Genomic DNA, 114,312 nt, shown 5'->3' with positions numbered 1-114,312 from the left:
CGCTACGCCATGGTGATGCGCTCGCGCCTGGCCCAGCACCTGCTGGCCACCGGCTCCGAAGACAACCTGCGCGGCGAGGTCTACACCACCGCCTTGCTCTCGCAACTCGACCGCCTGCTGCACCAGCCGCTGGGCGAACTGCTCAACCGCCTGCCCCTGTCGGGCCGGGTGTTCGACGCCGTGCTGCGCCACGACGGCCCCTACCACCCGCTGCTCGACGTGGCGCGCGCCCTGGGCGAACCCGCCCAGCTGCACCGCCTGCCGGCGGTGTGCCAGCGCCACGACATCAGCCTGGAGCACGCCAACCGCGCGCTCATCCGCATGCTGGCCACCAGCCGCGATCACGCCAGCCCGAGGTCCGAGCGACTGACCTAGCGGGCTCGGGCGGCGCGCTACGATGGAGACCATCATGACCTCCGCGCCCCCCGCCTCCACCCCCACCACACCAGCGCGCTCGTGCTGTTCTCCGGTGGACAAGACTCCACCACCTGCCTGGCGCACGCGCTCTCGCGCTACCCGCGCGTGGAAACCATCGGTTTCGACTACGGCCAGCGCCACAGCGTGGAAATGACCGCGCGCCTCAACGTGCTGCGCGAGCTGCGGCAACGCTTCCCCGCGTGGTCGCAGCGGCTCGGTGAAGACCATGTGCTCGACCTTGGCGTGCTCGGCAAGGTCAGCGAAACCTCGCTCACGCGCGACATGGCCTTTCGCATGGAAGAAAACGGCCTGCCCAACACCTTCGTGCCCGGGCGCAACCTGCTGTTCCTCACGCTGGCCGCCGCCCTGGCCTACCGGCGCGGCATCCAGGTCATCGTCACCGGCGTGTGCGAAACCGACTTCTCGGGTTACCCCGATTGCCGCGACGACACCATGAAGGCGCTGCAGGTCGCGCTGTCGCTCGGCATGGACCACCGCTTCCTGATCGACACCCCGCTGATGTGGATCGACAAGGCCGCCACCTGGCGCCTGGCACACGAGCTGGGCGAAAACGCGCTGCTGGTGGGCGGCGGCAACGCCCTGGTGGACCTGATCGTCGAGCACACCCACACCTGCTACCTCGGCGACCGCGAACACCGCCAGCCCTGGGGCTATGGGTGCGGCAGGTGCCCGGCGTGTGAGTTGCGGGCGAAAGGGTGGGCGGCCTACGCCGCGCCGGTGGCTTGATCAGGCGCCGTCGGCGCGGCTGATGTCCAGCCGGTAACGCGCCCCGCCCGCCGCCGCCTGCTCGTTGGCCCGCAGCGCCCAGCGCTGCCGGTGGTGCGCGGCCAGGGTGGAGCGGTGGGCGATGGAGACGATGGCGCCGTGCGCCTGCTTCACCCGTTCCACCAGGCGCTGGTAGATCGTGGCTTCGGCTTCTTCGTCGAGCGCGCTGGTGGCTTCGTCGGCCAGCACCCAGGCCGGCTTCTTGAGCATCACGCGCGCGATCGCCAGGCGCTGGCGTTCACCGCCCGAGAGTTTCTGGCTCCAGGCGTCCTCGCGGTCGAGCTGGTCGGTCAGCGCCGGCAGCAGGGCTTCGTTCAGGGCGGCGCGCAGGGCTTCGTCGGTGTAGTTCTCCGCCGGGTCGGGGTAGGCCAGGGCGTCGCGCAGGCGGCCGTCGGGGAAGTAGGGCCGCTGCGGGATGAACATGGTGTCCTTGGGCAGGCCCACGCGGCCCAGCGCGTGCGGCCAGATGCCGGCGAGGGCGCGGAACAGGCTGGACTTGCCGCTGCCCGAGGGGCCGTGCAGCAGCACGGTGTCACCGGGCTTCACGTCCAGGTCCACGCCGGCCAGCAGCGTGCTGCCGCCGGGCAGGGCCACGGTGAGGTCTTGCGCGCGGATGCCGTCGGCCGACTCGTTGAGCGACAGGTCGTCGCGCGTCTGCGACTGGTGCGACAGGCTGGCCTCGAAGCCCACCAGGCGGTCGGTGGTGGCTTTCCAGACCGCCAGGGCCATGTAGTTGTCGACCAGCCAGGACAGCGAGTCCTGCACGCGGCCGAAGGCCGAGTTGATCTGCATCAGCTGGCCGAGCTGGATGGCGCCGCTGAAATAGCGCGGCGCGGCGACGATCATGGGGAAGATGATGGCGGCCTGCCCGAAGAAGCTGCTGAACCAGGTGAGCTGCTTCTGGTTGCGGATGAGGGCGAAGTAGTTGCCCATCACGTCGCGGAAGCGCACATCCAGGTGGCGGCGCTCCACCTGCTCGCCGCCGTCGAGTGCGATGGATTCGCTGTACTCGCGCACGCGCACCATGTGGTGGCGGAAGTTGGCTTCCAGCATCTGCTGCTGGAAGTTCAGCCGCACCTGCGGCCGGCCGATCCAGTGCGCGATGGCGCTGCCCACCGCACAGTACAGCACGGCGGCCCACACCATGTAGCCGACGATTTCCAGTTCGCCGCCGCCCAGGAAGCCGGGCAGCGGGACGTTGATGGAGCCGCTGAGCGTCCAGAGGATGCCGACGAAGCTCACCAGGGTGATGAGGGCGTTGAACATGCCCATGGACAGCGTGACGGTGTAGCTGGTGAAGAGGTTGAGGTCTTCCTGGATGCGCTGGTCCGGGTTGTCGGGGTTGCCGTGCTCGTCTGCGGTGAAGCGCGCCAGCTCCATGCGGTAGAAGGCCTTGTTGGCCAGCCAGCGGCCCATGTAGTGGTCGGTGAGCCAGACGCGCCAGCGCAGCTGCAGGATCTGCGTGAGGTAGAACTTGTAGACCGCGAGCACGATGTAGATCAGCGCCAGCCAGCCGAAGCGCCCGATCTGCTGCCAGAACACGGGCTGGTCCTTGGCCTGCAGGGCGTCGTAGAAGACGCGGTACCACTCGTTGATCTGCACCAGCATGTAGACCGTGCCGAGGTTGAGCAGCACCACGGCCAGCAGCAGGCCGCGCGCGCGCCATTTTTCCTCGGACTTGAAGTACGGCATGGCAAAGGCGCCAATGCCTTTGAGCGTGGGCCACAGCGAGGGCGGTCGGCGGGCGGCGGGGGCGGCGGATGTCGTCATGGGTGGGCCCTGGGCTGGTCGGGCGCGGACGGCGCCCGGTGATGGCGCATCGTAGCGGGTCGGCCGGCCCGCTCGCTGAGGCGGGGCTTAGGCGCCGTTGCTGACCCCGCTGGCCACATGCCCGGCAGGCACGTGCAGCGCGGCCGACTCGATGTGGCCGGTCTGGTCGTCGAAGAAGAAATCGGGCTCGAACTCGCGCAGGAACTCGCCCTTGGGCAGGCCGCCGAGGAACATGGCTTCATCGACCTCGATGTTCCAGTTCATCAGGGTGCGGATCGCGCGCTCGTGCGCCGGGGCGCTGCGCGCGGTGACCAGCGCGGTGCGCACGCGCATCATCGGCGTGCCCTCGCTCTGCAGGCGGTGCAGGGCTTCGAGCAGCGGCTTGAAGGGGCCGCCGGCCAGCGGCAGCGCGGCCTTGCTGGCCTCGTGTTCCTGGAAGGCCGAGAGCCCTTGCGCCTGGTAGACGCGCTCGGCCTCGTCGGAGAACAGCACGGCGTCGCCGTCGAAGGCGATGCGCACCTCGTTCGGGTGCTCGCTGCTGGCGTGCACCGACTGGGGGTAGACCTGCGCGGCGGGCACGCCGGCCTCGAGCGCGGCGCGCACGTCGGCCAGGTGGGTGGAGAGGAACAGGTTGGCGCGCAGCGGGCGCAGGTAGCGCCAGGGCGGCTGGCCGCGCGTGAAGCTGCCGCGCTGGATCGGCAGGCCGTAGTGTTTGGCGGAGCGGAACACGCGCATGCCCGAGACCGGGTCGTTGCGCGAGAGGATCACCACCTCCACCCGCTGCGCCTGCGCGTCGTTGAAGGCGAGCAGCTTGTGCACCAGCGAGAAGGCCACGCCGGGCGCGGCCGGCTGGTCCAGCCGGTCGAGCTGCAGCTTCATGTAGGCGCGGTCGTCGCCGGTTTCGAAGAGGCGGTTTTCTTCCTCGAAGTCGAACAGGGCGCGGGAAGAGATGGCAACGACGAGCTTGCCTTCGAGGGAAACGCCCATGGTCAGGTGACGAGTTGGTTGAGCTGGATGATCGGCATCAGCACCGCGAGCACGATCAGCATCACGACCAGGCCCATGCCCACGATCAGCAGGGGCTCCAGGATGGTGGCCATGTGCATGGCGCGGCGCTGCACCTCGTCGCCGAGCTGCTTGGCCGCGCGGTCGAGCATGGCGGGCAGCTGGCCGGTCTGTTCGCCCAGCCGGGCGAACATGGACACCAGCGGCGGAAAGCGCTTCTTGCTGCCCAGGGCCGAGGCCAGGGGCGCGCCTTCGCGCACCAGCACCACGGTGTCGAGCGCGTCGGCGCGCATGGCCTGGTTGGAGAGGGTTTCGGCGGCGGTCTGCAGGGCGCGCAGGATGGGCACGCCGGCCGCCGCGAGCATGGCCAGCGTGGCCGAGAAGCGGGCCGCGTTGTAGCCGCGCGCCAGGCGGCCCACCAGCGGCAGACGCAGCCAGGCGGCGTCCATGCGCAGGCGGATGGCTTCGTTGCGGCGCGCGAACACGACACCACCGATGCCCAGCGCCAGCAGGGCCAGCATGAACCAGCCGTAGGAGCGCACGAAGTCGCTCAGGCCGAGCATGACCACGGTGAGGAAGGGCAGCGCGCGCTTGCTGCCGGCGAACACGTTGGCCACCTGCGGCACCACGTAGGAGACGAGGAACACCACGATCACGATCGCCACCAGCGTGACGATGGCCGGGTAGAGCGAGGCCGCGACGATCTTGTTCTTGAGGGCTTCGCGCGCCTCCAGGTCGTCGGCCAGGCGTTCGAGCACGGTGCCGAGCAGGCCGCTCTGTTCGCCCGCGGCGATCACGCCGGTGTAGATGGGGGAGAACTCGCGCGGGTGCTGAGAGAGCGCGCGGGCGAAGGTGGAGCCGCCGTTGACCTCGGAACGCAGCGAGGCCATGAGGTTGCGCTGTTTTTCGTCTTCGGACTCTTCGGTCAGGGCCGAGAGCGCGCGTTCCAGCGGCAGGCCGGCGGCCACCAGGCCGGCGAGCTGGCGCGTCCAGACCGCGAGGGCGGTGGCGCTGAAGGCGCGGCCGCCCCAGAGCGTGATGTTGAGGCCCTTCGCGGCCGAAGTGCCCTGCGAGCCCGCGGCGGGTTCGACCAGCAGCGGCACCAGGGCGCGCGCGCGCAACATGCTGCGCGCGGCGCGCGCGGTGTCGGCGTCGATCAGGCCTTTCTGCGTGGCGCCCTGGGCGTCCAGGGCTTCGAAGGTGTAGGCGGGCATCAGCAGGAGCTCCCCCCTGCGCCGCTGGCGCGGCTTCCCCCTCGCTGACGCGCCTTCGGCGCTGGGAGGGGGGACGCACCCTTGGGCCGGCAGAGCCGGACCCTCCGGCGCCCTGCACGAGACACGTCTTGCCAGGGAGATCGCGTGGGCGATTCATATTCAATCTCGGGTGACCGACATCACTTCTTCCGGCGAGGTGATGCCCGCATCGATCAGGCGCTGGCCGTCGGCGCGCATGGAGCGCAGGCCGGCGTCTTCGGCCGCCACATACACCTTGCTCTCGGCGGCGCGGTTGTGGATCAGCGCGCGGATCGTGTCGTCGGCCACCATCAGTTCGTAGATGCCGGTGCGGCCCTTGTAGCCGGTGTGGTTGCACTGCTCGCAACCCACCGGGTGCCAATGGCCCTTGTCGTCGGCGCGGCGGCAGTGCGGGCAGAGCTTGCGCACCAGGCGCTGCGCGAGCACGCCCAGCAGCGAGGAACTCAGCAGGAAGGGCTCCACGCCCATGTCGGTCAGGCGGGTGACGGCGCTGGGCGCGTCGTTGGTGTGCAGCGTGGCGAGCACAAGGTGGCCGGTGAGCGAGGCCTGGATGGCGATCTGCGCGGTCTCGAAGTCGCGGATCTCACCGATCATGATCACGTCCGGGTCCTGGCGCAGGATGGCGCGCAAGGCCTTGGCGAAGGTCAGTTCGATGCGGGCATTGACCTGCGTCTGTCCCACGCCGGGCAGTTCGTATTCGATCGGGTCTTCCACCGTCATGATGTTCTGGGCGTTGGCGTCCAGGCGCTGCAGCGCGGCGTACAGCGTGGTGGTCTTGCCCGAGCCGGTCGGGCCGGTGACGAGGATGATGCCGTGCGGCTGGCCGATGAGCTTGCGGAAGGCGTTGAGCACATCGCCCTGCATGCCCACGGCTTCCAGGCTGAGCTTGCTCTCGCTCTTGTCCAGCAGGCGCAGCACGGCGCGTTCGCCGTGGGCACTGGGCAGGGTGGAGACGCGCACGTCCACCGCGCGGGTGCCGATGCGCAGCGAGATGCGGCCGTCCTGCGGCAGGCGCTTCTCGGAGATGTCGAGCTCGGCCATGATCTTCAGGCGCGAGATCAGCGCGGCGTGCAGCGCGCGGTTGGGCTGCACCACTTCGCGCAGCGAGCCGTCGACGCGGAAGCGCACGCTGGAATGCCGTTCGTAGGGTTCGATGTGGATGTCGCTCGCGCCGTCGCGCGCGGCCTGCGTGAGCAAGGCGTTGAGCATGCGGATGATGGGCGCGTCGTCGGCGGTCTCCAGCAAGTCCTCGATCGCCGGCAGCTCCTGCATCATGCGGCTGAGGTCGGCGTCGCTCTGCACCTCGCTGACCACGGCGGCGGCGCTGGACTCACCCTGGGCGTAGGCCGCGCTGATGCGCTGCTTGAGCGTCTCGCCGCTTTCCCAGCGGATGTCGTTGACCGGGTGCACGCGCAGGATTTCCGTCAGCGCCGAGAGGCGCCGCGTCTGCGCGCCGGAATCGGTGGCGGGCGTGCTGCTGCCCAGCAGGGTCAGCGTGGCACCGTCGTCCTCGATGAGCCAGTGGTGCTCACGGGCGAAGGCGTAGGGCAGCGGGTACTTCACGGCCGCCGCCTCACTGCCGGGGCGCCGTGTTCTGCGGCGCCGGGTTCACCGGGGGCGTCGTTTGCGGGTCGGCCAGCGAGCGCACCGGCGCCGTGCCGTCTGGCGAGGGCGCGCGTGGCGGCAGTTGCGGTGGCATGACCGGCGCCTCGTTCACGCCCAGCACGCCGCTCTGCCGGGGTTGGGCGTCCTTCTGCACCGAGCGCATGAGTTCGTAGCGGTCGAGTGCCAGGCTGCTGGTTTCGCGCCCGTCGCGCATCACCACGGGGCGCAGGAACACCATCAGGTTGGTCTTCTTGCGCGAGCGGGTTTCGCTGCGGAACAGGTTGCCGAAGATGGGCACGTCACCCAGGCCGGGCACCTTCTCCTGATTGCCGGCGTACTCGTCCTGCAGCAGGCCGCCCAGCACCACGACCGCGCCGTCCTCGACCAGCACGGTCGATTCGATGGTGCGCTTGTTGGTGATCAGGCCGGTGGTGGAGTTGACCGAAGAGGGCACGACGTTGCTGACCTCCTGGTAGATGGTCATCTTGATGGTGCCGTTCTCGCTGATCTGCGGCTTCACGCGCAGCGTCAGGCCCACGTCCTTGCGCTCGATGGTCTGGAACGGGTTGACCGAGCCTTCGTTGCTGCCGGTGTTGGTGAACTGGCCGGTGACGAAGGGCACGTTCTGGCCGATCACGATCTTGGCTTCTTCGTTGTCCAGCGTGAGCAGGTTGGGGGTGGAGAGCACGTTGCCTTCGCCGTTTTCCTGCAGGAAGCGCGCGAGGAAGCCCAGCACGTACACGCCGTTGGTGCGGCGCGCCAGGCCCAGGTTCATGCCGGGGGATGGCGTGGCATTGCCCTGGGCCAGTTCCAGGATGTTGCGGCCACCGGTGCCGAAGTTGGTGCCCAGCAGACCGATCACGCGGTCGCCCGAGCTGCCGAGCGCGCCCTGCCACTGGATGCCGAACTCGGCCGCCTTCTCGGCGTTCACTTCGGCGATCAGGCTTTCCACGTAGACCTGGGCGCGGCGCGAGTCGAGCTGGTCGATCACGGCGCGCAACTGGCGGTACTGCGGCTCGGGCGCGGTGATGATGAGCGAGTTGGTGGCCGGGTCGGCCTGGATCTGGCCGCCGGTCGACGGCGAGCCGCTGGGCGTGACGGCGGCGGTGGCCGCGTTGTTGTTGTTGTTCGCGCCTGCGGTGCCGGTGGGCGTGAGGGCCGCGCGGTTGAGCGGGGACGTCGCACCACCGCCCAGGGAACCGCCGCTCAGCCCACCGGAGGACTCACCCGCCAGCGCGGCGCGCAGGGTGGTGGCCAGCGAGGTGGCGTCGGCGTTCTTCAGGTAGACGACGTGGATGTTGCCGCTGAGCTTGTCGGAAGAGGGCTGGTCCAGCCGGGCCACCAGCGAGCGCACCAGGGCCAGGCGGGCGGGGTTGGCCGCGCGCAGCACCAGGCTGTTGCTGCGCGGTTCGGCCACCAGCGTGGTCTTGTAGGACTGGTCGGCCTGCGCGCCGCCGCCGGCGGTGGCGGGGTCGATCAGCCGGGTGACGAGCGCGGCCATGTCGGCCGCCACGGCGTGCTGCAGCGGGATGATCTCCACGTCGGTCGCGCCGGCGACGTCGAGCGAGGCGATGATGCGGCCGATGCGCTGCAGGTTGTCCGCGTAGTCGGTGATGACCAGCGAGTTGTTGCCGGGGTTGACGTTGATGGTGTTGTTCGGGCCGATCAGCGGGCGCAGCACCGGCACGAGGTTGTTGGCCGATTCGTGGTTGAGCCGGAAGATCTGCGTGACCACGGTGTTGGAGGCGGGCAGGGCCGACACCGAACCGGCGCTCACCACGTTGCCCTGCAGCTTGGCGTCGGCCTCGGGCACGATCTTGTAGAGGCCGCCGGTGTCCACCAGCGAGAAGCCCTGCAGCCGCAGCACGGCGGCGAACTGGTTGAGCGCCGCGGTGGGGGTGACGGGCCGCTCGGTGACGAGGTTGACGGTGCCCTTCACGCGCGGATCGACCACCACGTTGCGGCCCGTGATGGTGGCCATGGTGCGCGCCACCGCTTCGATTTCGGCGGCGACGAAGTTGAGGGTGACGGGCTCGTTCGCCGCGGCCGGCGCGCGCGCCGTCTGCGAGATGCCGTTGCCCGACAGCAGGCACAGGACCAGTGCCAGCGCCGTGAGCGCACCGCCGTGGGCTGCACGGCCCGGGGCGACACGGAGTGGGTTCGGTTTCATGGTCGGATCGTATCTTGAAGTGTGGAGAAGGGGCGCGCTCAGTTGTCAGCCAATGTTGAGCAGCGAGCGTGGGCCTTGGCGGCGGCCCATGATGTTGAGCAGGTTGCCCAGTGCGGCTTCGGCTTCGGGCGCGGCCTCGGCCACGCCTTCGAAGCGCAGGCGGCCACCGACCCAGCGGCCCGCGCCCTGCAGCTTGAGCGCGCCGCTGAGGGTTTCCAGGTTCAGCGTGGTGGTGTTGCCGTCGGCGTCGGCGCGCAGGGTCATGCGGTAGCTGCCCAGGGGGCGCAGGGGGGACAGGCGCGAGGCCAGGTCGAGCGCGTCGATGGCGGCCTCGCCCTGCATGCTGGCGCGGCCCTCGTCCCAGCGCAGGGTGAGACCGGCGGTCTGCAGGGCCAGTTGGCCTTCCACGCGCAAGGTGTTCCAGGGCGTGCCCAGGCCGCTGAGCAGTTCGGCCGGCCACAGGCTGGTGGAGCTGGCCACGCGCAGTTCGCCGCCGCCCAGGCGGGGAATGAAGGTCATCGCCAGGGGCTCGGGGGTGCAGCAGGGGGCCATCAGGCGCAGCGCCATCGCGGGCGATCCCGAGGCCAGGCGCGGCGCGAGCTGCCATTGCAGGCCCTGGGGCAGCGCGGTCTGGGTGCGGCTGCCTTCGCCGCCGGTCAGCACCAGATCGGCCTGGCCGTTCCAGACCGTGCCGCGGGCATTGACCAGTTGCAGCTGGCCCTGGGTGGCCGACGTCACGCCGCTGGCGAGCCAGCGCGCGGGCGCGAACACGACGACGGCGAACAGCAGGCCGAGCAGGCCACCGATCCAGGCCAGGCGGATGGGCCAGTTGCCGTTCATGGTGTGCCACCCAGGCCGGGGCCGGTCAGGACCACGGTGCCGCTCCAGCCGGGGCTGCCGGGCTCGCGGTGGATCTGGCTGTCCACCGGCAGCAGACGGGCGTTGATGCGCACCTGGGCCAGCCACTGGGCCAGGGCCTCGGGCGGGGTGTTGCGCAGGGTCAGCGTGGCGCGCTCACCCAGCACCGAAAGCTGGCCGGTGCCGGACAGGCCGTTGGTGGCGGTCTCGACGGCGCGCAACACCTCGTCGCGGCCGGGGGGTTGGGCAGTGTTCTGGCTGCGCAGGGCGTCGGCGGTGGCGGCCATGCGCTGCATCTGCCCGAGCTGGGCATCCAGCCGGGCGTGGCGCGTGGGGGCCTGGCGCAGCGTGTCCAGGGCGGGCGCGATGGCCACCCACCACACCAGGCCCAGGCCGATCACCCAGGCGGCGATGGTCACGGCGTTGCGCTCGCGGGACGAGAGGCGGGCCAGCGCCACCGAGAGGGCCAGGGTGAGCCTGGCGATGGGGGAGGGGGAAGAAGAGGCGGTGGCCATGGTCAGGGTTCCGGCGGGCGCAGGGCCAGCTCATTGCCATCGAAACGCACCCGCCAGCCACTGTTCTGCAGCGACTGTTGCAGGGCGCGCAATTGGTCCTGGGTGGCGCGCCAGCCCGAGAAGCGCCCTTCGCCCGTGCTGTAGGCGATGGTGGAGGGCAGCAGGGCTTCGCCGGCCGAGGCCTGGTCGATCGCCGCGAGCAGGGTTTCCAGGTCGCCTTCCGAGAGGGCGCCGGTGGCCTGCTGCAGACGGGCGACCTCGCGCTGCATCTGCACAGGTGCGTCGAGCACCAGCGTCACTTGCGGGAAGCTTTTCTGCAGGGTCTGCACCACGGCCTTCTGTTTGGCTTCCAGGCCGCTGCGCTCGTGCCAGGCGGCGGCGTTCAGGCCCACCAATTGCACGCCCACCAGCGCCGCCAGGCCCCAGCGCGCGGGTCGCCAGGCCGGGGCGTTGCGCCATTGCCGGAAGCTGCGCTTGAGCCGTTGGCCGCGCCGCGCGCCCGCCGAGAGGCTGAGGTCGAACTGCGCGAGGTTCCAGTCGGACTGGGCGCAGCGCAGCAACCACGCGGGCAGGGCGACGAGCTCAAAACGCTGCTGCAGCACCTGCTCGGCCTGTCCGGCCACGGTGGGGTCGGCCAGCCAGACGTCGTATTCACCGGGCTCGCCTGGCGCGTCGCTCGCGGGTGGCATGAGCGCGGTGACCACCATGTCGCCGGCGGTGCCATGGCCCAGGGGCGTTTCTCGCAGCGGTGTGCAGCTCACGCCGAGCAGGCCGGCGCTGCCCAGCCAGATCTCGCCGTTCTCGTTGTAGGCCCAGTGGACGTTGGAGGGCACGTCCAGCGCGAAACTGCGCGAGGAACCCGGCGTGGCGCCGGGGGTTTCGGAGGGCACCAGCGGCCACAGGGCCGGTGCGATGCGCCCGGCCGGGCGGGCCGCTCCCTCCAGGATCTGCAGCCAGCCGCGCAGCCAGACCTTGTGGCAGGCGGCGACCCACACCGTCTGGCCCGAACGGCCTCCGGGCTCCAGGGCGAAGTGCAGGTCGGCCGTGTCGGCCAGCAGGCGGTCTTCCAGCAGGCCTTCGAGCGCGGCCCGCAGGCGCGCGGTGGCGACCTTGGGCAGGGCGACCCTGTGCCAGGAGACGGCGCGCGGCGGCAGCACGAGCACCACGTCGTCGTCCCGCGGCAGCAACGCGGCCGCGCACTGACCGTGGTCGGTGATCTGCTGGCCATTGCTGGACGTGGCCCAGTCGAAAAGGGCCGTGGGTCCCGCCGGGGGCGCAGCGGAAAAGTCCGAAGGAGTGACGATCAGCACGGTGATGCGGTCATGCGAAGGTGTTACAGGGCGGCGAGCCCCTCATTCTAGAGACCCTGGGCGACTCTCTGGGGCCTGATGTGGACCGGGAAAACACGCCGTTTCAGCGCCGGGCGAAGCGTTCGCGCCAGTTCACACGCACATCAAGGTTGTTGCGCACGACGAGAGAGCGCTCTTCGATGATGGTGTCGTCGAGCCGCAGTCGCCCGCGCACCTCGAAGTGGCTGCTGCGCACACCGTGGTACAGATCAGACAGTTGGCCCGTCATGGCGGGCACCACGGCACTGGCGTCCGCCAGGCTCTTGAACGGTTCGCGCTCGCGGGCGCTGGTGATCTGCCGGGCCTGGGCCATGTCCAGGCCCGGCACACTGGCGCAGATGGCCTGTGCGCTGGCGGTGTTGAGGTTGAGCGTGGAGCGGGTGGGCAGCACGGTGACGTGGGGTTCGAGCACGGCCAGGCTGTTGCGGCTGATGCCGAGCCAGGCCAGTTGCGCGTACTTCCGGGGCAGCAGGGCGGTGCGCGAGGGCAGGGGGTCGCTCAGCGCCAGGCTCATGGAGGTGCGCAGCTCGTTGGCGGCGGCGTTGAGTTCCGAGACCGGCAGCCCGAGTTGTTCGTAGAGCTTGGCGAAGCTGCGCATGTCGGCTTCGGAGAGTTCCACCTTGGCCTGGGCGCCCGCGCCCACGGTGCGCACCACGTTCAGGAAGTTCATGCGCGACTGCATGTCGATCACTTCGCCCGAGAGAAAGGCCTCCAGCATGCCGTCGGTGTTGTTGTTCTTGTCGGCGGCGAGAAAGCTGGAGAGGCGTGCTTCCTCCAGCGGCATGGCCCAGGGCTCGCCCAGGTGGTCGGCGTTGCCGCTGCTCTGGTTGTCGCGCGCGTCCTCGCGCAGGATCAGGCGCGCCCAGTCGAGCGCACCGGTCAACACCCAGCCGGCCTGCACGCGGCGCCGCTCGGCCTGCTCGACCTCGGCCGAGCGCCACTGCTGCCACAACGCGGCCGAGGCCAGGGTGGCCACCAGCGTGACGACGAGCATGGCGAGCAGCAGCGCTGCGCCTTGCTGGTGTCGTCGCAGGGTCTTCATCAGCGCCCCGCTTCCAGAGTGGGGCGGACCCAGTCGCGCACCAGGCTGCCGCTGAGGCCTTCGCCGGTGCCGAGCACGAGTTCCAGGCGCACGCCGTTGGGCAGGCTGCCGGTGCGCGCGCCCTCGGGGCCGCCCACGGGCTCTTCATTGCCCGTGGACGACTGCGGGTTGCCCCAGGTTTCACCCCGGTGGTAGAAAAGCTGCCAGTTGTCGATGCCGAGCAGGGCGATGGCGCTGTCGGAACTGGCGTTGCCCGCCTGGGAGGGCAGGGCGCCGCGGCCCCATTCGCCGGCCCGTTGCCAGGCGCGCGCCAGTTCGTCGCGCCGCAACAGCGGACCGGACTGCCAGCGCACCCATTGGCCGCTGGCCTTGATGCTCGATGAAATCTGCGGCAGGCCGGCCAGCGCCACGCCGGTCAGCCGCGCCCAGGCCACGACGCGGATGCCGCGGCTGTCCAGGCCGGTTTCGCCGCTGTCGCGCCGCGTCATGCGCAGCACCTGGCCGTTGAAGTCGAGCGCGTTGACTTCGCCGGTGTCGATCAGGGCGTCCAGGTCGGCGGCCCACTGGCCCATGGCCGCCTGCATGCGCAGCAAATCGTCGGCGCGTTGCTGGGTGATGTTCTGGGTGCGCGTCATACCGTCCAGCGAGCGCCAGCTCAGCAGCGCGAGCATGGACATCACGACGATGGCCACCAGCAGTTCGACGAGGGTGAACCCGCGCGCGTGTTTCATCATGCTCAATACCGGCCCATCACGGTGGAGAGGCTGAGCAGGCGCACGTTCACCCCATCCACGGCGGCTTCGACGACCGTGTCCACGCGCCGGAAGTTCGGGTTGGGCGTGGGCAGCACCGACAAGCGCACGCGCATCTCGCGCCCGGCCTGCGTGCACACGGTGTCGGTGTCGCCGGTGCCGGGCAACTGGCGTTGCAGGCGCAAGCGGGTGAGTTCGTTCTCGGCGCACAGCTGGGCCAGCCATTGGTCGCTCTGCCGGCCCGAGGCCCGGGTGAGGGCGCCGGTGGCCTGCAGCCCGGCGGCCAGGGTGATGGCAACCACTGCGAGGGCGACGAGTACCTCGATCAGTGTGAAGCCGCGCGGGCGCGTCATGGTGTGGCGGCCAGCACGGTGAAGGGCGAAAGGCCGTCGGTGCCCAGGGTGATGCGCCGGTCCCCCTGGACCAGCATCACCCGCTGTGCGGCGATCAGCGGTTCGGGCCCGAGCACCAGGGTTTGCGCACCCGGCGGTTGCAGCACCTGGGCCTGGGTGTCCTGGTTGAGCCAGGGGCGCGGCCCGGTGAGCGAGCCGGTGCCCGCCTGGGTGGGCAGGCCGAGGAATTCGAAGCCTTGCGGCAGGCTGCGCCAGACCACTGGCAGCCCGCTGGTGCGCGACTGGGCGCGCGCGGACTCCAGCATGGCCGTGAGCCGAAGACCCTCGCGCTCCAGGCGGGTGGCGCCGTCGTCGCGCAAGGCCACGCTCACACCGGCGGTGGCGAAGGCCACGATCACCAGCACCACCATGAGTTCGAGCAGGGTGAAGCCGTGTGCCTTGCTGGGCATGATCAGGGAAACCGTGTTGCCGGGAGGCCGATGGTGGCCGCCGCGCAGGGCCGCCCCAAGCAAGGCCAGTCCCCTTGGGGGGCAGCGACCCGCGCGGCGGCGGAGCGTGGGGGCTTGTTTTTCACTGCCAGCTGCCGATGTCGGCGTCCTTGCCCTCGCCACCCGCCTGGCCGTCGGCACCGAGCGACAGCACGTCCACCTCGCCCCTCAGGCCCGGGTTGATGTACTGGTAGGGGCGGCCCCAGGGGTCGCCGGGCAGCTTGTCGAGATAGGGGCGCCAGTTCGGCGGCACGGGCCCGGCGGTCGGTTTGGCCACCAGGGCGTTCAGGCCTTGTTCGTTCGTCGGGTAGCGCTGGTTGTCCAGCCGGTACAGCTTGAGCGCCTGCATCAGGTTGTTGACGTCGGTCTTGGCGGCGGTCACGCGCGCATCGTCGGCCCGGTCCAGCACGTTGGGCACGATCAGCGCAGCGAGCACACCGATGATGACCAGCACCACCATGAGCTCGATGAGCGTGAAGCCGCGTTGCAGGGTGCGGGCCAGGCGGGCCGCGAAGGCCGGCGTGCGCAGGGTGGGGGTGGTCAGGTGTGGCAAATCAATCTCCCGCGAACAAGGGCCTGTGGAACGGCCCGATGGCCAGGCCGGAAACCGGTGGTCGTCGATCATAATGCGCCCATATGAACAAGGCACCCGCGTTCGGCCATTCCGGCTTCCTCATGGAAAGCCCAGCCGCCCTGCAGACCGCAGGACGGCGAGGGCCGACCATCGCCGCAGGTCTCCTGTGGCTGGCGGCCGGCCTGAGCGCGGGTTACTGGGTGTTGCTGGCCTGGGGCCGGTCGCCGGTGACGCCGGTGTCGGCCATGGCACCGGCGCAGGTGGCGGCCGATACGGCTTCCGTGGCCCGCTCGCTGGGTGCCTTGCCCGCTGCCGCGTCCACGGGTGCGGTGGCCAGCGCAGCGCCGCCCCGGTACAACTTGCTGGGGGTGGTCGCGGTCGGTACCCGGGATGGTGCCGCGCTGATCGCGGTGGATGGCCAACCACCCCGGCCTTACCGCCTAGGGGCCTCGCTGGAGGGTGGGCTGGTGCTGCAATCCGTCTCGCGCCGCGCGGTGCACCTGGGGCCTTCGCTGGAAGCCCCGGCCTCGGTGGAGCTGACCCTGCCCGAGACCGCCACCACGCCCTGAATCCGGGCTCAGCGTTCGAGCAGGCCCTGGGCGGCGAGCAGCAGGGGCCACGCCAGCAGAGCGCCGGTGCCCTGGCCCATGCGCATGCCCATGTCCAGCAGAGGCTGGGCCTGCAGATGGATCAGCATCAGGCGGTGCCCGCTTTCCGCCGAGCGGTGGCCGAACACCAGGTAGTCGGCCACGGCTGGCACCAGGCCCCGCGCCACCAGGGCGGCCGCGCTCGCCACGTACCCATCCACCAGCACCACCCGCCGCTCGGCGGCCGCCTGCAACATGGCGCCGGCCATCATGGCGATCTCGAACCCACCGAGCGCGGCCAGCGCGTCCAGCGGACCCAGCGCCTTGCGGTGCCGGCTGGCGACGGCCGAGAGTTTTTCGATGCGCTGGGGATGCGGGTCGTCGTGGGGGCCCGCGCCGTGGAAGTCGTCGCGTCCGCAGGCGTCGGACAGCGGCACGCCACACAGCCGGGAGAGCAGCAGGGAGGCGGCGACATTGTTGGCCACGCCCACGTCGCCCAGGGCAATCACGTTGCCGGGGAGGTGGCGCACCACGTCCATGCCCGCGTGCAAAGCCGACACGGCCTGCGCCTGTGACATGGCCGGGCCGATCATCAGGTTGCGGGTGCCATAGCCGATCTTGCGCAGCAGCAGCGGAGCCTTGCGCCGGGCATCGTCGGGCAGGGTGATGTGGGAGGCCACGCCGGCGTCGACCACCGTGAGGTCGAAGCCGTGCATCTGGGCCAGGGCATTGACCGGTGCGGCGCCGAGCAGCAGTTGCAGCACGTGCTCGCAGGTCATGGACTGCGGCATTTCCGACATGCCCTCGTCGGCAATGCCGTGGTCGGCCGCGAACACGACCAGTTGAGGAGAGTCGAAAACCAGCAGGTCAAAGGGCAGGGGGCTGCCGTGCTGGATGCGCGCCAGCTGCAGCACCAGGGCTTCCATGCGGCCGAGCGAGTGCTCCGGCATGCCTTCGGGCGCCAGGCGCAGCATCACCGAGTGATCCAGCAGCGTGTCCGTCGTGGCCGCGATGTGGGGCAGCTTCAGGTTCGCGGGCAACTCGGGTGCCCGTCGGGTGATCGGTTCGAAGACGGGGTCGAGGGCCATGGCGGGTGGTCAGCTTTTGAGGAACAGACGGTACACCGGATTGCTGGTTTCCTCCACGTACGGATAACCCAACGTGTCGAGAAACTTGTCGAACGCCTTGTGGTCCTTTGCAGGCACCTGAAGCCCGACCAGGATGCGGCCGTAGTCGGCGCCCTGGTTGCGGTAGTGGAACAGGCTGATGTTCCAGCCCGGGCGCATCAGACTCAGGAATTTGAGCAGCGCACCTGGCCGCTCCGGGAACACGAAGCGCAGCAGGCGCTCGTCGTGCGCCAGGGGCGAATGCCCACCCACCATGTGCCGGATGTGCTCCTTGGCCAGTTCGTCGTGCGTGAGGTCCAGGGTCTCGAAACCGTGCCTGATCAGGTTGGCCGCGATCTTGCCGGACTCGCCCTTGCCATGGGTGGTCAGGCCCACGAACACATGGGCCGCGCTGCCGTCGTGGATGCGGTAGTTGAACTCGGTCACGTTGCGCGGTCCGCCGGGCAGCTTTTCGATCGCCTCGCAGAAGCGGCGGAAGCTGCCACGCTCCTCGGGGATGGTGACGGCAAACAGCGCCTCACGCTCCTCGCCCACTTCGGCGCGCTCGGCCACGAAGCGCAGCCGGTCGAAGTTCATGTTGGCGCCGCACAGGATGGCGGCATAGGTTTCGCCGCGGGTCTTGTGCTGGGCCACGTATTGCTTGATGGCCGCCACCGCCAGCGCCCCCGAGGGCTCGACGATGCTGCGCGTGTCCACGAACACGTCCTTGATCGCGGCGCACACCGCGTCCGTGTCCACGGTGATGTACCCGTCGACCAGATCGCGCGCGATGCGGAAGGTTTCTTCGCCGACCAGCTTGACGGCCGTGCCGTCGGCGAACAGGCCCACGTCGGCCAGGGTGACGCGCTCACCTCCCTCGACCGAGCGCAACATCGCGTCCGAGTCGGTCGTCTGCACACCGATCACCTTGATTTCGGGGCGCACGGCCTTGATGTAGTTGGCCACGCCCGAAATGAGACCGCCGCCGCCGATCGCCACGAACACGGCATCCAGGTGGTCCGAGCCCAGGCTCTGGAGCTGGCGCAGGATCTCCATGGCGATCGTGCCCTGACCCGCGATCACGTCCGGGTCGTCGAAAGGGTGCACGAAAGTGAGTCCCTGCTTCTTCTGCAGGGTAAGGGAGTGGGTATAGGCGTCGGAGTAGCTGTCGCCATGCAGGACCACTTCACCGCCAAAACCACGGACTGCGTCGATCTTGACCTGGGGCGTGGTGGTCGGCATCACGATCACCGCGCGCGTGCCGAGTTTGCGCGCGCCCAGCGCCACCCCTTGGGCATGGTTGCCCGCCGAGGCACAGATGACGCCCTTCTTCAACTGCTCTGGCGAGAGGTGCGCCATCTTGTTGTAGGCGCCCCGCAACTTGAAGCTGAACACGGGCTGCTGGTCTTCCCGCTTGAGCAGCACGGTGTTGTGCAGCCGCCGGCTCAGGTTGGTTGCCGGCTCCAGCGCGGATTCCACCGCGACGTCATACACCCGGGCATTCAGGATTTTTTTCAGGTAGTCCGCCGGCCCCATGGTGGTGGTCGACGAGGCTTTTGGGGTGTTGTTGTGTTGTTTGGGGCGGGCTGGCGGCATGGTGTTCCTCGCCGCACATCATATCGGGGGCGAAAAAAAGCCCGGGCTGGCAGAACCAGACCGGGCTTGAATCCACCCGTGGAGGGTAGAGGAGACAACCGTAAATACAATGACGCCAGTATAACGCTCGCATGCTGCATTGCAACATCACGAATCAGATTTCTATGATTTTTAGAGCGCTCACCCCAATACCTTTGGTTATTTAACGACAGGACACTTCATGGAATGCACCGTCACCTGGACCGGCGCCGCCGGTACCCGCTCCAACATGGGCTTCGTGGCCGAGACCGGCAGTGGCCACGTGATCGCCATGGATGGCGCCCCGGATGAAACGAAGCCGGACAACGGGGGTTCCAACCTGGCGGCCCGCCCGATGGAAACGGTGCTGGCCGGCACGGGCGGATGCACCGCCTACGACGTGGTCCTGATCCTCAAAAGAGGGCGCCACGATGTGCGCGGTTGCAGCGTGAAGCTGGTGACCGAACGCGCGCCTGTCGATCCCAAGGTGTTCACCAAGATCCACATGCATTTCACGGTGACCGGGAAAGGCATTCCGGCCGTGGCGGTGGAGCGCGCCATTGCCATGAGCCACGACAAGTACTGCTCGGCCAGCATCATGCTGGGCAAGACCGCAGAGATCACGACCAGCTTTGATTTGCTGGAGGCTTGATCGTCGGCGCTTGTGCGCTGCTCAGATGCGGTGCGCCACGGTGGTCATGACCTTGGCCGCCATGCGCATCAGTCCTTTGACCGGAGCGGGCAGTTCCACCGCGCCAGCCTGCTGAGCCTCACGAGCGTGTCGGGCTTCGTCGTCCTTCATTTGCGCGACGATGGCTCTGGAGGCTTGGTCCTTCGCGGGCAGGCGGTCCATGTGGCTCGCCAGATGGGCTTCCACCTGGCGCTCGGTTTCGACCACGAAACCCAGACTCACACCCGGTCCCACGCGTCCGGCGATCAAGCCCAGGCCAAAGGCCCCCGCATACCAGAGCGGGTTGAGCAGCGAGGGCCGGGCGCCCAGCTCGTCCAGGCGTGCCTGGGTCCACGCGAGGTGGTCCGTCTCTTCACGCCCTGCGGCTTCCAGTTGCAGGGCGAGTGCCTCATTGGGCACGGCGCCGGTAGCCCGGGGCCAGCGCGCCGCCAAGGCCTGCGCTGTGTACAGCGCCTGGGCACAAACCTCGCCGACATGGTTCACCCGCATCAGGGCGCCAGAGAGCTGGCGCTCTTCCGGGCCGAGTTCCGCGTCCGATGCCCGTTCGGGCAAGGTCGGGCATTCGCGCGTGCCCCTCGGTGAAACGAACAGGGTCCTCAGGGCCGAGTCGGCCGCATTCAGCAGGGCATCGGTGGTGTTGGGCATGGTGTGGACAGAAGGGATCGCCAGGACACATGCTGCCATGGATTGCTCCTCGATGATTTTGGCGATCGGCTGCCTGCGCTGGTTTCCTGGGCTGAACGCCGCGAGCCACGGATCATGATTTGTGGGCCTCACCATATGCGGGTATCTACTAACAACGTGGCACAGGTGCAACGGATGCACCGCCATGAGGCGAGAAAAGCCCTCGCCACCATGGCGCCATCGGAAACTTTCTGATGCAATTAGCGCAGCTTCCTGGATGGAGGTTGGCTCGGTGGCAAAGACCCCCGGCCCTTATTAACCCTTGGAGAACCCTTCAATGAAAAAGACCCTGATCGCTCTGGCCGCCGTGGCAGCCACCGGCGCCGCTTTCGCACAGTCGACCGTGACCCTGTCGGGCACCGTTGACGTTGGCCTCGAGAAGCGTTTCTCTGGCGACGCCCTGCGCATGACCGCCAACCGCAACGGCACCAGCAACTGGACCCTGGCCGGCACCGAAGACCTCGGCGGCGGCCTGAAGGCTGTGTTCCAAGTGTCGACCTCGTTCAACAGCGACACCGGCACCGTGTCTTCCGTTGATGGCCTGGGCAACAACGGCATGTTCGTTGGCCTGACCGGCGGCTTCGGTACCCTGCGCGCTGGCCGTCCGGTCAACACGCTGTACGCCAACGTCCTGCTGGCCAACGGCACCAAGGGTGTTTCCGTGCATGACGCCAACTCGGTTCTCGGTGGCAATGCTGCCGGCGGTATCGGCGCAACTGGCAAGACGTCCAATGCTTCGAGCTCGGTGTACGTGCCCAATGCTGTGCAGTACCACTCGCCCCGTTTCGGTGGCGTCCAGGTGCAGCTGGAATACGCTCCTTCCGAATCCACTCTTGCTGGCAACAAGGCCGGCAGGGGCGTGGGTGTCCGCTATGACGGCGGTCCTCTGAGCGCGACGTTTGTTAACTACAGGGGTGCTGTTGCTAGTACCGCCGCTGCCAACGGTCTCACGGCTGTGAATCAGTTCGCTGTGTCCTATGACTTCAGCGTCGTCAAGGTGCTGTTCACCATCCGTGACCAAGGTGGTGTGTCTTCCGATGCCGACAACTCCTGGGCGCTGGGTCTGACCGCTCCTGTCGGTCCTGGCCTGATCTACGCCTCGTTCAACAGCAACGAGCAAGTGGGTGACGATGGCCGCACCATCATCGCTGGCTACAAGTACTTCCTGAGCAAGCGCACCCAGGCCTACGTGAACGTTGCACGCCGCAACGCCGCTTGGGTCCCGGCGACGGTGACGGCCGCTGGCGGCAATGGCGCCAAGTCCAGCACCGGCTTCGGCTTCGGTCTGCAACACAACTTCTGATCGTCTCGCTGGCTTCAAGCCAGCTTGTCAGATGTTTGAAAGCCACCTGTCTTCGGACAGGTGGCTTTTTTTCGTTTGGTTGGTTGACGGCCACCGAGGGCCGCCGTCCCTGTGCTGTTGCACTGAGGCAACAAAACGGACGGAATTTGAACCGTTTTTCAGGGCTTACCCTAGGGGCGAGGAGCTTTCCTCCTAACATGCACCAGTCAGTTTTCTAACTTTGTGGTGGTTCTCACCGCAATATTTTTAAGGAAGTAACCATGAAAAAATCATTGATCGCCCTGGCAGTTCTCGGCTCCGTGGCTGGTGTGGCCCAAGCCCAATCCAGCGTGACCATGTACGGTCTGGTGGACGTTTGGGCTGGCCGCGTCAAGACGGAAGTGCCTGGCGTGGGCTCCGTGTCTTCCACGCGTCTGGACTCCGCTGGTCTGGCCACCAGCCGCTGGGGCGTGCAGGGTTCGGAAGACCTGGGCGGCGGCTTGAAGGCCATCTTCAAGCTGGAGCAAGGCTTTGATGCTTCCAACGGCACGGCCGTTGCTGGCACCGCTTTCAACCGCCAATCGTGGGTGGGTCTGGAAGGCGGCTTCGGTACCGTCCAGTTCGGTAACGTGTGGTCGGCTTTTGACGATGTGTTCTACATCGGCAACTCCATCTTCGACGCAGTGTCCTTCTCGCCCGCATACGCTGTCATGAGCGTTGCTGCCTATAACGACAAGCCGCGCAACGCCCTGCGTTACACCTCGCCCAACTTCGGCGGCTTCAGCGCTGCTGTGTCGCACGGCCTGGACGAGAACGCTGCTGTCAAGCGCGACCAGACCGACTTCAACCTGCAGTACGCTGCTGGTCCTCTGACGGCTGCTTTCGCCTACCAGCTGCAAAACGACGCTGCTGGCGTTGGCCAAGACGCCAAGTTCACCTACTTCACCGCCGCCTACGACCTGGGCGTGGCCGTGCTGAAGGGCGGCGTTGGCCAGACCCGCAATGTGTTCGCCACGAAGACCAACGACTGGCAAATCGGCGCCGACTTCCCCCTGTCGTCCGCTCTGAGCCTGTCGACCGGCTACGCCTCGTCCAAGGACAAGGATGGCACGGACACCAAGCGCACCGGCTACTCCGTGGGCGCCCTGTACGCGCTGTCCAAGCGCACCTCGACCTACGCCGCCTTCACCAAGGCCAAGGAAGAAGTCGCTGGCACGACCGCCGTCAAGGGCACCGTGTTCGGTGTTGGCCTGCAGCACAAGTTCTGATCTCCGTTCTTCGGAACACCGATCAGCCAAAAGCCACCCGGCATGCCGGGTGGCTTTTTTTATGGGCATGCCGCGAGACTACTTTGTCGGGGCCGCAGACTTCTTGTCTGCTGACGCAGCCGCTGCGGGTTTGAAACTGTCCCCATTGACGGTCAGTCCCTCCGACGACAGCTTGGCGGCGCGTTTGTCACCAATGCCGGGTACCCTCTGAATCAGGTCGCCCCAGTTCTTGAAGGGGGAGGCCTTGCGCGCTTCCAGGATCTTGGCCGAGGTGCTTGGTCCGATGCCTTTGATGCTGTCGAGGTCGGCCACGGTGGCGGTGTTGATGTCCACTGCGGCGAAACTGGCGGCGGCGAGAAGGGCCAGCAGACTGGTCAGGATTTTCTTGAACATGGATTCCTCTCCATTGAAACGTTTTGACACGCCATGGCTGGGCTTGCAAGATGCGCTTCCCCATTCATGACCCGAAGCCACCATGGCTTCGGGTCATGAATTTATTTCTAAAGTTTGATTTTTTGAAGATAAATCTTCATTTTTATAAATCCAATTCATTCTTTATGCGTGTTTGCAACATGAAGGCGTCCTTTCGAGCGCCAAAAAGGAGTCTGGTGCGCGTGATGGCGTCCCTTGTCTGTGTGGGATCGGTCACCTTGGTGTTGGGAGGGTGCGCAGGATCACCGGCGATGTCAGACGAGCTGGCGGAAGATGGGCCACCTTCCCGGCCCCAAAAGGTGCCCAGCGGAGCCAGCCCAGAGGTGCTGAAAGCCGCGAACCAGCTTTTTTTCACACCGGTGGCGGATGTGCCCTGGGAGCCGTTCTTCTTTCCCGGCAAGCGGTACAAGGCGTTCGAGCCGGTCCAAGTGGGGGGGCGCCCGGCACTGCAGGTGCGTGCGAAGAGCTCCGTCAGCATCCTGCGGCAGCGGTTCGTGCCTTCGCTGGAATCCGTGGGGCGTCTGTCTTTTTCGTGGCGGGTCGATGGTTTGCCCACGGATGCCGATCTGGCCGTGTCCAGTCAGGCGGACTCGGCGGTGCGGGTGGTCCTCGCCTTCGATGGTGATCGCGCGCGCTGGACGCCCAGAAACCATCGCCTTTCGGAGATGAGTCGCTTGCTGACGGGCGAAGAGATGCCCTATGCCTCCTTGATCTACGTCTGGAGCGCCAAGCACGAACCGGGCACCGTTGTGGTGAACCCTCGCACAGACCGCATCCGAAAGCTGGTGGTGGACAGTGACGTGGCCAACTTGGGGCAGTGGCGCGATCACGTGCGCGACGTGCGCGCCGACTTCCGTCTGGCGTTTGGCGAGGAGCCGGGACCTTTGCGCCTGGTGGCGCTGATGACGGACACCGACAACACGGACAGCCAACTCACGGCGTGGTATGGCGCGCTGAGGCTGGAACGCGCCTCAGATTGACGCCAGGGCGTCTGTCCGTTCGGGTTACTCCGGTGCATTGGCCGGGAACGTTTGTTGCATAGTGGCGGGATGTCCACTTTATTTAGGTGTCAACAAATGAAGCTCCCACTTGCAGTCCTGTTCGCCGCGATGGCCATTGGAGCCGGCGGTGCTCACGCCAAAACTTTCAAATGGACGAGCGCCAGTGACATTCCCACGTGGGACATCCATTCCCAGAACAACGCCCTGGCCAACGGCATCCACGCGTCGGTGTATGAGTCGCTGGTTTACTACAACAGCAAGACCTTCAAGCCCGAGCCCGTTCTGGCGACGGCCTGGAAGCAGGTGACGCCCACGCAGTTGCGCATGAACCTGCGCACGGGGGTCAAGTTCCACGATGGCTCGACGTTCTCGGCGGACGACGCGGTGTTCTCGATCGAACGGGCAATGACCAAGACATCGAATTTCGGCATCTATGCGCAAGGCATCGACCGGGTCGTGAAGGTGGACGCCAACACCATCGACATCTTCACGAAGGACCCCAACCCGGTGTTGCTGAACCAGCTCACCGAGTTGCGCATGATGAGCAAGGCCTGGGCGGAGAAGAACAACTCGACCATGCCCAAGGACATCAAGACGCAGGACGAGAACTTCGCCCATCGCAACGCCAATGGCACGGGCCCCTTCGTGCTGAAGGAGTGGCAGCCGGACCAGAAGTTGGTCGTCACGCGCAACCCGAATTGGTGGGGCAAGTCGGAAGGCAACGTGACCGAAGTTGTCTACACGCCCGTCAAAGCGGTGGCCACGCGCATGGCGGCGCTGCTTTCAGGTGAGGTGGATCTGGTGCTCGACCCCAGCCCGCAGGATCTGGCGCGCGTGCGTGGCGACCAGAACCTCAAGGTGATCGATGGCGTGGAAAACCGGACCATCTTCTTCGGCATGGACCAGTTTCGCGATGAACTGCCGGGCAGCAACATCAAGGGCAAGAACCCCTTGAAGGACCAGCGGGTCCGCAAGGCGTTGTACCAGGCCATCGACATGAACACGATCGCGCGTGTGAGCCTGCGTGGTCTGGGGCAGCCCACTGGCGCCTTGGTGGCTCCGCAGGTCAATGGTTGGACGGAGGCGGTTCACAAGCGGCATCCTTTCGACGTGGCGGCAGCCCAGAAGCTGCTGGCCGATGCGGGCTACAAGGATGGCTTTGAAGTCGACTTCGCCTGCCCCAACAACCGCTACATCAACGACGAGCAGATCTGCCAGGCCGTGACGTCCATGTGGGCGCGCATCGGTGTGAAGGCCAAGCTGCGCACCTTGCCGCTGGTGACCTACTTCCCGATGATCCAGCGCTACGAAGCCAGCATCTACATGCTGGGTTGGGGTGTGCCCACCTTTGACGCGCTCTACAGTCTGCAGTCCCTGGTGCGTTCGGTCGGGGCGGGTGGCGATGGCAACTACAACGTGGGCCGCTACAGCAACCCGCAGATGGACGCGCTGGTGGAGCGCACCAAAAAGGAAACGGATCTCAAGCTGCGCACGGAACTGCTGACCAAGGCCTTGGCGCTGCAGAACGAGGACGTGGCCCACATTCCCCTGCACAACCAGATCATTCCCTGGGCCATGAAGAAGAATGTCGACGTGGTGCACCGGGCGGACAACCGCCTGGACTGGCGTCTCATCAAGGTAAACTGATTTCACAGCGTCAGTCGAGGGTCGCGCACCGCAGGGGGCGACCCTCTCTTTATTTTTCAAACGATGTTCGCATTCATTCTTCGGCGACTGGCGCAAGCCGTGATCGTCATGGTCAGCGTGGCGTTCATCGCGTTCATGTTGTTTCAGTATGTGGGGGATCCCGTGGTGTTCCTGCTCGGGCAGGATGCCACCCCGGACCAGGTGCGCGAACTGCGCACCGAACTCGGTCTGGACCGCCCCTTCTTCGTGCAGTTCTGGCATTTCCTCGCCAACGCGGTGCAAGGTGAATTCGGTCTGTCGCTGCGGCAGGGGGCCAAGGTCTCGCGCCTGATCGCCGAGCGTTTCCCCGCCACGCTGGAGCTGTCCATGGTGGCGGCGGTGCTCGCGCTGGTGGTGGGCATCCCGATGGGGGTGTACGCGGCGTTGCGGCGCGGTACGTTCATGAGCCAGGTGTTCATGACCGTGTCGCTGCTCGGTGTGTCTCTGCCCACGTTTCTGATCGGCATCTTGCTGATCCTGCTGTTCGCCGTCACATTGGGCTGGTTCCCCAGCTTCGGTCGGGGTGACGTGACACAGCTGGGTTGGTGGAGCACCGGCCTGTTGACTCCGAAGGGCTGGCACCACATCACCCTGCCGGCCATCACGCTGGCGATCTTCCAGCTCACGTTGATCATGCGGCTGGTGCGCGCGGAAATGCTGGAGGTGCTGCGCACCGACTACATCAAGTTCGCGCGCGCCCGAGGCCTGACCAACCGCGCGGTGCATTTTGGACACGCGCTGAAGAACACGCTGGTGCCGGTGATGACCATCACCGGTCTGCAACTGGGGGGCTTGATCGCCTTCGCCATCATCACGGAGACGGTGTTCCAGTGGCCGGGCATGGGGCTGCTGTTCATCCAGGCCGTGACCTTCGCCGACATCCCGGTGATGGCCGCCTACCTGTGCCTCATCGCGCTGATCTTCGTGGTCATCAACCTGATCGTCGATCTGCTGTACTTCGCGGTCGACCCCCGCCTTCGCGTGGAGAAGGCGGGAGGCCATTGATGTCCACCCCGTCCCGCATCAAGGCCCATGGCCGCGCGTTTTCCCACATCGCGGCCTTCCACCCCGAGCTCACGGCCTTGCGCCGTGATCTGCACGCCCATCCGGAAATCGGTTTCGAAGAGCACTACACTGCGCAGCGCGTGGTCGAGTCGCTCAAGGTGTGCGGCGTGGACGAGATCCACACCGGCATCGGCAAGACGGGGGTGGTGGCCGTGATCCGCGGCCGCCGCCACACCAGTGGCCGCATGGTCGGCCTGCGCGCCGACATGGACGCGCTGCCCATGACCGAGCACAACGACTTCGCCTGGAAGTCCATGCGCCCCGGCATGATGCACGGTTGCGGCCACGACGGCCACACCGCCATGCTGGTGGGTGCGGCGCGCTACCTGGCCGAAACGCGCCAGTTCGACGGCACGGCGGTGCTGATCTTCCAGCCCGGCGAAGAAGGTTTTGCGGGCGCCAAGGCCATGATCGAGGACGGCCTGTTCGACCGCTTCCCGGTGCAGTCCGTTTTCGGCATGCACAACTGGCCGCAGATGCGCCCTGGCATGGTGGGCGTGAACCCCGGCCCCATGATGGCCTCGGCCGATCGCATCACCATCGAAGTCACGGGCAAGGGCGGCCACGGCGCGCACCCCTACCAGACGGTGGACCCGGTGCTGGTGTCGGCCCACATCATCACGGCGGTGCAGAGCATCGTCTCGCGCAACGTGCGCGCCATCGACAGCGCGGTCATCAGCCTGTGCGCGATGCAGGCTGGCGACATGGGCGCGTTCAGCGTGATGCCGGGCAAGGCCACGCTGGTGGGCACGGTGCGCACCTTCAACCCCGAAGTGCAGGCCATGGTCGAGAAACGCCTGCAGGAGGTCTGCTCCGGCGTGGCGCTGGGCCTGGGTGCCACGGCGCACGTGAACTACGAGCGCATCTACCCGGCCACCATCAACACGCGGGACGAAGCCCGTTTCGCGGCCGATGTGGCGCAGAAGCTGGTCGGCCACGATCACGTGGACCGCAACATGGACCCGAGCATGGGGGCCGAGGACTTCTCGTTCATGCTGCAGGTCAAGCCCGGGGCCTACCTGCGCCTGGGGCAAGGTGCCGAAAACGGCCTTGGCAGCTGTTTCCTGCACAACAGCCGCTACGACTTCAACGACGAGGTTCTGCCGCTCGGAGCGGCCCTGCACGCCAGCCTGGTGGAGCACGCCATGCCATTGGCCGAAGAGGCTCACGCGTCGAGCAAAACCCCTTCCACAACCACAAACGCATCAAGGAGCGAAGCATGATTTTCCGGAAAACGCTGGCGGCCGCACTGGTCACAACCGCCATGCTCACCCTGGGGGCCGCCTCGGCGCAGACCATCCGCATCGGTAACCAGGGCGATGCCCTGTCCATGGACCCGCATTCGCTCAACGAGTCCTTGCAGCTCAGCGTAACGAACAACGTCTACGAACCCTTGGTGGCGCGCGACCAGAACCTGAAGCTGGTGCCCGGGCTGGCGACGAGCTGGAAACAGACCTCGCCCAGCATCTGGCGTTTCGAACTGCGCAAGGGCGTGAAATTCCACGACGGCGCACCCTTCACGGCCGATGACGTGTTGTTCACCTTCGCGCGCGCTTCGGGCGAAGGCTCGGACATGAAGAGCTACACCAACGACGTGAAGGAAGTCCGCAAGGTCAACGACTTCACGGTCGACATCGAGACCAAGGGACCGTTCCCTATCCTGCCCGACGTGCTGTCGCTGCTGTTCATGATGAACAAGAAGTGGGCCGAGGACAACCAGGCCACGCGACCCGTGGACCGACGAAAGGGTGTTGAGAATGCGGCCTCGTTCCGCGCCAATGGCACCGGCCCGTTCCGCCTGCGCGAGCGCCAGCCGAACGTCAAGACCAGCTTCGTGCGCAATGGCAGCTACTGGGGCAAGATCGAAGGCAACGTGGTCAACGTGGAGTACACGCCGATCGGCAACGACTCCACCCGCGTGGCGGCGTTGCTCTCGGGCCAGGTGGACGTGATCGAGCCGGTCCCGCTGCAGGACGTGGCGCGCATCAACGCCAGCGGCAAGAGCAAGGTGATGCAGGGTCCCGAACTGCGCACCATCTTCCTGGGCATGGACCAGAAGCGCGACGAGCTGCTGTACTCCAGCGTCAAGGGCAAGAACCCCTTCAAGGACAAGCGCGTGCGCCAGGCCTTCTACCAGGCCATCGACATCAACGGCATCCAGCGCACCGTGATGCGCGGCGCCTCCAAGCCCATGGCGCTGATGGTGGGTCCCGGCATCAATGGCTTCGACAACGCCATGAACAACCGCCTGCCGTACGACCCCGACGCCGCCAAGAAGTTGCTGGCCGATGCCGGCTACCCCAACGGCTTTGAAGTGGCCTTGAACTGCCCCAACGATCGCTACGTGAACGACGGCGCGATCTGCCAGGCGGTCGCCGCCAACCTCGCGCGCATCGGGGTGAAGATCAACCTGCAGGCCGAAACCAAGGGCACCTACTTCCCCAAGATCCTGCGCCGCGACACCAGCTTCTTCATGCTGGGCTGGACCCCGGGCACCTACGACGCGCACAACGCCCTGAATGCCCTGATGCGCTGCGTGGACGACAAGGGCAGCGGCCAGTTCAACCTGGGCGCCTACTGCAACCCCAAGGTCGACGAGCTGACGGTGCAGATCCAGTCGGAGACCGACAAGGCCAAGCGCGATGCCCTGATCAAGGAGGCCTTCAAGCTGCACTCGGACGACATCGGCCACCTGCCGCTGCACCAACAGGCCTTGGCCTGGGGCGTGGCCAACAACGTGGAGCTGGTCCAGCTGGCCGACAACTTCATGCCGTTCCGTTTCATGTCGGTGAAACCGGCGAAATAAGCCGGCCCTCGCCACCACGAGGCCCCGGCCTTGTGGTGGCGTCGCACCCAACCAGGTTCCCCACGTGATCAGCCTCATCAAAAGAGGGCTCGACAGCGATGTCGGCCACAGCTTCCGCACCTCGCCGACCGCCATCGTCGCGGCGGTGATCGCTTTCATCTGCGTGTTCTGCGCGGTCTTCGCGCCGTGGGTGGCTCCGCACAACCCTTTTGACCTTGCGACGCTCGAACTCACGAATGCCCGGCTGCCGCCAGCCTGGCACCCCGATGGATCCAGCAACTTCCTGCTCGGGACGGACGACCAGGGCCGCGACATCCTCTCGGCATTGATGTACGGCGCGCGCATCTCGCTCGCGGTGGGTCTGGCCTCGGTGCTGCTCTCCGTGGTGATCGGCGTCACTTTCGGCCTGCTGGCCGGCTTCCTCGGCGGTTGGGTGGACGGCTTCCTCATGCGCCTGTGCGACGTGATGCTGTCCTTCCCGCCCATCCTCATCGCCTTGCTGATCGCCGGCGTGGGCCGGGCCCTGTTCCCCAATGCGCACGAGACGCTGGCCTTTGGCGTGCTGATCATCTCGATCACGCTCACCGGCTGGGTGCAGTACGCGCGCACGGTGCGGGGTTCCACGCTGGTGGAGCGCAACAAGGAGTACGTGCAGGCCGCGCGCGTGACCGGCGTGGCCCCGCTGCACATCATGCGCAGCCATGTGCTGCCCAACGTCATGGGCCCGGTGCTGGTGCTGGCCACCATCCAGGTGGCCACGGCCATCATCACCGAGGCCACGTTGTCTTTCCTGGGCGTGGGCGCTCCGCCCACCTCACCGTCGCTGGGCACGCTGATCCGCGTGGGCAACGACTACCTGTTCTCCGGCGAATGGTGGATCACCATTTTTCCGGGCGCCATGCTGGTGCTGATCGCACTCAGCGTGAACCTGCTGGGCGACTGGCTGCGCGACGCACTCAACCCCCGCCTGCGCTGAGACCAAGATGAGCCTTCTCCAAGTCAAGAACCTGGTCGTCGAATTCCCCGGCCGCCGCGGCACGCTGCGCGCGCTGGACGACGTTTCCTTCGACATCGCCCCGGGCGAGATCCTCGGCGTGGTGGGTGAGTCCGGCGCGGGCAAGTCGCTCACGGGCGCCTCCATCATCGGCCTGCTGGAGCCACCGGGCCGTGTCGCCTCGGGCGAGATCCTGCTGCATGGCCGTCGCATCGACAACCTGCCGCACGACCAGATGCGCAAGGTGCGGGGCCGCCAGATCGGCGCGATCTTCCAGGACCCGTTGACCTCGCTCAACCCCCTGTATTCCGTGGGCCGCCAGCTCATCGAGACCATCACCACGCACCTGCCGGTGAGCCAGGCCGAGGCGCGCAGGCGCGCGATCGACCTGCTCAAGGACACCGGCATCCCGGCCGCCGAGCAGCGCATCGACCACTTCCCGCACCAGTTCTCCGGTGGCATGCGCCAGCGCGTCGTGATCGCTCTGGCACTCGCGGCCGAGCCGCAACTCATCGTGGCCGACGAACCCACCACCGCGCTCGATGTCTCGATCCAGGCTCAGATCATCACGCTGCTCAAGACCATCTGCAAACAGCGTGGGGCGGCGGTGATGCTGATCACGCACGACATGGGCGTGATCGCCGAGACCTGCGACCGCGTGGCCGTGATGTACGCCGGACGCGTCGCCGAGATCGGCCCGGTGCACGAGGTCATCAACCACCCGGCGCATCCTTACACCGCCGGCCTGATGGCCTGCATTCCCGACATGAGCCAGGACCGCGAGCGCCTGCACCAGATCGACGGCGCGATGCCGCGGCTCAACGCCATTCCCTCCGGCTGTGCCTACAACCCGCGGTGCGAGAAGGTGTTCGACCGCTGCCACGTCGACCGGCCTGATCTGCTGCCGGCCGGAGCCACCCGGGCGGCCTGCTGGCTGCACGCGCAAGCAGGAGCCCTGGCATGAGCGCCGACATGATCGAAAAAGCGGTGCTGGCCGCGCAAAACCGCGGTGCTTCAAGCAGTGCCGAGGTACCTGCCGCCGCCCCCGAGGCGCCGCTGGTGCGTGCGACCGACCTGGCCAAGACCTTCGACGTGTCCGCGCCCTGGCTCAACCGCGTGATCGAGCGCCAGCCGCGCCAGCTGTTGCGCGCCGTGGACGGCGTGTCCTTCGACATTCCACGGGGCCAGACGCTGGCCCTGGTGGGCGAGTCGGGCTGCGGCAAGAGCACAGTGGCGCGCCTGCTCGTGGGCTTGTACGAGCCGACCCGGGGTGGCTTCGAGTTCGACGGCCAGGACGCACACGCTGCGTTCAAGACGCCGGAAGGCCGCAAGCTGCGCCGCCGGATCCAGATGATCTTCCAGGACCCGTACGCGAGCCTGAACCCACGCTGGCGCGTGGAGGACATCATTGCCGAGCCGCTGCGCGAGCACGAGATCGAGACCGAGCCGGTGGCTTTGCGCGCACGGGTGGATGAGTTGTTGAAGTCGGTGGGCCTGTCGCCGCTGGATCGCGTGAAGTACCCGCACCAGTTCTCGGGCGGGCAGCGCCAGCGCATTTCCATCGCGCGGGCCCTGGCCACGCAGCCGGAGTTTCTGGTGTGCGATGAGCCCACCTCGGCGCTGGACGTGAGCGTGCAGGCGCAGGTGCTCAACATCATGAAGGACCTGCAGCGCGAGCGCGGGCTGACCTACCTCTTCATCAGCCACAACCTGGCGGTGGTGCGCCACGTGAGCGATCATGTGGGGGTGATGTACCTGGGGCGGCTGGTGGAGCTGGCGCCCAAGCACACGCTGTTCGACCGGCCGCGCCATCCCTACACGCGCATGCTGCTCGATGCGATCCCGAAGATGCACGACACCGGCAAGGCGCGCACACCGGTCTCGGGTGAGGTGCCCAACCCGCTGAACCCGCCCAGTGGGTGTGCTTTCAATCCGCGTTGTCCGCATGCCAACGACCGCTGCCGCAGCGAGCGCCCGAATCTGCTGGGCCTTGGGGGCATTCGCATCGCCTGCCATGCGGTGGAAGAGGGGCGGATCTAGTTTCACGCCACCGGATGGGCGTTGGCGCGGACGGTGGGTGCTCCCCTCCGCGAATGTCCTCCGGCCCGGCTTCGCCGGGCCTCCTCCTTTACTTCGCTGCGGGAAGCACCCACCGTCCTGGGGCGTTTCTGGCGCGCACGGTCACGTGTACCTCTTGCTTCGGAGGTTGTTCTTCATTTCCTTGAGCAGGGGCTGGAGCTTGGTGCCGCCGATGCGCAGCGCCAGGCAGGTGGCCACGATGTCGATCACCATCAGGTGCATCAGGCGCGAGGTCATCGGGCTGTAGCGGTCGTAGCCTTCCGGGTGGTCGGCCGAGAGGTGGATGTGGCCACTCTGCGCCAGCGGCGAGCCGCTGGTGGTGATCACGATCACGGTGGCGCCGTGCTTGCGCGCGATGTCGGCCGCGTCCATCAGGTCGCGCGTGCGGCCGGAGTTGGAGATGATCACCACGCAGTCGCCCGGCCCGAGCAGGGACGCACTCATCACTTGCATGTGGCCGTCGCTGTAGGCGATGGCATTGATGCCCAGGCGGAAGAACTTGTGTTGCGCGTCCTGCGCGACGATGCCCGAGTTGCCCGCGCCATAGAACTCGATGCGGCCGCGGTTCTTGTAGGTGGCCACCAGGGCGTCCACCGCCTTTTCGATCGCGTGGCTGGAGGCGTCGTTGCGGTACTTCAGGAAGGCCGCCACCGTGTTGTCGATCACCTTGACCAGCACGTCGCTGGTCTTGTCGTCCACGTCCACGCTGCGGTGGATGAACGGCACACCTTCGCTCACCGTGCCGGCGAGCTTGAGCTTGAAGTCCGACAGGCCGTCGTAACCCATGCTGCGGCAGAACCGCACCACCGTGGGTTTGCTCACGTGAGCGCGCTCGGCGAGTTCGGTCACGGGCAGGCTGGCGAAGGTGCGCGGGTCCAGCAGCACGAGCTTGGCCACACGTTGCTCGGCAGGCGCCAGCGAGGGCAGGGAGGCTTTGATCCGGTCGAGCATGTTGGGGTTGGTTACATTGAGGGGCGATGCAGTGAAATTTTATTACATCGCCTGGCCGATAATCCGCTCATGAACCAACTTGACGCTCTCAAGCAACTCACCACGGTCGTGGCCGACACGGGCGACTTCAATCAGATTGCAGCCTACGCCCCGCAGGACGCCACGACGAATCCGTCGCTCATCCTGAAGGCGGTCCAGAAGCCCGAGTACGCCCATCTGCTCAAGGACGCTGTCGCGAAGCACGGCGCCCAGGGGTTGGATGAGGTGATGAACCGCTTGCTGGTGGCCTTTGGTGGCGAGATCCTGCGCCTGATCCCGGGCCGGGTCTCGACCGAGGTGGATGCCCGGCTGAGCTTCGACACCGAGGCCACCGTGACCCGCGCGCGCCGCATCATCGAGCTCTACCAGGGTGACGGCGTGCATGTGGACCGTGTGCTGATCAAGATCGCTTCCACCTGGGAAGGCATTCAGGCCGCCGCGCGGTTGGAGCGCGAAGGCATCCACACCAATCTGACGCTGCTGTTCTCGTTCGCCCAGGCAGTGGCCTGTGGCCAGGCCAAGGTGCAGCTGATCTCGCCCTTCGTGGGCCGCATCTACGACTGGTACAAGAAGAGCGCGGGCGCCGGCTGGGACGAGGCCGCAATGGCCGGTGCCAACGACCCGGGCGTGCGTTCGGTGCGCAGCATCTACGAGTTCTACAAGAAGCACGGCTTCGCCACCGAGGTGATGGGCGCGAGCTTCCGCAACGTGGGTCAGATCACGGCGCTGGCGGGTTGCGACCTGCTCACCATCAGCCCCGAGCTGCTGGCCCAGCTGGCCGCCAGCGATGCGCCCTTGAGCCGGGCACTGGACGCCAGCGCCGCCCAGTCGTTGGACATCCCCTTCGTGACCCACGACGAAGCCAGCTTCCGCTTCGCCCTGAACGAGGATGCGATGGCGACCGAGAAACTGGCCGAAGGCATCCGGGCGTTCGTGGCGGACACGATCAAGCTCGAAGCCTTGATGAAGTAGCTCGAGCCGAGCACAAAAACAAAAAGCCCCGCGAGAAATCGCGGGGCTTTTTGTTTTGGGATCCCTGTCAGAACACCAGGAGGCATTCCGACGCAGCATGAGGGTGCAGGGCAAGGCGCAGACGCGCTGACAGTGGCATCGCCACGGCAAGCGGCTGCAACGCCGCCATGCGCCCTCAGGCAAGGAGCAATTACATGCCCATGCCGCCCATGTCGCCCATGCCACCCATGCCGCCACCCGGCATCGCAGGTGCGTCGTCCTTCGGGGACTCGGCGACCATGGCTTCGGTCGTCAGCATCAGGCTGGACACCGATGCGGCGTTCTGCAGCGCGGTGCGGGTGACCTTCGTCGGGTCCAGAATGCCCATCTCGATCATGTCGCCGTAGGTGTCGTTGGCGGCGTTGAAGCCGTAGTTGCCCTTGCCGGCCAGGATGGCGTTGACCACCACCGACGGTTCGCCACCGGCGTTGGCCACGATTTCGCGCAGGGGCGCTTCGATGGCCTTGAGCACCAGCTTGATGCCGGCGTCCTGGTCAGCGTTGTCACCCTTGATGGTGCCAGCGGCTTGGCGGGCGCGCAGCAGGGCCACGCCACCACCGGCCACGATGCCTTCTTCCACGGCAGCGCGGGTGGCGTGCAGGGCGTCTTCCACGCGGGCCTTCTTTTCCTTCATCTCGACTTCGGTGGCGGCACCGACCTTGATGACGGCCACGCCGCCGGCCAGCTTGGCCACGCGCTCTTGCAGCTTCTCGCGGTCGTAGTCGCTGGTGGCTTCTTCGATCTGCACGCGCACTTGCTTGACGCGGGCTTCGATGTCAGCGGCAGCGCCGGCGCCATCGATGATGGTGGTGTTTTCCTTGCCGATTTCCACGCGCTTGGCTTGGCCCAGGTCGGCCAGGGTCACCTTCTCGAGCGTCAGGCCCACTTCTTCAGCGATCACCTTGCCGCCGGTCAGGATGGCGATGTCTTCCAGCATGGCCTTGCGGCGGTCGCCGAAGCCAGGGGCCTTCACAGCCACGACCTTCAGGATGCCGCGGATGGTGTTGACCACCAGCGTCGCCAGGGCTTCGCCTTCGACGTCTTCGGCAATGATCAGCAGCGGACGGCCAGCCTTGGCGACTTGCTCCAGCGTGGGCAGCAGGTCACGGATGTTGGAAACCTTCTTGTCGTACAGCAGCACGAAGGGGTTGTCCAACAGCGCCGATTGCTTCTCGGGGTTGTTGATGAAGTAGGGCGACAGGTAGCCGCGGTCGAACTGCATGCCTTCGACGACGTCGAGTTCGTTCTGCAGCGACTTGCCGTCTTCCACGGTGATCACGCCTTCCTTGCCGACCTTGTCCATGGCATTGGCGATGATCTCGCCGATGCTGGAGTCGCTGTTGGCGGAGATGGAACCGACCTGGGCGATTTCCTTGCTGGTGGTGGTGGCCTTGGAGGCCTTCTTCAGCTCAGCGATCAGGGCTTCCACGGCCTTGTCGATGCCGCGCTTGAGGTCCATCGGGTTCATGCCGGCGGCCACGTACTTCATGCCTTCGCGCACGATGGCCTGGGCCAGCACGGTGGCGGTGGTGGTGCCGTCACCGGCGTTGTCGGACGTCTTGGAAGCAACTTCCTTGACCATCTGCGCGCCCATGTTCTGGAGCTTGTCCTTGAGTTCGATTTCCTTGGCCACGGACACACCGTCCTTGGTCACGGTGGGGGCGCCGAAGGAGCGCTCGAGCACCACGTTGCGGCCCTTGGGGCCCAGGGTGACCTTGACCGCGTTGGCCAGGATGTTCACGCCTTCAACCATGCGTGCGCGGGCTTCGCCGCCGAAAATGACGTCTTTTGCTGCCATGTTGTTTCTCCGGAAAAATTGAGGTGTTCAGTTACTTGGACTCGACGACCGCGAACAGGTCGTCTTCCTTCATGACCAGCAGCTCGTCGCCAGCGACCTTGACGGTCTGGCCGCTGTACTTGCCGAACAGAACGCGGTCACCGACCTTGACGTTCATGGCGGACAGTTCGCCTTTGTCGTTTTTCTTGCCGGGACCGACCGCCAGGACTTCGCCCTGATCGGGCTTTTCGGCGGCGGCGTCGGGGATGACGATGCCGGAGGCGGTCTTGGTTTCGCTGTCAATGCGCTTGACGATCACGCGATCGGCGAGAGGACGAAGGTTCATTGCATCTCCTGGGTATGGAACAGATGGGTTTGTTCAGAACGGCGGTGCCAGCCCGGACGGGCCAGCGGATACCGCTGATCGACATGGCGTCGGGTGTTAGCACTCAACGCCAGCGAGTGCTAATCATAAGGGCGCCGGAACCCCATTTCAAGATCGAAGGGGTTTATTTCTGGTGCGATGGGTGCGGAACGTCATCGATCTTTCTACTTTGGGTCGTTTATCTTTCTACTTTGACGTTGCTCCCACATTGTGAGAAATTGTGGGTTTGAGCGGTGCTCCAGATCGACTAAGGTTTCAGCTGAAACCGGCCGAGTAGCCGGCTGGGAGCGATTGTTGCCGGTCAACCTAGTGACGCAAACAACCGCAGTCGGCCAGAAGCTGGCGTTGACGCGCGGCAGATTTACGGCATGCCGACACCGATGCCTCAGGCTAGTTCGCCGGTATGTATCTGTTGCGGGCGTTGCGCAGGACTTGCTGCGAAGCCCTCCCTGCCGATCGCAGCTGTAAGCCTCAACAGTCTCACGTGCATCGTTGAGATGATCAGACCATCCTGCCCGTCGGTGTCGGGATCCCGGTTTGCCCGAAGGTCACCGCATTGACCAGTCATAAACATTTCGTTACTATTGTCTGAGGGGTAGGACAAAGACGAAATGGCACTGAACCAATTCCAACTGCAGGGGCAACCCCTGCTCAATTCGCAAGCATATAGCGCACGGCAGCACGCTGCATTTCTCGACCTCAGTCACCTCTATAAGGAGTTCACCGAAGGACTACAGGTCCTCCTGACTGAGGAAGGCGTGGATCTTTACTGCGGCACGCACTGCAACGAGTACTTGCAGTTCTACCGACGTATCGACGCGAACTCGCTCAACCAGCTGTTCTTGTTCAAGCCCGACTCAAGTCAGGGCTCAGCCGCTCGCGGCGTTCGTTTCGTCTAGGGGTGACATGGCTCTGTATCAATGCCTCCTGCTGGGTGCACCGACTGACGCGCAAGCCGTGGCCTTCACGAAGACCTTCGATGACTGTCTGGGACTTTTCGGACTGCAGCCAGGCCGTGACTACATCATTGATCGCGGCCTCACGGCGGACTTCAGCGATGTTACGGCGACCGTGGCTGTCTTTTTCGGCGCCGACGGTGCCGACTATCCGGAGGCCAACCGGCTGACGCGGCTGGGCGTGCCGGTGGTGCCCATGGTCAGCGCGGCCTCGCGCGTAAACGCCGAGCTACCGGCTGCGCTTCGGGGCATCAACGCGCTGATCCACGACCCTGTCGATATCGCCTTGCGCCGTGTCGTAACGGCGGCGCTGCAGTGCCTGGGCCTGCTGCCAGCGCAGCGCCGCGTCTTCGTCAGCTACCGCCGCGACGAGTCGGCTGACGTCGCCTTGCAGCTCTATGAGGCACTGTCAGCGCGTCATTTCGACGTGTTCCTGGACACACACTCGGTTTCGGTAGCTGCTGACTTCCAGGCGGCGCTGTGGCATCGACTATGCGACTCGGATGTGCTGGTCATGCTCGACACGCCGGGCTACTTCTCCAGTCGGTGGACCACGGCCGAATGGGGGCGAGCGATTGCCAAGCACATCTCAATGCTGCAGCTGGTGTGGCCTCGCCACACGCCCGTGCGTGAATCGCATTTGGCGACTTCTAAGAAACTGACCGATGCAGACTTCAGTGGTTTACGCCTCACGGCAGCCATGGTCAGCGACGTGGCGCTCGAGCTGGAGCGCGTGCGAAGCGTCAGCGTTGCGCTGCGGCACTCCAACATGGTCGGGACTCTGCGCACTGCGGTCGAGGACCTGGGCGGCAGCGTCGAAGGCGTTGGACAGAAGCGTTCGGTCATTTTGAAGCTGCCGTCTGGCAACCCTCTTGTCGTCTACCCCGTAGTGGGCGTGCCGACGTCTCTGGACGTCCACGACTGCATCGACCTGAGCGACTCACGTGCTGCGGCGGTGGTGTACGACCACCTTGGCATCAGCGATGAATGGCGACGTCATTTGGACTGGCTCGCTTCGCGTGTCGATGCCGTCAAGTGGCTGCGAAGCCGCGAGGCGGACTGGCAGTTGGCCGACATTGAGTTGTAACCGTGGGCGCGATCTTTCTTTCCGCCAGCGTGCCGACGCGTGCGCCCTACGCTGCGGATTGCCGCCCCCAGGAGATCCAGGCTGCCATCAATGCGCTGGCGCAGGTGGTGCTGGGTCGCAAGAAGCTCGTGTGGGGAGGGCATCCCGCCATCACGCCTCTGCTGTGGTCGGCCGCCCAGGCGGTGGGCGTCGAATACACCGTGGCGGTGGAGCTCTTCCAATCTCGCCTGTTCCAGGAAGTGCTTCCCGCGGAGAACAAGCACTTCGCTAACGTGACCTTGGTCGATGCAGACGGGACGGACGTTGAGAAGAGCCTTCTCGCAATGCGCCAGGCTATGCTGACGTCGACGGAGTTTGAGGCGGCGGTGTTCATTGGTGGGATGCACGGCATCCTCGACGAGTACGAGTTGTTCACCAGGCATTGGCCCAACGCCAAATGCATCCCCGTTGTACAGACCGGTGGCGCGACAGTGGTGCTCGCCGCCGATCTGCAATACGAGCCCCCGATGATCTGGCGCCGCTGGATTTCGTGGCGCTTCTATATCGCGGGCTAGGCATCCGACCCAGCCAAAAGCGAGAAACCCAAGTAGCCCAAGGAGGAGACCATGGCGCGAGTTCCAGTGTTCTATAGCTTTCACTTCGACAACGATGTCATGCGGGTTCAGCAGATTCGCCAGATGGGCATGATCGACGGCGACGAGCCAGTCTCGAAGAACGAGTGGGAGACGGTCAAGCGTAGCGGCTCGGGAGCCATTGAAGGCTGGATTGACAACAACATGAAGTACAAGCGCTGCGTGGTTGTGCTGATCGGAACTGATACCTACGCGCGGCCTTGGGTGCAGCACGAGATCAAGAAGGCTTGGGCGGAGAACCGCGGCCTGCTCGGAATCCACATCCACAACCTGCGTTGCCCGAACCGCGGCACCTGCGCTAAGGGCTCCAACCCTTTCGATCAATACACTTTCCGCGACGGCAGCACCTTCGTACAGCCACCAGTCTACGATCCGCCGGCACACGACGCCTACAACTACATCAAGAACAACCTAGCGGCCTGGGTCGAAGACGCCATCGCTCGACGCCGATAGACCAGTGACAGCGAGCGCGATGCCCGAGACACCCAACAAACATAAGCACCTCGAGTTCATCCAGGCTTCCATCAACCGGATGTCGGGCAACCTGTTCCTACTCAAGGGCTGGAGTATTACGTTGATCGCGGCGCTCTTCGCGCTGGCCGCCAAGGACACTAACAAGGCTTACATCCTGATTGCCTACTTCCCGCTCTTCATCTTCTGGACGCTGGACGGCTACTTCCTGAGCATGGAGCGGTGCTTCCGGTCGCTGTACGAGCACGTTCGACAGCTCAAGGAAGAGGACATCGACTTCTCCATGGACACCGGCCCGTGGCAGAAGGATGAGCGTAACTCCTGGATGTCCGCGATGAGCTCGCGCACACTGATCGTCTACTACGCCGGCCTGGCCGTTGTAATGATCGTGCTGTCCTTCTTCATACGCTAGTCCTTTCCACCAAGCTCAGCCGCACGCCTTCTAACTTCAGGGAGAAAAAAAATGGCGCGACGCTGCTTCTTCAGCTTCGACTACCAGGATGTCGCCGACTTCCGAGCGAACGTCGTGCGCAATCACAACGCCTTCAAGGACGACAACGGCGGCTTCTTCGATGCATCGATCTGGGAGGAGGCCAGGACGAAGGGCGACGCAGCGCTCAAGAAGCTCATCGACAGTGCCCTAGAGAACACCACAGCGACGGCGGTGCTCATCGGTTCTGGCACCCATTCAAGGCGTTGGGTCCAGTACGAGATCATGAAGAGCATTGAGCGCGGCAACCGCCTCATTGGAATCCATATCAACGGTATCCGCGATCGCGCTGGTAATTCACCGCCGCTGGGGCATGACCCCTTCGACCACCTTGCGCTGCAGATTAGCGCCGACGGCGTCATCGGCACCCCCATTGTCTGGAACGGCACCGACTGGGTTGCGTATGACGACATTGGTGCGCTCACGTTTACGCCGCGTCCGGAGAGCGAAAGAGGAAAAGCTTTCAAGCTCTTGCATTGGTGGAAGACCTATGACTGGGTGACGGACGACGGCTACAACAACTTCGAAAGCTGGATCGCCTAAATGTCTCTCTTCATTGAAGCGAACCTGCGCCAGCGCGCACGGGCCGGTATCCCGTTCAACAAGTCGGCGACCCACGTCCTTTCAGAACGTGTGCAGGCGAATGTCCGGGTCAGCCAGTTCGACATCTTCCTGTCGCACAGCTTCAACGATCAAGAGTTGATCTTAGGGATCATGATGTCGCTTGAGGACATGGGCTACAAGGTCTACGTTGACTGGGTTCACGACGGCCAGTTGAGTCGAGACAGGGTTACCTCGGAAACAGCTACGGTGCTACGGTTACGAATGAAAATGAGCAAGAGCCTGTTTTACGCCACGACCATCAACAGCAGCGCGTCAAAATGGATGCCATGGGAGCTCGGCTACATGGACGGGCACAACGGCAAAGCGGCGATTCTTCCAGTCGCCCAGCAGAGCACCACGTCGTACTCCGGCCAGGAATACCTGGGTGTCTATCCGTATGTCCAGAAGGACTTGGTCCGAAATACCTCGTCCGAACGACTCTGGATCCACCGAAATCCCAGTACCTATGTCCTCTTCGACGACTGGCTGAAGGGAATCGAGCCATTTCAGCGCTGACCGGGAGTCGCAGAGTTTCGGCGGTTCAACGGGCGCTTTGCGCTGCCGAGATACAACGCGTTGGTCTGCAGTTCGAAATAGTATTTGACAACACCGTCAAATCTGACGATGCTTCAGCCCGATGCGATATCCGGGCGGCAAAGGCAAGACATACCAGCACATCATCAACCTGATGCCAGTGCACCGTGTCTACATTGAGACGCATCTTGGCGGGGGTGCGGTGATGCGCCACAAGCTAGCCGCTGCGCACAACTTTGGCATCGACGCCGACGCCAGAGTCATTGAGGCGTGGTCGGCCGAGTCGCTTCCTGATGTGGAGGTTGCTTGCACTCGCGCGGAAGAGTTCCTGGCGAGCTATCCGTTCCAGGGTGACGAGTTGGTCTATGCTGACCCGCCGTACCACCCAACGACCCGGCGCCAAAAACGTGTCTATCGACTGGACTATTCCGAAGAGGACCACGAGCGTCTGGCGGCTCTTCTTCGGGAGCTTCCTTGTATGGTCATCTTGTCGGGGTATGCCAACCCTGTCTACGAACGGGTACTAGGTGACTGGCGGACCCGGAAATTCCAGGCGAAGACCCACACTGACGTCCGAACAGAGACCCTGTGGTTCAACTTCGAGCCACCCAGGGCGCTGCACGACAGCCGTTACGTCGGGGCCGACTTCCGCGAGCGCCAGACCATCCGACGGCGCATGGACCGGTTGCAAGAACGTATCGCGCGCATGGACGCGATCGAACGAACTGCCTTCATGCATTGGTTGCACGAGGCATACCCCATCACCGGGAGGAGTCCCTCGCCATGATCCAGACCGCTGCAATTCTGACCCGCACGGGCTCTATCCAGGTGGAGCTGCCGAGCGCAGACGCTGAGGTGACAGATGGGGTGCGATGGGGCTCTGTCGTTGCGTTTCCAACACCGGCCTACTGGGCGTACCAAGTCGTGGCGCGCCGCCTCGTTGGCACGCCAGCTGGATATCGGTTGGGTCGCACGCTGGCCGAAGAGGTGGCCGCGTGCCTATTAGGTGGTTACGGAATTCCTGCAACCGTAGGACTGGCCGCTTACGAGCGCATGCGGGAGCGCGGCGCTCTCTCCGGCGCTCTTGTGACAGAGAAAGAACTCGAGGCGCTGCTGAGGGAGCCACTAGAGGTTGGGGGCAGATCTATCCACTATCGGTTTGCTGCTCAAAAGGCACGTTACCTTGCAGCCGCTCTGCCACTTGCGCATGCCGCGCCCAAGTTCGAGGTGGGCAAGCAGCTACGCGACTGGCTTTTGGCTATCCCAGGGATTGGTCATAAGACCGCGTCTTGGATAGCTCGGAACTGGCTGGACGCGGACGACGTTGCCATCCTTGATATTCATATCATGCGCGTAGGTCAAGTCATCGGGCTGTTCCCGAAGAAGCTGACCGTCGAGCGGCACTATTCCGAACTGGAAGAGCGCTTTCTGCGACTCAGCACCTCGCTGGATGTGCGCGCGTCGGAGCTTGACGCTGTCATCTGGTGGGAGATGGCGTCCTCGCCCTTGACAGTGCGGCACCTGATTGAGCACCTTCGCGGCGGTACCGAGGACGAGGAGCGGGCGAGAACCCGGAAGCCAGTTCAGACTGAACTGGCGCTCTTGCGGTAGAGGTGCTACTGCGCGCAGCGCGTTGGGGCGCGACTGCATTCAGATGCGACCCGAATACTCGGGGCCCATTTCCTCGTATGTCTGCATGTACTTATTGCATCCGCGGCAGCTTCCGCACGCGATGTTGGCCTTGTGGCAGCTGTGCGACCAAGCGAGCAGACCCGGCGGAACACCGGCCAAGCGGATAAGTTCAGCGGTAGACAACTCGATTGCAGGGGCGACGACTCGAAGGTGTCCTTCCTGATAAGCCATGAGCCCGTCCATCTTTTGGACGAATTCGGGCGTTCCATCGAGATGGCTCTCGCCATCCGAACATACGGTGCCGATGTAGAGCCTATGCATGCCTCGCGAGATGGCTCGCATGCTCGCCAAAGTGATCAAAAGCTGATTGCGATACGGCCACCAGTCTGAGGTCTGCGCTGCAGCGTCAGGAGGCGTGCCAGCCATATCGCCAGAACCGAGCGAGCTACAGTCGACCGCGACGATCTCGTGGCGAATGCCCAGTTCCTTGCACACTTGGGCTGAGGCGAGCTTTTCGGCTTCGGCAGCCTTCTGCCCGTAGTCGAGGGTGATGGCGAGCTCCGGCCGCTTCCACCAGGCGATGGCGAGCGAGTCCATGCCACCTGACAAGAGCAGGGCGTCTTTCAAAGCTTCACCGCTTCCCAAAGCGTCGAGTACAGCGCGGTGGTGTAGTCGGTACAAATCGTGCAGTCCGACCCCTCCATCATCTTCAGATGCTCAGAGTGTTGTCGCTCGCTGTAGACGACGACTGGCTTGCCCAACGCTCGTGCGTAGCCGATCTCGTAGACCGTGCCCGCATCCAGGCCGTCGGTGATAGCAAACACGATGTCAGACTCCACGATGGCGGCCAGGTCCTTGGCGACCACATCGTCTGCTGAGCCAAGGCCGACATCGTGATACGGGGAGAACACCTTTAGCCCCAGATCCTGCAGATTGGCCTGAGCCTGTTCAACCATCCAGATCTGCATGAGGTCGAAGAATGGCCCTGCCAGGTAGACTTGGGGCTGCCTTCCTGCCAGGTATTCGACCGAGAGCGCCACTGGCGAAAACGAACACGCCGAGAGATTCTCCTTGGTCGCAAAGCCTCGGGTCTCGCAGTAGTAGGCGGTCGCACGGGACGCAACGTCTGCTGCCTCTGCAGGACTCAGGCCGTCATGCATCCAGGCGTTTGCGAAATGCGCGACGAAGCAGTCGCCGGAGCCGATCTTCCAGACTCGATTAGTACGGTACGCTGGAACTTGAGCCGTCCCGGCGGCCGTCCAGACAAACGCGCCGCGGGGCCCCATCTTGATGACCACTACCTCGGCGTTTTCTTGGCGTGCCAAGATTGAGGCGATGCTCTCGGGGGACGCTCCAGGCATGCTGGTTAGTTGGGTCGCTTCCCAAGAGTTCAGGACAAGGGCGAGATGGGCGGCTTTTGAGCCGTTGGCTCTGAAGGGCGTAGCTCCTCGGGAGTTCTGAGGATCGTAGACCGCCCAGTTGGCGTTGACTACAGCATCCCCCTCAAGCATCCCGAAGCGCAGGACCTTCTGCTGAGTGACGCGGATGGGGGCGTGAGGCACCTCGGGAACGCCGACGACCTCTGGCACAGCCATGTCGTGGAGATACTTGAAGGAGACCTCGCCCTTGACTGGCGTCGACGCGATTTCGAAGCAATCCAACCACGCGGCTTTCTCGCTGATGACCCCGAGCGTCGCCTCTACGGTGTACGAGTGAAGGACGACAGGACTTCCGGTGGTCGCGATCGCCAACGCAGCGCGCCCAGCGGATCCGAAGACGTCGTACCACCTAGGATGAACGCAGTACTCGCGGTAGACACCGCCGACGACATGGATGGTCATCAGGCGTGCTCGACTCGTACCCGGATCTGCCCTCCGTTTACGCTTAGAACAATGGCCTTGAAATCGTGTCCCTGCTCGATACAGTTGCGAAGCTGCGTCGCCTCAGGGCCGGTGAGACCGCCGGCAGGCTGGCCTTGGTTAAGAACTTGGACAACAACTTGCCCCCTCATCGACACCACTGCGATGAGCAGCACGTCGCCGGGATTCAAGGTTGCTACTACAGGAGCCTGCGGACTACTGATCTGAGATTCGAATCTCAGGGTATCGCACGGCGAACTGTAGCCTGGACCGCCGCCGCTGGAACCACCCCCACCACTTCCAGACATACCTCTCCCCCTTAGTTGTTCGTATGATCGAGCAGGCTAACCAGATTTTCAGCCGCGCGCAAGGCTGGAGTTGCGTGCTCACCTGAAAGAATTAGCTAACCTCATGAGTTGTGGCGTCGAGTGTGCTATCTGTTTCGCTGTGCCGCGCCGTTCGGCACGTTATCAAATCTGCATGAATAATGGGACACCTCCTGAAAGCAAGCCGAATGACCCGCATCGTTACCTCCGACGAGTTCGTCACGCTCATTCTCGCCACGCTAACGCTGCGGAACACGAGCACTCATCTGCGTGACGCTGAGCTTGATCAGAGCTTTCAAGACGCGTACGAGGATCTCGCGCTGCAAGAGACGGCGCTTGAGGTGAGTTCGAACTTCACCTTCTTCACCGATCCTTTGCACGGAAACTCAACCAAGCTTCGTCGGGCCATAGTCTGGGCTCGCGACCGCGGTTTCTTGGAGCCCAAACAAGGTAGAGGCGGCATCAAGTATTTGGTCAAGATGTCACCAGATCTGGCAAATCGATTTTTGGCTAGTTCATCGATTGCCCCTGCCTTCCTAGATCGGGTCGTGGCTGAACGCTTCCCAGTACGCTCGAGCGACCAAGCCGTCGCCTGACATGACCGAAACTTTGGCGCTCGATGCCCTCAAGGAGCTCATCGAAGAATTGGCGAAACAGCAGCTTGAGGCCTACACGGCGACCCTACGTGACTTTCAGGTGTTGAGGGGGAAGGACGTAAACGATGCGTTGTGGGGAACCGTCTCGTTTACTCGGATGGAGGTGGCGCTTCTCGACTCGCCGCTCTTCCAGCGCCTCCGCTACATTCGTCAGCGTGGTGCGGCCCACTGGGTCTATCCCGGAGCAGTTCACACGCGCTTCGAGCATCTACTCGGAGCGATGGATTTGGTCCAGTCGATGGCAGCAGCTTTCAATCAAGCTGCCAAGTCTTCATTCGCGGAATTGACGCCCCTTCCATATTCAGTGGAGGAGACGCCCATTCCGATTCAGGAGTCGACCGTGCAGGTGCTTCGCTTAGCGATGATGCTGCGCGAGGCTGCTCAGGTGGCGTTTTCGCAAGTTTCGGAAGGCGCGCTTTCGGAATTGCCCGCCTTCGCCACTCTCCCGAAGGAATTTTCTGAAGCGATACGCCATAAGACAGGCATCGCCGGTGAGGATGTGTCACTCGCACAGATGGTCGGATATTTCCTGGCTGGTTCGCCGGCCGTTCGTACGCTGCTGGAACTGCTTCTTGACCGCGAAGCCTCGGCGCTAGCCAAGTTCAAAGAGCGGGCTGCGGACAACGTTGACGAATGGGTGCGACGTGTCTCGTTTGCCATCATTGGCCGCAGGATTGACGATCGGCTCCCTCTCGTTCATGAGCTCGTCACCGGCCCGTTCGATGCCGAACGCCTTGATGCGCTCATTCGTGATGCACGCTTTGCTGGCTTGCCCACGTTGCTGGACGAACAGAGATTGCTGCAGAAGTTGGCGGTAAAAAGGATGCCGCTTGAAGAGATGCCCGACGCGATTCTTACCGCCATTTTCGACGGCGGCGCGAAGGACCAAACCTGGCTCTTCGGCGTAAAAGCATCGGCAGCTGCGGTGTTGGACGAACTGCAGCTAGCGCGCATGCTTGCAACGTCCAAGGTTTATCAGCATCCGAAGGTACTCGCTGTTGAGCAGATGCTGAGATCGGCGATCGGTTCATTGGTCGCCGCAGCTGGCGCAACTGCTGTTCTCCGCCTGCTTTTCTCATTGTCGGACGATGCGTTTGTTGGAATGAGCGCAAACGGCTTAGCCCAAGAACTAGGGGTGGAAGCCGAAGCCGATGAGGGGCGACGGATGCAGCAAGTGGTCGCGGCGGCAGACCTGCTGGCGGCGCTCCGTGAGCGGCGTCTCTGGGTACGAGCATTCCAGTTTCCTGAATGGAGCTCCGCGCTCGACATGGGCCGCGACACGACCCTAGAGTTGGAGTTGATGCGTAGTGAGCTGAGACATGTTGAGCGGGGTCCCGTCTTGATGGCCCAGGTGCGTGACGAGGCTCATCGAATTTTGGATCTTCTCGGCGCGCACGGACTGGGGCGTTTTTCGCTCGACTCTCTCGTGTCTGCGCGTTCGCTTGAGTCGACGTCGAGTGAAACCGAAGTCGGGCGTGCGTACATCATCCGGTCGTCGCAGAAGTCCTATCAGTTCTCAGAGTTGCTATCTGCGCGAGGGAGCTGGCTCGATCACTACAACGCGGGGCAGCCGCGTGATCACATCTTCTGTCCGCCTGAGATCGCGGACGCTGTTTTTGTAGCTTTCGAGCGAGTAGTCCGGACGCTTTATGGCGTCAAGCTGCCCGAGAGTTCCATCGAGGCGAGCAAGCGAAAGTCGAAGAATGTGGACGACCTCAAGCGGAAGCTTTGGTCTCACGGCTATTGGAACGGAACCCCGTACGACATCAGGCCTGTACCCTCGCGTCTGAATCGCGCAGACGTTGGTGTACAACTGAAGTCCTTTTATGACCTACGTACCAAGTATTTGATGCCGGCAGGGGAAGAAAATGTGCGACGCGCGAGGGCTGTAGCGGTCGATACGTATGAATGGCTGCGACAGTTCGACGATGACAACCACGTGACCTGCGCGATGCGATTGCTAGCGAGCATCGAGATGATTGATCGTGATGACCTCTACCAAGCGCTCGTGAGGTTCTTACAGGAGCACGCCGAATTCAAGAATGCTTGGGTTGCCCCCTTTGGCTCCGCCAAGGATAGTGGCAGCGTTCAGGCGTATTTTGCTGAGGATGTGCATTCACGGGGGCTCATATCAAACTTGGGAAGCTTAGAAGACTATGCCGCCAACGGCGGTGGGCGTCCGATCATCTTCGTGGACGATATTGTTGGGTCAGGTGGCCAGGCGTGCGACATCCTCGCCAGGTGGTTTGATCGAGACGACCTTGGTCGTGACCTTGGCGAGAAGCGCGAGAAGCTTCCAGACGAGCAGGCTGCAGCGCTGCTCTCTGTCCCGGTCGCCTTCCTTTTTGTTGCTGGATGGCGGGTGGGTCTTGATGCGATACGAGAGATTTGTCCCAAGCTGCATCTGAACGCCAAAGTGTTCGCATTGTTTGAGGATGACGAACTTCGGTTTGCTAGTGATGCCTTGCAGAATGAGCACGCCATAACACCTGCGGCTGCCACCGCGTTCCTTGAACGCTGTTCCGATATAGGTCGACAGTTGGTTATGTCAGAACCGCGTGACGAACCGCTTGAGGCGGAAAAGGTCGAGCAACGGACGCTCGGATATGGCAATCGAGGGATGTTGTTGGTGACCCCGTTCAACACACCCACGCAGACACTCACCGCGCTTTGGATGGATGGGCAGGTGGACGGGCAGCCTTGGAAACCACTCTTTCCTCGCCGCAAGAAGACTTGACGTCCTATCGCTCGGCGCTAACACGTCGGCTGTGAGCAGCTCGAGTCGGCGCTAGGCACGTGCCCCAACAAAGGCTGCGCCAACACCTACCAGCGGCGCACCTGGGACCAGTCGGCTCGCCCAAGGCTCGCCGGTCACGCCCAAGGGTGAAAAATTCATTGATAGCGCTTCCGCCGCCAAGGCGAACATCCCGAGCAAGACGCCGGCATCGCGCCACACCAGGCTGGAGGCTCCTTCGTACTTCGACTCCGTCATACCCGGCTCGGCAACGAAGAGCAGCAAGGTGGCACTCGGTGCGTCAATGACCTCATGCATGGTCGCGCGCAGTGCCACCACGTCCAGCGAGGCGTCAAGCTGGCGCAAGCCGTGCTTGCTTGAGTCATACCGATAGAGCGAAGCGTTTCCGGGGCGATGCAGAACAACATGCACCGGGTGGATTGCCCCAGCCGACGGGACCGGTCGGTATGTCTGAGGGAACGATAGCGGGCCGCCAAGTGTGGCCCTGACCCTGCAAGTGAGCTGCATGAGCGAGGCTAGCTGCTCGTCTGCCAGAGGTGCAAAGAAATACCGCGTGCGCCTTGCCTCAACGACCGTCGCAAAGGGCAGCGTGTGCGGTGCAGGAGCATCAGGCAGCGGTAGCAGAGGCGACTCGGCCCAAACAACAGGCGTGTACTGCCGAGGGCTAGGCCTCGGGCGAGGATTCTTGAGGTCCTGCCATTCCATCATTCAGATCCTCTAGAACTTTGAAGTATTTGTTGCACCCGCGACAGTTGCCGCAAGGAACGTCGGACTTGTGACAACTATGCGCCCACGCCAGTTCGGTGTCGGGAACTCTGGAGAGACGTATGAGTTCAAGCGTGCTCAGCTCGATAGCCGGGGCAGAGACGGTCATGCCGCCTTCCTGCAGCGCGAGCAACGCACTCAACGCCCCGACGAACTCCGGCGTTCCGTCTCGATGGAAGCCGTCCGATAGGACTGAGCCGATAAGCAACTGCTGCACGCCAAGGCTTATAGCTTTCATCGCGGCAAAGGTCGCGAGCATTTGGTTGCGGTATGGCCACCAGTCGCTGGCTGGTGCATGCTCATTCTCGCTGAGTCCTGCCATGTCCCCGGAGCCGAGTGATCTGCAGTCGACCTTGACGACATGGTGTTCTATGTCAAGCCGCCGGGCAACCGCAGTCGCGGCGGCTATCTCTGCGCGGGCTGGAAGCTGGCCGTAGTCGATGGTGATGGCTACCTCGGGTCGCTTCCACCATGCGATCGCTATCGAGTCCATGCCGCCCGACAGGAGCAATGCCGTTCTCATAGTGCCATCGCCGTCCACAAAGCGCGGTAGATCGAGCTCACATAGTCTTTGCAGAGCACGCAGCTTGAGCCCTCGAGCATCTTGAGATCCTCGCTTGACTCATTCTCGCAATAGACTACCACCGGCTTTCCTTGAGCGCGCGCGTAGCCGACCTCGTAGATGGTGCCGGAGTCCATGCCGTCGGCGACCGCATAGACCAAGTCTGAATTGTGGATTCCCTCCAAGTCAAGCTGGACAACGTCGTCGGCGCTGCCATACCCGACGTCATGGAACGGTGAAAACACCTCGAGTCCAAACATTCGCAGATTTTCGCGGACCTGTTCGACGAGCCAGAGCTGTCCGAGCGTGAAGATCGGGCTGGCCAGATAGATGCGAGGTTGCCTGCCTGCCATCCAGCGCGCGGACGCTCGGATAGGCATTGCCGGAAAGACATCGAGCGTGGATTGCTCGGGAAATCCGCGACCATCGCAATACACCGCCGTTGCCAACGAGGCGCGATACGCACTGTCGGTGGCGCTATGGCCATGCGCCGCCCAGTTCAGCGCGAAATGGGCTGCAAAAACGTCCCCTGAGCCGATCTTCCAGACGGTCTCCGTCTCGAAGGCAGGTACTTCCGTCCAGTCGTCCCCATCGAGTACAAGCGCACCGAGCGGGCCGCGCTTGACGATGACGCCGGTAGCCTTGTGCAGGGCACGCGTTGCCTCCGCCAGCTTGAGGGCGGTGGCACCTTCAGCGAGCCCGGTGATCGCGAGCGCTTCACGCTCGTTGAGCACGATAAACAACTCGTCGGCGGATGAGCCGTTGGCGCCGAATGGCTCTGGCGTCAGTCGCCCTTGCGGGTCATATACGACGCGCTTTCCGTGAACTACAGCGTCACCCTCAAGCATGCCGAAACGCAAGACGGTCTCCGCTCGCACGACGACGGAGGCGTAGGTCGATTGCGGCACTTCAACCTCGGGGCGTTGAAGCGCGTGCGTGTAGCGGAACGAGCAGGTGGCGGGCACGGCCACTGCGACAAGGCGAGTACCCTCCAGCGCGCAGCGTGCCTCGAGAACCTGCGCTGTGCGCGCGTCCGCGTAGCAGTGGAGAGTGACCTTGCTGGGGCCTGCCATTGCAGCTATGGCCGAGGCAGCGCGCCCGGCCGATCCGAATACCTCGTGCCACGCGGGGCGCAGGCACCATTCTTCGTAGGCACCGCCCACCACGTCAATTCGTGGTGTTTGTGTCATTGCCGAACAGCGGTCACTCGCACGCGAACGAGCGCGTCGCGTTTGCCTGTGACGCGGGCCTGGTACTGCGTGCCGCTCTCAATGCACTCTCGGAGTCGGCTGATTGCTGGGGAGGCAAGACCACCCGCGAGTTGACCGAGAAACACCAGTTCGACTACTCTTTCACCAGCCTCGGTCGAGCCCAGTCTGACGTCGAGCATGTCTCCGGTACTGAGACCCTGGATGACTAGTAGCTTTGGTGACGCGAGCAGGGTGTCGATGACTAGAGACTCGCAGCTGCCGCCAGGGGATATCGGTCCGCCCGTACCGTCAAATCCAGACATCTGTTCTCCAGGTTCTCCAATGCGTGCCTTGGGCAGATGCTTCCGTGCCCGGCTATCTGTGATTATGGGCCTTGGGCCATTCGGGCTACCCAGCGTCGACTGGCATCACCTCGGCGCCATCTTGAATAGCGAGTTGACTATCAAGATTTGAGATAAGATACCGCGTTAGCTCAGTACGTGTCGAGTGCGAAGAGGTGCATATGACGTTGTCATCACACGGAGGGAGGCGACTAGGCGCCGGCCGTCCGAAGATCGCCGACGAGCAGCTGACCGTCCGCGTCACCAGTGCTGCGTCTGAGTCTGTAAAGGCACTCGGGCAGGCTCACGGGGTCGCCGCTGGAGTTCGTTACGCGATCGACCTAGCCGCATCGGTAACAGTGCCAGGCCAAACCGTTAGCGAGGTGTGCGTCTCTTTCCAGCCGCTGGCCGACTCTAAGGCGACAACAGTTGAAGAGGCCCTCGAGGAGATTTTTCAATGGCTCCACTCGTGCGGGCATGTGCTGTCCGTCTACAAATGCGGTCGCGAAGCGTTGACTGTCAGGGCGCGGATGCCACTTGGGAATAGTTTCTCTCTCTGGTTGTCGGTGCCGGCGCGGAGGCTCAAGGCCCCCACGCCGAAGGAATACCAAGCGGATCTGCGGAAGATTAAAGAGTTCTTGGTCGCGCGAGGTTTTCAGTTCTGCTGGGCTGAGTGAACCCGGTGCGAAGCGGGACGACAGTGACGGCGTCAGCGCCTCACCCATACACGCTCCGTCAAAAGTCGAGACGCCGCGAGTCATTCGTCGGCCGAGGCTGGCGATGATGACGCTGTCACAAAAGCGTTAGTTGCGACAGTTGAGGGTTGACCCCGCTCCATCGGGTTTTTTGCTTTTGGCGTAGCACGTCGCAGAGGATGGACTGGGCTAGGTTCCGATCGGCTGGAGGCTCTTGACCTGACATGCAGTCGGCAAGCAGCTGAATGACGACGCTGGGGCGCCGCACGCGGAGATTGATGTCCTCGGTTTGACCAATCCTCCGCGCAAATTGATCGGCCTTCGACAAGATCGCCCGGGCCTTCCTCAGTGGTGTTCGGGCGCGTGGTTCGTTCGAAAGGCTCGATTCCTCATACCCTGCCGCCGTTGCCAGAGCGTAAATGACGCGCATGCCACCGTTCAAGCTCAGTGGCCAGACAAGTCGCATGAGCGGGGTCGAGTCTTCGGGTGCGTCATCGCAATTGGAGGATTTTTGATGGACCGCATCGGCGGCATTGCGATCCCCAGCGATTTTTCGATCCAGCCAGGAGGAGAACTGCACTTCCAGCGGCGTAGCAAGTATTGGAGTCTCACGGGGTTCCAGATCCATATGACAGCTGCATCGGTGAGTCGCTGGTCTGTTCCAGGAGATGGTGCGCGTGCAGCAGTCGCATCTATCGGCCAGCAGGACCTGATGCTTTGCGCAGGCAACAGCCAAGGCGAAGTCCCAAGCAGAGTGGCAGTGGCGGTTGGCCTGAAAGCACAGCAAGCAGACCCGCGGATAGCTGCGGTTCAAAAAATAGCTACGACCCAGTACTTGGCCTGCATAGGTGCACGCCGCACCTCCACGCCCAATCGTGGTCCAGCCCAGCGCATGTTCAAGACGCTCCGTGCTCGCGCCAAACCACTGGCGCAAGAGCGGTGCATCCGCAGCATCCAGAGTCGAAAAGCGGCTTTTCCCCAGCCAGGATTTGAGTTGCGGCAAGCCATTGAGGTGGTTCTCCCCTGCCATCCGAAGGGCGTAGCCTTGCCCGGATTCGGCCGGCCGAACGTCGTCATGGAAGGGAAACTCAAGTTCTGCAGGGACGAACAGTGAATTGACGCCGCTGTCGCTCGGCTTCTGCTTTTCTCGCGGGCGCTTCATATGCCGTCCTCACGGATGCGGGCGTTGGACGGGTCCAAGCCCAATATGCGAAGCCGGTGTAGCTCCTCCCGCACGATGAGAAGCGCTTGTGCCAGACGCGAACGATCTTGCGGTCTCAAGCCGTCACTCCATCTCCCTCGGCTACCCGCGCGCGCCGCAGCCGGGTCATCGGTCGTGAAATTGTTGCCGGTCAAGTGGAGTGGGAACTGTGCAGGCGTGGGCTTTCGATGAACGCAAAGATCAAACCAGACAGGCGGTTCGTAGCGTGACCCTGGACCCAAGTTCGCTGCTTCTTCCAGCGATTTGGCATAGCTTTCAAAGGCCAGTTCAAGTTGGTTCTCGTCCTTCAGGTAGGCCTGACGGAGCTGAGCGATGACGTGGTTCAGCGCGCTGTCGAGCGTGTCGTTTTCGAGAGCGTGGTCTGCGGAATCCCCTCCCGTCAGAGACATGCCACATGTCGCGCAAGTAGCGAGGTCAAGCACGCCTGGTGAGCGCCCTGATCCGACGAGCAATGCACGCTGCACAGTCAGCGGGCTTGAGCACCATCCACATACCTCGTCGAGTCGAGTTCCGTGAATGGAGCAATGTGTGATTCCCTGTAGGCGCCACTCCCACCGCAGGTAGGGCGTGATATCGCCGGCCATGCAATCGGAGCACCAACAGTAGCTGGGCCTCCTTCCGCTTTGGCGGAAGTGGCCCGCGTTGGGCAGACGCGAACGAAGCACACCCAGTCCATACCGCGCTTCTCCACAGGTGTCACCGGCAACGTCAGAAAGCGTCAGTAGTCGACCCCATTCGCTGTCTGATACGCATCCGTCCCAGTCTGCGCCGCTGGGACGGATGCTCGTGATCAGGCTCAAGCGCTCCAAAGAGTATTGATGTGCGCCGCTGAGGCGTTGTACCCACGATGCTGGGCTTTCACCCTGAAAGGATGCTGGCGCTGCGAGCAGGCATGGTTTGGTGGGGGATGGGAAGGCATCCATAGTCAAACCATGCCGCTGTACTACACGCTGCGAAACGGATTTCGCCGGTCTGGACCGCTTCCGCTTGCGTCTTCGAATGCCTTTGAGAGGTCGTCAACGGACACGACAGGAATCTCGCGATCTGCCGCATACATGCAGGCGTACACAAGCAATCGCTTCAGAGACCGGAGATTTCCACGCGTTGCTTGATGGAGAGACTTGGCCAGTGGGCCCCTCAAGATCCCGAGATCGACCTCGGAAACGTTCTCAGAGAATGAGACAAGGAGTTGTCGCCAGGCATCGTCCAAGCCAAACGGCGCCAGCACGTGCGTCGCGGACGCACGGCTGGTGAACTGTGGATTGATCGAATTCAAGCGTTCGAGTGCCCTGGTCCCCGCGCCGATGATGGGGAGGTTGTATCGGTCCATCCTGACCTTGATCCAGTCGGTCACGGCGCGTGCCGTGATGTCGCGATTTCCCTCGCAGACATGCTGCAGTTCGTCCAGAAGAAGGGCGTGCGGCCGTTTTCGCTCCAGGCCTTTGTCAATCATCTGGTTCATGTTGTCCAAGTTGGGGCGACTGGGCAGCATGGGATACCCGAGGGCCAGCATCATGGCCGCTGCCATCTTGTGGGTATCGACGGCACTGTCCAGGCTAACCTCCAAATAGGAGGTCTCCTTGGCAAGCCCTGCGGCCCGCAGCATGTGCGACTTGATGGTCTGCAGCAGCAGCGTTTTCCCCATGCCCGGCTCAGCCTGGATCAGAATCCCGCTCGGCATCCTGAGTTTCTGCATGGTGTAAATCAGATCGATGCAACTCTCAAGTGCTTGACGGAACGCGGGGTATTCAATCACCAGCGATAAGACCGCTTGGCCGGTGCGCAATGCCGAAGGAGATCGGCGACCTTTGAAGTCATCGAGGTTCATGCGTACTCCTCGTCGACAGAATAGGCCTTAAAGGGCATCACCTGCGGGAGGTTGTTCAGGATGGCTGGACTGGCCTCGGGAACCGCTTGAGGCGCATTGCCCATTGAGCTTTGATCTCTGACCACGCTGGCCGACGTCAATCCCTGCGCACGAATCAGGTCCGCGTCTTTGCGCGTTTTGATGCCGCGCTTGATGGCCAGATTCCATCGATCATTGAGATCTCGCTGGGCAATCAAAAGCACCTCCTCAGCGTTGACCCGCGTAAGTCGTGCACCGGCCTCCTTGCGGATCAGTTCGTGCTGCAAAAGCGACAGACCGTTGCCGTATTCGAAGTGGGGCCGCTGCAGTTGGACTTGGATCCATTGCTGCGCCTTGGGAAGATGGACGTGCATCCATCCCAAGTTGTCTGGGTCGAAGCGAATTTCTGTCCGGAAGGTTTCCCCGTGGCCGCGGCGATAGTCTTGGAGCTCTGGTGAGTTGTATCGCATGTAGTGGAAGAAGATGCCGTCGCCGCCGATGACACGCTCGGTGGAAATGCCCGCTGCCAGCTCCAAGTGGGATAGGTCCGTGGGAAGTAGGGAGGGCGGGCTTGACGCACGGCCTTCCTCCCACAGGTCCACAGGGCGTACCAGCGTCTTGGGGTGGATCTGAAACGGATGAACCTTGGCGGCCCAGATCAGCAGGCAGGAACACAGGTCGTCGAAGAGAATCGCTGCAGTCTTCGCCGGATCCGAACGCTGCGCGTTCTTCATGGGTGCGAAGACCTTGCCCTGAAGGGGAAGAATCCTGTTGAATTCCATCATCACGCGTTCAATGGATGCTTTCAGCCACGGCTGCCTGACCGGGTTGTAGATCAGGTCGCATCTCAGATTCCATGCGATGCGACGAAAGCTTCGAGAGTGGAACTCCAGCCCGTTGTCGACGACGAAGCATTCTGGAACGCCCATGGCGCTCCAGAATTGATCAATCTCGGGAATGCCCGAGATCAGATCACCCTTGGGCAAGATGGAGCACTTGATCGCCTTTGTCACCGTTCCGCAGGAAGGCCCGTAAAAGCTTATGTACAAGCCGAGGACGTAGCCGGAGAATCGGTCCATCACCACAGTGATCCACGGGCGGCCTAAAGGCACACCTGACAGTGGGTCCAGCACCCAGATGTCCAAGAGCGTGTGATCGATCTCGACTCGCTCCAGAATCCGCGTGCTTTGATCCCCTTTCAAGCTGAAGCGCCACTTGTTGCGTGCGTATGCGATGCCAAAGCGTTTCATGTCCCGGACGTACTCAGGAATCTCTTGAATGCGCCGTGCGACGGTCTTTTCTGATGGAGCGGTCAGCTTCGAACCGTCGCGCCGATTGACGTGCTCAATCTCCTGGCGAACTTGATCGTGCGTTGCCTTGATCGACTTCCCCCGCAACTGAAGGAAGTGTTTGGAGATGATCGCTTCCATGATTAACTCGGCTGCTCGCGTGAGGCGTTTGGCCCTCTTGGCTAGTGGGCGCAAGTCGCATAGCACGTACGGGTTCGCGCCACCATGCCGGTACCGTTTCAGCCAGTTCATCAGTGTCCACGCCGTGGGGGTACGCAAGTTGCTGACAAGCGTGAGTACTTCGGCGTCGACGCCGATGTTGGGGTCGACGCCATTCCTGTCGACCCTGGCGATCACCGCGTTCAGCTGCCTGATGCTTCCTGGTGAAGCGCGGTCGCGAATGGCCGCCTTGATGTACACCATGCGAAACGCGATCAACGCATCCTGCAGGGGCGTCATCACACTGGGCAATTTCAGCGCGACAGTTTCATCAAGTGCCAGTTGAGAGGTCTGCTGGACCGGGTGAACCAGTTTGACGTCACCGGCAAGAATCTCGTTGTACAGCTTGGAGACCTGGAATGTCCTGACCTCGAAAGTGTCGAGAAACTTGAACTGGACTTTGCCCTCCTCCAAGGCACGTTCAAACTCGAACGTGCGCAAGCCCCTACTCAAGACCAAGCCACGTGCAAAAGAAAGCATGGCAGTCCTCCTTGGTTGAGTTGCGAGAAACGGTTTCGGCGGGTGAAAGGCTGATCCCGGATGGCACCTTGAGCTGGTGGCGTGCGACCAGATTCCAGATGGTTTCCTCTGAGACTCCATGCTCGAGGAGGTCTGTCACGCTGGCGCTTCCCTGGAAGTGGTCTTCCAGGATCTGGCGGCACTGGAGGGCTTGAGCCTCGTCAAGGAAGAGCCTGCCGTACCGCATCAGCAGCAGCGCTCTGGAGCTCAGCCCATGCGCGTCGATTTGCTCGTCTGAGACGACAAGAAATTGGAAGCCCATGATTGCGAGGGCATGTCTCGCTGCATGGTGGAGAGTCTGGTTCTCTTTGATGAAAACCTCCGGCTTCACTTCCACCACGACCTTGTCGCCGTTGCCGAAGGTGACCAAAAAGTCCGGGGTGTACATTTTGGTTTTCTCCGGGTCCAGCCAGACCTCGAAGGGCTGGTGGGCGACGTCGACAACGACTGGGCAGCTGAGCGCCACCATGATGAACCGCTTCTCCAAGTGCGATTCGTGCTCGACCTCGTGGTCCAGCAACCAACTGGCATTGACAATGCCGACCTCGCGGTGGGGTGCGCGAGTTACAACTTTCCGTGTCATGTTTCTCTCCGGTGGGATGAGCGCATTCACGATTCATCGTGGATTCGCTAGGCGTGACTTGACGTCGCCACCGACCGGAGAGATACTTTGCCTAAGGGACCAAACCTAGGTATCGGTAACTCCGAAGCCGGCAGCGCCAGTCACTCGAAAGGGTGGTTGGCGTTTTGTTTTTGGGCTAGGTGTTTTCCTCCATGGAATATGAAGAATTGATGGCGCTCGGCGTTTTGAGCCCGAGTTCTATCGCGATCCTGTGAGACTCGCCCCTGGAGGCTTTCGACCGTCCGCTGAGCACGGCGTAGACCAAGTCCTGCCGAAACTGATGCGCCCGCGCCCAATCAGCAATGCTCCTTCCGCTGAGAAAGAACTCAGCGCGTGCTTTCTGAAGCATGAATGGATTGATCTGCACAATCAAATGCTATCAATTTTGTTCAAAAGTGAAAAGAAATTTGTATCCGATCTCGTGAGGAGATCATTCAACATGCATGCGTGGTGTTGATAAGTCTTTGATTTTTAATAAATTTATCAGTGATTTACCGCTTGTCTGATACTTTGATTTTGAGAACGATGCGATAAACTAACTTTGCGCGATGATATTTCTGCAAATTAAAATGCGTCAAAAAAACTGACGCATAGCTTTGTCAAGGCAATTGAAAATGGTTAAGAAGTTTGACCGACGACCTGAAGATCTCGGGGGGATGGGAGAGAGCTATTTCCGCTTGATGGCAAAGGATGCCGGGTTAGTGGCGAACGCGTCGACGGACGACAAAGCCGGTTGGGATTTTGAAGTAGAAGTCCCAAGCCCGATTGTTGTGGACTACACATCCCAATCCAAGCCGGTTTTTCGAGTTCAAGTCAAGGCCACGATGAGCGCTGCCTTGAATATTTCGATGACTTTCAGTAGCGCGTTGAGCTTGATCCAGTTCGCTGGCCCTGCGTTTATTCTGCTATACCGATTCGGAAATGGCCCCATCCCAGCGGACGCATATCTGTTCCACATCGATCAAGCAAGGGCGATGGATATCCTTAAATCATTGAGGGAGAGAGAAGTCGCCGAACAGGGTTTCAAGGTGAACAAGGCCAAGACGACTATCAGATTTGAGGACACTCTGCGATTGGCGTCTGCCGACGGCGCAACACTGCGAAGACATTTGGAAATGCCACTGGGTGGCTCTTTCCTGGATTATTTAGAGCGGAAGACCAAATGGCTGCGCGGGATCGAAACGGACAGTGTGCTTAGGAGATTCGACGTTCAACTTGAAGATGATGAGGCGATTCAAGCGATGGCCAATTGCTTCTTGGGATTTGAGGGCGAGTTTGGCGTGAACTTGATCGAATACTCCGCCCCTATGGGGATTCCTGATCGAGAGTTGATCCATTCCAATGAATTCCTTCCTACCACCATAAAGCCTAATGAGAAGGGGCTTACTCGGGGTGTAATTCGTGTTCGCACCTCGGAGTACGGAAAAAGCTACGAATTCAAGACGACATTGTTTTCTGTACCGAAGCACCTCCCAAAGAAGTACGCGGCCATGCGCATGAAGACGGCATTGTTCGATCTTATATTTCGACTGGAATCAGGAGGCATTCAATTTCTGGGTTTCAACCTGATGGATGACAAGTTACGCGCCTCAGTAGTCGAATTGCGGAATTTCATCGCATATTTAGCCGAAATACGCGAAAGCGATCGTACGATTTTTGATGTTGTGCCTGACGGTGAGAGGGAACCATTGCGGTTGGAACTCCGGACCATGGCGCCTTCTGTTTTTGAGGGTTTTGATCAGATTTATACCGCTATGGAGGCGGTGTACCTGAAATTGGCATCGCTCGGACTCACCAATGAATTGATTCGTCCTGCGGACATTTTTGAGAAACCTGCTCAGTTTTCATTCCTTGCACATGTCGGCCAAGACTACGAATCGCCGTTGTCGCTGGAATTTCAAGCAAACGAGGAGAGCAAAGTGGACGCCAACGTCACGATCTTCTGTTCGCCGATCGATTTGAGTGGAATGACTGTTCTTTGCTTTGGCGCATTCTTCGGGTCTATCGAGATCCTGCCTGGCCAAAAACTCCTAGGAAAATTTTCTAGGTCTGAGTACCTTGGCGAGATCATCGTCCGTTCTGATCAGGATGTTGATGCTGCTCGAAAAAGCCAAAGCGAAAAGTATGAAGAAGCCCTTTGGAAACGCGGTTTCACGGCCCTTTGAGCCGCTCTTTTTTCATTAAAAAATGATCCGACGGTAGTAGAGCTCCTGATCCAGGATTTTTCTATATTTTGTGAGAAGGATTCGTCAGTAAAGGCGGATCAAACTTGGATGAAAAATCCCAAGTAGGTGGATCACTTTTCAATGAAAAACTGGTCCCGTGTTGTCTTCCATTGAAAACTGACCCAGTTAGAGCTGCAATTTCCATTTAAAGCTGACCCACGTAAGAACCCTATCCTGCTGCTTTTGACAGCAGGAGATTTCAGGAGTGATAGACGTGGCGACACTGAGTGTCATAAGACGCTGGGCATTGCGCGAGCAGATGTCCATTCGCGAGATCTCCAGGCGCACAGGCCTGGCTCGCAACACCGTTAAGAAGTACCTGCGGGCGGGCGATGAAGAACCCCGCTACGCCAGGCGTGCGAGCTCCAGCAAGCTCGATCCCTACGCCGACAAACTCTCAACCTGGCTATCGATCGAGGCAACAAAGTCGCGCAAACAGCGGCGCACTTTGCTGCAGCTCCACACAGACCTGGTGGCTTTGGGCTATGAAGGCTCCTACGGGCGCGTGGCGGCCTTCCACCGCAAGTGGCTGGCGGAACGGCAGGAAGCGCAGCGCACGGCCGGCCGCGGAACCTTTGTACCGCTGGTCTTTGGACCGGGCGAAGCGTTCCAGTTTGACTGGAGTGAAGACTGGGCTGTCATCGACGGGGAGCGAACCAAGCTCCAGGTGGCGCACGTCAAGCTCAGCCATAGCCGGGCTTTCAGCGTCCGTGCCTACCTGCTGCAGACGCACGAGATGCTGTTCGACGCGCACAACCACGCGTTCGTGATGTTCGGAGGCGTGCCCAAGCGCGGCATCTACGACAACATGAAGACGGCTGTGGACAAAGTCCGAAGCGGCAAAGACCGCGACGTCAATGCCCGTTTCAATGCGATGGTGAGCCACTACCTCTTCGAGGCCGAGTTCTGCAACCCGGCATCCGGCTGGGAGAAGGGCCAGGTTGAGAAGAATGTCCGGGACGCACGACACCGTCTCTGGCAGCCAGTCCCGGCCTTCCCTTCCTTGGCTGAGCTCAACGTGTGGTTGGAGTCCCGATGCAAGGCACTCTGGAACGAGATTGCGCACGGCCAGTTGCCGGGAACTGTGGCGGACGTCTGGGCTCAGGAGAAACCCTACCTGATGCCACCACCACCTGCGTTCGACGGCTTCGTGGAGCACACCAAACGTGTTTCCCCGACTTGCCTGGTCACGTTCGAGCGCACCCGCTACAGCGTTCCGGCATCCTTTGCCAACCGGCCGGTCAGCCTCAGGGTGTATGCCGACCAGCTGGTGGTTGTCGCGGAGGGCCAGATCATTTGCGAGCACAAGAGGATCATCGACCGGCGTCACGACAGCACAGGGCAAACCATCTACGACTGGCGGCACTACCTCGCTGTGCTGCAGAGAAAGCCGGGGGCGCTTCGGAACGGCGCACCCTTTGCAGAGCTGCCGACGTCATTTAAACGACTCCAGGCGTTGCTGCTCAAGAAGCCAGGAGGTGACCGGGAGATGGTGGAGATCCTGGCCCTGGTCCTGCACCACGACGAACAAGCTGTCCTGGCAGCGGTCGAGACGGCTCTGGAAGTGGGTGTGGCCACGAAAACCCACATATTGAACGTTCTGCACCGCCTCGTGGACGGGAAGACTGCCGTCGCTGAAGTCAAGGCGCCCCAGGCGTTGAAGCTCTCGACGGAACCTCAGGCGAACGTCCAGCGGTACGACTCTTTGCGCAAGGCCCGGTTCAACGAGGAGGTTCGCCATGGGACATGATCCCGCAACGACTTCCATCGTGGCTCTGCTCAAAAGCCTCAAGATGCATGGCATGGCTCATGCGGTTGCAGAGCTCGGTGACCAAGGGGCTCCCGCCTTCGAAGCAGCTCAACCTATTCTGGCGAAACTGCTCAAGGCAGAAACCGCTGAGCGGGAAGTCCGTTCGATGGCGTATCAGATGAAGCTCGCCCGGTTCCCTGCCTACCGAGATCTTGCCGGGTTTGACTTCGCGCAGAGCGAAGTGAACGAGGCCATGGTGCGGCAGCTCCACAGAGGTGACTTCCTTGACAAGGCCTACAACGCCGTCTTTGTTGGTGGACCTGGAACCGGAAAGACCCACCTGGCAACGGCCATCGGCGTCCAGGCCATCGAGAACCAACACCGCCGCGTTCGCTTCCTCTCGACCATTGAATTGGTCAATGCGTTGGAGGTCGAGAAGTCGAATGGAAGCACTGGGCAACTGGCAAATCGACTGATGCATGTCGACCTGGTCATCCTGGACGAGCTGGGTTACCTGCCCTTCAGCGAGTCAGGAGGTGCCTTACTGTTCCACCTGCTGTCCAAGCTCTACGAAAGAACCAGCGTCGTGATCACCACGAACTTGAGCTTCGGGGAATGGTCCAGCGTCTTTGGTGATGCGAAGATGACGACTGCGCTCCTGGATCGGTTGACTCACCGATGCCATATCCTGGAGACCGGAAACGACAGCTATCGGTTCAAAAACAGTTCTGCAAGTCCCAAGTCTGAAAAGGAGAAAACGAAGCACTTATCCACACCGTGAGCTACTTTGCTCACAAAGCGGGTGGGTCAGTATTCGATGGAAATCTCGGGTCAAAGATCGGTGGAATTCAACAGGGTAAAGCGGCACGACGGTCAAGCCTCCGCCGGAACTTCGGCGAAGGCTGCGGCGACATCCTTGACCTTGGCAACGCGGCCTGCGGCCAGGGCCTGCAGCGGCGTATCACCACCTAGGGAACCCTTGCGCGTTAGGAAGAATTGCAGCTTGGCGCCACCTGGCAGATCGCCGAGTACCTTGGTCACCGCTTCCAGGTGCCTGCGGTCATAGGTCGGGTCGCAGTAGAACGCCGGGAAGTAACGCTCCGCCTTGTATGTGAGATAAAAGACACGGTGGCTTTCGGCGGCCTTCCACACAGCTTGGCGGCTGGCCCATCCCATCAAGTCCTTGAATTCAGTGGGCGGCACCAGCTGCCCCTTATTGACCATGGTTTCGGTGGTGTCCAGAACCCACGCAGCACTTGCGCCATCCTTCTTTGCAGCAGGTTTACCCGCAGCGGATGCTTGGGTCCGGGCAGATGCCGAGGGAGCCTCGCCTGCCGCCGCCTGCAAGACTTTGACGGTTTTTTCCAACTCGACCAGCAGTACTCTCAGTTCCGGGCGGTACTTCGGCGTCACGCTCTTGCCGCCGCTCATAGGCAACTTGAAGATGCGCACGGCAATCCTGTTGACCTCGCGGACGTTGTCGACAAACGCCGAAATATCGACCTGTTTCTTTGCGAGAGTCCGGGCTCTGGTGGTGGACATGGGTAGCTCCTTTTCCGGCTTCCAATGTATCGATGTTTGTCAGCCGTGTCATCCATGTCAACCACGTCGCCAGCCACTAGCTTGGTAGCCTAGGGGGAAAGATGATGGTTTCCCTGCCATCGAATATGCCCGCTTCGGAGGACGGATGACCTAAAATCCACTCCAAGGCACCCGCCGTACTTGCACGCGAGTAGAAACAGGTATTTCTTCATCGTCATATATCTCCCTTCAGGGCCTCGCCGTCGGGGACTTAAACGTGTGCGTCTGACCCGATTCGGCAAGGTTGACCGAAGGAAGACTCATGACTTTGAAAGAGCTTGCGCACGCCGCGCAGCAAACCCTCCAAGACCACACGGGCCGCGCCATAAAGCGCAGCCACGTGCACGAACTGCTTGCCGCTGCATTCGGCTACAGATCCTGGGCGGCACTTCTTTCCGAATCGTTGTTGGCCGACAGTGGCATCGGAATACTGCCATCGGGCACGCAGGCCAAAGTGGTAGGGCGAGCACTTCAGCTTCAGTATGACCAGCGTTTGGCTGAAGCAATAGCTCGTGACATCCTGCAGTTCACGGAGGAGCATCAGCTTTCGTACATCTCTTGGTCCGACGTCAGTGACGTGTTGATGCCCAAGATCCGCGCTAGCCACCATGACGACTCCGACGAGGAGGACGACGGTGAGCGCACCGATGAATCTGCGCCTGCGGCGAACTTGACAAGCTACACAGCGGATCAACTCAAGCGCTCACCGATGCTGTTGCACAGTTTGGAGCTGGCCGCAGAATCCTCCAAACCTCAGGCTGATTTCCTGTTGGCCGCTCTGTACCGATGCAAGTGTCCGAACCCGTACCTTTACGAAGAGTCTCGACGAGGCCGCGTGCTCAACGCCGTGGAACGAGGTTGGGTCGAAGAATATTTGAGGTTGGAGCCGGAATACCGCAAGTACGAGGCACACCTCAAAGCGGCCGCGCTAGGAGGTGTGCGAGCTGCGGCACTTGAATACGGCACAGTCTTCCAAAACAGCGAGTTTCATGAGCTCGCCGAACGGCTTACCGGCGCGGTCGATGCGCTTCAAATGTCACGCGTCGCCGCGACACCGAAAGCGCGCGCTCAGTGGCTTCATACAGCCGCCGAACAAGGCTCAAGATCAGCTTTGGAGGAGCTAGCCAATCGAGGTGACGCATGGGCGGAGGAGCAGGTGGCCCAATGGGAGAGTGACTACTGGCTGCGTTCTGCCGCAGAGCGTGCGCTCAGTGCCGGGGACGCGCAACGCGCGTGGACCTGGCAATACCTGGCGCTCGAGCGTGGGCTCGATCTCACCCTTTCAACGCTGGCGGCACGCCACGACGGAGGGCAACTGGATGGTAAGCGCGCGGCCATCCCACCCTTGAAGGGATCGGTCTAAGCGGCAACGATGGTGTCCACCAAGCGAAATAGGTGGACACCATGAATGAAGCCAAGAAGAAGACTCGCCGGCGGTACGACGCCGAGCTCAAGCAGCAGATCCTTGCCGAGTGCGCCAAGCCAGGCGCTTCGGTGGCCAGCATTGCCCTGTCGCACGGCATCAACGCCAATGTCGTGCACAAGTGGCGCCGCGAAGCGGGTGGCGCGCTGCCTGCACTCCAGGCTCCCGCATTCGTTCCAGTGCCGCTGCCGCCAGCGGCATGTTCACCAAGGCCTGCACTTGCACCAGACATCCGCGTCGAGCTGCGCCGTGGCGCCACCAGCGTCTCGGTGACCTGGCCCTTGGATGCGGCCGATCAGTGCGCCGTGTGGATGCGAGAGCTGATCAAGTGATCCGGGTTGATGCGCTGTGGCTTGCCACCGAGCCGCTGGACATGCGAGCAGGCACCGAGACGGCGCTGGCCCGCGTGGTGTCGGTCTTCGGCGCAGCGCGCCCGCACCACGCCTACCTGTTCGCCAATCGGCGCGCCAACCGCATGAAGGTGCTGGTGCACGACGGCATCGGTGTGTGGCTGGCAGCGCGTCGCCTGAACAGCGGCAAGTTCGTCTGGCCGCGTGATGCGGCCAGCACCGCCTCGCTTAGCCGCGCCCAGTTCGATGCGCTGGTGCTGGGCCTGCCCTGGCAGCGCCTGGCTGACGGCGGTGTCATCACCGTGGTCTGACTCTGAAGCGCTGACCGGCGCTTGCCAATTGGGGCATGCGCCAATGGTGCGCACATTCCAGTGCTGGCACAGTGGATGCCCATGGTGGTCGAGCCTCAATCCCTGCAGAGCCTGAGCGCAGAAGAGCTGCGTGAGCTGACCACGCGCCTCATGACGCAGCTGCGCCACCAGAGCGCGTTGCTGGACAAACTCACGCACGAGAACGCGCTCTTGAAGCGCATGAAATTCGCCGCCCAGTCCGAACGCTTCAACCCCGAGCAGAAGAGCCTGCTCGAAGACGAGATCGAGGCCGATCTGGCGGCCGTGGCCACGGAGATCGATGCGCTGCAGGAAGCGCAGGCACCCGCCAAGGTTGAAGAGAAGAAGGTTCCCAAGCGCGCGCCGCTGCCAGCCAACCTGCCGCGGCGCGAGATCCGCCACGAGCCCGACTCGACCACCTGTGCCTGCGGTTGCCAGATGAAGCGCGTGGGCGAGGACGTGGCCGAGAAGCTGGACTATGTGCCTGGCGTCTTCAGCGTCGAGCGCCACATCCGTGGCAAGTGGGCTTGTGCGAAGTGCGAGACGCTCACCCAAGTCCCCGTCGATCCGCACATCATCGACAAGGGCATCCCCACCACCGGGCTGCTGGCGCAGGTGCTGGTGGCCAAGTACGCGGATCACCTTCCGCTGTACCGCCAGGAAGCGATCTTTGGTCGAGCTGGTCTCGCGATCCCGCGTTCCACGCTCGCTCAGTGGGTGGGCGCCTGTGGCGTGCAGTTGCAGCCACTGGTGGATGCCATGAGAAACGAGCTGCTGCAGCACCGCGTGCTGCATGCCGATGAGACGCCGGTGTCCATGCTCAAGCCGGGCAACGGAAAGACGCACCGGGCCTACCTCTGGGCCTATGCCACGGGTGCCTTCGAGAACACCAAGGTGGTCGTCTACGACTTCTGCGAATCACGCTCGGGCGAACACGCCCGGCGCTTCCTGGGTGACTGGAGAGGCAGCCTCACCTGTGACGACTTCAGCGGCTACAAGGCCTTGATCGCCAGTGGGGTGACCGAGGTCGGCTGCCTGGCGCACGCGCGGCGCAAGTTCTTCGATCTGCACGCGGCCAATCAAAGCCAGATCGCCGAGTTCGCGCTGCAGCAGTTCGCGCGGGTCTACGAGATCGAGCGCGAGGTCAAGGCGCTCAGTGCCGAGCAGCGCCAAGCCATCCGGCAACTACAAACGAAGCCGCTGCTCGATGCCTTGCACCAGTGGATGCTGCTGCAACGTCAGAAGGTGCCTGAGGGAACAGCTAGCGCCAAGGCGCTGGACTACAGTTTGCGGCGCTGGGAGGCACTGACCCGGTTCGCGGATGACGGGCAACTGCCCGTGGACAACAACTGGATCGAGAACCAGATCCGGCCCATTGCCATTGGCCGTAACAACTGGCTCTTCGCTGGCAGCCTGCGCGCTGGCCAGCGGGCGGCAGCCGTCATGAGCCTGATCCAGTCAGCGCGAATGAATGGCCACGACCCGTATGCCTACCTGCGCGATGTGATGGCACGCCTGCCTATGCAGCGCGCCAGCCAGATCGGCGAGCTGCTGCCACATCGCTGGCAGCCAGCCTGACAAAGCAATCTCAAAAACACGACCGCGCCATGCGGTCAAGATGGGATGGCCGCGCGCTTACACTGGATGGGCAGTTCTACGACAGCGACTTCGGTGGCGCGATGTATGTCGCCGGCGATGAGGGTCTTGTGCTTCCGAACCTAGGCGGTGCGGACCTTGAAAGCGCGAAAGCCAGCGCCAGGGAGATTCTCGCCCGTTGGAAATAACGAGAGTCGCAGTATCGGGTGCCAATGCCTGAAGCGGTGTCTTGCAGCGCGAGGTTCGTTGCGACGCAATTCGGTCCGACGGACCCGATACATTTCGCTGTACAGGACTAAGGTCGTACTGCCAGACCCCGCTGAACTCGATTGTTAGATTTCTGATGGGACAGAGCCAAGCAAGAATTCTTTTCTGAGCCATAACCATGAACAACAAGCCTCCTCGACTGGCAACACTCCGCTTCCAACGTGCCTACCGTCTCACAAGTGACGCGCTGCATACCCTCTGCTGTGAGTCCGGAGGTTTGAAGGATCGGCTTCAGAAAATAGACCTAGAGTTCTTCTCCCTTAGCAAGAACGAGTTGCCCGACATTGAGGCACTTCGGTCAAGTTTCGGTGAGCTTCACCGGTTGGTGACATGCAAAGAGCCGCGCTATCCGCATGAGGGAAGAATTGCGGCAACGCTGGATCAGTTGCATCACACCAAGTTGAAAGCCATTTCTGAACTGATCTGGAATATTCACATGGCGTTTTTGTCGTTCATGCAAAACGATGACACTGAAGTGCCCCAGAACTTGTAGTCATGGTCCTGACTCCCTATGGATTTCACCCGAGTTCACTTCGATCGCGTCAATGAAGCCGCGTCGGGCGCCGGTTCTCATCGGCCCACTCGCTCAGGAACCGCAGGATCAACCGCCGCAGCTCGCGCGCGTTCAGCCGCGCGCCCTCGTACATTGAGCGGGGCGCCAGAGGTAGGACGCCCAGAGGCATGCGCCACTCCCTGGCGATGTCGTCCGTGATCCCCTGCACCAGGGCCACCATGTCCTCGGGTCGCGGCTCCGGCATGTAGAGCACGGTGAACCGCGACAGCAGAGGTGCCGGCAGTGATTTCAGGCTGTTGGCCGTTGCCCAGAATGACAGACGACTGAAGTCGCAGGTGGTCTGCAGAAAGGTGTCGTACCACCGCGATGCCGTCTCCGGCTCCAGCATGCCCAGCAACACCGAGGTCGCTGGGGCGCTGGTCAGATTGCTGGTTCCCACCTTGTCGATTTCATCCAGGAGAACCATTCCACTGGCGGTTCGGTGCTGCAGCATGTGACGCAGCAAGGGCGTTGGCTCGCCGCCGGCCCAGCCTCGCGTGGTGCCGGTCAACAACCTGCTGTCAGTGTGCCCACCCAGGGCCATAGGCAGGTAGGGCAGATTCAGCGTCTCAGCCAGACGCCGCACAAAGCGGGTCTTGCCCGCGCCAGAGTGTCCAACGATCACGACGGGCGAGAGGCACAGCTCGCGCACGCCGAAGAGGGAGCGTGCACGCATCATGCTGCCGAGTTCATCGACGACGTTGGTTGCCCAGGGAAACTCCTGCGACAGTGCCATCAGCACCGCCTCGACCTCGCTTGGCGCGAGCATCGCCGCAATCGGCTGTGGCACCAGCAGCGGGTAGAACATGCGCAAGGTCTGCGCATCTTCGCGGCTGGCGGAAGGTGGGATGGGGCCATGGACCACCTGCAGCAACCCTGCATCGGCTGACGCGGGGGCCACCATCTGGGGATCGTTCGAGGCGCTGGGCGGCGAGTCGGGTGCAGACGCATCGACGAATGCACGACCGCTGACGTGTAGGGCCACCAGGCGTTGAAGGCTTCCGTCCCAGAAACACTCATGGTCTTCCGCCTCGGGCAGCGCCTCAAGCCGCTTGGCCACCACCGTCCAAAGGCCTTGCCCAACCCCCAGGAAATACTCCTTGCGGCTTTCGGCCTGGCGCAAGGCTTGGTACTGCGATTCCAGCACCGACAGCAACGCGATGGCACGCAGGGTTGCCAGGCAATCCCTGGCAGGCCATGTCTGAAGAAAAGCGTCTCGATGCGCGTTCAAGGCGGAGTCGACGCAACTGATCAATGAGGAGGCGGCCTTGGCGGGCAATTGCAGGGGTCGATCGGACTCTTCCACCTTGGCATCGGCGCGGATGAGCCTGATGAATGAGACCCCCTCTGAAAGCGGAAGGCGGGCCTGCCAAACGCCCCATGGAAGCGTCAGACCCGCATGGGCAATCTCGGCCATCGCCCTTGCTTCATGGAGCGTTGCGCTGTCGACGGTTCGAGACACCGTTGTCAGCCACTCAAGCCGGAAGGCCTCGGCACTCTCGTTGTCCAGGAGTAGATCGCCAAGCGTCTCCAGAACCTCAACAGCGAGGTCGGCTCGCTCCTGCGTGAAGTCGGGTGCGTCCAGCGCGCGCCTGACCAGTCGATGGAATGCGTGAAAGGTCTTGGGTGTGTCGTCTACCCGCGCGGCAATGCGCAGCAGGGGATGCGCGAACTCATTCACGCAGAGGGCCTTTGAGGGAAAGCCGCCCTTAGAGCGGCCCTTGTTTGCAGCAACCATGATCATCTCCATAGATGGTGTAACGGTTGCGGTGCAAGTCCGGCAAGGTGCTGGACGGTCGGAGAGCAACCTCCGATAGAACACCGAGTGTGGCGTTCTGAGATGAAGGTTACTACGCGTTTTTCGGCTTCGCAAGTGCCTTTGAATGGTCGCAAAAACAGACAAATTGCACTGCGTTTTTACGACTGAATAATTGGATGTTCAGTGGCGTGATTTCAGCAAAATTGGAAGTTAAGTGGCTCGCGAGTTGAATGTCCAACTGCAGTGGGCTGCTCAGTTTCTATTGATATCAACTAGTTGCGAAGGGTGCCAGTGCAAAGTTCAGTGGCGTTCTGCAATGGGTCTGGCCACCGGATCGCCGGGCGCTGGTCAGACACAAACACTTACGATGCCGGCATGGACTGCATCTTCTCCTTCCACGGGCCGGCCCGGCGTCTCCTTCTTCGCTTTCTGACGGCGCTGGTCACCCTCCTGGGTCTTTGGTCTCACCCGGGTTCTGCCCAGGCGGCTCCTCCTGCGTCCGACGTCACCCTGCAAGCGCACTTCTGGGTCGATGCCTCGGGTCAGGCCTCCCTCGATGACGCCATGCGCCGACCGGTGGGGGACTTCCAGCCCATGGGCCACTACCGGTCCTTTGACCTGGCGGCTGCCGCCTTGTGGTTGCGGCTGGACTTGCCGCCCCTGGACGCCAGCCGGCGTTGGTACCTCGCCCTGAGTGCGGCGGCCTTCACCAACCGGGCGACGCTCCATGCCACCGGACCCGAGGGAGCGTGGACGGTGCAGCAAGCGGGCGATCATTTGCCGGTGTCGCAATGGAGCCATCCCGACCAGACACCGGTGTTTGCCTTGCCGGCCGGGTCAACGGGCCCGGTCTGGCTGCGCCTGGAAAACCGGCCGGCACCGCTGAGCCCGCGCCTGCTGCTGCTGGAGGAAGACACACTGCAGGAAACGCGCTACTGGACTTTTCTGATGATCGGGGGCTACCTCGGTTTCGGCCTGCTGGTGTTGTTCTGGGGCTGGGTGCACGCGCGCCTGTATGGCGACCGCGCCTTCATCGCCTACTGCTGTTATGTCGCGAGCATGTTGGGCTTTCAGGCGGCCTTCACCGGTGTGGGCGGGGTGTTTTTCTGGCGCGACTGGGCGTGGTGGAACGACGCTGCGCCGGCGGTGTTCATGCTGTGGCTCACCGCGGCGGGCATCTGGTTCGTGCGCGAGGCCTGTGCGGTGTCGCGCCACCACCGGCAGGTGGACCTTTTCGTGAAGGCCTGGTCGTGGTTCGGGCTGCTGTTTCCCGTGGTCTACCTGCTGCTGCAGAACCGCTTTGCCTTCGTCGTGCTCAACCTGTACGGCCTGTTGTCGGTGGTGTTGAGCTTCGCGCTGTGCATCTGGGCCTGGCGCCTGGGTGAAAAGTACGGGGGCTGGCTGGCGCTGGGGTTCCTGCCGGTGCATCTGAGCTACCCGTTTCCCGCGCTGCGCGCGGCCGGCGTGTTGCCGGACAGCTGGGTCACGCAATACGCCGTGCTCATCGGCTCGGCCATCGAGATCCCGCTCCTGCTCTACATCCTGCATCGGCGTGCCAAGGAGTTCAACGAGAACCATGCCCGCCTGCGTGCGATCGAGAGCACGGACCCCTTGACCGGGTTGACCATCGAGCCCGTGCTTCATCTGCGTTTGCGCGACGCCATGCGCCGCTCCAGGCGCTATGGGCACCAGAGTGGCCTCTTGATGGTGGAGCTGCTCAACCATGCGGACATCGTCTCCCGCCATGGCCGGGAGGTGGCCGAGCGCGCACTGGTGGTGGCCGCATCGCGGCTGTCGCACGTGGTGCGCGACGTGGACACGGTCTGCCGTGTGGCCAATGCGCGTTTTGCGGTGCTGGTCGAAGGGCCGCTGCAGCCCGACGACCTGATGCTGCTGGCACAACACATCGTGGCCAAAGGGCTGGAGCAGGTGCCTTCCTTGCCGGCGGGCCTGTCGCTGCGCTTTCGCCTGGCCTCCCTGTCGCTGCCTGGCGAAGCGAGGGATGCGGACGACGCGAGCCTGCTCGATCGGCTCCGCGCCGCGCTGGACCAGATGGCCGACGATCCGCGCAAGGTGGTGCTGCACCTGCCGGCGGGCTCACCGGTACCCACACCGTCCTGAGTGTTGTCTTGAGCCTGTAGTCTCTCGCGTTCACCTTTGTTGTTTCCCCAACCCCGTTCCAGGAGAGGATTTGCCATGAGTGGATTTCAGATCGGCGTGATCGTCGGCAGCCTGCGCCGCGACTCCTTCAACCGCCGGCTGGCGACGGCCCTCGCCCAGCTTGCCTCCAAGGAGTTCACGTTCAAGCAGCTCGAGATCGGTGACCTGCCGCTGTACAACCAGGACGACGACGCGAACCAGGCCACCCCGGTGAAACGGCTCAAGGCCGAGATCGCGGCGTCGCAAGGCCTGCTGTTCGTGACCCCCGAGTACAACCGCTCCCTGCCCGGGGTGTTGAAAAACGCCATCGACCATGCCTCGCGCCCCTACGGCCAGAGTGCCTGGGCCGGCAAACCCGCCGGGGTGATCGGCGTGTCGGTTGGCGCGATCGGCACGGCGCTCGCACAGCAGCACCTGCGCAACATCCTCGCCTACCTCGACGTGCCCACGCTGGGCCAGCCCGAGGCGTTCATCCAGTCCAAGGAAGGCCTGTTCGACAAGGACGGGGGCATCGGCGCCGACAGCCGCGAATTCCTTCAGAAATGGGTGTCCATCTACGAAGCCTGGGTTCGCCGGCACGCGGGCTGACGCCCGCGCGGCTCAGAAGTGGGCCAGGTAGCCGCCGTCCACGACCAGCACCTGGCCCGTGACGTAGCTGGCGGCGGGTGAGGCCAGGAACACCGCCGCGCCACCGATCTCCTCGGGCCGGCCCCAGCGGCCCAGCGAACTGCGCCGATCAAGCCAGGCGGCCACGGAAGCGTCCTCCACCATGGCGGTGTTGGCGTCGGTGGCGAAATAGCCCGGGGCGATCGCGTTGACGTTGATGCCTTGCGGGCCGAGTTCGGCCGCGAGCGCGCGCGTGAGGGCGTCGAGCGCGCCTTTGCTGGTGGTGTAGGCCGCGTCGCCGGCGCGGGCGATCGGCCCGGCGATGGAGGTGACGTTGATGATGCGGCCAGCGCCCTGGGCGCGCATGGGCCGCGCCACCTCGCGGCAGAGGTGCCAGGCCGAGACGAGGTTGGCTTCCAGCAGTTCCCGCAGGGCCTGGGCGGGCAATTCGTCCAGGGGCTGGCGCCGGCGTTGGCCCACGTTGTTGATCAGGATGTCGATCCGGCCACTCTCGGCCAGCAGGTGGGCCACGGCCGCCGTGGCAGCGGCCTCGTCGCACACATCGAAGGGCAGCGCGTGCGCGGTGCCACCAGCGGCTTGGCCGCCTTCGCGCACCCGGTCCACCGCTTCACGCAGGCTGGTGGCATCGCGGCCGTTGAGCCAGACGGTGGCGCCATGGGCAGCCAGCGCCTCGGCCATGCACAGGCCCAGGCCACGGGTCGCACCCGTGACCAGGGCGACGCGGCCTGACAGGGAGAACAGGGAAGAGGGAATCGGTGCGGTGGTGGGGCTCACCGCGCGATTATCGGCCGGCCTTCGGCCTCAGGCCGGCAGCTCGGCCAGGGACGACTCGGGAAAAGCCATCTCCGGCTCCATGCCGTCAAACGGCAAGGTGAAGTAGAAAGTGCAGCCGTCGCCGGGTGCGGTTTCGGACCAGATGCGCCCACCATGGCGCTCGATGATGCGCTGCGACAGCGCCAGGCCCGTGCCGGTCCCTTCGAAGTCCATCGAATGGTGCTGGCGCTGGAACATCACGAACAGGTTGTGCGCCTTTTCCAGGTCAAAGCCCACGCCGTTGTCGGCGATGTAGAAGGTGCGTCCCCCCACCGGGCTGACCTTCCAGCCCACCTCGATGCGGGCCAGGTCGCGGGGACGGGTGTATTTCACGGAGTTGCCCAGCAGGTTGCCCAGGGCCTGGGCCAGCAGCATGGCATCGCCCCGCACGACGGGCAGGTCGTTCTCGATCACCCACTCGATGCGCCGGTCCGGGTTTTCCTGCTTCAGGTGCGCGATCACGCCTTCCACGAGCTGGGCGATCGGCACCGGCTGGGTGTCGATGGCCACACGGCCCAGGCGGGCGTACTCCAGCAGGCCTTCGATCATCAGGCTCATGCGCTTGGACGCCTTGGCGATCGAATTCTGGTACTGCAGGGCCAGCGTGTCGGCGGAGTCGCCCATCTGTTCCTGCAGCAGGCTGACAAAGCTGGCGATGTGGCGCAGCGGCGCGCGCAGGTCGTGCGAGACCATGTGCGAGAACACGTCCAGGTCCTTGTTGGCCGCCACGAGCTGCTGCGTGCGCTCGGCGACGCGCTTTTCCAGCTCTCGGTTGAGGTCGTTCATCACGTCCTCCAGGCTCTTGGCGGCGGTCATGTCGCGCGTGATGCTGGAGAGGCCCTGCAGCTCGCCGGCTTCGTTGCGCAGCGCGGTGAGCACGGTGTGCGCCCAGAAGCGCGAGCCGTCCTCGCGCAGGCGCCAGCCTCGGGTTTCCCATTGGCCGTGGGCCTTGGCCAGGCGCAACACCTGGCCGGGGTCGACCTCGTCCTCGCCCGCGTTGTCGCTGGACAGCAGCGCCTCATAGGAGCGGCCCATGATCTGCGAGCGGGTATGGCCATGCAGGCGCTGGGCGCTCTCGGTCCATTCGGTGATGCCGCCGTTTTCGTCGACGAAGTAGATGCAGTAGTCCTGGATCGCATCCACCATCAGGCGGTAGCGCTGCTCGCTGGCAAACAGCTCGGCCGAACGCGAGCGCACGCGCTCTTCCAGATCCTGGTTGGCATGCAGCACGAACTCTTCCGTGCGGCGGCGTTCCGTGATGTCGTGCAGCTCGATGAAGATGCCCTCGACGGTGCCATTCTGGAAGTCGGGGATGTAGTGGATCTCGAAGTAGTTGGTCGAGCCGTCGGCGGCTGTGCGCGCGGCTTCGAAGGTCTGAGTCTGGCCGGAGAGGGCCTGCGCCACGCGCGGCAGGATGTCGGGCAGGATGTCGGGCCGCACCACCTGGCTCAGCGGCGAACCCACCATGTCGCTCGGCAGTTTGCCGTAGCGCGCGGCGTGGGCCTGGTTGGCGAAACGGCAGATCAGGTTCTTGTCGTAGTAGGCCAGCCGTGCGGGAATGCGGTCGGTGATGCTGCGCAGCAGGCTGTCCTGGGCGGAGGCGATCTGGGCCGCATCGAGCGGCGTGACCACACCGCTGCCGTGCAGGAAATGGCCCTCGGCATCAAACACCGGCGTCGAGGCGAGGCGGGCGCGAAACAGGCTGCCGTCGACGCGCAACCAGTCCAGATCGACCGGTTCGCTCTGCCCGCTCTGGCGCAGGGCTTCCACGTGGGTGGTCAGTGCGTCGCGCGAGCGCGGAGCGACCAGTTCATTCAGGGGCATGCCCGGCGCGCCATGGCCCAGCCAACCCAGCAGGGCCTGGTTGAGATGGACGCAACGCTGCGCGTCGTCAAAAGTGAGCAGGCCGCAAGGCGCCTGGTCAACGAGGGAACGGGCGCTGTCCAGGGCGGACTGGAGGTCTTGCGTGCGCAGGGCCACCAGCCGTTCGAGCTGTTGCTCTGGCGTTTCCATCCCGTCTGGGCAGATAGAGTTGTCCATGGTTCAAGGCTCCCGGGTCGTTGCAGTGCAAGCCAGAAAGGTGGCTTGTACTCCCATATCGGACACCGCCGCAGAAAATTCAAATTGTTACGACCGGTGGTTTTCCCTGTTGTCCGAAAAAAGTACGAAAAAAAGCCCCGGGGCTTTCGCTCCGGGGCTTGGGCGGTCGATTTGGTGACTATTTACAGCCCGGCGGCCTTGCGCAGCGCGGCCGCCTTGTCGGTGCGTTCCCAGGCGAACTCGGGCTCTTCGCGGCCGAAGTGGCCATAGGCCGCCGTCTTGGTGTAAATGGGGCGCAGCAGGTCGAGCATCTGGATGATGCCCTTGGGGCGCAGGTCGAAGTGTTCCTGCACCAGCGCGGCGATCTTCTCGTCCGGGATCACGCCCGTGCCTTCGGTGTAGACGGTAACGTTCATCGGGCGGGCCACGCCGATGGCGTAGGCCACCTGGATCTGGCACTGCTTGGCCAGGCCGGCGGCCACGATGTTCTTGGCCACGTAACGGGCGGCGTAGGCGGCCGAACGGTCGACCTTCGAGGGGTCCTTGCCCGAGAACGCGCCGCCGCCGTGCGGGCAGGCGCCGCCGTAGGTGTCGACGATGATCTTGCGACCGGTCAGGCCGCAGTCACCCTGCGGGCCGCCGATGACGAAGCGGCCGGTCGGGTTGATCAGGTACTTGGTGTCCTTGAGCCACTCCTTGGGCAGCACGGGCTTGATGATCTCTTCGATGATGGCTTCGTTGAAAGACGCCTTCATCTTGGTGGGCGACTCGCTCTGGTCGGGCGAATGCTGGGTCGAGAGCACCACGGTGTCGATGCTGTGCGGCTTGCCGTCGACGTAGCGCATGGTCACCTGGCTCTTGGCGTCGGGACGCAGGAAAGGCAGGCGGCCGTCCTTGCGCAGCTGGGCCTGGCGCTCCACGAGGCGGTGGGCGTAGTAGATCGGCGCGGGCATCAGCTCGGGCGTCTCGTCGCAGGCGTAGCCGAACATCAGGCCCTGGTCGCCGGCGCCGGTGTTCAGGTGGTCGTCAGAGGCGTGGTCCACGCCCTGGGCGATGTCGTTGGACTGCTTGTCGTAGCAGACCATGACCGCGCAGCCCTTGTAATCGATGCCGTACTCGGTGTTGTCGTAGCCGATCCGCTTGAGCGTGTCACGCGCGACCTGGATGTAGTCGACGTGCGCGTTGGTGGTGATTTCACCCGCCAGCACCACCAGGCCGGTGTTGCACAGGGTCTCGGCGGCCACGCGGCTGCGCGGATCCTGGGCAAAGATCGCGTCGAGGATCGCGTCGGAAATCTGGTCGGCGACCTTGTCGGGGTGGCCTTCGGAGACGGATTCGGAGGTGAAAAGGAAATCGCTCGCCATGTATAAACTCCACGTTGGTTGACCGGCGTTGCCGGTCTGTCAGAGTTCGGCGAACGCTTTAGCGGAATTTGTGAATCGCCCCGCAATTAGTTCCATAACTCGGCGATGGCGGCATTCTAGATCAAGTCCGTGCAGCCACCCTGTCCTTCCCCTCTCCTGTGACCCTGCTGATCCATGGCCTTTTTCGCGTCCTGAGCTGGATGCCGCTGTCCGTGCTGCATGCGATGGGCTGGCTGCTGGGCTGGCTGAGTTTTGTGCTCTCTGGCCGGTATCGACGTCGCCTGTTTGCGCATGCTGCCCAGGCGGGCTACCCCCGCCAGGTGGCGCTGGCCACGGTCGGCGAGTCGGGCAAGCTGGTGGCCGAGCTGCCCCGTCTGTGGCTGGGTCGGCCTGTGCCGGTGGTCTGGGTGGGCGCCGAGCACATCGAATGCACGCATCAACAGGGCACCGGGGTGCTGTTCCTGACGCCCCACCTGGGCTGTTTCGAGATCACGGCCCAGGCGTACGCACAGCGCTTCGGCGCGGTGCATCCCATGACGGTGCTGTTCCGCCCGGCGCGCCAGCCCTGGCTGCGCGATCTCGTGGCCGGTGCGCGCCAGCGCCCCGGCCTGTTCGCCGCGCCCACCACCCTGGCCGGTGTGAAGCAGCTCATCAAGGCGCTCAAGGCGGGGCAGGCGGTCGGCCTGCTGCCGGACCAGGTGCCGCCTGAAGGGCAGGGTGTGTGGGCGCCGTTCTTCGGTCGTGACGCGTACACCATGACGCTGTCGGGCCGCCTGGCCCAGTCCGGCCGCGTGCAGATCCTGTTGAGCTGGGGGGAGCGCCTGAGCTGGGGCCGGGGCTACCGCGTGCACGTGCGCCCGTTCGAGCCGCTCAACGGAGGGCCGCTGTCGGACGACCCGCTGGAGGCCGCGGCACAGATCAACCGCGCCATGGAGGCGCTGGTGCGAGAATGCCCGGCCCAGTACCTCTGGTCCTACAACCGCTACAAGTCGCCGAGCCGGTTGACACCGCCGTCGCCCTGATGTCTTCCTTGCCGCCCACCTCCGACGCTCCGCTGCCCCCCGGCAACCTTGGCAACCGCCTGGGGGTTGCCTTCATGCGCGTGCTGGCCGCATTGCCGCTCTCCTGGGTGCGTGGCATGGGCTGGTTGCTGGGGCAGGTGCTGCACCTGGCGGCGGTGCGGCGCCGGCGCATCGCGCGCATCAATTGGGCCCTGTGCTTTCCGGAGAGCAGCGAGGCCGAGCGCGACCGCGCGGTGCGCCAGCATTTCGTGTACTTTGCACAAGCCTGGCTGGACCGAAGCTGGCTGTGGGAGGCGCCCCTGGCCACGGTGCGTCGGCGCCTGACACTCACGGGCGATCTGCAGGCCCTGGCCGGGAACGAGCCCACCGTGATCTTCGCCCCGCATTTCGTGGGCATGGACGCGGGCTGGATCGGGCTCACGGCCCATCTGGAGCGGCGTTTCTGCGGGCTGTACGCCGAGCAGCTCAACGCCGACGTGGACCGCTGGATGGCGCAAGGCCGCCAGCGTTTCGGCAACCCCCATGTCGTGGGCAAGCGCCAGGGCATCAAGCCCCTGGTCGCGGCCATGCGCCAGGGCCTGCCGCTGTACCTGTTGCCCGACATGGACCACGGCATGCGCGACGCGGCGTTCGTGCCCTTCTTCGGCGTGCAGACCGCCACGCTCATGTCGCTGTCCCGGTTGGCCCGCCTGGGGCGTGCCTGCGTGGTGCCGGTGGTGAGCCGCCTCACGCGCGAAGGCTATGAAGTGAAGGTGATGTCACCCTGGCCCGACTACCCGACAGCGGATCCCGAAGCCGACACGGCGGTCATGAACCGCTACCTGGAGGGTTACATCCGCCAGGCGCCGGCGCAGTACTACTGGGTGCACAAGCGCTTCAAGACCCGCCCGGGCAATGAGCGTTCTTTCTACGCCGATCTCTGAACCGGTTCAGGTGTTCAGAAAGCTGCCGATCAAGGCGGCTATGCGCGCAGGCTGCTCGTGCACGATCCAGTGCGTGGCGCCGGGGACGCGCTCGATGCGCAGGTCTGGCACATACCCGTCCAGCCCTTCCAGCAGGGCTTCGGGCAGGGCGGTGTCGTTCAGTCCCCAGATCACCAGGGTCGGCCGCGTCACCATGGCCTTTTCGCGCGGCACCTGCACGGCCGTTGCCCCAGGGTCGTCGGGCGTCGGTGGGCGCAGGGGCGACGCGGCGTAGTACGCGCAAGGGCCCGTCAGCCCCTGGCGCCACACCGCGCGGTAGCGATCGCGCGTGGGTTCGTCGAGCCAGGCCATTGGCCCGCTGTCGGCCGCCATGTGGGTGAAGAAGGGCCAGAGGCGGGCGAAGTCGTTCTCGGCCAGCAGCGCGGGCGCGTCGGGCCGGATCAGGAAATTCATGTAGGCGCTGGCCGCCTGTTGCGCGGGCGACTGGGCCAGTTCGCGCTGGAAGGTGGCGGGGTGCGGCGCGTTGACGATGACCAGTTGCCGAAGCAAGCCAGGCCGCTGCGCGGCGAGGCCCCAGGCCAGCGCGCCGCCCCAGTCGTGCGCGATCAGGCCGGCCAGTTGACCTGGCGTGGGGCTGTCGGCGGTGATGGCCGTGGCCAGTGCGCCCAGGTCTTGCAGCAGGGGCTTGGCGCGGTAGGCCGATGTGTCGGTGGGGGCGCTCGACTGCTCGAAGCCGCGCAGGTTGGGCGCCACGCAGCGGTAGCCGCCGTGTTCGGGCTGGGCGAAGTGCAGCAGCAGCTCGTCCCACACGAACGCCGCTTCCGGGAAGCCGTGAAGGAACAGCAGGACCGGACGGCCGGGCTCGCCGGCGGCGCGGCAACTCAGCGTGATGCCGTGGGGCAGGGCTTGTTGGAAGGTCTGGATCATGCGGGCTCTCCTCGAGCCCGCACGGTTCAGTCCAGCGCGGGCGGCTCGTCGTCGGGAACGGGGCCGGCCGCTTGGGCTGGCGCGTTGGCGCCATGGGTCCATTGCCAGAGCAGCAGCGCCACCTCGTCCAGCCCCTTTTTCTTCAGGGCCGAGAAGAGTCTCGCCTCGCCACCGCCCGACTGCAGTCGCGCAATCGACAGCGCCTTTTGCGCTTCGGCGTGGTTGAGCTTGTCGGCCTTGGTGAGCAGCACCAGGAACTTCAGGCCTTCCTCGACCCGAGGCCGGATCACCTCCAGCAGGATCTCGTCGAGCTCGGTCAGGCCCAGGCGCGGGTCGATCAACAACACCACGCCCTTGAGGTTTTCGCGCGTGAGCAAATAGTTGCCCATGACGCGCTGCCAGCGCAGCTTGGCTTCGCGCGGCACGGCGGCATAGCCATAGCCCGGCAGGTCGGCCAGCACCGCGTCGGTCACGCCCTGTTTGCCGAGCGAGAACAGGTTGATGCTTTGCGTGCGGCCCGGCGTCTTGGAGGCGAAGGCCAGGCGCTTCTGCTGCGTCAGCGTGTTGATGCAGGTGGACTTGCCCGCGTTGGAGCGCCCGACGAAGGCGATCTCGGGCACCTCCAGCGGCGGCAGGTGTTCGAGTTGCGGGGCGGTGGTGAGAAAGCGGGCGGTGTGCAGCCAGCCGTGCGCGATCTTGGGATCGGGCTTGAGGGGATCGATGGTTTTTCCAGCTCGGGGTATCGGGGCTTTGAGGCCCGGGGCGTCGTGCGACGGCGAAGCGGTCTGGGGGGCTGGAGTGGGGCGGTGGGTCATTTGGGGGTTTTCCCGGTGGGACATTGTAAAATCGATTGGCTTTGTCCAGACAAACCGAGAATTCCCACAAACCGAACCCGTCGCAACCGACGCCCGCCCCGTCATGAAATTGCCTGTTTCCTTCCTTTGCGCCGCTGCTGCCGCAGCCCTGTCGTTCAGCGCCCAGGCGCAATCGGCCAAGCCCGATCTGGCCAAGGGCAGCGCCATGTACGGTCAGGTCTGCGTGGCCTGCCACGCGGCGGACGGCAACTCGACCACGCCGGCCAACCCGAAGCTGGCGCAACAGCACCCCGAGTACCTCGTCAAGCAGCTGCAGGAATACAAATCGGGCAAGCGCGACAACGCCATCATGAAGGGCTTCGCTTCGGCCCTGTCCGATGCCGACATGCGCAATATCGCCTACTGGCTGGCCGATCAGAAGGCCAAGGGCGGCGCCGCCACCGACAAGGATCTGGTGCGTCTGGGTGAACGCATCTACCGCGGCGGCATCGCCGACCGCCAGATCGCCGCCTGCGCCGGCTGCCACAGCCCCAACGGCGCCGGCATTCCCGCGCAGTACCCGCGCCTGTCGGGCCAGCAGGCGGAGTACACCGCCACGCAGCTCAAGCACTTCCGCGACGGCACCCGCAAGAACAACGCGCAGATGGCTGGTGTGGCCGCCAAGATGAACGACCGCGAAATCCAGGCGGTGTCGGACTACATCGCCGGCCTGCGCTGATCGACTTTCGAGGGGCGCAAGCCCCTCGTGCCTGGCCGGGATATAAGCCAACAATAATATTTGCCGGCACAATGCCATAAACCCCGCCGGGCGTTGAACCGCCAGCCAAAAAACACATCACATCAGGGCGCGTTCCGGGACTTCCGGGGCCGCCCTTTTTTGCTGCACCGTTCTGCCCCCATTCCTCCATGACCGTCTCCACCCAAGGCCTGCAAATTCGGACCGGCTCGCGCATCGCCAGCGAGCTGGTGGAGTTGCTGTCGTCGATGCGGTTTGCCATTTCGCTGCTCACCGTGATCTGCATCGCATCGGTGATCGGCACGGTGGTCAAACAGCACGAACCCTTCATCAACTACGTCAACCAGTTCGGGCCTTTCTGGGCCGACGTGTTTGCCAGCGCGAACCTGTACTCGGTCTACAGCGCGTGGTGGTTCCTGTTGATCCTGGCGTTCCTGGTCGTCAGCACCAGCCTGTGCATCGCCCGCAACACGCCCAAGATCTTTGCCGATCTCAAGGCCTACAAGGAAAACATCCGCGAGCAGAGCCTCAAGGCTTTTCCGCACCGCGCCGAGGGTGAGTTGGGCGAGACGCCCGAAGCCGCGGCGAACCGCATCGGTCAAGCCTTACTGGGCTCGGGCTGGAAGGTCAAGCTGCAGTCGCGCAGCACCGCGGCAGGCACCGGCTGGATGGTGGCGGCCAAGGCTGGCGCGGCCAACAAGATTGGCTACCTCGCGGCGCACAGCGCCATCGTGCTGGTGTGCATCGGCGGCTTGCTCGATGGCGATCTGATGGTGCGCGCACAGACCTGGTTCAACGGCAAGACGCCCTTCATGGGTGGCGGCTTGATCGCCGATGTGCCGGCCCAGCACCGGCTCTCGGCCAGCAATCCCACCTTCCGCGGCAACCTGCTGGTGACGGAGGGCACGACGGCGGGCACGGCCATTCTCGCGCAGCCCCAGGGTGTGCTGCTGCAGGATCTGCCGTTCTCGGTCGAACTCAAGAAGTTCATCGTCGAGTACTACGACACCGGCATGCCCAAGCTGTTCGCCAGCGAGATCGTGATCCACGACAACGAGACCGGCGAAAGCAAGGAAGCGCGGGTGGAGGTGAACCACCCCGCCAGCCACCGTGGCATCAACATCTACCAGTCCAGCTTCGATGACGGCGGTTCGCGCGTGAAGCTGCAGGCCGTGCCACTGAACGGGCCCACGCGGCCGTTCGAGATCGAGGGCACCATCGGCAGCTCGACCGCGCTGAGCAATGGCGACGACAAGCTCACGCTGGAGTACACCGGCCTGCGCGTGATCAACGTGGAGAACTTCGCCACCAGCAACGCCGCCGACGGCGTCGATGTGCGCAAGGTGGATCTGCGGGGCTCGATCGAGAGCCGCCTGGGCTCGGGCCACAAGACAGCGACCGAGAAGACGCTGCGCAACGTGGGGCCGAGCGTGTCTTACAAGCTGCGCGATGCGGCAGGTCAGGCGGTGGAGTACCACAACTACATGCTGCCGGTGGAGATCGACGGCGCGCGCGTGTACCTGCTGGGCCTGCGCGAGACGCCGGCCGAGCCGTTCCGCTACCTGCGCATTCCCGTGGACGACAAGGATGGCCTCGACGGTTTCGTGCGACTGCGCGCCGCCTTGGGCGACCCGCAGTTGCGCGATCTGGCGGTGCGCCGTTACGCGGCTTCGGCGGTGGAAGACGGCCGCCCCGAGCTGGCCGAAGCCTTGGCCGCCTCGGCCACGCGCGCCCTGGGCCTGTTTGCCGGCGCCGAGTCGGTGAACGCGTCCGGCGTGCAACCGGTGGTGGCCAACGGCACCGCAGACAAGCCCATTCGCGGAGGCCTGCAGGCCGTCTCGGCCTTCCTTGAAAACAACGTGCCGGCCGCCGAACGCGAGCGAGCGAGCGATGTGCTGGTGCGCATCCTCAACGGCACGCTGTTCGAGCTGATGCAGATCAGCCGCGAGCGCGCCGGCCTGCCGCCGCTGGAGCGCAGCGAGGCCACGCAGCAGTTCATGTCGCAGTCGGTGATCAGCCTGAGCGACACCTTCTTCTACCCCGCGCCCATGACCTTCCAGCTCAAGGACTTCACGCACGTGCAGGCCAGCGTGTTCCAGGTCGCGCGCGCACCGGGCCAGAACATCGTCTACCTGGGCTGCCTGTTGCTCATTCTGGGCGTTTTTGCCATGCTCTACGTCCGCGAGCGCCGCCTATGGGTCTGGCTCTCGCCCTCGGGTGAGCAATCCTCGCAGGCCCGCATGGCGCTGTCGTCGAACCGCAAGACGATGGACGCCGACCGTGAATTCGAGCTGTTGAAGACCCAATTGTTGAAGGTGCATCCATGAATACCGTCGCCGCCACGCAGACCATCGAACTGAAGAAGGGTCACCACGGGCAGGGCCTGGAACCCGGTTACTTCGCGCGCCGCAATGTCTGGGACTGGCTGTTCGCCGTGTTCGTGATCGCGGGGGCTGCCTGGGCCTTCACACGCTACAACGCGGCCATGGACGGCTACGAAAAGGCCATCCTCGTGGGCACCGTGCCTTGCATGATCTGGCTGGGCTGGTTCTGGCGCCCGCTGCGCGCGCTCACCGTCGTGGTGGCGGCCACGGCGCTGCTCGCGATCTGGCTGTACCAGACGCCCGCCGGCACGGCCGACCTCGCGCGGGCCGACCAGGTCTTCCTGCTGAAGTACTTCATCTCCAGCCAATCCGCCATCCTGTGGATGAGCGTGCTGTTCTTCATGAGCACCGCGTTCTACTGGGTCGGCATGTTCAAGCGCGCGGGCGACACCTTTGAACTGCTGGGTTCGCGCATGGCCTGGGTGGCGGTGGCGCTGGCCCTGATCGGCACCATGGTGCGCTGGTACGAGAGCCATCAGATCGGCCCCGACATCGGGCACATCCCGGTCAGCAACCTGTACGAAGTGTTCGTGCTGTTCTGCTGGATGACGACGGCTTTCTATCTCTATTACGAAGACCAGTACAAGACGCGTCGCATGGGTGCGTTCGCGATGCTGGTGGTCAGCGCCGCGGTGGGCTTCCTGCTCTGGTACACCCTGGTGCGCGAGGCGCATGCCATCCAGCCGCTGGTGCCCGCCCTCAAGAGCTGGTGGATGAAGCTGCATGTGCCGGCCAACTTCATCGGCTACGGCACCTTCGCGATTGCCGCGATGCTGGCCTTTGCCTACCTGATCAAGCAGAGTGCCACCGAAAGCCGCTGGTACAAGCTCGCGCCGCTGTGGCTGCTGGGCGTGGTGCTGTGTTTCGAGCCCATCGTGTTCCGGCAGTCGGCGGCGGAAAACGGCAGCAGCTACTGGTTCGTGTACTTCGGCGTTTCGGCGCTGATCGTGGGCACCATCCTGTTTGGCCGCCGCCGCATTGCCGAGCGCTTGCCCAGCTTCGAGGTGCTCGACGACGTGATGTACAAGGCCATCGCGGTGGGCTTTGCGTTCTTCACCATCGCCACCGTGCTGGGCGCCCTGTGGGCGGCCGAGGCCTGGGGTGGCTACTGGAGCTGGGACCCGAAGGAAACCTGGGCGCTGATCGTCTGGTTGAACTACGCCGCCTGGCTGCACATGCGGCTCATCAAGGGCCTGCGTGGCACGGTCTCGGCCTGGTGGGCGCTGGTGGGCCTGGCGATCACGACCTTCGCTTTCATCGGCGTGAACATGTTCCTCTCCGGCCTGCACAGCTACGGCGAACTCTGACGCGGGTGAGCCAGGTTCCGGTGCGCGCGGTGCGCTGGAACTTTGTGAGAGCCGGTTCGGTCCTAAGATCGACGAACCCGCGACGCGGCATCTTCCGCCGTCGGGTGTCTTCAGCAAGGATGGTTCCATGCTTATTCGCACGCGCGACAACGGTTTCGAGCACCCCCTCTCCAGCGAGATCACGCCGCCGGCGGCCTACCAGAACCGGCGCCAATGGCTGCTGACCGCGGCGGCGATGGGCGGCATGGCTTCCTGGGCTGCGCGCGATGCCTGGGCGCAGGCCGCTTCGGTCACGCCCAAACCCGGCAAGCTCGCTGCCTTGCCCGGCAAGCGCTCCGCCGTAGACGGTGCGATGACGATGGAGGCACTCACCTCCTACGACGACGTCAGCTCCTACAACAACTTCTACGAGTTCGGCACCGACAAGTCCGACCCCGTGGCCCAGGCCAAAACCCTCAAGCCCCGGCCCTGGACGGTGGCCGTTGAAGGTCTGGTGAACAAGCCCGGCACCTTCGACCTGGACGCCCTGCTCAAGCTCAGCCCGATGGAGGAGCGCATCTACCGGCTGCGCTGCGTCGAGGGCTGGTCCATGGTGATTCCCTGGGTGGGCTACTCGCTGAGCGAACTCATCAAGCAGGTGCAGCCTCAGGGCAGCGCCAAGTACGTCGAATTCGTGACGCTGGCCGACCCCAAACAGATGCCCGGCCTGCGCTCCAACGTGCTGGGCTGGCCTTATGTGGAGGGCCTGCGGTTGGACGAGGCCATGCACCCGCTGACGCTGCTGGCCTTCGGCATGTACGGCGAGGTGCTGCCCAACCAGAACGGTGCGCCGCTGCGCCTGGTGGTGCCCTGGAAGTACGGCTTCAAGAGCGGGAAGTCGCTGGTGAAGATCCGTTTCACTGACAAGGAACCGCGCACGGCGTGGAACGTGGCCGCGCCGCAGGAGTACGGCTTCTACTCGAACGTCAACCCCGAGGTCTCGCACCCGCGCTGGAGCCAGGCCACGGAGCGCCGCATCGGCGAGGGAGGTGGCCTGTTTGCCAAGCGCCGACAGACGCAGATGTTCAACGGTTACGCGCCCCAGGTCGGCCAGCTCTACGCCGGCATGGATCTTCGCAAGCTGTATTGATCGGCATGCAGCGCCGCCCGCCCGCCGGAGGGCCGGTCAACCGCGTGATCAGCCACGGCGCTGCCAAGCCGGTGGCGTTCGTGCTGGCCAGCTTGCCCTTTGTCTGGCTGGTGTTCGCGGCCTTTGCCGATCGGCTGGGGGCCAACCCGGCCGAAGCCCTGATCCGCTCGCTGGGCGATTGGACCCTGCGTTTCCTGGTGCTGGTGCTGGCGATCACGCCCCTGCGCGTGAGCCTGGGCTGGTCCGCGTTGCTGCGCCTGCGGCGCATGGTGGGGCTGTTCGTGTTCTTCTACGCCTGCATGCACCTGCTGGCCTATGCCTGGTTCGACATGGAATTTGATGTGGTGGGCATCGCGGCCGACGTGGCCAAGCGCCCGTTCATCCTGGTGGGCTTCCTCTCCTGGCTGTTGCTGCTGCCGCTGGCGGCCACTTCGTTCAACCGCGCCATCCGCACGCTGGGGGCGCGGCGCTGGCAACTGCTGCACCGCGCGGTGTATGTGATCGCGGGCCTGGCGGTGCTGCATTTTTTCTGGATGCGCGCCGGCAAGAACGACTTTGCGGAGGTGGCCGTGTACGCCGCGATCCTGGGCAGCCTGCTGGCCTGGCGCCTGTGGCGCCGGCTCAAAAGCTGAGCCTGTTCAGGCCTGCTTGCCGCGCCAGCGCTCCACCAGCGCGATGACCTCGCCCATGATGCCGCGGCGGAAGGCCAGCACGCACACCACGAAGATGAAGCCGATCACCATGGTGACCGACTCGCCCAGGCCGTTGAACCAGTCGATGCCGGTCACACCCGCCAGAAAATGGCCGATCTCGCCGAGCTTGTTCTCCAGCGCAATCACCACGGTGGCGCCCACCAGCGGGCCGGAGAGGGTGCCCAGGCCGCCCACCAGCGTCATCAGCACCACCGAGCCGGACATGGTCCAGTGCACGTCGGTGAGTGTGGCAAAGCCCATGGCCAGGGTCTTGAGCGAACCTGCCAGGCCGGACAGCGCGGCCGACAACACGAACACCAGCAGCTTGAAACGCTGCGTGTCGTAGCCCAGCGAGATGGCGCGCGGCTCGTTTTCCTTGATCGCCTTGAGGATCTGGCCGAAAGGGGAGTGCACGATGCGCATGATGAGCAGGAACGCCGCCACCGTGATCAGCAAGGTGAAGTAGTACATGGTCATGTCGTTGCCGAGCTCGATGAAGCCCAGCAGCCGGCCGCGCGGCACACCTTGCAGACCATCCTCGCCCCCCGTGAAGGGCATCTGCAGGCAGAAGAAGAACAGCATCTGCGCCAGCGCCAGGGTGATCATGGTGAAGTAGATGCCCTGGCGGCGGATCGCGAGCGACCCCACCAGCCAGCCCAGCACCGCGCCCGCCAGGGTGCCGATCACCAGACCCAGCTCGGGCGGCACGCCCCAGACCTTCAGCGCGTGGCCGGTGACGTAGGCCGAGCCGCCCAGAAAGGCGGCGTGGCCGAACGACAGGAGGCCCGTGTAGCCCAGCAGCAGGTTGAAGGCAGAGGCAAAAAGCGCGAAGCACAGCAGCTTCATCACCAGCACCGGGTAGATGCCGATGAAGGGAACGGCCAGCAGCACCAGCAGCAGCAAGCCGTAGAGGATGTTCTTGGAGGTCGTGTTCATGCGGCTGGCTTCACTTTTCCTTGCCGAACAGGCCGGCCGGCCGGATCAGCAGCACGATGGCCATGATGACGAAGACCACGGTGGACGAGGCCTCGGGGTAGAAGACCTTGGTCAGTCCTTCGATGACGCCCAGGCCCAGGCCGGTGAGGATGGTGCCGAGAATGGAGCCCATGCCTCCGATCACCACCACGGCAAAGACGATGATGATGAGGTTCTGCCCCATGAGCGGGGACACCTGCATGATGGGCGCGGCCAGCACGCCGGCCAGGCCCGCCAGCGCCACGCCAAAGCCGTAGGTCAGCGTGACCATCAGCGGCACGTTGATGCCGAAGGCTTCCACCAGCCGGGGGTTCTCGGTGCCCGCGCGCAGGTAGGCGCCTAGTTTGGTCTTTTCGATCACGTACCAGGTGGCGAAACACACCACGAGCGAGGCCAGCACCACGAAGCCGCGGTAGTTCGGCATCACCATGAAGCCCAGGTTGGTGGCGCCCGAGATGGGAGCGCTGTAAGGCAGGCCCGAGACCCCATAGGCCGAGCGAAGCACGCCCTCCAGCATCAGCGTGAGGCCCAGCGTGAGCAGCAGGCCGTAGAGGTGGTCCAGGCGGTAGATCCAGCGCAGGAAAAGCCGTTCGATGACGATGCCCACCACGCCCACGGCCAGCGGGGCGAGCACGATCATCACCCAGAAGTTCAGCTCAAGGTAGTTCATGCCCATCCAGGTCAGCACCGCGCCCAGCATGAACAGCGCGCCGTGCGCGAAGTTGATGACGTTGAGCAGGCCGAAGATGACCGCCAGCCCCAGGCTCAGGATGGCGTAGAACGAGCCGTTGACCAGGCCCAGCAACAACTGGCCCAGCAGGGCGGACAAAGGTATTCCGAAGAAGTCCATCGGCAGGGCGTGGGTTGGGGGTGGGGGAAGTCAGGCCGTGTGGACAGGGACACCCGCGGGCCGCGGCCCGCGGGTGTCCCGCTCAGATCACTTCCAGAGCTTGCACTTGGAGTCGGCCTTGGTCGTGAAGACCGAATCGCCCGGCAGCGTGGCGGCCACCTTCATGTAGTCCCACGGCTTGGTGGACTCGGCGGGCTTCTTCACCTCCAGCAGGTACATGTCGTGCACGTAGCGGCCATCGGGGCGGATGTTGCCCTTGCCGAAGAAGTCGTTGATCGGCATCTTCTTGAGCTGTTCCATCACCTTGTCGCTGTCGGTGGTCTTGGCCGCCGTCACCGCTTTCAGGTAGGTGGTGGTGGCAGAGTAGTTGGCGGCCTGGATGCTCGTCGGCATGCGCTTGGCCTTGTCGAAGAACTTCTTGGCGAACGCACGGCTCGCATCGTCCTTGTCCCAGTACCAGCTGTCGGTCAGGTACATGCCCTGCGTGTCTTTCAGGCCCAGGCTGTGCACGTCGGTGATGAACATCAGCAGGCCCGCCAGCTTCATCGTCTTGGTGATGCCGAATTCGCTCGCGGCCTTGATCGAGGCGATGGTGTCGCCGCCCGCGTTGGCCAGGCCGAGGATCTTGGCGCCCGAGCTCTGGGCCTGCAGCAGGAAGGAGGAGAAGTCCGAGGTGTTGAGCGGCGCGCGCACCGCACCCTTCACGGCACCGCCGGCCGCCTTCACGACGTTGCCGGTGTCGGTTTCCAGCGCGTGGCCGAAGGCGTAGTCGGCCGTCAGGAAGAACCAGTCCTTGCCGCCCTGCTTGACGATCGCACTGCCGGTGCCCTTGGCCAGGGCCACGGTGTCGTAGGCGTAGTGCACGGTGTAGGGAGAGCAGGCGTCGTTGGTGAGCGCGGACGAGCCCGCGCCGTTGACGATGTACAGCTTCTTCTTCTCTTCGGCCACCTTGGCCGTGGCCAGGGCGGTGCCGGAGTTGGTGCCGCCGATCATGACGTCCAGGCCCTGCGTGTCGATCCATTCGCGGGCCTTGGAGGCCGCGATGTCGGCCTTGTTCTGGTGATCGGCGCTCAGCAGCTCGATGGGCTTGCCCAGCACCTTGCCACCGAAGTCGTCGATGGCCATCTGGATCGCCATGGCGCCGTTCTTGCCGTCCACGTCGGAGTACAGGCTCGACATGTCGGTGGTGAAGCCGATGCGCACTTTGTCCTGTGCGTGGGCGGCGGTGAACAGCCCCGCGGCACCCAGTGCCAGGGTGAGCAGTTTGACGGTGTGTTTCATGCTGTCAGTCTCCGTTGAGGTGGCGGTTGGGGGAAAACGGTGATCGGTGATCGGGGTGAGGGCGCTCAGACGCCCAGCAGCTCGTGAAGAACGGGCATCTTTTCGGTCAGCTGGGAGGCGTTGAAGTGCTCGACCATGCGGCCGTGCTCCATCACGTAGAAGCGGTCGGCCAGCGGGGCGGCGAAGCGGAAGTTCTGCTCGACCATGACCACGGTGTAGCCCTTGCTCTTGAGCATCTTGATCATGCGGGCCAGGGCTTGCACGATCACGGGAGCGAGGCCTTCGGAGATTTCGTCAAGCAACAGCAAGTGGGCGCCGGTGCGCAGGATGCGGGCCACGGCCAGCATCTGCTGCTCTCCGCCGGACAGGCGCGTGCCCTGGCTGTGGCGGCGCTCGGCCAGGTTGGGAAACATCTCATAGATGTCGTCCACCGACATGCCCTTGCCCGAGCCTTTGAGCGTGGGGGGCAGCAGGAGGTTTTCCTCGCACGAGAGACTGGCGAAGATGCCGCGTTCCTCGGGGCAGTAACCGATGCCGTGGCGCGCGATGCGGTGGGTGGGCAGGTGGATGAGTTCCTGTCCGTTGCTCTGGATGGAGCCCTTGCGCGAGCCGGTGAGGCCCAGGATGGCGCGCAGCGTGGAGGTGCGCCCCGCGCCGTTGCGCCCGAGCAGGGTGACGACCTCGCCCGGTTGCACGACCATGTCCACGCCATGCAGCACATGCGATTCGCCGTACCAGGCCTGCAGGTTCTTGATCTCGAGCGCCGGTGTGGTCATTCAGTGCGCTCCCTGGAGCTGGCCGTCGGTGGTGCCCATGTAGGCCTCCATCACGGCAGGATTGCCCGAGACCTGGGCGTACGAGCCCTCGGCCAGCACGGCCCCGCGTTGCAACACCGTGATCGTGTCGGCGATGTTCGAGACCACGCCCATGTTGTGCTCCACCATCAGGATGGTGCGGCCGGTCGCCACCTTCTTGATGAGCTGGGTCACGCGGTCCACGTCTTCGTGACCCATGCCCTGGGTGGGTTCGTCCAGCAGCATCAACTCGGGCTCCATGGCCAGCGTGGTGGCGATCTCGAGCGCGCGTTTGCGGCCGTAGGGCAGGTTGACCGTGGTCTCGCGCGCGAAATCCTGCAGGCCCACTTCGGTCAGCAGATGAAGGGCCCGCTCGTTGAGCTGGTTGAGAGAACGTTCGCTCTTCCAGAAGTGATAGGCCGTGCCCAGCTGGCGCTGCAGGCCGACGCGCACGTTCTCGAGCACGCTCAGGTGAGGAAACACCGCCGAGATCTGGAAGGAGCGGATGATGCCGCGGCGCGCGATCTGCGCCGGCTGCTCACGCGTGATGTCCTGGCCGTTGAACAGGATCTGGCCTTGCGTTGGCTCCAGGAACTTGGTCAGCAGGTTGAAGCACGTGGTTTTGCCGGCGCCATTGGGTCCGATCAATGCATGAATCGCCCCGCGCTGGACGCGCAGATTGACGTCGTTGACCGCGGTGAAACCCTTGAAGGACTTGGTGAGCTGGCGAGTTTCCAGAATGGTGTCGCTGGTCTTGTCGTGCATGGGTTGGGGGCGCTTCCAGAAGGCCGTCGGGCCATGTTGCTGTGCACAATGTCGACGGATTCTGGAGGACTCGATCTGCACGGCCTATAGGTGCAAACACCGAGGGGGGTATGGCGGCCCGCTGCACCATGAGCGGGCACGCGGCTTGGCGCCGCGTGCATTCATGCAAGGGTGTCGCGCTCGAGACGGCGCGAGAGGTCAGAGCAGGCGCTCGAGCCGTGTCTGGTCGGCCAGGGATTCGCGCGCGCGGATCAGGTGCGCGTGTGCACCATCCACCAGTACCTCCGCCGCGCGGCCCCGCGTGTTGTAGTTGCTGGCCATGCTCATGCAGTACGCGCCCGCCGACAGCACGGCCAGCAAGTCACCCGCCTGCACCGCGAGCGCGCGGTCGCGGCCGATCCAGTCGCCGCTCTCGCACACAGGGCCCACCACGTCCCAGGTCGGTGCGTCTTCTGAGGCGCGCGGTGCGACCGGCACGATGCGGTGAAACGCCTGGTACATCGCCGGGCGCGGCAGATCGTTCATGGCCGCGTCCACGATGAGGAAGTTCTTCTGCTCGCCGGGCTTGAGGTACAGCACCTCGGTGAGGCACACGCCGGCATTGCCCACCAGCGAGCGGCCGGGCTCGATGCAGATCTGGCGGTCGCCGAAACCCCGCGCGTCCAGGCGTTGCAGCAGGGCGCGCCAGAGCACATCGGCTTCCGGTGGGTTGTCACCCTGGTAGTCGATGCCCAGGCCACCGCCGAAGTCGATGTGTTCGATCGGCACGCCGGCCGTTTCGATCTGTTCCACGAGGTCGAGCACGCGGTCCATGGCGTCGAGGTAGGGGCCGGTCTGCGTGATCTGGGAGCCAATGTGGCAGTCGATGCCGACCACGCGCAGGCCATCGCACGCGGCGGCGTGCTGGTAGGTTGACAACACGTCCTCGTGCGCGATGCCGAACTTGTTGCCCTTGAGGCCGGTGGAAATGTAAGGGTGAGTCTGTGCGTCCACGTTGGGATTGACACGGATGCTCACCGGTGCGCGCAGGCCCATGCCGCGGGCCACCTCATCGAGCACGTCGAGCTCGGCGCGGCTTTCCACGTTGAAACAACCGATGCCCACGGAGAGCGCCTGACGCATCTCGGCGCGCGTCTTGCCCACACCGGAAAAGATGACCTTGGCCGGATCGATGCCCACCGCCAGGGCGCGTTCGAGTTCGCCGCCCGAGACGATGTCCAGCCCGCAGCCCGCGGCCACCAGGGTCTGCAGGATCGCCAGCGATGAATTGGCTTTCATGGCGTAGCAGATCAGGTGCCGACGCCCGGCCAGACCACGCTGGTACGCGGCCAGCGCCTGCAGCATGGCGGCGCGGCTGTACACGAACAGCGGCGTGCCATGCTCGCGGGCCAGCGCGGCCAGAGACACGCCTTCGACCATGAGTTGCTGGTCCTGGTAGGTGACGAAGGGCGGCAACGGGGTGGCGGGCAGGCCGGCGAGTGTGGTCATGCGAGCGGTGCGAAGCGAAGAGGGTGGCGGATCAACGCTGCGCGGGGGTGGCGGGCGTCTCGGCAGGAGCCGTTGGAGCGGGGGAGGATGACTTCTTGGGCGCGGGCGCGTTGGGATCGGGCAGGTACAGGGGGCCCTTTTGGCCACAGGCTGCGAGCACCAAGGCGCTCACGGCGATGGCCATGCCACGCGAGGGGCCGATGGCCCGACCTAGAATGCGTTTCAAACCAAACATCGACGCATTGTAATGACCGACACCGAGTACCAGGACCGCGCAGAAGCGCTGCTTCGGGCGATTGAACTGGCCTGCGACCGCATCAACGACGAGACCGATGCCGACGTCGACAACCAGCGGGTGGGCGGCATGATCACCCTGACCTTCGCCAACGGCAGTCAGATCATCATCAACCTGCAGAAGCCGCTGCACGAAGTGTGGATGGCTGCGCGTGCCGGTGGATTCCACTACAAGCACGACGGCCGAGCCTGGATGGACACCAAGGGGCAGGGCGAGTTCTTTGCCCACCTCTCGCGTTGCGCCTCGGAGCAGGCCGGGCAGTCGCTGGGCTTCAGTTCCTGAAGAGGTCCAGGATGCTGCGGCGCTCTTCGGTGGGCCCTGCAGGGGGCTTGATGATAGGGACGCCGTTGGCATCCAGCTCGGGTGGCGCCCCGGTGGCTCCCGGCAGGGGATCTTGCAATCCCAGGCTGTGCACACCACGTCCTGGGCCGAACTCCTCGTAGTACCACTCGCCGCCGACGTTGATCACGCCGGAGGGCGCTGTGTAAGAGGCGACGGGAACGCCCTTGAGGGCTTCCGTCATGAAGGAGATCCAGATCGGCAGGCTCAGGCCGCCGCCGGTTTCGCGGCTGCCGAGGTTGCGCGGGGAGTCGTAGCCCACCCAGGCCGCAGCCACCAGCGTGGGCTGGTAGCCGACGAACCAGGCATCCACCGAATCGTTGGTGGTGCCGGTCTTGCCGTACAGGTCGGTCCGCTTCAGGGTGGCCTGCGCCCGCGCGGCCGTGCCGGACCGGGTGATCTCCTGCAGCAGGCTGTTCATGATGAAGGCATTGCGAGGCTCGATCGCGCGTTGCTCTTCGGTGGGGCTCACTTCCGGCGCTTCGTACAGCAGCTTGCCCTTGTGGTCGCTCACCCGCAGGATGAGGGTGGGTGCAATGCGGTAGCCACCATTGGCAAACACGGCGTAGCCGGTGGCCATCTGCATCGGGGTGACCGAGCCCGCGCCCAGCGCCATCGTGAGGTAAGGGGGGTGTTTGTCGGCATCGAAGCCGAAACGCGACACCCACTGCTGCGCACTCTGCGTGCCGACCAGCTGCAGCACGCGAATGGACACCATGTTCTTCGACTTGGCCAGCGCGCGCCGCACCGACATGGGGCCTTCGAACTGACCGTCGTAGTTCTTCGGTTCCCATGGCTTGCCGCCGGTTTCACCCGCAGAGTAGAAGAGCGGCGCGTCGTTGACCACCGTCATCGGCGTCACGCCCTTTTCCAGTGCTGCGGAGTAGATGAAAGGCTTGAAGCTCGAACCGGGCTGGCGCCAGGCCTGCGTGACATGGTTGAACTTGCTCTTCTGGAAGTCGAACCCGCCGACCAGGGCAATCACCTTGCCGGAACGAGGGTCCAGCGCCACGAAGGCCGACTCGACCTCCGGCAGCTGCGTGATGCGCCAGACCTTGGGGGCTGTCTGCACGACGCGGATCACCGCGCCCGGCCGGATCTTGACGTTCGGGCCCGCTTTGTCGGACAGGCCCGATTGCACGGGCTTGAGGCCTTCACCGGTGATTTCGAACGGCTCGCCATCCTGGCGCACGGCCACCACGCGCTTGGCATTGGCCTCCAGCACGACCGCCGACAGCAAGTCATCGTTGTCCGGGCGATCCGTCAGCGCCTCGTCGATGGCGTCGTCGCGCGCCGCCTTGTCTTCCGGCAAGTCGATGAACAACTCCGGCCCCCGGTAGAACTGGCGCCGCTCGTAGTCCAGTACCCCCTGGCGCACGGCGCGGTAGGCCGCGAGTTGTTCGTTCGCCTTGATGGTGGTCGTCACGACCAAGCCTCGCGTATAGGCTTCCTCTCCATATTGAGAGACGATGGACTGGCGCACCATCTCGGCCACGAACTCGGCATGAGGCCGGTTCGAGGGGTTCAATGCCCGCAGCTTGAGCTGCTCGGCCTTCGCCACTTCGGCTTCTTCGGGGGTGATGAAGCCGTTTTCCACCATCCGGTCGATGATGTGCAGTTGGCGCGCGCGCGCGCGGCGCGGGTTCTTGACGGGGTTGTAGGCGGAAGGCGCCTGGGGCAGACCGGCGAGCATGGCCGCTTCCGCAATGGTCACATCCTTCAGGGATTTGCCAAAGTAGATCTGCGACGCGGCGGAAAAACCGTAGGCCCGCTGTCCCAGGAAGATCTGATTCATATAAATCTCGAGGATCTGCTCCTTGGTCAGCATGTGCTCCAGCTTGAACGTCAGGAGCACCTCGTAGATCTTGCGGGTGTAGCTCTTCTCGGCGGACAGGTACACGTTGCGCGCCACCTGCATGGTGATGGTGGACGCCCCCTGGCTCTTGGCCTGCCGCAGATTGGCGAGGGCTGCGCGAAGCATGCCACGGTAGTCGACGCCGTTGTGTTCGAAGAAGCGAGCGTCTTCGATGGCCAGCACCGCGTGCTTCATGACCGCGGGGATCTCATTGATGGTGAGCAGGTTGCGCCGCTCTTCACCAAACTCGCCGATCAACGAGCCATCGGACGAGATCACACGCAAAGGCAGCTTGGGTCGGTAGTCGGCCAAGCCGGCCACCTCGGGCAGATTGGGATAGGCCACCGCGAGCGCGATGCCCACGGCCATCAACACGCACGCAACACCCGCCACCGCCAGTCCGGCCAGACCCACCACCAAGCGACCGGCCCAGATGAGTGCGGTTCGCCCAGTCAATACTGATGCGTCAGAGGGGCGAGGCGAAGAAGTGTCGTTCTTGGGCATGCAGTCGTTCAGAGCCGGAGCCCGTGATTATAAAAATCGGATGGCGAGCTCAGATGGGCTCGGCAAGCATATTGTGAGTTGTTGTGTATTTCCCGGCCAAATGGCCGATGAAGCGGTAAACACCGGGTCCAGGATGCGTATGCTTTTGACAACGTTTCAGTTTGTCTCAAAGGCAAAAAATCTTTGCTGGACAAGGGGCTTACTGCTAGCATTCAAGTGAATTATTAAGTTTGGCGACGCCTGTCGCCATCATTTTTGGGGGCCACCTTGATCTCATTGGGGTCGTTATTCAGCCGGGAACCGGCGCCCTTGTTGGGCATCGATGTCAGCTCATCCAGCGTCAAATTGGTGGAGCTGAGCCGCAACCGTTCGGGCGACCTGGTGCTGGAGCGTTGCGCCATGGAGCCCCTGGAGCGAGGCTGGATCACCGACGGCAACATCGAGAAATTCGATGAGGTGGCCGAAGCGGTGCGTCGTGTCGTCCGCAAGAGCGGCAGCAAGACCAAGAATGTGGCGCTTGCCTTGCCAGCGTCGGCCGTGATCACCAAGAAGATCATTCTGCCAGGCGGCCTTTCCGACAAGGAACTTGAAGCCCAGGTCGAATCGGAAGCCAATCAATACATTCCCTTTTCGCTTGACGAGGTCAGCCTCGATTTCTGCGTCATCGGCCCGAGCGCCAATTCCGTGGGCGATGTGGAGGTGCTGATCGCCGCGTCGCGCAAGGAGAAGGTCTCGGACCGGCAGGGTCTGGCCGAGGCGGCCGGGCTCAAGCCGGTCGTGATGGACGTGGAGTCCTACGCTTCCCGGATGGCCGCAGGCCGCGTGATTGAAACCCTGCCCAACCAGGGCGTGGACTCACTGGTGGCTCTGTTCGAGGTGGGCGCATTGACCACCAGCATGCAGGTGATGCGCAACGATGACGTGCTGTACGAACGCGATCAGGCCTTTGGCGGCGCTCAGCTGACGCAACTGATCGTGCGCCAGTACGGCTTTTCGTCGGATGAAGCCGAGGCCAAGAAGCGCTCGGGTGACTTGCCCGACGACTACCGCTCCGCGGTGCTCGATCCCTTCATCGAAAGCATGGCGCAGGAAGTCGGCCGTGCCCTCCAGTTCTTTTTCACCAGCACGCCGTACAACAAGGTGGACCACATTCTCCTCGCTGGCGGCAGCGCGGCGTTGCCGGGTCTGACCGAGGCCGTGACTCACCAGACGTCGTTCGCCTGCATGGTGATCAATCCTTTTGACGCCATGGAAATGGCGGCTTCCGTTCAGGCGCGCAAGATGTCCCGCGAGGCGCCGTCGTACCTGACCTCTACCGGCCTGGCGCTGCGGAGGTTCTACCAATGATCCTCATCAACCTGTTGCCTCACCGTGAGGCGACCCGCAAGCGGCAAAAGGACCAGTTCTTCACGCAGTTGGGCTTGTCCGCGCTGTTGGGCGGGGTGATCTGCGGGGCGGTTTTTACCTGGTACCAGGGGCAGATTTCGGCGCAACAGGATCGAAATGCCTTTCTCCAGGGTGAAATCACGAAGCTGGATACCGAGATCAAGGACATCGCCAATCTGCAGCGCGAAATCGCCTCCTTGCGCGCCCGCCAGACGGCGGTGGAGAACCTGCAGGGTGACCGCAATCTGCCCGTGCACTTGCTGGATGAGCTGGTCGCGCAACTGCCCGATGGGGTCTACCTCACCAGCATGAAGCAGGAAAACCAGAGCGTGCTGCTGGTGGGCGTGGCCCAGTCGCAAGAGCGCGTCTCCGATCTGCTGCGCAACCTGTCGAACAACAGCCCCTGGTTGGTGCGACCGGATCTGGTGGAAATCGTCGCGGCTAGACCCGCGGCCGGAGGCCGAGATCAGCGCCGCGTCTCGAATTTCACCATCCGTGTTTCGCTGAAGCGTCCTTCCGCGCCTCCGGCCCCCGCCGCGCCAGCTGCGCAGCGCAAAGTCTGAACAAGGGTCCGCGCAACATGGCCAGAACGCCCAAGATCGCTGTGGATTTCAAGGGAATCCAGGACAAGCTCAAAGCCCAGTTCACCGGACTGGACCCCAACGACCCCTCGCAATGGCCGGGTCTGCCTCGCAACCTGTTGTTTGTGGCTGTGTGCGCGGCGGTGGTCGCCGCGCTGTGGTTTGCCTGGCTCAAGAACTCGGATGAAGAGTTGATTGCCGAAAAGGCGCGCGAAGTGCAATTGCGCGAAGACTATCGCAAGAAGCTCGTGCAAGCCGTCAATCTGGATGCCCTGCGCAAACAGCTTGAACAAGTGCAGCAGTACGTGACGCAGCTTGAAAAGCAGCTGCCCAGCAAGGCCGAGATGGACGCGCTGCTGTCGGACATCAACCAGGCCGGTCTGGGCCGAAGTCTGCAGTTCGAACTCTTTCGCCCGGGCCAGGTGAGTGTGAAAGAGTACTACGCGGAATTGCCGATCTCGGTGCGCGTGACTGGGACTTACCACGACATTGGATTGTTCGCGGCCGACATCGCGAACCTCTCCCGCATCGTCACCCTCAACAACTTGACCTTGACGCCTATCAGAGACCGCGAAGGGGTTCTGACGCTGGATTGCACGGCCAAGACTTTCCGTTACCTCGACCAGCAAGAGATCGCAGCGCAGCAAAAGGCTGTCGCACCAAAGGGAGCCAAGCCGTGACGCACCGCCGATGGATCCCAACGGTCGTTGCTGTGTTGCTCGCGTCGACACTGGCCGCATGTACTTCGTCCGGGCAGGATGAACTCCAGGTCTGGATGCAGACCGAGCGCAACTCGATCAAGCCCTCTGTCCAGCCCATTCCAGAGCCCACCAAGTTCGTTCCGCAGGCCTACCTGGGTGAACGCCAGATGCAGCCGTTCAGCGAAGAGAAGCTGGCGAGCGTGCTGCGCGGCAGCCAATCAGCGCCCGTGGTCAACGCGGCGCTTCTCGAGCCCGAACTGAACCGCCGCAAACAACCCCTCGAAGCCCATCCGCTGGACGCGATGGCCATGGTGGGCAGCCTCAACCGCGACGGAAAACTGGTGGCGCTGGTCAAGGTGGACAGCCTGCTGTACCAGGTCAGGCCCGGCAACTACCTGGGGCAGAACTTCGGACGCGTCACGCGCATCACCGAGACCGAGGTGGTGATGCGCGAGATCGTGCAGGATTCGGCGGGGGAATGGATCGAGCGCGCTGCGGCGCTGCAATTACAAGAGGGTGCTTCTAAATGAACAAGCCAAACAGGGCAACGGGATTCGCAGCATTGGGGCGAGGAGTGCTCAGGGGGGCCGTGCTCGCCTGTATGACGTTGACCACCGTGTGGGCGCAGGCTCAAAACGCGATCCAATCGATCACGGGGGGCATTCAAGGGGGCGTGGAGGTCATCCGCATCAACACCACCCAGCCTTTGGCGGCCTTGCCCACGGGGTTCACCATTCAGGCGCCCGCGCGCATCGCTCTGGACTTCCCCGGCGTGGCCAACGCCATCGGGCGCAATGCGGTGGACATCAATGAAGGCAACCTTCGCTCGGCCAACGTGGTGCAGGCGGGTGATCGCACCCGCGTGGTCATCAACCTGAAGCAGTCGGCCGCCTATGAGGCCAGGATTGAAGGCAAGACCCTGCTGGTGGTGTTGGAGCGTGCTCAACCGGTGACTGCCGCGACGGCGCCACCTTCGGCCTTTGCCGAAAACCGCAACCGCGACGTGGCCGCCTTGCGGGACATCGACTTCCGCCGTGGTGTTGGCAATGCGGGCCGTGTGGTGGTCGAACTGGCCAACAACCAGGTTGGTGTGGACATTCGCCAGCAGGGACAGAACCTGGTCGTCGAATTTCTCAAGACCTCGCTGCCCGAAGGCTTGCGCCGCCGCCTGGACGTCAGCGATTTCGGCACACCGATTCAAAGCGTGACCACCTCGCAGGCGGGTGACCGCGTGCGCATGGTGGTGACCCCGACGGGCAACTGGGAGCATTCGGCGTACCAGAGCGACAACCAGTTCGTGCTGGAAGTGCGTGAACAGAAGATCGATTCTTCCAAGCTGACACAGGGCCCGGGTTACAACGGCGAGAAGCTGTCGCTCAACTTCCAGAACATCGAGGTTCGTTCGCTGCTGCAAGTCATCGCGGACTTCACCAACTTCAACATCGTGACCTCCGATTCGGTCACCGGCGCGGTCACGCTGCGACTCAAGGACGTGCCTTGGGATCAGGCGCTGGACATCATCCTGCAGGCCAAAGGTCTGGGCATGCGCAAGTCCGGCAATGTGCTGTGGATCGCGCCCAAGGATGAGATCGCGGCCCGCGAGAAGCAGGAGCTGGAGTCCAAGGTGTCGATCGAAAGCCTGGAGACCCTGAGGACGCAAGGCTTCCAGATGAACTACGCCAAGGCGGCCGACATCGCCGCGCAACTCACGGCGGGTGGCAGCAGCGCTTCCTCCGGGAGCGGGGCGGCCGGCGCGCGCATCCTGTCCGATCGCGGCAGTGTGATTTCCGAGCCCCGGACCAACCAGCTCTTCGTGACCGACATCGCGTCGCGCCTTGAGCAGGTGCAGGAGCTGATCCGCAAGCTCGACATCCCGATCCGTCAGGTGATGATCGAGGCGCGCATCGTGGAAGCCGATGACACTTTTGGCAAATCCCTGGGCGTGCGGCTGGGTGGCGGTGTTCGCGGCTTTGGTGTGGGCTCGGCCAACGGCAGCCCGATTCAGGGCAACTTCGGTTCGAACTACGGCGCCGCGTCGTCGCTCGGGGGCCCTACGCTGACGTCGGCGCCCTTCGTCAACCTGCCCGCCAATCCCAGCAACGCGCAGGCGGCCTCTTTTGCGCTGTCGTTGTTCAACCCGAGTGCGTCCCGCTTCCTGAGCCTTGAAATTTCGGCGCTCGAATCGGATGGCAAGGGTCGCATCGTGTCGAGCCCGCGTGTGGTCACCGCCGATCAGGTCAAGGCCTTGATCGAACAGGGCACGGAATTCCCCTACCAGACGGCAACCTCCAGCGGTGCCACGGCGATTGCGTTCCGCAAGGCCAACTTGAAGCTGGAAGTGACGCCGCAGATCACGCCCGAGGGCAACATCATTCTCGACCTCGACATCAACAAGGACAGCCGTGGTGAGTCGACGCCGGACGGTATCGCGATCAACACCAAACACGTGCAGACGCAGGTGCTGGTGGAGAACGGCGGAACGGTGGTGATCGGTGGCATCTTCGAGCAGACCGAACGCGATGAAGTCAACAAGGTGCCCCTGCTGGGCGACTTGCCCGCCGTGGGCAACCTGTTCAAGTCGCGCAACCGCGTCGCGAACAAGTCCGAACTCCTGATCTTCATCACACCACGTGTATTGGGGCGCGCGGCAATCAATTGAGCGTTTCATCGAGCTATCTGATCGGCTTGCCGGGATCCGGCAAGTCGACGGTCGGGCGGCAACTGGCCCGACGCCTCGCTCTCCCCTTCTTCGATTCCGACCACGTGATCGAGCAGCGTCTGGGTTGTTCGATCCGGGAGTTTTTCGAACGGGAGGGCGAAGCGCGTTTTCGCGACCTCGAAGCCTCTGTCATCGATGAGTTGACGCAAGGACCGGTCGCTGTCGTGTCGACCGGCGGTGGGTCGGTCTTGCGGCCCGAAAACCGCGAGCACCTGCACGAGCGTGGCAAGGTCTTCTACCTGAAATCCACACCGGAAGAGGTGTACCGCCGACTGCGGTACGACCGCAACCGGCCCTTGCTGCAGGTGGAAGACCCGTTGCAGCGCATTCGCGACCTGTTCGACGTGCGCGATCCCCTCTACCGTCAGACCGCGCATTTCGTCATCGAGACCGGTCGCCCTTCGGTGGCCACGCTGGTCAACATGATCGTGATGCAGCTGGAGCTCGATGGGTCGGTGGCGCCCGCTTCCACGCCCCCACCAGTCCCCGGCGCGCCTTAGCGCTTTCCAGACCTTCGGGACGGACACCGAATAAACTCGGTGTCCATGACTTCAACGCACACGGCCCCGCGCACCCAACGGGTGGACATCGATCTCGGCGATCGCAGCTATGGCATCGTCATTGGTGCCGGCCTGCTGGACGCGCCCGAGAGCTATGCCGATCTTCCCAGTGCCGCCAGCGCCATGATCGTCACGAACCAGACGGTGGGGCCTTTGTACCGGGACCGCCTGGCCGACTCTCTGGCGCCGCGCTACAAGGCGATTCACACCGTGGTGCTGCCCGATGGCGAGGCGTACAAGACCTGGGAATCGCTCAACCTCATTTTTGACGCCTTGTTGTCCAACGGTTGCGACCGCAAGACCGTGCTCTTTGCGCTGGGCGGTGGTGTGGTCGGCGACATGACGGGATTCGCTGCCGCGAGCTACATGCGTGGCGTCCCGTTCGTGCAGGTGCCAACCACCTTGCTCGCGCAGGTGGATTCGTCCGTGGGGGCAAGACGGCCATCAACCACCCCTTGGGCAAAAACATGATCGGGGCCTTTTACCAGCCTCAGCGTGTGCTGTGCGACCTCGACGTGCTCAAGACCTTGCCCGAGCGGGAGCTCAGCGCGGGGTTGGCCGAGGTCATCAAGTACGGACCGATCGCCGACATGGCTTTCCAGGATTGGATCGAAAGCAACATGGACGCTCTCATGGCGCGCGACGCCGACGCGCTTGCTTTCGCCGTGCGCCGCAGTTGCGAGATCAAGGCCTGGGTGGTGGGCCAGGACGAACGCGAGTCGGGCATGCGCGCGATTCTGAATTTTGGCCACACCTTCGGGCACGCCATCGAAGCGGGCATGGGTTATGGGGCTTGGTTGCATGGCGAAGCGGTGGGTTGCGGCATGGTCATGGCCGTGCGCCTGTCGGCGGCCCTGGGTCTGGTGGACGCCGCTTTTGTCGAGCGCCTGACCGCATTGGTGCGGCGCGCGGGCTTGCCCACGGTGGCGCCGGTGCTGGACGCCCAGGACAATGTGGGCCGTTATCTGGAGCTGATGCGGGTGGACAAGAAGTCCGAAGGTGGGGCCATCAAGTTCGTGGTGATCGATGCCCCGGGCCACGCCAGCATGCGCAGCGCCCCCGACGCGGTGGTGGCTCAGGTGATCGAAGCCAGTTGCCGGGCCTGATGGCCGTGCCGACCACCCCCTTGCCCACCGGGCTGGCGGATTTCGCCAGCGATCCGGCGCTCAGTCGGGGACGTCGCCATCCTGAGCCCGAAGCGCCGACCCGCACCGCGTTCCAACGCGACCGAGACCGTGTGATCCATTCGACCGCGTTCAGGCGGCTGGTCTACAAGACCCAGGTGTTCCTGAACCACGAAGGCGACCTGTTCCGCACGCGCCTGACCCATTCGCTGGAGGTCGCTCAGCTGGGTCGGAGCATCGCGCGCTCGCTGCGCCTCAACGAAGACCTTGTCGAGGCCATTGCCCTGGCCCACGATCTGGGCCACACGCCCTTTGGCCATGCCGGGCAGGATGCCCTCGCCGCGTGCCTCAAGGCCGCGTCCGTGCAAGCTGTGCCCGGTGATACCGACAGCTGGGGGTTCGAACACAACCTCCAGAGTCTGCGCGTGGTCGATGAACTGGAAGAGCGCTACCCCGCCTTCGACGGTTTGAACCTTTGCTTCGAGACCCGCGAAGGCATTCTCAAACACTGCTCCCGGGCCAATGCCCAGCGGCTGGAGCAACAGGAGCCGGGCGGCGTGGCATCGCGGTTCCTGCAGGGGGGATCGCCCTCGCTGGAGGCGCAGTTGTGCAACCTGGCCGACGAGATCGCCTACAACGCGCACGACATCGACGACGGTGTGCGCTCGGGCTTGTTGACCCTGGACCAGATGGCCGGCGTGGAGCTGTTCGAGCACTACCGCCGCACGGCCTTGAAGGCGCATCCGCAGCTGCAGGGGCGCCGCCTGTTGTTCGAGTCCATCCGTCTCATGCTCAGCGACCAGGTCTATGACGTGATCGACACCACGCGCGCGCGGCTCTCGACAGCGCAGGTTCACAGCGTGGACGCGGTGCGCGCGGGTCCGCCGCTGGTGGCTTTCTCCGACGGCATGAGGGAACGCTCGCAAGTGTTGAAAAGTTTCCTGTTTCGCAATCTCTACCGCCATCCGCAGGTGATGGAGACCACCGATCGCGCTCGCCGCGTGGTCAGTGACTTGTTCGATCGCTACATGAACGCGCCTGGCGAATTGCCCGAGGCGCATGGGCGCAAACAACACCTGGCCAGGGCGGTGGCCGACTACATCGCTGGCATGACAGACCGGTTTGCCATCCGTGAGCACGAGCGCCTTTGTGGCGCCGTGCTGTTCCCATGACGGCGTCTCCCGGCCTCGCTTCCCGGCCGTTGGCGGCCCTGGTGGTCGCCGTGGGCGTCACCTGCGCCTTGCACGTGGGCAAACTGCCGGTGGCCATTCCGGTGTTGCGCGAGAGCCTGGGATTGAGCCTGGTGCAAGCCGGGTTCCTGCTGTCGCTGGTGCAGCTGGCGGGCATGACGCTGGGCCTGGTGGTGGGGCTGATGGCGGATCGGCTGGGTCCTCGCCGCGTCATGCTGGCCGGCTTGCTGTTGCTGGCCACGGGGAGTGCGCTGGGTGCGCTGGCCCCCAACGTCCATGTGTTGCTGGCCACGCGGGTGATCGAGGGCATGGGCTTCCTCTCGGCCGTGTTGCCGGCGCCGGGCCTGCTGCGGCAGCGTGTGCACCATGCGCCCACGCTGTCCCGCTCGCTCGGCTGGTGGGGTGCGTACATGCCCCTGGGCACTTCGCTGGCCCTGCTGCTCGGCGTGCCCTTGCTCTCCGCCGTCGGTTGGCGCTGGGCCTGGTTGTTGTTGGCGTTGCTTTCCCTGTTGGCGGCGGTCGGACTGGCGAAATGGGTGACCCCGGACGCACAAGCGCAGTCCGCATCCAGCGCCACGGCCCTGGGCCCACGGCTTCGACGGACCCTGCGGGCGCCCGGCCCCTGGCTGATGGCGCTGGCCTTCTTCCTGTATTCGGGCCAATGGCTGGCCGTGGTCGGTTTCCTGCCGACGATCTACCACCAGGCCGGGTACACCGGCGCCACGGTGGCCGTGCTCAGCGCCCTGGCCGCGGGCATCAACATGGTCGGCAACATTGGCGGGGGCTGGTGGCTCGCCAGGGGCGCGCGCCCAGGTGTGGTGCTGGCGCTGGCCTATGTCGCGATGGGTGTGGGGGCCTGGGTGGCCTTTGGCGCCGAGGGCCACCCGGTGGCGCAGTACCTCGCGGTGTTGGTCTTCTCCGGGGTGGGTGGGCTGATTCCCGGGACGCTGTTTGGCTTGGCGGTCAAACTCGCTCCCGACAACGAGACGGTGTCCACCACGGTGGGCTGGATGCAGCAGTTCTCTGCCATGGGTCAATTTCTCGGGCCGCCGCTGGTGGCCTGGGTGGCCACCCTGGTCGGTGGCTGGCAATGGACCTGGACCGTGACAGGCGCTTCCTCCTTGCTCGGTGTGCTGCTGGCGGGGCGGCTGCAGGCCGCGTGGCGCGCCCGACCATAATCGGGGTCGGATTCCCTTCGGAGCCGCTTCGCGGCGACGCCCACCTGACCGCACCATGGCCCGCCTTCCCCGCCTGACCGTCGCCGGTTACCCGCACCATGTGATCCAGCGCGGCAACAACCGCCAGGACATCGTGCGCAGCGACGCCGACCGCGAGTTCCTGCTGGAGCTGCTGGGCGACAACGCGCGCAAGCACCAGGTGGCACTCAACGCCTATGTGCTGATGGACAACCATTTCCATCTGCTGCTCACGCCCGAAACGGCGGAGGGTGTTCCGCTCCTGATGCAGGCGGTGGGGCGGCGCTACGTGCGTTACTTCAACGACCTGCACCACCGCACTGGCACGTTGTGGGAAGGGCGCTACAAATCCACGCTGGTTCAGACCGAACGCTACCTGCTGGCTTGCATGGTCTATCTGGACTTGAACCCCGTGCGCGCTGGCCTGGTGGTGGACCCGAAAAACCATCCCTGGTCAAGCCATCGCCACTACATCGGGCAGACGCCGGACCGGCGGATCACACCGCCCGCCGTGTATTGGGGGCTGGGCAACACCCCCTTCGCCCGCGAAGCGGCGTACACCGAGTTGGTGCATGCGGGGCAATCGGTGGCCCAGCAGGGCGCCATCACCGACGCCACGCTGCACGGCTGGGCGCTCGGGGATGCGGACTTTGCCGCGGAGTTGCAAAAACGCACCCCGCGCCGGATTGCGCGCGGCCGCCCGGGCCGTCCCGCGTCCACCTCCTCCAAGGAAACCTGACGCAAGGCTCCGGAGGCCTGAACGGCGTCATCAAAGTGTTTTTAATCTGTCCCCAATAAAACGTCGATCAAATTTGTCGGGATTTAAATGGAATCTGACCCCATTTAATCTGCTTGGCATTGTTGTTGCAATGCAATAAGCTCGCAGTCCCGTTTTTGCATTCACGCCCACGAACCGAGAAGGAAGCGCCATGACCACGGCAGCCGAACAACAGCACCTCCAGCAACACGGTCTGTACGACCCTTCCCACGAGCACGACGCTTGCGGTGTGGGTTTCGTGGCCCACATCAAGGGCGAGAAGAGCCACGCCATCGTGAAGCAGGGTCTGAAGATCCTGGAGAACCTGGATCACCGGGGTGCGGTCGGCGCCGACAAGCTCATGGGCGACGGGGCAGGGCTGTTGATCCAGCTGCCCGACGCGCTGTACCGCGAGGAGATGGCGGCCCAGGGCGTGGTGCTGCCGCCGGCGGGGGAGTACGGCGTGGGCATGATCTTCATGCCCAAGGAGCACGCCAGCCGCCTGGCTTGCGAGCAGGAGATGGAGCGTGCGATCGCCGCCGAAGGCCAGGTGCTGCTGGGTTGGCGCGACGTGCCGGTCAACCGCGACATGCCCATGTCGCCCACGGTGCGCGAGAAGGAGCCGATCATCCGCCAGGTCTTCATCGGCCGCGGCAACGACGTGATCGTGCAGGACGCGCTGGAGCGCAAGCTGTACGTGATCCGCAAGACGGCCAGCGCCAACATCCAGCGCCTCAAGCTGACCCACAGCAAAGAGTATTACGTGGTCAGCATGAGCAGCCGCACGGTGGTCTACAAGGGCCTGCTGCTGGCCGATCAGGTGGGCACCTACTTCCGTGATCTGGAAGACGAACGCTGCGTTTCGGCCCTGGGTCTGGTGCACCAGCGTTTCTCGACCAACACCTTCCCCGAATGGCCGCTCGCCCACCCGTACCGCTATGTCGCGCACAACGGCGAGATCAACACCGTCAAGGGCAACTACAACTGGATGAAGGCGCGCGAGGGTGTGATGTCCTCGCCGGTGCTGGGGGCCGACCTGCAGAAGCTGTACCCGATCAGCTTCGCCAGCCAGTCCGACACCGCCACCTTCGACAACTGCCTCGAGCTGCTCACCATGGCGGGTTACCCGCTGGCCCAGGCCGTGATGATGATGATTCCCGAGCCCTGGGAGCAGCACACCACCATGGACGGCCGCCGCAAGGCCTTCTACGAGTACCACGCCGCGATGATGGAGCCCTGGGACGGCCCGGCCTCCATCGTGTTCACCGACGGCCGCCAGATCGGCGCCACGCTGGACCGCAACGGCCTGCGCCCGTCGCGCTACTGCATCACCGACGACGACTTCGTGATCATGGGCTCCGAGTCGGGCGTGCTGCCCGTGCCGGAAAACAAGATCGTGCGCAAGTGGCGACTGCAGCCCGGCAAGATGTTCCTGATCGACCTGGAACAGGGCCGCATGATCGATGACGAGGAGCTCAAGGCCAACCTCGCCAACAGCAAGCCCTACAAGCAGTGGATCGACAACCTGCGCATCCGCCTCGATGACGTGGAAACGCCGGTGGCCGGCGAGTCCGCGCAAGAGCAGCGCATCACCGCCACCGAGCCGCAGTCCGCGGGTGTCGAGCGCGTGGCGCCCGAGCTGCTGGACCGCCAGCAGGCCTTCGGCTACACGCAGGAAGACATCAAGTTCCTGATGAGCCCGATGGCCGCCAACGGCGAAGAGGGCATCGGCTCCATGGGCAACGACAGCCCGCTGGCCGTGCTCTCCGACAAGAACAAGCCGCTCTACAACTACTTCAAGCAGTTGTTCGCGCAGGTGACCAACCCGCCGATCGACCCGATCCGCGAAGCGATCGTGATGTCGCTGGTGTCCTTCATCGGCCCCAAGCCCAACCTGCTGGACATCAACCAGGTCAACCCGCCGATGCGCCTCGAGGTGAGCCAGCCGGTGCTCGACTTCGCCGACATGGCCAAGCTGCGCGACATCGATGCCGTGACGCAGGGCAAGTTCCGCAGCCACACGCTGGACATCACCTACCCCGCGGCCTGGGGCCGCGAAGGCGTGGAAGCCAAGCTGGCCTCGCTGTGCGCGAGCGCGGTGGACGCGATCAAGGGTGGCAAGAACATCCTGATCATCAGCGACCGCGCCGTCAGCGCCACGCAGATCGCCATTCCCGCGCTGCTGGCACTGTCCGCGATCCACCAGCACCTGGTGCGTGAAGGCCTGCGCACCACCGCCGGCCTGGTGGTCGAAACCGGCACGGCGCGCGAAGTGCACCACTTCGCCGTGCTCGCCGGCTACGGCGCCGAGGCCGTGCACCCTTACCTGGCCATGGAAACCCTGGCCGCGATCAGCCAGGGCCTGCCGGGCGACCTGAGCGCCGAGAAGGCGATCTACAACTACGTCAAGGCGATCGGCAAGGGCCTGTCCAAGATCATGTCCAAGATGGGCGTGTCGACCTACATGTCCTACTGTGGCGCGCAGCTGTTCGAGGCGATCGGCCTCAACAGCGAGACCGTGGACAAGTATTTCACCGGCACCGCCAGCCGCGTGGGTGGCATCGGCGTGTTCGAGATCGCCGAAGAAGGCATTCGCATGCACAAGGCCGCCTTCGGCGACGACCCGGTGCTGGCCACGATGCTGGAGACCGGCGGCGAATACGCCTGGCGCGCCCGGGGCGAAGAGCACATGTGGACCCCCGACGCCATCGCCAAGCTGCAGCACAGCACGCGAGCGAACAACTGGAACACGTACAAGGAGTACGCGCAGCTCATCAACGACCAGAGCCGTCGCCACATGACGCTGCGCGGCCTGTTCGAGTTCAAGATCAACCCCAGCACCGCGATCTCGATCGACGAGGTCGAGCCGGCGGCGGAGATCGTCAAGCGCTTCGCCACCGGCGCCATGTCGCTGGGCTCCATCTCGACCGAGGCCCACGCGACGCTGGCCGTGGCCATGAACCGCATCGGCGGCAAGAGCAACACCGGTGAAGGTGGCGAGGACGCCCTGCGTTACCGCAACGAGCTCAAGGGCATCCCGATCAAGCAGGGCCAGACCATGTCGGACCTGCTGGGCAAGGACACCTTCGAGGTGGACTACGAGCTGCAGGCGGGCGACTCCATGCGCTCCAAGATCAAGCAGGTGGCCTCGGGCCGCTTCGGCGTCACGGCCGAGTACCTCAACAGCGCCGATCAGATCCAGATCAAGATGGCGCAGGGCGCCAAGCCCGGCGAGGGCGGCCAGCTGCCCGGTGGCAAGGTGAGCGACTACATCGGCAAGCTGCGCCACAGCGTGCCGGGCGTGGGCCTGATTTCGCCGCCGCCGCACCACGACATCTACTCCATCGAGGACCTGGCGCAGCTGATCCACGACCTGAAGAACGTCGCGCCGCACTCCAGCATCAGCGTCAAGCTGGTGTCCGAGATCGGCGTGGGCACCATCGCCGCGGGCGTGGCCAAGTGCAAGGCCGACCACGTGGTGATCGCGGGCCACGACGGCGGCACGGGCGCCTCGCCCTGGTCGTCCATCAAGCACGCTGGCAGCCCCTGGGAAATCGGTCTGGCCGAAACGCAGCAGACGCTGGTGCTCAACCGCCTGCGCAGCCGCATCCGCGTGCAGGCCGACGGCCAGATGAAAACCGGCCGCGACGTGGTGATCGGTGCCCTGCTCGGCGCCGACGAATTCGGCTTCGCCACCGCGCCGCTGGTGGTCGAGGGCTGCATCATGATGCGCAAGTGCCACCTCAACACCTGCCCGGTGGGCGTGGCCACGCAGGACCCGGTGCTGCGCAAGAAGTTCAGCGGCAAGCCCGAGCACGTGGTGAACTACTTCTTCTTCATCGCGGAAGAGGCGCGCCAGATCATGGCGCAGCTGGGCATCCGCAAGTTCGACGATCTGATCGGCCGCGCCGACCTGCTGGACATGAAGCAGGGCATCGAACACTGGAAGGCGCGGGGCCTGGACTTCGGCCGCCTGCTGGCGCAGCCGATCGTGCCGGCCGACGTGCCGCGTTTCCACACCCAGCAGCAGGAGCACGGGCTGGAGAAGTCGCTCGACAACATCCTGATCCAGAAGTCGCGCGCGGCGATCGACAAGGGCGAGCGCGTGCAGTTCATCGAGGTGGCGCGCAACGTCAACCGCTCGGTGGGCGCGATGCTCTCGGGCGCCGTGACGAAGGTGCACCCCGAAGGCCTGCCGGACGACACCATCCGCATCCAGCTCGAAGGCACGGGCGGCCAGTCGTTCGGCGCCTTCCTCACGCGCGGCATCACGCTGTACCTGATCGGCGACGCCAACGACTACACCGGCAAGGGCCTCTCCGGCGGCCGCGTGGTGGTGCGTCCCAGCATCGACTTCCGCGGCGAAGCCATGCGCAACATCATCGTGGGCAACACCGTGATGTACGGCGCCACCACCGGTGAAGCCTTCTTCAGCGGCGTGGCCGGCGAGCGGTTCGCGGTGCGCCTGTCGGGCGCCACCGCGGTGGTGGAAGGCACGGGCGACCACGGTTGTGAATACATGACCGGCGGCACCGTGGTGGTGCTGGGCAAGACCGGCCGCAACTTCGCCGCCGGCATGAGCGGCGGCATTGCCTACGTGTACGACGAGGACGGCGACTTCGCCAAGCGCTGCAACACGGCCATGGTCAGCCTGGAAAAGGTGCTGTCCGCCACCGAGCAGGAAGCCACGCTGGACCGCGCCATCTGGCACCGCGACCTGAGCGACGAAGCGCAGCTCAAGAAGCTGCTGGAGGAGCACAACCGCTGGACCGGCAGCAAACGCGCGCGCGAACTGCTCGACACCTGGGCGCAGTCGCGCGGCAAGTTCGTGAAGGTGTTCCCGAACGAATACAAGCGCGCCCTGGGCGAGATCCACGCCCGCAAGGCCGCCGCCGTCGTCACCACCAAGGCCCAGACCACGGCGAAAACAGCCACGGCGCCCGCCAAGTAAGCCCGCCGCACGCACGAACACGAAGGAATCGCATCATGGGAAAAGTCACCGGCTTCATGGAATACGAGCGTCTGGAAGAGGGCTACAAGCCCGTGCCCGAGCGCCTGAAGCACTACAAGGAATTTGTCGTCGGCCTCAATGAGCCGCAATCCAAGGTCCAGGCCGCGCGTTGCATGGACTGCGGCACGCCGTTCTGCAACAGCGGCTGCCCGGTCAACAACATCATTCCGGACTTCAACGACCTCGTGTACCAGGGTGATTGGCAGAACGCCATCACCGTGCTGCACAGCACCAACAACTTCCCCGAGTTCACCGGCCGCATCTGCCCCGCGCCCTGCGAGGCCGCCTGCACGCTGAACGTGAACGACGATGCCGTGGGCATCAAGTCGATCGAGCACGCCATCATCGACCGCGCCTGGGCCGAAGGCTGGGTGCAGCCGCAGCCGCCGCGCCACAAGACCGGCAAGAAGATCGCCGTGGTGGGTTCGGGCCCGGCCGGCATGGCCGCGGCACAACAGCTCGCGCGCGCCGGCCACGACGTGAGCCTGTTCGAGAAGAACGACCGCGTCGGTGGCCTGCTGCGCTACGGCATTCCCGACTTCAAGATGGAGAAGAGCCACATTGACCTGCGCGTCAAGCAGATGGAAGCCGAAGGCGTGGTGTTCCGCACCGGCGTCATGGTCGGCACCCTGCCCAAGGGCAGCAAGGTCACGAACTGGGCCAAGGAAACCGTCACGCCCGAGCAACTGCAGAAGGACTTCGATGCCGTGCTGCTGACCGGCGGCTCCGAGCAGAGCCGTGACCTGCCTGTGCCCGGCCGTGATCTCGACGGCATCCATTTCGCGATGGAGTTCCTGCCGCAGCAGAACAAGGTCAACGCCGGCGACAAGCTCAAGGGCCAGCTGCGCGCCGACGGCAAGCACGTCATCGTGATCGGCGGCGGCGACACCGGCAGCGACTGCGTGGGCACCAGCAACCGCCACGGCGCGGTCAGCGTCACGCAGTTCGAGGTGATGCCGCAGCCGCCGGAAGAAGAGAACAAGCCCCTGGTGTGGCCCTACTGGCCGCTCAAGCTGCGCACCAGCTCCAGCCACGAGGAAGGCTGCGTGCGCGAGTTCGCCATCTCCACCAAGGAATTCATCGGCGAAAAAGGCAAGGTCACCGGCCTCACGACCGTGCACGTCGAGATGAAGGACGGCAAGCTGGTCGAGATCCCCGGCACGGAAAAGACCTACAAGGCCGACATGGTGCTGCTCGCCATGGGCTTCGTGAACCCGGTCGCCACCATCCTGGACGGCTTCGGTGTCGAGAAGGACGCGCGCGGCAACGCCAAGGCCAGCACCGACTTCACGGGTGGCTACGCGACCAACGTGCCCAAGGTGTTCGCCGCTGGCGACATGCGCCGTGGCCAGAGTCTGGTGGTGTGGGCGATCCGCGAAGGCCGCCAGGCCGCGCGCGCGGTGGACGAATTCCTGATGGGCTTCTCCGACCTGCCTCGCTGACATTAATCGAAACAAAACGGCGTCGAGGGTTTACCCCTGAATCCCGTATCATCCAAAAACCGGGCGCTGAACTGCCCGGTTTTTGTTTGATGCCCACCGACTCCACCCTCCCTCTGGTCGAACTGCGCAACCTGACCTTCGGTTACGGCGAGCGCGCCATCCTCGACAACATCTCGCTGACCGTGCCGCGTGGCAAGGTCACGGCGCTCATGGGTGCGTCCGGCGGCGGCAAGACCACGGTGCTGAAGTTGATCGGTGGTCAGATCCGCGGCCAGTCCGGCCAGACCCTGTTCGACGGGCAGGACGTCACCACCATGGGTCCGAAGGCGCTGTACGAAGCGCGTCGGCGCATGGGCATGCTGTTCCAGTTCGGCGCCTTGTTCACCGACATGAGCGTGTTCGACAACGTGGCCTTTCCGTTGCGCGAGCACACGCAACTGCCCGAAGCCATGGTGCGCGACATCGTGTTGATGAAGCTCAACGCGGTCGGCCTGCGCGGTGCACGCGACCTCATGCCCAGCGAGCTCTCCGGCGGCATGGCCCGGCGCGTGGCGCTGGCGCGCGCGATCGCGCTGGACCCCGAACTCGTGATGTACGACGAGCCCTTCGCCGGCCTGGACCCGATTTCGCTCGGCACCGCCGCGCGCCTGATCCGCCAACTCAACGATGCGATGGGTCTGACCAGCGTCGTGGTCTCGCACGACCTCGACGAAACCTTCCACATCGCCGACCAGGTGATCGTGCTGGCCAACGGCAAGATCGCCGCCCAGGGCACGCCCGAGGAAGTGCGGCACAGCCAGGACCCGCTGGTGCACCAGTTCGTCAACGCCCTGCCCGACGGGCCGGTGCGTTTCCACCACCCGGGCCCGGAACTCCTGGAAGATTTCGGCCCCACCCGACGGGGAGCACGCCCATGAATGCCCTGCATCCCGCCCGCGTGGGCCGTGCGGTGCGCCTGCAACTCGCCGGCATCGGCCATGGCACCCGCCTGTTCGGGCGCCTGGTGTGGCTGATGGGCGCCGCGCTGCGCCGGCCCTCGCTGGTGCGAGACCAGATCCATTTCCTGGGCAACCACTCACTGGCCATCATCAGCGTCTCCGGCCTGTTCGTCGGCTTCGTGCTCAGCCTGCAGGGTTACTACACGCTGCAGCGCTACGGCGCCACCGAGGCGCTGGGCCTGCTGGTGGCGCTCTCGCTCATGCGCGAGCTCGGTCCGGTGGTCACGGCCCTGCTGTTCGCGGGCCGTGCCGGCACCTCGCTCACGGCCGAGATCGGCCTCATGAAGGCCGGCGAGCAGCTCAGCGCCATGGAAATGATGGCCGTGGACCCGGTGCGCCGCGTGCTGGCGCCGCGTTTCGTGGCCGGCGTCATCACCATGCCCCTGCTCGCCGCGGTGTTCAGCGCTGTGGGCATCGTGGGCGGCTGGGTGGTGGGCGTGCTGCTCATCGGCCTGGACGGCGGCGCCTTCTGGAGCCAGATGCAAGGCGGGGTGGACGTCTGGGCCGATGTGGGCAACGGAATCATCAAGAGCGTGGTGTTCGGCTTCGCCGTCACCTTCGTGGCCCTGCTGCAGGGCTTCGATGCGCATCCCACGCCCGAAGGGGTTTCTCGCGCCACCACCCGCACGGTGGTGGTGGCTTCGCTGAGCGTGCTGGCGCTGGACTTCGTCCTCACCGCCATGATGTTCAGCATCTGATTGGAGTGGACGGACATGCAAACTTCCAAAAATGACGTCTGGGTGGGGCTGTTCGTGCTGATCGGCGCGGCCGCCATCCTGTTTCTCGCGCTGCAGTCGGCCAACCTGCTCAGCCTGAATTTCGAGAAGACCTACCACGTGGTCGGCCGCTTCGACAACATCGGCGGCCTCAAGCCCAAGGCGGCCGTGCGCAGCGCCGGCGTGCTGGTCGGTCGTGTCGAGTCCATCACCTTCGACGACAAGACCTTCCAGGCCAACATCCGGCTGGAGTTGCAATCGCGCTACGCCTTCCCCAAGGACAGCTCGCTCAAGATCCTCACCAGTGGCCTGCTCGGCGAGCAATACATCGGCATCGAGCCGGGTGG

Annotated in this window: 104 protein-coding genes and 2 pseudogenes (2 of these 106 only partly in view); 59 read left to right on the top strand and 47 right to left on the bottom strand. The window is 64.0% G+C overall.

Going from position 1 to position 114,312, the window contains the following annotated elements:
• Both ABSY19_RS09280 and queC read left to right on the top strand, forming a co-directional pair.
• Nucleotides 1-375: the end of an HDOD domain-containing protein gene (locus ABSY19_RS09280; protein ID WP_382161675.1), read on the top strand. The gene continues 825 nt to the left of window position 1, outside the view; only the last 375 of its 1,200 coding nucleotides appear in the window; its start codon lies off the left edge, out of view; it ends in the stop codon at nt 373-375.
• Nucleotides 376-456: 81 nt separating this feature from the next.
• Nucleotides 457-1,164, top strand: a complete 708-nt coding sequence (gene queC / locus ABSY19_RS09275; RefSeq protein WP_382161672.1) for a 7-cyano-7-deazaguanine synthase QueC — start codon at nt 457-459, stop codon at nt 1,162-1,164.
• Here the strand turns inward: queC and ABSY19_RS09270 are convergent, their stop codons facing one another.
• The 13 genes from ABSY19_RS09270 to gspG all read right to left on the bottom strand — a co-directional run bounded on the left by ABSY19_RS09270 (nt 1,165) and on the right by gspG (nt 14,823).
• Nucleotides 1,165-2,973, bottom strand: coding sequence for an ABC transporter ATP-binding protein/permease (locus tag ABSY19_RS09270; protein WP_382161669.1), 1,809 nt, complete (start codon nt 2,971-2,973; stop codon nt 1,165-1,167).
• A gap of 87 nt (nt 2,974-3,060) precedes the next feature.
• A complete protein-coding gene (locus tag ABSY19_RS09265; RefSeq protein WP_382161667.1) occupies nt 3,061-3,960 on the bottom strand; it encodes a 5'-nucleotidase in 900 nt (299 codons plus the stop codon).
• A gap of 2 nt (nt 3,961-3,962) precedes the next feature.
• Nucleotides 3,963-5,192 (bottom strand): type II secretion system inner membrane protein GspF, encoded by a 1,230-nt coding sequence (gene gspF, locus ABSY19_RS09260; RefSeq protein ID WP_382161664.1) that lies wholly within the window; start codon nt 5,190-5,192, stop codon nt 3,963-3,965.
• Between the two features lie 159 nt (nt 5,193-5,351).
• Nucleotides 5,352-6,794: a type II secretion system ATPase GspE gene (gene gspE / locus ABSY19_RS09255; RefSeq protein WP_382161661.1), complete on the bottom strand. Its 1,443-nt coding sequence runs from the start codon at nt 6,792-6,794 to the stop codon at nt 5,352-5,354.
• Nucleotides 6,795-6,804: 10 nt separating this feature from the next.
• Nucleotides 6,805-9,006, bottom strand: a complete 2,202-nt coding sequence (gene gspD, locus ABSY19_RS09250) for a type II secretion system secretin GspD (protein ID WP_382161659.1) — start codon at nt 9,004-9,006, stop codon at nt 6,805-6,807.
• Between the two features lie 45 nt (nt 9,007-9,051).
• A complete protein-coding gene (gene gspN / locus ABSY19_RS09245; RefSeq protein ID WP_382161656.1) occupies nt 9,052-9,846 on the bottom strand; it encodes a type II secretion system protein N in 795 nt (264 codons plus the stop codon).
• Nucleotides 9,843-10,379, bottom strand: a complete 537-nt coding sequence (gene gspM, locus ABSY19_RS09240; RefSeq protein ID WP_382161653.1) for a type II secretion system protein GspM — start codon at nt 10,377-10,379, stop codon at nt 9,843-9,845. The genes gspN and gspM overlap by 4 nt, the downstream gene beginning before the upstream one ends.
• A 2-nt stretch (nt 10,380-10,381) precedes the next feature.
• Nucleotides 10,382-11,689, bottom strand: coding sequence for a type II secretion system protein GspL (gene gspL / locus ABSY19_RS09235; protein WP_382161650.1), 1,308 nt, complete (start codon nt 11,687-11,689; stop codon nt 10,382-10,384).
• A 103-nt stretch (nt 11,690-11,792) separates the two neighbouring features.
• Nucleotides 11,793-12,770: a type II secretion system minor pseudopilin GspK gene (gene gspK, locus ABSY19_RS09230; protein ID WP_382161647.1), complete on the bottom strand. Its 978-nt coding sequence runs from the start codon at nt 12,768-12,770 to the stop codon at nt 11,793-11,795.
• Nucleotides 12,770-13,504 carry a type II secretion system protein J gene (locus ABSY19_RS09225; RefSeq protein WP_382161644.1) on the bottom strand — a complete coding sequence of 245 codons (735 nt, stop codon included), beginning with the start codon at nt 13,502-13,504 and terminating at the stop codon, nt 12,770-12,772. The genes gspK and ABSY19_RS09225 overlap by 1 nt, the downstream gene beginning before the upstream one ends.
• Before the next feature lie 2 nt (nt 13,505-13,506).
• Entirely contained in the window at nt 13,507-13,875 is a 369-nt protein-coding gene (gene gspI / locus ABSY19_RS09220) for a type II secretion system minor pseudopilin GspI (RefSeq protein ID WP_382161641.1), read from the bottom strand.
• Complete coding sequence (locus tag ABSY19_RS09215; protein ID WP_382161638.1) at nt 13,872-14,324, bottom strand: prepilin-type N-terminal cleavage/methylation domain-containing protein; 453 nt, start codon at nt 14,322-14,324, stop codon at nt 13,872-13,874. The genes gspI and ABSY19_RS09215 overlap by 4 nt, the downstream gene beginning before the upstream one ends.
• A 121-nt stretch (nt 14,325-14,445) precedes the next feature.
• A complete protein-coding gene (gspG, locus tag ABSY19_RS09210; RefSeq protein WP_382163751.1) occupies nt 14,446-14,823 on the bottom strand; it encodes a type II secretion system major pseudopilin GspG in 378 nt (125 codons plus the stop codon).
• A gap of 176 nt (nt 14,824-14,999) precedes the next feature.
• Between gspG and ABSY19_RS09205 the strand changes: the two genes are divergently transcribed.
• Complete coding sequence (locus ABSY19_RS09205; RefSeq protein WP_382161635.1) at nt 15,000-15,506, top strand: type II secretion system protein N; 507 nt, start codon at nt 15,000-15,002, stop codon at nt 15,504-15,506.
• Between the two features lie 8 nt (nt 15,507-15,514).
• Here ABSY19_RS09205 and ABSY19_RS09200 read toward each other — a convergent pair whose 3' ends face one another.
• Together ABSY19_RS09200 and ilvA are read right to left on the bottom strand one after the other, a co-directional pair.
• Entirely contained in the window at nt 15,515-16,612 is a 1,098-nt protein-coding gene (locus tag ABSY19_RS09200) for a nicotinate-nucleotide--dimethylbenzimidazole phosphoribosyltransferase (protein WP_382161632.1), read from the bottom strand.
• 9 nt (nt 16,613-16,621) lie between these two features.
• Nucleotides 16,622-18,166, bottom strand: coding sequence for a threonine ammonia-lyase, biosynthetic (gene ilvA, locus ABSY19_RS09195; protein ID WP_382163749.1), 1,545 nt, complete (start codon nt 18,164-18,166; stop codon nt 16,622-16,624).
• A gap of 280 nt (nt 18,167-18,446) precedes the next feature.
• Between ilvA and ABSY19_RS09190 the strand changes: the two genes are divergently transcribed.
• Nucleotides 18,447-18,896: an OsmC family protein gene (locus tag ABSY19_RS09190; protein ID WP_382161629.1), complete on the top strand. Its 450-nt coding sequence runs from the start codon at nt 18,447-18,449 to the stop codon at nt 18,894-18,896.
• Nucleotides 18,897-18,917: 21 nt separating this feature from the next.
• On the opposite strand, the gene coq7 is transcribed toward ABSY19_RS09190, so the two are convergent.
• The gene (gene coq7 / locus ABSY19_RS09185) at nt 18,918-19,580 is read right to left on the bottom strand and encodes a 2-polyprenyl-3-methyl-6-methoxy-1,4-benzoquinone monooxygenase (protein ID WP_382163747.1); all 663 of its coding nucleotides are present in this window, start codon (nt 19,578-19,580) and stop codon (nt 18,918-18,920) included.
• Between the two features lie 316 nt (nt 19,581-19,896).
• On the opposite strand from coq7, the gene ABSY19_RS09180 reads away from it, so the two are divergent.
• Together ABSY19_RS09180 and ABSY19_RS09175 are read left to right on the top strand one after the other, a co-directional pair.
• The gene (locus ABSY19_RS09180) at nt 19,897-20,922 is read left to right on the top strand and encodes a porin (protein ID WP_382161627.1); all 1,026 of its coding nucleotides are present in this window, start codon (nt 19,897-19,899) and stop codon (nt 20,920-20,922) included.
• 260 nt (nt 20,923-21,182) lie between these two features.
• Nucleotides 21,183-22,169 carry a porin gene (locus ABSY19_RS09175; RefSeq protein ID WP_382161624.1) on the top strand — a complete coding sequence of 329 codons (987 nt, stop codon included), beginning with the start codon at nt 21,183-21,185 and terminating at the stop codon, nt 22,167-22,169.
• Nucleotides 22,170-22,247: 78 nt separating this feature from the next.
• Here ABSY19_RS09175 and ABSY19_RS09170 read toward each other — a convergent pair whose 3' ends face one another.
• Entirely contained in the window at nt 22,248-22,562 is a 315-nt protein-coding gene (locus tag ABSY19_RS09170; protein ID WP_382161620.1) for a ComEA family DNA-binding protein, read from the bottom strand.
• Between the two features lie 50 nt (nt 22,563-22,612).
• On the opposite strand from ABSY19_RS09170, the gene ABSY19_RS09165 reads away from it, so the two are divergent.
• The 8 genes from ABSY19_RS09165 (at nt 22,613) to ABSY19_RS09130 (ending at nt 32,193) form a co-directional block, all read left to right on the top strand.
• Entirely contained in the window at nt 22,613-23,581 is a 969-nt protein-coding gene (locus ABSY19_RS09165; protein WP_382161617.1) for a DUF3047 domain-containing protein, read from the top strand.
• Nucleotides 23,582-23,677: 96 nt separating this feature from the next.
• On the top strand, nt 23,678-25,249 hold the full coding sequence (locus tag ABSY19_RS09160) for an ABC transporter substrate-binding protein (RefSeq protein ID WP_382161614.1): 1,572 nt from the start codon (nt 23,678-23,680) through the stop codon (nt 25,247-25,249).
• Nucleotides 25,250-25,312: 63 nt separating this feature from the next.
• A complete protein-coding gene (locus ABSY19_RS09155) occupies nt 25,313-26,293 on the top strand; it encodes an ABC transporter permease (protein WP_291114063.1) in 981 nt (326 codons plus the stop codon).
• Complete coding sequence (locus ABSY19_RS09150; protein WP_382161611.1) at nt 26,293-27,576, top strand: M20 aminoacylase family protein; 1,284 nt, start codon at nt 26,293-26,295, stop codon at nt 27,574-27,576. Before ABSY19_RS09155 ends, ABSY19_RS09150 begins: the two co-directional genes overlap by 1 nt.
• Complete coding sequence (locus ABSY19_RS09145) at nt 27,573-29,159, top strand: ABC transporter substrate-binding protein (protein WP_382161608.1); 1,587 nt, start codon at nt 27,573-27,575, stop codon at nt 29,157-29,159. The genes ABSY19_RS09150 and ABSY19_RS09145 overlap by 4 nt, the downstream gene beginning before the upstream one ends.
• 64 nt (nt 29,160-29,223) lie before the next feature.
• Complete coding sequence (locus tag ABSY19_RS09140) at nt 29,224-30,135, top strand: ABC transporter permease (RefSeq protein WP_382161606.1); 912 nt, start codon at nt 29,224-29,226, stop codon at nt 30,133-30,135.
• A 7-nt stretch (nt 30,136-30,142) separates the two neighbouring features.
• Entirely contained in the window at nt 30,143-31,117 is a 975-nt protein-coding gene (locus ABSY19_RS09135) for an ABC transporter ATP-binding protein (protein ID WP_382161602.1), read from the top strand.
• Nucleotides 31,114-32,193 (top strand): ABC transporter ATP-binding protein, encoded by a 1,080-nt coding sequence (locus tag ABSY19_RS09130; RefSeq protein WP_382161599.1) that lies wholly within the window; start codon nt 31,114-31,116, stop codon nt 32,191-32,193. The genes ABSY19_RS09135 and ABSY19_RS09130 overlap by 4 nt, the downstream gene beginning before the upstream one ends.
• Nucleotides 32,194-32,334: 141 nt before the next feature.
• Here ABSY19_RS09130 and ABSY19_RS09125 read toward each other — a convergent pair whose 3' ends face one another.
• On the bottom strand, nt 32,335-33,183 hold the full coding sequence (locus ABSY19_RS09125; protein WP_382161596.1) for a MurR/RpiR family transcriptional regulator: 849 nt from the start codon (nt 33,181-33,183) through the stop codon (nt 32,335-32,337).
• 69 nt (nt 33,184-33,252) lie between these two features.
• Between ABSY19_RS09125 and tal the strand changes: the two genes are divergently transcribed.
• Nucleotides 33,253-34,194, top strand: a complete 942-nt coding sequence (gene tal / locus ABSY19_RS09120) for a transaldolase (protein WP_382161593.1) — start codon at nt 33,253-33,255, stop codon at nt 34,192-34,194.
• Nucleotides 34,195-34,384: 190 nt separating this feature from the next.
• Here the strand turns inward: tal and groL are convergent, their stop codons facing one another.
• The gene (gene groL / locus ABSY19_RS09115; protein ID WP_291114086.1) at nt 34,385-36,031 is read right to left on the bottom strand and encodes a chaperonin GroEL; all 1,647 of its coding nucleotides are present in this window, start codon (nt 36,029-36,031) and stop codon (nt 34,385-34,387) included.
• Nucleotides 36,032-36,062: 31 nt separating this feature from the next.
• Nucleotides 36,063-36,356, bottom strand: coding sequence for a co-chaperone GroES (locus tag ABSY19_RS09110; protein ID WP_066268460.1), 294 nt, complete (start codon nt 36,354-36,356; stop codon nt 36,063-36,065).
• A gap of 650 nt (nt 36,357-37,006) precedes the next feature.
• Between ABSY19_RS09110 and ABSY19_RS09105 the strand changes: the two genes are divergently transcribed.
• The 9 genes from ABSY19_RS09105 to ABSY19_RS09065 all read left to right on the top strand — a co-directional run bounded on the left by ABSY19_RS09105 (nt 37,007) and on the right by ABSY19_RS09065 (nt 42,779).
• Nucleotides 37,007-37,294 (top strand): hypothetical protein, encoded by a 288-nt coding sequence (locus ABSY19_RS09105; RefSeq protein ID WP_382161590.1) that lies wholly within the window; start codon nt 37,007-37,009, stop codon nt 37,292-37,294.
• Between the two features lie 58 nt (nt 37,295-37,352).
• Entirely contained in the window at nt 37,353-38,438 is a 1,086-nt protein-coding gene (locus ABSY19_RS09100) for a toll/interleukin-1 receptor domain-containing protein (RefSeq protein ID WP_382161587.1), read from the top strand.
• 2 nt (nt 38,439-38,440) lie between these two features.
• Nucleotides 38,441-38,992: a hypothetical protein gene (locus ABSY19_RS09095; protein WP_382161584.1), complete on the top strand. Its 552-nt coding sequence runs from the start codon at nt 38,441-38,443 to the stop codon at nt 38,990-38,992.
• Nucleotides 38,993-39,043: 51 nt separating this feature from the next.
• Nucleotides 39,044-39,523: a TIR domain-containing protein gene (locus ABSY19_RS09090; RefSeq protein ID WP_382161581.1), complete on the top strand. Its 480-nt coding sequence runs from the start codon at nt 39,044-39,046 to the stop codon at nt 39,521-39,523.
• Between the two features lie 19 nt (nt 39,524-39,542).
• Nucleotides 39,543-39,953 (top strand): hypothetical protein, encoded by a 411-nt coding sequence (locus ABSY19_RS09085; protein WP_382161578.1) that lies wholly within the window; start codon nt 39,543-39,545, stop codon nt 39,951-39,953.
• Nucleotides 39,954-40,004: 51 nt separating this feature from the next.
• A complete protein-coding gene (locus ABSY19_RS09080) occupies nt 40,005-40,574 on the top strand; it encodes a TIR domain-containing protein (protein ID WP_382161575.1) in 570 nt (189 codons plus the stop codon).
• Nucleotides 40,575-41,150, top strand: a complete 576-nt coding sequence (locus ABSY19_RS09075; protein WP_382161572.1) for a toll-Interleukin receptor — start codon at nt 40,575-40,577, stop codon at nt 41,148-41,150.
• A 121-nt stretch (nt 41,151-41,271) separates the two neighbouring features.
• Nucleotides 41,272-41,955, top strand: a complete 684-nt coding sequence (locus tag ABSY19_RS09070) for a DNA adenine methylase (protein ID WP_382161569.1) — start codon at nt 41,272-41,274, stop codon at nt 41,953-41,955.
• The gene (locus ABSY19_RS09065; protein ID WP_382161566.1) at nt 41,952-42,779 is read left to right on the top strand and encodes a hypothetical protein; all 828 of its coding nucleotides are present in this window, start codon (nt 41,952-41,954) and stop codon (nt 42,777-42,779) included. Before ABSY19_RS09070 ends, ABSY19_RS09065 begins: the two co-directional genes overlap by 4 nt.
• A 39-nt stretch (nt 42,780-42,818) precedes the next feature.
• Here the strand turns inward: ABSY19_RS09065 and ABSY19_RS09060 are convergent, their stop codons facing one another.
• Complete coding sequence (locus ABSY19_RS09060) at nt 42,819-43,397, bottom strand: 7-cyano-7-deazaguanine synthase (RefSeq protein WP_382161563.1); 579 nt, start codon at nt 43,395-43,397, stop codon at nt 42,819-42,821.
• Between the two features lie 26 nt (nt 43,398-43,423).
• Nucleotides 43,424-44,641: a PfkB family carbohydrate kinase gene (locus ABSY19_RS09055; RefSeq protein ID WP_382161560.1), complete on the bottom strand. Its 1,218-nt coding sequence runs from the start codon at nt 44,639-44,641 to the stop codon at nt 43,424-43,426.
• A gap of 532 nt (nt 44,642-45,173) precedes the next feature.
• On the opposite strand from ABSY19_RS09055, the gene ABSY19_RS09050 reads away from it, so the two are divergent.
• Together ABSY19_RS09050 and ABSY19_RS09045 are read left to right on the top strand one after the other, a co-directional pair.
• Nucleotides 45,174-45,581, top strand: a complete 408-nt coding sequence (locus ABSY19_RS09050) for a hypothetical protein (RefSeq protein WP_382161557.1) — start codon at nt 45,174-45,176, stop codon at nt 45,579-45,581.
• A 1-nt stretch (nt 45,582) separates the two neighbouring features.
• On the top strand, nt 45,583-48,378 hold the full coding sequence (locus tag ABSY19_RS09045; protein ID WP_382161554.1) for a hypothetical protein: 2,796 nt from the start codon (nt 45,583-45,585) through the stop codon (nt 48,376-48,378).
• A gap of 51 nt (nt 48,379-48,429) precedes the next feature.
• On the opposite strand, the gene ABSY19_RS09040 is transcribed toward ABSY19_RS09045, so the two are convergent.
• The 10 genes and pseudogenes from ABSY19_RS09040 to ABSY19_RS08995 form a co-directional block, all read right to left on the bottom strand.
• Entirely contained in the window at nt 48,430-48,741 is a 312-nt protein-coding gene (locus ABSY19_RS09040; protein ID WP_382161551.1) for a hypothetical protein, read from the bottom strand.
• A 319-nt stretch (nt 48,742-49,060) separates the two neighbouring features.
• Entirely contained in the window at nt 49,061-49,684 is a 624-nt protein-coding gene (locus ABSY19_RS09035; protein ID WP_382161548.1) for a 7-cyano-7-deazaguanine synthase, read from the bottom strand.
• Nucleotides 49,681-50,913 carry a PfkB family carbohydrate kinase gene (locus ABSY19_RS09030; RefSeq protein WP_382161545.1) on the bottom strand — a complete coding sequence of 411 codons (1,233 nt, stop codon included), beginning with the start codon at nt 50,911-50,913 and terminating at the stop codon, nt 49,681-49,683. The genes ABSY19_RS09035 and ABSY19_RS09030 overlap by 4 nt, the downstream gene beginning before the upstream one ends.
• A gap of 1,133 nt (nt 50,914-52,046) precedes the next feature.
• Nucleotides 52,047-53,111, bottom strand: coding sequence for a TniQ family protein (locus ABSY19_RS09025; RefSeq protein WP_382161543.1), 1,065 nt, complete (start codon nt 53,109-53,111; stop codon nt 52,047-52,049).
• Entirely contained in the window at nt 53,108-53,560 is a 453-nt protein-coding gene (locus ABSY19_RS09020) for a hypothetical protein (protein WP_382164022.1), read from the bottom strand. The genes ABSY19_RS09025 and ABSY19_RS09020 overlap by 4 nt, the downstream gene beginning before the upstream one ends.
• A 171-nt stretch (nt 53,561-53,731) precedes the next feature.
• Nucleotides 53,732-54,094 (bottom strand): annotated as a pseudogene (locus tag ABSY19_RS09015) (hypothetical protein); the annotation flags it as partial.
• 20 nt (nt 54,095-54,114) lie between these two features.
• Complete coding sequence (locus ABSY19_RS09010) at nt 54,115-54,999, bottom strand: TniB family NTP-binding protein (protein ID WP_382161540.1); 885 nt, start codon at nt 54,997-54,999, stop codon at nt 54,115-54,117.
• Entirely contained in the window at nt 54,996-57,005 is a 2,010-nt protein-coding gene (locus tag ABSY19_RS09005) for a Mu transposase C-terminal domain-containing protein (RefSeq protein WP_382161537.1), read from the bottom strand. Before ABSY19_RS09005 ends, ABSY19_RS09010 begins: the two co-directional genes overlap by 4 nt.
• Nucleotides 56,971-57,627, bottom strand: coding sequence for a TnsA endonuclease N-terminal domain-containing protein (locus ABSY19_RS09000; protein WP_382161534.1), 657 nt, complete (start codon nt 57,625-57,627; stop codon nt 56,971-56,973). The genes ABSY19_RS09005 and ABSY19_RS09000 overlap by 35 nt, the downstream gene beginning before the upstream one ends.
• Before the next feature lie 175 nt (nt 57,628-57,802).
• The gene (locus ABSY19_RS08995; protein ID WP_382163745.1) at nt 57,803-58,015 is read right to left on the bottom strand and encodes a DNA-binding protein; all 213 of its coding nucleotides are present in this window, start codon (nt 58,013-58,015) and stop codon (nt 57,803-57,805) included.
• A gap of 265 nt (nt 58,016-58,280) precedes the next feature.
• On the opposite strand from ABSY19_RS08995, the gene ABSY19_RS08990 reads away from it, so the two are divergent.
• From ABSY19_RS08990 to istB, 3 genes are all read left to right on the top strand, one after another.
• Nucleotides 58,281-59,831 (top strand): hypothetical protein, encoded by a 1,551-nt coding sequence (locus tag ABSY19_RS08990; protein WP_382161532.1) that lies wholly within the window; start codon nt 58,281-58,283, stop codon nt 59,829-59,831.
• A 265-nt stretch (nt 59,832-60,096) separates the two neighbouring features.
• Nucleotides 60,097-61,641, top strand: a complete 1,545-nt coding sequence (istA, locus tag ABSY19_RS08985) for an IS21 family transposase (RefSeq protein ID WP_382161529.1) — start codon at nt 60,097-60,099, stop codon at nt 61,639-61,641.
• Entirely contained in the window at nt 61,631-62,422 is a 792-nt protein-coding gene (gene istB / locus ABSY19_RS08980; RefSeq protein WP_382161527.1) for an IS21-like element helper ATPase IstB, read from the top strand. Before istA ends, istB begins: the two co-directional genes overlap by 11 nt.
• 92 nt (nt 62,423-62,514) lie before the next feature.
• Here istB and ABSY19_RS08975 read toward each other — a convergent pair whose 3' ends face one another.
• Complete coding sequence (locus tag ABSY19_RS08975; protein ID WP_382161524.1) at nt 62,515-63,183, bottom strand: hypothetical protein; 669 nt, start codon at nt 63,181-63,183, stop codon at nt 62,515-62,517.
• Between the two features lie 301 nt (nt 63,184-63,484).
• Between ABSY19_RS08975 and ABSY19_RS08970 the strand changes: the two genes are divergently transcribed.
• From ABSY19_RS08970 to ABSY19_RS08950, 5 genes are all read left to right on the top strand, one after another.
• On the top strand, nt 63,485-64,585 hold the full coding sequence (locus ABSY19_RS08970) for a hypothetical protein (protein WP_382161521.1): 1,101 nt from the start codon (nt 63,485-63,487) through the stop codon (nt 64,583-64,585).
• A gap of 41 nt (nt 64,586-64,626) precedes the next feature.
• A complete protein-coding gene (locus tag ABSY19_RS08965; protein WP_382155579.1) occupies nt 64,627-64,977 on the top strand; it encodes a transposase in 351 nt (116 codons plus the stop codon).
• Nucleotides 64,974-65,306: an IS66 family insertion sequence element accessory protein TnpB gene (gene tnpB, locus ABSY19_RS08960; protein ID WP_382155582.1), complete on the top strand. Its 333-nt coding sequence runs from the start codon at nt 64,974-64,976 to the stop codon at nt 65,304-65,306. Before ABSY19_RS08965 ends, tnpB begins: the two co-directional genes overlap by 4 nt.
• Before the next feature lie 81 nt (nt 65,307-65,387).
• The gene (locus ABSY19_RS08955) at nt 65,388-66,902 is read left to right on the top strand and encodes an IS66 family transposase (protein ID WP_382163701.1); all 1,515 of its coding nucleotides are present in this window, start codon (nt 65,388-65,390) and stop codon (nt 66,900-66,902) included.
• A 403-nt stretch (nt 66,903-67,305) separates the two neighbouring features.
• Entirely contained in the window at nt 67,306-67,680 is a 375-nt protein-coding gene (locus tag ABSY19_RS08950) for a hypothetical protein (protein ID WP_382161518.1), read from the top strand.
• Nucleotides 67,681-67,729: 49 nt separating this feature from the next.
• Here the strand turns inward: ABSY19_RS08950 and ABSY19_RS08945 are convergent, their stop codons facing one another.
• A complete protein-coding gene (locus ABSY19_RS08945) occupies nt 67,730-69,478 on the bottom strand; it encodes an AAA family ATPase (protein ID WP_382161515.1) in 1,749 nt (582 codons plus the stop codon).
• A 396-nt stretch (nt 69,479-69,874) separates the two neighbouring features.
• On the opposite strand from ABSY19_RS08945, the gene ABSY19_RS08940 reads away from it, so the two are divergent.
• Together ABSY19_RS08940 and ABSY19_RS08935 are read left to right on the top strand one after the other, a co-directional pair.
• Nucleotides 69,875-71,620 (top strand): 7TM diverse intracellular signaling domain-containing protein, encoded by a 1,746-nt coding sequence (locus ABSY19_RS08940; RefSeq protein WP_382161512.1) that lies wholly within the window; start codon nt 69,875-69,877, stop codon nt 71,618-71,620.
• 75 nt (nt 71,621-71,695) lie between these two features.
• On the top strand, nt 71,696-72,247 hold the full coding sequence (locus tag ABSY19_RS08935; protein ID WP_382161509.1) for an NADPH-dependent FMN reductase: 552 nt from the start codon (nt 71,696-71,698) through the stop codon (nt 72,245-72,247).
• Between the two features lie 12 nt (nt 72,248-72,259).
• Here the strand turns inward: ABSY19_RS08935 and ABSY19_RS08930 are convergent, their stop codons facing one another.
• The 3 genes from ABSY19_RS08930 to metK all read right to left on the bottom strand — a co-directional run bounded on the left by ABSY19_RS08930 (nt 72,260) and on the right by metK (nt 76,503).
• Nucleotides 72,260-73,060 carry an SDR family oxidoreductase gene (locus tag ABSY19_RS08930; protein ID WP_382161506.1) on the bottom strand — a complete coding sequence of 267 codons (801 nt, stop codon included), beginning with the start codon at nt 73,058-73,060 and terminating at the stop codon, nt 72,260-72,262.
• 27 nt (nt 73,061-73,087) lie between these two features.
• A complete protein-coding gene (locus tag ABSY19_RS08925) occupies nt 73,088-75,112 on the bottom strand; it encodes a PAS domain S-box protein (protein ID WP_382161503.1) in 2,025 nt (674 codons plus the stop codon).
• Between the two features lie 209 nt (nt 75,113-75,321).
• The gene (metK, locus tag ABSY19_RS08920; protein ID WP_382161501.1) at nt 75,322-76,503 is read right to left on the bottom strand and encodes a methionine adenosyltransferase; all 1,182 of its coding nucleotides are present in this window, start codon (nt 76,501-76,503) and stop codon (nt 75,322-75,324) included.
• Nucleotides 76,504-76,703: 200 nt separating this feature from the next.
• Between metK and ABSY19_RS08915 the strand changes: the two genes are divergently transcribed.
• Nucleotides 76,704-77,525: a lysophospholipid acyltransferase family protein gene (locus ABSY19_RS08915; protein ID WP_382161498.1), complete on the top strand. Its 822-nt coding sequence runs from the start codon at nt 76,704-76,706 to the stop codon at nt 77,523-77,525.
• A complete protein-coding gene (locus ABSY19_RS08910; RefSeq protein WP_382161495.1) occupies nt 77,525-78,448 on the top strand; it encodes a lysophospholipid acyltransferase family protein in 924 nt (307 codons plus the stop codon). Before ABSY19_RS08915 ends, ABSY19_RS08910 begins: the two co-directional genes overlap by 1 nt.
• 6 nt (nt 78,449-78,454) lie before the next feature.
• Here ABSY19_RS08910 and ABSY19_RS08905 read toward each other — a convergent pair whose 3' ends face one another.
• Both ABSY19_RS08905 and yihA read right to left on the bottom strand, forming a co-directional pair.
• Complete coding sequence (locus ABSY19_RS08905) at nt 78,455-79,375, bottom strand: alpha/beta fold hydrolase (RefSeq protein WP_382161493.1); 921 nt, start codon at nt 79,373-79,375, stop codon at nt 78,455-78,457.
• Between the two features lie 26 nt (nt 79,376-79,401).
• Nucleotides 79,402-80,190: a ribosome biogenesis GTP-binding protein YihA/YsxC gene (yihA, locus tag ABSY19_RS08900; protein WP_382161490.1), complete on the bottom strand. Its 789-nt coding sequence runs from the start codon at nt 80,188-80,190 to the stop codon at nt 79,402-79,404.
• Nucleotides 80,191-80,293: 103 nt separating this feature from the next.
• Between yihA and ABSY19_RS08895 the strand changes: the two genes are divergently transcribed.
• The 5 genes from ABSY19_RS08895 to ABSY19_RS08875 all read left to right on the top strand — a co-directional run bounded on the left by ABSY19_RS08895 (nt 80,294) and on the right by ABSY19_RS08875 (nt 86,378).
• Nucleotides 80,294-80,908, top strand: coding sequence for a c-type cytochrome (locus ABSY19_RS08895; RefSeq protein WP_382161488.1), 615 nt, complete (start codon nt 80,294-80,296; stop codon nt 80,906-80,908).
• Nucleotides 80,909-81,096: 188 nt separating this feature from the next.
• Nucleotides 81,097-83,253 carry a cytochrome c biogenesis protein ResB gene (locus tag ABSY19_RS08890; RefSeq protein WP_382161485.1) on the top strand — a complete coding sequence of 719 codons (2,157 nt, stop codon included), beginning with the start codon at nt 81,097-81,099 and terminating at the stop codon, nt 83,251-83,253.
• Entirely contained in the window at nt 83,250-84,617 is a 1,368-nt protein-coding gene (gene ccsB, locus ABSY19_RS08885; RefSeq protein ID WP_382161483.1) for a c-type cytochrome biogenesis protein CcsB, read from the top strand. Before ABSY19_RS08890 ends, ccsB begins: the two co-directional genes overlap by 4 nt.
• Nucleotides 84,618-84,744: 127 nt before the next feature.
• Entirely contained in the window at nt 84,745-85,746 is a 1,002-nt protein-coding gene (gene msrP / locus ABSY19_RS08880) for a protein-methionine-sulfoxide reductase catalytic subunit MsrP (protein WP_382161480.1), read from the top strand.
• A 5-nt stretch (nt 85,747-85,751) separates the two neighbouring features.
• A complete protein-coding gene (locus tag ABSY19_RS08875; RefSeq protein WP_382161477.1) occupies nt 85,752-86,378 on the top strand; it encodes a sulfite oxidase heme-binding subunit YedZ in 627 nt (208 codons plus the stop codon).
• 6 nt (nt 86,379-86,384) lie between these two features.
• Here ABSY19_RS08875 and ABSY19_RS08870 read toward each other — a convergent pair whose 3' ends face one another.
• From ABSY19_RS08870 to ABSY19_RS08840, 7 genes are all read right to left on the bottom strand, one after another.
• On the bottom strand, nt 86,385-87,374 hold the full coding sequence (locus tag ABSY19_RS08870) for a branched-chain amino acid ABC transporter permease (protein WP_382161475.1): 990 nt from the start codon (nt 87,372-87,374) through the stop codon (nt 86,385-86,387).
• A 10-nt stretch (nt 87,375-87,384) separates the two neighbouring features.
• Nucleotides 87,385-88,263 (bottom strand): branched-chain amino acid ABC transporter permease, encoded by an 879-nt coding sequence (locus ABSY19_RS08865; protein WP_291113842.1) that lies wholly within the window; start codon nt 88,261-88,263, stop codon nt 87,385-87,387.
• 87 nt (nt 88,264-88,350) lie between these two features.
• Nucleotides 88,351-89,544 (bottom strand): ABC transporter substrate-binding protein, encoded by a 1,194-nt coding sequence (locus ABSY19_RS08860; RefSeq protein ID WP_291113839.1) that lies wholly within the window; start codon nt 89,542-89,544, stop codon nt 88,351-88,353.
• A gap of 65 nt (nt 89,545-89,609) precedes the next feature.
• Entirely contained in the window at nt 89,610-90,320 is a 711-nt protein-coding gene (locus tag ABSY19_RS08855) for an ABC transporter ATP-binding protein (RefSeq protein WP_382161472.1), read from the bottom strand.
• Entirely contained in the window at nt 90,321-91,103 is a 783-nt protein-coding gene (locus ABSY19_RS08850) for an ABC transporter ATP-binding protein (protein WP_382161469.1), read from the bottom strand.
• A gap of 198 nt (nt 91,104-91,301) precedes the next feature.
• Nucleotides 91,302-92,591, bottom strand: coding sequence for a diaminopimelate decarboxylase (lysA, locus tag ABSY19_RS08845; protein WP_382161466.1), 1,290 nt, complete (start codon nt 92,589-92,591; stop codon nt 91,302-91,304).
• A 31-nt stretch (nt 92,592-92,622) separates the two neighbouring features.
• Nucleotides 92,623-92,775: a lipoprotein gene (locus ABSY19_RS08840; protein WP_291113865.1), complete on the bottom strand. Its 153-nt coding sequence runs from the start codon at nt 92,773-92,775 to the stop codon at nt 92,623-92,625.
• 63 nt (nt 92,776-92,838) lie between these two features.
• Between ABSY19_RS08840 and cyaY the strand changes: the two genes are divergently transcribed.
• On the top strand, nt 92,839-93,168 hold the full coding sequence (gene cyaY / locus ABSY19_RS08835) for an iron donor protein CyaY (protein WP_291113827.1): 330 nt from the start codon (nt 92,839-92,841) through the stop codon (nt 93,166-93,168).
• Here the strand turns inward: cyaY and ABSY19_RS08830 are convergent.
• Nucleotides 93,158-95,584, bottom strand: coding sequence for a penicillin-binding protein 1A (locus ABSY19_RS08830; protein WP_382161463.1), 2,427 nt, complete (start codon nt 95,582-95,584; stop codon nt 93,158-93,160). The genes cyaY and ABSY19_RS08830 overlap by 11 nt on opposite strands.
• Nucleotides 95,585-95,851: 267 nt before the next feature.
• Between ABSY19_RS08830 and ABSY19_RS08825 the strand changes: the two genes are divergently transcribed.
• From ABSY19_RS08825 to mlaD, 15 genes and pseudogenes are all read left to right on the top strand, one after another.
• Entirely contained in the window at nt 95,852-96,931 is a 1,080-nt protein-coding gene (locus tag ABSY19_RS08825; protein ID WP_291113824.1) for a pilus assembly protein PilM, read from the top strand.
• Nucleotides 96,928-97,533: a PilN domain-containing protein gene (locus ABSY19_RS08820; protein ID WP_382161461.1), complete on the top strand. Its 606-nt coding sequence runs from the start codon at nt 96,928-96,930 to the stop codon at nt 97,531-97,533. Before ABSY19_RS08825 ends, ABSY19_RS08820 begins: the two co-directional genes overlap by 4 nt.
• Before the next feature lie 17 nt (nt 97,534-97,550).
• Nucleotides 97,551-98,231, top strand: coding sequence for a type 4a pilus biogenesis protein PilO (locus ABSY19_RS08815; RefSeq protein ID WP_382161458.1), 681 nt, complete (start codon nt 97,551-97,553; stop codon nt 98,229-98,231).
• Nucleotides 98,228-98,782 carry a pilus assembly protein PilP gene (locus ABSY19_RS08810; RefSeq protein WP_382161455.1) on the top strand — a complete coding sequence of 185 codons (555 nt, stop codon included), beginning with the start codon at nt 98,228-98,230 and terminating at the stop codon, nt 98,780-98,782. Before ABSY19_RS08815 ends, ABSY19_RS08810 begins: the two co-directional genes overlap by 4 nt.
• Nucleotides 98,779-100,911 carry a type IV pilus secretin PilQ gene (pilQ, locus tag ABSY19_RS08805; protein ID WP_382161452.1) on the top strand — a complete coding sequence of 711 codons (2,133 nt, stop codon included), beginning with the start codon at nt 98,779-98,781 and terminating at the stop codon, nt 100,909-100,911. Before ABSY19_RS08810 ends, pilQ begins: the two co-directional genes overlap by 4 nt.
• Nucleotides 100,908-101,471 (top strand): shikimate kinase, encoded by a 564-nt coding sequence (locus ABSY19_RS08800; protein ID WP_382161449.1) that lies wholly within the window; start codon nt 100,908-100,910, stop codon nt 101,469-101,471. The genes pilQ and ABSY19_RS08800 overlap by 4 nt, the downstream gene beginning before the upstream one ends.
• Nucleotides 101,472-101,516: 45 nt before the next feature.
• Nucleotides 101,517-102,637: pseudogene (gene aroB, locus ABSY19_RS08795) on the top strand (3-dehydroquinate synthase).
• Nucleotides 102,637-103,827, top strand: coding sequence for a deoxyguanosinetriphosphate triphosphohydrolase (locus tag ABSY19_RS08790; RefSeq protein ID WP_382161446.1), 1,191 nt, complete (start codon nt 102,637-102,639; stop codon nt 103,825-103,827). The pseudogene aroB and the gene ABSY19_RS08790 overlap by 1 nt, the downstream one beginning before the upstream one ends.
• Nucleotides 103,824-105,023 (top strand): CynX/NimT family MFS transporter, encoded by a 1,200-nt coding sequence (locus ABSY19_RS08785; RefSeq protein WP_382161444.1) that lies wholly within the window; start codon nt 103,824-103,826, stop codon nt 105,021-105,023. Before ABSY19_RS08790 ends, ABSY19_RS08785 begins: the two co-directional genes overlap by 4 nt.
• 55 nt (nt 105,024-105,078) lie before the next feature.
• Nucleotides 105,079-105,780: a transposase gene (locus tag ABSY19_RS08780; protein ID WP_382161441.1), complete on the top strand. Its 702-nt coding sequence runs from the start codon at nt 105,079-105,081 to the stop codon at nt 105,778-105,780.
• Nucleotides 105,781-105,970: 190 nt separating this feature from the next.
• Nucleotides 105,971-110,749 (top strand): glutamate synthase-related protein, encoded by a 4,779-nt coding sequence (locus ABSY19_RS08775; RefSeq protein WP_382161439.1) that lies wholly within the window; start codon nt 105,971-105,973, stop codon nt 110,747-110,749.
• 35 nt (nt 110,750-110,784) lie between these two features.
• Nucleotides 110,785-112,251: a glutamate synthase subunit beta gene (locus tag ABSY19_RS08770; RefSeq protein WP_382161436.1), complete on the top strand. Its 1,467-nt coding sequence runs from the start codon at nt 110,785-110,787 to the stop codon at nt 112,249-112,251.
• 89 nt (nt 112,252-112,340) lie between these two features.
• Nucleotides 112,341-113,168: an ABC transporter ATP-binding protein gene (locus tag ABSY19_RS08765; RefSeq protein WP_382161433.1), complete on the top strand. Its 828-nt coding sequence runs from the start codon at nt 112,341-112,343 to the stop codon at nt 113,166-113,168.
• Nucleotides 113,165-113,947, top strand: a complete 783-nt coding sequence (gene mlaE, locus ABSY19_RS08760) for a lipid asymmetry maintenance ABC transporter permease subunit MlaE (RefSeq protein WP_297397875.1) — start codon at nt 113,165-113,167, stop codon at nt 113,945-113,947. Before ABSY19_RS08765 ends, mlaE begins: the two co-directional genes overlap by 4 nt.
• A 15-nt stretch (nt 113,948-113,962) precedes the next feature.
• On the top strand, nt 113,963-114,312 hold the 5' portion of the coding sequence (gene mlaD / locus ABSY19_RS08755; protein ID WP_382161431.1) for an outer membrane lipid asymmetry maintenance protein MlaD. The gene runs 139 nt beyond the window's last position; the window shows 350 of its 489 coding nt (coding positions 1-350); its start codon is at nt 113,963-113,965; the stop codon falls past the right edge of the window.

Source organism: Hydrogenophaga sp. ANAO-22 (assembly GCF_042466645.1).
Classification (GTDB): Bacteria; Pseudomonadota; Gammaproteobacteria; order Burkholderiales; family Burkholderiaceae_C; genus Hydrogenophaga.
Note: the sequence above shows the minus strand (reverse complement) of the source record. Positions and strands in the feature narration are given on the sequence as shown.

Coding starts and splice junctions, on each gene's coding strand:
- ABSY19_RS08925 (WP_382161503.1), bottom strand. CDS start 75,112: ATGGAAACGCCAGAGCAACAGCTCGAACGGCTGGTGGCCCTGCGCACG.
- ABSY19_RS09125 (WP_382161596.1), bottom strand. CDS start 33,183: ATGCTCGACCGGATCAAAGCCTCCCTGCCCTCGCTGGCGCCTGCCGAG.
- ABSY19_RS08970 (WP_382161521.1), top strand. CDS start 63,485: ATGACTTTGAAAGAGCTTGCGCACGCCGCGCAGCAAACCCTCCAAGAC.
- mlaE (WP_297397875.1), top strand. CDS start 113,165: ATGAATGCCCTGCATCCCGCCCGCGTGGGCCGTGCGGTGCGCCTGCAA.
- ABSY19_RS09135 (WP_382161602.1), top strand. CDS start 30,143: ATGAGCCTTCTCCAAGTCAAGAACCTGGTCGTCGAATTCCCCGGCCGC.
- ABSY19_RS09110 (WP_066268460.1), bottom strand. CDS start 36,356: ATGAACCTTCGTCCTCTCGCCGATCGCGTGATCGTCAAGCGCATTGAC.
- tal (WP_382161593.1), top strand. CDS start 33,253: ATGAACCAACTTGACGCTCTCAAGCAACTCACCACGGTCGTGGCCGAC.
- gspI (WP_382161641.1), bottom strand. CDS start 13,875: ATGACGCGCCCGCGCGGCTTCACACTGATCGAGGTACTCGTCGCCCTC.
- gspK (WP_382161647.1), bottom strand. CDS start 12,770: ATGAAGACCCTGCGACGACACCAGCAAGGCGCAGCGCTGCTGCTCGCC.
- cyaY (WP_291113827.1), top strand. CDS start 92,839: ATGACCGACACCGAGTACCAGGACCGCGCAGAAGCGCTGCTTCGGGCG.
- ABSY19_RS09045 (WP_382161554.1), top strand. CDS start 45,583: ATGACCGAAACTTTGGCGCTCGATGCCCTCAAGGAGCTCATCGAAGAA.
- ABSY19_RS09055 (WP_382161560.1), bottom strand. CDS start 44,641: ATGACCATCCATGTCGTCGGCGGTGTCTACCGCGAGTACTGCGTTCAT.
- ABSY19_RS08765 (WP_382161433.1), top strand. CDS start 112,341: ATGCCCACCGACTCCACCCTCCCTCTGGTCGAACTGCGCAACCTGACC.
- ABSY19_RS08890 (WP_382161485.1), top strand. CDS start 81,097: ATGACCGTCTCCACCCAAGGCCTGCAAATTCGGACCGGCTCGCGCATC.
- ABSY19_RS08815 (WP_382161458.1), top strand. CDS start 97,551: ATGGCCAGAACGCCCAAGATCGCTGTGGATTTCAAGGGAATCCAGGAC.
- ABSY19_RS08905 (WP_382161493.1), bottom strand. CDS start 79,375: ATGATCCAGACCTTCCAACAAGCCCTGCCCCACGGCATCACGCTGAGT.
- ABSY19_RS09075 (WP_382161572.1), top strand. CDS start 40,575: ATGTCTCTCTTCATTGAAGCGAACCTGCGCCAGCGCGCACGGGCCGGT.
- ABSY19_RS09180 (WP_382161627.1), top strand. CDS start 19,897: ATGAAAAAGACCCTGATCGCTCTGGCCGCCGTGGCAGCCACCGGCGCC.
- ABSY19_RS08840 (WP_291113865.1), bottom strand. CDS start 92,775: ATGGCCATCGCCGTGAGCGCCTTGGTGCTCGCAGCCTGTGGCCAAAAG.
- ABSY19_RS09130 (WP_382161599.1), top strand. CDS start 31,114: ATGAGCGCCGACATGATCGAAAAAGCGGTGCTGGCCGCGCAAAACCGC.
- ABSY19_RS09200 (WP_382161632.1), bottom strand. CDS start 16,612: ATGGCCCTCGACCCCGTCTTCGAACCGATCACCCGACGGGCACCCGAG.
- ABSY19_RS09205 (WP_382161635.1), top strand. CDS start 15,000: ATGAACAAGGCACCCGCGTTCGGCCATTCCGGCTTCCTCATGGAAAGC.
- ABSY19_RS08790 (WP_382161446.1), top strand. CDS start 102,637: ATGGCCGTGCCGACCACCCCCTTGCCCACCGGGCTGGCGGATTTCGCC.
- ABSY19_RS08775 (WP_382161439.1), top strand. CDS start 105,971: ATGACCACGGCAGCCGAACAACAGCACCTCCAGCAACACGGTCTGTAC.
- ABSY19_RS09025 (WP_382161543.1), bottom strand. CDS start 53,111: ATGAAGCGCCCGCGAGAAAAGCAGAAGCCGAGCGACAGCGGCGTCAAT.
- ABSY19_RS09175 (WP_382161624.1), top strand. CDS start 21,183: ATGAAAAAATCATTGATCGCCCTGGCAGTTCTCGGCTCCGTGGCTGGT.
- coq7 (WP_382163747.1), bottom strand. CDS start 19,580: ATGCCCAACACCACCGATGCCCTGCTGAATGCGGCCGACTCGGCCCTG.
- ilvA (WP_382163749.1), bottom strand. CDS start 18,166: ATGGGGCCGGCGGACTACCTGAAAAAAATCCTGAATGCCCGGGTGTAT.
- ABSY19_RS09060 (WP_382161563.1), bottom strand. CDS start 43,397: ATGGACTCGCTCGCCATCGCCTGGTGGAAGCGGCCGGAGCTCGCCATC.
- ABSY19_RS09005 (WP_382161537.1), bottom strand. CDS start 57,005: ATGCTTTCTTTTGCACGTGGCTTGGTCTTGAGTAGGGGCTTGCGCACG.
- ABSY19_RS08910 (WP_382161495.1), top strand. CDS start 77,525: ATGTCTTCCTTGCCGCCCACCTCCGACGCTCCGCTGCCCCCCGGCAAC.
- ABSY19_RS09090 (WP_382161581.1), top strand. CDS start 39,044: ATGGCGCGAGTTCCAGTGTTCTATAGCTTTCACTTCGACAACGATGTC.
- yihA (WP_382161490.1), bottom strand. CDS start 80,190: ATGACCCACCGCCCCACTCCAGCCCCCCAGACCGCTTCGCCGTCGCAC.
- ABSY19_RS08785 (WP_382161444.1), top strand. CDS start 103,824: ATGACGGCGTCTCCCGGCCTCGCTTCCCGGCCGTTGGCGGCCCTGGTG.
- ABSY19_RS09165 (WP_382161617.1), top strand. CDS start 22,613: ATGCGCTTCCCCATTCATGACCCGAAGCCACCATGGCTTCGGGTCATG.
- ABSY19_RS08895 (WP_382161488.1), top strand. CDS start 80,294: ATGAAATTGCCTGTTTCCTTCCTTTGCGCCGCTGCTGCCGCAGCCCTG.
- istB (WP_382161527.1), top strand. CDS start 61,631: ATGGGACATGATCCCGCAACGACTTCCATCGTGGCTCTGCTCAAAAGC.
- ABSY19_RS08965 (WP_382155579.1), top strand. CDS start 64,627: ATGAATGAAGCCAAGAAGAAGACTCGCCGGCGGTACGACGCCGAGCTC.
- ABSY19_RS08830 (WP_382161463.1), bottom strand. CDS start 95,584: ATGCCCAAGAACGACACTTCTTCGCCTCGCCCCTCTGACGCATCAGTA.
- ABSY19_RS08820 (WP_382161461.1), top strand. CDS start 96,928: ATGATCCTCATCAACCTGTTGCCTCACCGTGAGGCGACCCGCAAGCGG.
- ABSY19_RS08875 (WP_382161477.1), top strand. CDS start 85,752: ATGCAGCGCCGCCCGCCCGCCGGAGGGCCGGTCAACCGCGTGATCAGC.
- ABSY19_RS08915 (WP_382161498.1), top strand. CDS start 76,704: ATGCCGCTGTCCGTGCTGCATGCGATGGGCTGGCTGCTGGGCTGGCTG.
- ABSY19_RS09000 (WP_382161534.1), bottom strand. CDS start 57,627: ATGACACGGAAAGTTGTAACTCGCGCACCCCACCGCGAGGTCGGCATT.
- ABSY19_RS09190 (WP_382161629.1), top strand. CDS start 18,447: ATGGAATGCACCGTCACCTGGACCGGCGCCGCCGGTACCCGCTCCAAC.
- ABSY19_RS09225 (WP_382161644.1), bottom strand. CDS start 13,504: ATGATGAAACACGCGCGCGGGTTCACCCTCGTCGAACTGCTGGTGGCC.
- ABSY19_RS09050 (WP_382161557.1), top strand. CDS start 45,174: ATGACCCGCATCGTTACCTCCGACGAGTTCGTCACGCTCATTCTCGCC.
- ABSY19_RS08995 (WP_382163745.1), bottom strand. CDS start 58,015: ATGCTTCAGAAAGCACGCGCTGAGTTCTTTCTCAGCGGAAGGAGCATT.
- ABSY19_RS08975 (WP_382161524.1), bottom strand. CDS start 63,183: ATGTCCACCACCAGAGCCCGGACTCTCGCAAAGAAACAGGTCGATATT.
- ABSY19_RS08945 (WP_382161515.1), bottom strand. CDS start 69,478: ATGGTTGCTGCAAACAAGGGCCGCTCTAAGGGCGGCTTTCCCTCAAAG.
- lysA (WP_382161466.1), bottom strand. CDS start 92,591: ATGACCACACTCGCCGGCCTGCCCGCCACCCCGTTGCCGCCCTTCGTC.
- ABSY19_RS08860 (WP_291113839.1), bottom strand. CDS start 89,544: ATGAAACACACCGTCAAACTGCTCACCCTGGCACTGGGTGCCGCGGGG.
- ABSY19_RS08855 (WP_382161472.1), bottom strand. CDS start 90,320: ATGACCACACCGGCGCTCGAGATCAAGAACCTGCAGGCCTGGTACGGC.
- ABSY19_RS09160 (WP_382161614.1), top strand. CDS start 23,678: ATGAAGCTCCCACTTGCAGTCCTGTTCGCCGCGATGGCCATTGGAGCC.
- ABSY19_RS08990 (WP_382161532.1), top strand. CDS start 58,281: ATGGTTAAGAAGTTTGACCGACGACCTGAAGATCTCGGGGGGATGGGA.
- ABSY19_RS09035 (WP_382161548.1), bottom strand. CDS start 49,684: ATGAGAACGGCATTGCTCCTGTCGGGCGGCATGGACTCGATAGCGATC.
- ABSY19_RS09150 (WP_382161611.1), top strand. CDS start 26,293: ATGTCCACCCCGTCCCGCATCAAGGCCCATGGCCGCGCGTTTTCCCAC.
- ABSY19_RS08870 (WP_382161475.1), bottom strand. CDS start 87,374: ATGAACACGACCTCCAAGAACATCCTCTACGGCTTGCTGCTGCTGGTG.
- ABSY19_RS08950 (WP_382161518.1), top strand. CDS start 67,306: ATGAACAACAAGCCTCCTCGACTGGCAACACTCCGCTTCCAACGTGCC.
- ccsB (WP_382161483.1), top strand. CDS start 83,250: ATGAATACCGTCGCCGCCACGCAGACCATCGAACTGAAGAAGGGTCAC.
- groL (WP_291114086.1), bottom strand. CDS start 36,031: ATGGCAGCAAAAGACGTCATTTTCGGCGGCGAAGCCCGCGCACGCATG.
- ABSY19_RS08850 (WP_382161469.1), bottom strand. CDS start 91,103: ATGCACGACAAGACCAGCGACACCATTCTGGAAACTCGCCAGCTCACC.
- msrP (WP_382161480.1), top strand. CDS start 84,745: ATGCTTATTCGCACGCGCGACAACGGTTTCGAGCACCCCCTCTCCAGC.
- ABSY19_RS08770 (WP_382161436.1), top strand. CDS start 110,785: ATGGGAAAAGTCACCGGCTTCATGGAATACGAGCGTCTGGAAGAGGGC.
- ABSY19_RS09080 (WP_382161575.1), top strand. CDS start 40,005: ATGGCGCGACGCTGCTTCTTCAGCTTCGACTACCAGGATGTCGCCGAC.
- ABSY19_RS08955 (WP_382163701.1), top strand. CDS start 65,388: ATGGTGGTCGAGCCTCAATCCCTGCAGAGCCTGAGCGCAGAAGAGCTG.
- ABSY19_RS09215 (WP_382161638.1), bottom strand. CDS start 14,324: ATGCCCAGCAAGGCACACGGCTTCACCCTGCTCGAACTCATGGTGGTG.
- gspM (WP_382161653.1), bottom strand. CDS start 10,379: ATGGCCACCGCCTCTTCTTCCCCCTCCCCCATCGCCAGGCTCACCCTG.
- ABSY19_RS09170 (WP_382161620.1), bottom strand. CDS start 22,562: ATGTTCAAGAAAATCCTGACCAGTCTGCTGGCCCTTCTCGCCGCCGCC.
- ABSY19_RS09070 (WP_382161569.1), top strand. CDS start 41,272: ATGCGATATCCGGGCGGCAAAGGCAAGACATACCAGCACATCATCAAC.
- ABSY19_RS09010 (WP_382161540.1), bottom strand. CDS start 54,999: ATGAACCTCGATGACTTCAAAGGTCGCCGATCTCCTTCGGCATTGCGC.
- ABSY19_RS08940 (WP_382161512.1), top strand. CDS start 69,875: ATGGACTGCATCTTCTCCTTCCACGGGCCGGCCCGGCGTCTCCTTCTT.
- ABSY19_RS09085 (WP_382161578.1), top strand. CDS start 39,543: ATGCCCGAGACACCCAACAAACATAAGCACCTCGAGTTCATCCAGGCT.
- ABSY19_RS09145 (WP_382161608.1), top strand. CDS start 27,573: ATGATTTTCCGGAAAACGCTGGCGGCCGCACTGGTCACAACCGCCATG.
- ABSY19_RS09270 (WP_382161669.1), bottom strand. CDS start 2,973: ATGACGACATCCGCCGCCCCCGCCGCCCGCCGACCGCCCTCGCTGTGG.
- gspD (WP_382161659.1), bottom strand. CDS start 9,006: ATGAAACCGAACCCACTCCGTGTCGCCCCGGGCCGTGCAGCCCACGGC.
- ABSY19_RS08780 (WP_382161441.1), top strand. CDS start 105,079: ATGGCCCGCCTTCCCCGCCTGACCGTCGCCGGTTACCCGCACCATGTG.
- ABSY19_RS09065 (WP_382161566.1), top strand. CDS start 41,952: ATGATCCAGACCGCTGCAATTCTGACCCGCACGGGCTCTATCCAGGTG.
- ABSY19_RS09020 (WP_382164022.1), bottom strand. CDS start 53,560: ATGTCTCTGACGGGAGGGGATTCCGCAGACCACGCTCTCGAAAACGAC.
- gspN (WP_382161656.1), bottom strand. CDS start 9,846: ATGAACGGCAACTGGCCCATCCGCCTGGCCTGGATCGGTGGCCTGCTC.
- metK (WP_382161501.1), bottom strand. CDS start 76,503: ATGGCGAGCGATTTCCTTTTCACCTCCGAATCCGTCTCCGAAGGCCAC.
- ABSY19_RS08865 (WP_291113842.1), bottom strand. CDS start 88,263: ATGGACTTCTTCGGAATACCTTTGTCCGCCCTGCTGGGCCAGTTGTTG.
- ABSY19_RS08935 (WP_382161509.1), top strand. CDS start 71,696: ATGAGTGGATTTCAGATCGGCGTGATCGTCGGCAGCCTGCGCCGCGAC.
- ABSY19_RS09155 (WP_291114063.1), top strand. CDS start 25,313: ATGTTCGCATTCATTCTTCGGCGACTGGCGCAAGCCGTGATCGTCATG.
- gspG (WP_382163751.1), bottom strand. CDS start 14,823: ATGGTGGTGCTGGTCATCATCGGTGTGCTCGCTGCGCTGATCGTGCCC.
- ABSY19_RS09265 (WP_382161667.1), bottom strand. CDS start 3,960: ATGGGCGTTTCCCTCGAAGGCAAGCTCGTCGTTGCCATCTCTTCCCGC.
- gspF (WP_382161664.1), bottom strand. CDS start 5,192: ATGCCCGCCTACACCTTCGAAGCCCTGGACGCCCAGGGCGCCACGCAG.
- pilQ (WP_382161452.1), top strand. CDS start 98,779: ATGAACAAGCCAAACAGGGCAACGGGATTCGCAGCATTGGGGCGAGGA.
- ABSY19_RS09105 (WP_382161590.1), top strand. CDS start 37,007: ATGGCACTGAACCAATTCCAACTGCAGGGGCAACCCCTGCTCAATTCG.
- ABSY19_RS09030 (WP_382161545.1), bottom strand. CDS start 50,913: ATGACACAAACACCACGAATTGACGTGGTGGGCGGTGCCTACGAAGAA.